General features: G+C 55.7%; 109 protein-coding genes and 1 pseudogene (2 of these 110 only partly in view). 73 read left to right on the top strand and 37 right to left on the bottom strand.

Annotation, left to right across the window (positions count from 1 at the left end; all coding sequences use genetic code 11):
- The 3 genes in view from gcvA to rlmM are tightly spaced (at most 39 nt apart) and all read left to right on the top strand, a layout consistent with a single transcriptional unit that may run on beyond the window.
- On the top strand, positions 1–208 hold the 3' portion of the coding sequence (gene gcvA, locus ACOTX1_RS06395) for a glycine cleavage system transcriptional regulator GcvA (protein WP_003862758.1). Its footprint begins 710 nt before the window's first position; 208 of the gene's 918 nt are visible here — the last part of the coding sequence; its start codon lies beyond the left edge, outside the window; its stop codon occupies positions 206–208.
- A gap of 39 nt (positions 209–247) precedes the next feature.
- On the top strand, positions 248–643 hold the full coding sequence (locus ACOTX1_RS06390; RefSeq protein ID WP_003862756.1) for a DUF423 domain-containing protein: 396 nt from the start codon (positions 248–250) through the stop codon (positions 641–643).
- Positions 636–1736, top strand: a complete 1101-nt coding sequence (gene rlmM / locus ACOTX1_RS06385; RefSeq protein ID WP_003862754.1) for a 23S rRNA (cytidine(2498)-2'-O)-methyltransferase RlmM — start codon at positions 636–638, stop codon at positions 1734–1736. Before ACOTX1_RS06390 ends, rlmM begins: the two co-directional genes overlap by 8 nt.
- 57 nt (positions 1737–1793) lie before the next feature.
- On the opposite strand, the gene xni is transcribed toward rlmM, so the two are convergent.
- The 5 genes from xni to queF form a co-directional block, all read right to left on the bottom strand.
- Positions 1794–2549, bottom strand: coding sequence for a flap endonuclease Xni (xni, locus tag ACOTX1_RS06380; protein WP_023314761.1), 756 nt, complete (start codon positions 2547–2549; stop codon positions 1794–1796).
- A gap of 112 nt (positions 2550–2661) precedes the next feature.
- Positions 2662–4029, bottom strand: coding sequence for an L-serine ammonia-lyase (locus tag ACOTX1_RS06375; protein ID WP_023314760.1), 1368 nt, complete (start codon positions 4027–4029; stop codon positions 2662–2664).
- Positions 4030–4091: 62 nt separating this feature from the next.
- A complete protein-coding gene (locus ACOTX1_RS06370; RefSeq protein WP_252055854.1) occupies positions 4092–5381 on the bottom strand; it encodes an HAAAP family serine/threonine permease in 1290 nt (429 codons plus the stop codon).
- A 504-nt stretch (positions 5382–5885) separates the two neighbouring features.
- Positions 5886–7250 (bottom strand): nucleotide 5'-monophosphate nucleosidase PpnN, encoded by a 1365-nt coding sequence (gene ppnN, locus ACOTX1_RS06365; protein ID WP_003862748.1) that lies wholly within the window; start codon positions 7248–7250, stop codon positions 5886–5888.
- Positions 7251–7366: 116 nt separating this feature from the next.
- Positions 7367–8209 (bottom strand): NADPH-dependent 7-cyano-7-deazaguanine reductase QueF, encoded by an 843-nt coding sequence (gene queF / locus ACOTX1_RS06360; RefSeq protein ID WP_023314759.1) that lies wholly within the window; start codon positions 8207–8209, stop codon positions 7367–7369.
- 69 nt (positions 8210–8278) lie between these two features.
- On the opposite strand from queF, the gene syd reads away from it, so the two are divergent.
- From syd to ACOTX1_RS06320, 8 genes are all read left to right on the top strand, one after another.
- On the top strand, positions 8279–8824 hold the full coding sequence (syd, locus tag ACOTX1_RS06355) for a SecY-interacting protein (RefSeq protein WP_023314758.1): 546 nt from the start codon (positions 8279–8281) through the stop codon (positions 8822–8824).
- 631 nt (positions 8825–9455) lie between these two features.
- The gene (locus ACOTX1_RS06350) at positions 9456–9785 is read left to right on the top strand and encodes a YqcC family protein (protein ID WP_003862740.1); all 330 of its coding nucleotides are present in this window, start codon (positions 9456–9458) and stop codon (positions 9783–9785) included.
- The gene (gene truC, locus ACOTX1_RS06345) at positions 9782–10567 is read left to right on the top strand and encodes a tRNA pseudouridine(65) synthase TruC (RefSeq protein ID WP_023314757.1); all 786 of its coding nucleotides are present in this window, start codon (positions 9782–9784) and stop codon (positions 10565–10567) included. The genes ACOTX1_RS06350 and truC overlap by 4 nt, the downstream gene beginning before the upstream one ends.
- Before the next feature lie 15 nt (positions 10568–10582).
- Positions 10583–11032: a flavodoxin gene (locus ACOTX1_RS06340; protein WP_023295346.1), complete on the top strand. Its 450-nt coding sequence runs from the start codon at positions 10583–10585 to the stop codon at positions 11030–11032.
- Between the two features lie 308 nt (positions 11033–11340).
- A complete protein-coding gene (gene gudP, locus ACOTX1_RS06335; protein WP_003862734.1) occupies positions 11341–12696 on the top strand; it encodes a galactarate/glucarate/glycerate transporter GudP in 1356 nt (451 codons plus the stop codon).
- The gene (locus ACOTX1_RS06330) at positions 12696–14036 is read left to right on the top strand and encodes an enolase C-terminal domain-like protein (protein WP_032634603.1); all 1341 of its coding nucleotides are present in this window, start codon (positions 12696–12698) and stop codon (positions 14034–14036) included. Before gudP ends, ACOTX1_RS06330 begins: the two co-directional genes overlap by 1 nt.
- A 15-nt stretch (positions 14037–14051) precedes the next feature.
- The gene (gudD, locus tag ACOTX1_RS06325) at positions 14052–15389 is read left to right on the top strand and encodes a glucarate dehydratase (RefSeq protein WP_003862731.1); all 1338 of its coding nucleotides are present in this window, start codon (positions 14052–14054) and stop codon (positions 15387–15389) included.
- A 77-nt stretch (positions 15390–15466) separates the two neighbouring features.
- Positions 15467–16612: a glycerate kinase gene (locus ACOTX1_RS06320; protein ID WP_023314755.1), complete on the top strand. Its 1146-nt coding sequence runs from the start codon at positions 15467–15469 to the stop codon at positions 16610–16612.
- A 50-nt stretch (positions 16613–16662) separates the two neighbouring features.
- Here the strand turns inward: ACOTX1_RS06320 and barA are convergent, their stop codons facing one another.
- Complete coding sequence (barA, locus tag ACOTX1_RS06315) at positions 16663–19422, bottom strand: two-component sensor histidine kinase BarA (RefSeq protein WP_023314754.1); 2760 nt, start codon at positions 19420–19422, stop codon at positions 16663–16665.
- Positions 19423–19479: 57 nt separating this feature from the next.
- On the opposite strand from barA, the gene rlmD reads away from it, so the two are divergent.
- The 5 genes from rlmD (at position 19480) to eno (ending at position 27162) form a co-directional block, all read left to right on the top strand.
- Entirely contained in the window at positions 19480–20778 is a 1299-nt protein-coding gene (gene rlmD / locus ACOTX1_RS06310; RefSeq protein WP_023314753.1) for a 23S rRNA (uracil(1939)-C(5))-methyltransferase RlmD, read from the top strand.
- 51 nt (positions 20779–20829) lie between these two features.
- The gene (gene relA / locus ACOTX1_RS06305) at positions 20830–23061 is read left to right on the top strand and encodes a GTP diphosphokinase (protein ID WP_023314752.1); all 2232 of its coding nucleotides are present in this window, start codon (positions 20830–20832) and stop codon (positions 23059–23061) included.
- A gap of 67 nt (positions 23062–23128) precedes the next feature.
- Complete coding sequence (mazG, locus tag ACOTX1_RS06300) at positions 23129–23920, top strand: nucleoside triphosphate pyrophosphohydrolase (RefSeq protein WP_032634250.1); 792 nt, start codon at positions 23129–23131, stop codon at positions 23918–23920.
- A gap of 223 nt (positions 23921–24143) precedes the next feature.
- Complete coding sequence (gene pyrG / locus ACOTX1_RS06295; protein ID WP_023314750.1) at positions 24144–25781, top strand: glutamine hydrolyzing CTP synthase; 1638 nt, start codon at positions 24144–24146, stop codon at positions 25779–25781.
- Between the two features lie 82 nt (positions 25782–25863).
- On the top strand, positions 25864–27162 hold the full coding sequence (gene eno, locus ACOTX1_RS06290; RefSeq protein WP_006811784.1) for a phosphopyruvate hydratase: 1299 nt from the start codon (positions 25864–25866) through the stop codon (positions 27160–27162).
- Between the two features lie 52 nt (positions 27163–27214).
- Here the strand turns inward: eno and ACOTX1_RS06285 are convergent, their stop codons facing one another.
- Positions 27215–28039: a MurR/RpiR family transcriptional regulator gene (locus ACOTX1_RS06285; RefSeq protein ID WP_023314749.1), complete on the bottom strand. Its 825-nt coding sequence runs from the start codon at positions 28037–28039 to the stop codon at positions 27215–27217.
- Positions 28040–28204: 165 nt separating this feature from the next.
- Between ACOTX1_RS06285 and ACOTX1_RS06280 the strand changes: the two genes are divergently transcribed.
- Genes ACOTX1_RS06280 through queE form a run of 3 tightly spaced genes read left to right on the top strand, consistent with a single transcriptional unit; the run spans position 28205 to position 31197 of the window.
- The gene (locus ACOTX1_RS06280) at positions 28205–29764 is read left to right on the top strand and encodes a maltose/glucose-specific PTS transporter subunit IIC (RefSeq protein WP_017382825.1); all 1560 of its coding nucleotides are present in this window, start codon (positions 28205–28207) and stop codon (positions 29762–29764) included.
- On the top strand, positions 29764–30471 hold the full coding sequence (locus ACOTX1_RS06275; RefSeq protein WP_023314748.1) for an N-acetylmannosamine-6-phosphate 2-epimerase: 708 nt from the start codon (positions 29764–29766) through the stop codon (positions 30469–30471). The genes ACOTX1_RS06280 and ACOTX1_RS06275 overlap by 1 nt, the downstream gene beginning before the upstream one ends.
- 54 nt (positions 30472–30525) lie before the next feature.
- Positions 30526–31197 carry a 7-carboxy-7-deazaguanine synthase QueE gene (queE, locus tag ACOTX1_RS06270; protein WP_006811780.1) on the top strand — a complete coding sequence of 224 codons (672 nt, stop codon included), beginning with the start codon at positions 30526–30528 and terminating at the stop codon, positions 31195–31197.
- 17 nt (positions 31198–31214) lie between these two features.
- Here queE and ACOTX1_RS06265 read toward each other — a convergent pair whose 3' ends face one another.
- Positions 31215–32612 (bottom strand): MFS transporter, encoded by a 1398-nt coding sequence (locus tag ACOTX1_RS06265; RefSeq protein ID WP_023314747.1) that lies wholly within the window; start codon positions 32610–32612, stop codon positions 31215–31217.
- 27 nt (positions 32613–32639) lie between these two features.
- The gene (locus ACOTX1_RS06260; RefSeq protein WP_023314746.1) at positions 32640–33809 is read right to left on the bottom strand and encodes a M20 aminoacylase family protein; all 1170 of its coding nucleotides are present in this window, start codon (positions 33807–33809) and stop codon (positions 32640–32642) included.
- Positions 33810–33980: 171 nt separating this feature from the next.
- Between ACOTX1_RS06260 and ACOTX1_RS06255 the strand changes: the two genes are divergently transcribed.
- Positions 33981–36335 (top strand): helix-turn-helix domain-containing protein, encoded by a 2355-nt coding sequence (locus tag ACOTX1_RS06255; RefSeq protein WP_059288121.1) that lies wholly within the window; start codon positions 33981–33983, stop codon positions 36333–36335.
- On the opposite strand, the gene queD is transcribed toward ACOTX1_RS06255, so the two are convergent.
- On the bottom strand, positions 36320–36685 hold the full coding sequence (gene queD, locus ACOTX1_RS06250; RefSeq protein WP_006811776.1) for a 6-carboxytetrahydropterin synthase QueD: 366 nt from the start codon (positions 36683–36685) through the stop codon (positions 36320–36322). The two genes, ACOTX1_RS06255 and queD, sit on opposite strands and share 16 nt — an antisense overlap.
- A 303-nt stretch (positions 36686–36988) precedes the next feature.
- Here queD and cysJ point away from each other — a divergent pair, with 303 nt between their 5' ends.
- Genes cysJ through cysH form a run of 3 tightly spaced genes read left to right on the top strand, consistent with a single transcriptional unit; the run spans position 36989 to position 41256 of the window.
- Positions 36989–38794 carry an NADPH-dependent assimilatory sulfite reductase flavoprotein subunit gene (gene cysJ / locus ACOTX1_RS06245; protein WP_023314744.1) on the top strand — a complete coding sequence of 602 codons (1806 nt, stop codon included), beginning with the start codon at positions 36989–36991 and terminating at the stop codon, positions 38792–38794.
- The gene (gene cysI, locus ACOTX1_RS06240) at positions 38794–40506 is read left to right on the top strand and encodes an assimilatory sulfite reductase (NADPH) hemoprotein subunit (protein ID WP_003862696.1); all 1713 of its coding nucleotides are present in this window, start codon (positions 38794–38796) and stop codon (positions 40504–40506) included. The genes cysJ and cysI overlap by 1 nt, the downstream gene beginning before the upstream one ends.
- Before the next feature lie 15 nt (positions 40507–40521).
- Positions 40522–41256 (top strand): phosphoadenosine phosphosulfate reductase, encoded by a 735-nt coding sequence (cysH, locus tag ACOTX1_RS06235; RefSeq protein WP_003862694.1) that lies wholly within the window; start codon positions 40522–40524, stop codon positions 41254–41256.
- Between the two features lie 542 nt (positions 41257–41798).
- Here cysH and ACOTX1_RS06230 read toward each other — a convergent pair.
- Positions 41799–42842, bottom strand: a complete 1044-nt coding sequence (locus ACOTX1_RS06230; protein ID WP_059288120.1) for an aminopeptidase — start codon at positions 42840–42842, stop codon at positions 41799–41801.
- Positions 42843–43079: 237 nt separating this feature from the next.
- Between ACOTX1_RS06230 and cysG the strand changes: the two genes are divergently transcribed.
- The 11 genes from cysG to ACOTX1_RS06175 all read left to right on the top strand — a co-directional run bounded on the left by cysG (position 43080) and on the right by ACOTX1_RS06175 (position 51788).
- The gene (cysG, locus tag ACOTX1_RS06225) at positions 43080–44438 is read left to right on the top strand and encodes a siroheme synthase CysG (protein WP_032634247.1); all 1359 of its coding nucleotides are present in this window, start codon (positions 43080–43082) and stop codon (positions 44436–44438) included.
- 9 nt (positions 44439–44447) lie between these two features.
- Entirely contained in the window at positions 44448–45356 is a 909-nt protein-coding gene (gene cysD / locus ACOTX1_RS06220) for a sulfate adenylyltransferase subunit CysD (RefSeq protein ID WP_006811770.1), read from the top strand.
- 9 nt (positions 45357–45365) lie between these two features.
- The gene (gene cysN, locus ACOTX1_RS06215) at positions 45366–46790 is read left to right on the top strand and encodes a sulfate adenylyltransferase subunit CysN (RefSeq protein ID WP_023314741.1); all 1425 of its coding nucleotides are present in this window, start codon (positions 45366–45368) and stop codon (positions 46788–46790) included.
- Complete coding sequence (gene cysC, locus ACOTX1_RS06210) at positions 46790–47395, top strand: adenylyl-sulfate kinase (protein ID WP_023314740.1); 606 nt, start codon at positions 46790–46792, stop codon at positions 47393–47395. The genes cysN and cysC overlap by 1 nt, the downstream gene beginning before the upstream one ends.
- Before the next feature lie 58 nt (positions 47396–47453).
- The gene (locus ACOTX1_RS06205) at positions 47454–47780 is read left to right on the top strand and encodes a DUF3561 family protein (RefSeq protein WP_006811767.1); all 327 of its coding nucleotides are present in this window, start codon (positions 47454–47456) and stop codon (positions 47778–47780) included.
- 79 nt (positions 47781–47859) lie between these two features.
- Complete coding sequence (ftsB, locus tag ACOTX1_RS06200; protein ID WP_003862095.1) at positions 47860–48171, top strand: cell division protein FtsB; 312 nt, start codon at positions 47860–47862, stop codon at positions 48169–48171.
- Between the two features lie 19 nt (positions 48172–48190).
- Positions 48191–48901 (top strand): 2-C-methyl-D-erythritol 4-phosphate cytidylyltransferase, encoded by a 711-nt coding sequence (gene ispD / locus ACOTX1_RS06195; RefSeq protein WP_022651774.1) that lies wholly within the window; start codon positions 48191–48193, stop codon positions 48899–48901.
- Positions 48901–49380 (top strand): 2-C-methyl-D-erythritol 2,4-cyclodiphosphate synthase, encoded by a 480-nt coding sequence (gene ispF, locus ACOTX1_RS06190; protein ID WP_003862097.1) that lies wholly within the window; start codon positions 48901–48903, stop codon positions 49378–49380. The genes ispD and ispF overlap by 1 nt, the downstream gene beginning before the upstream one ends.
- Positions 49377–50426 (top strand): tRNA pseudouridine(13) synthase TruD, encoded by a 1050-nt coding sequence (gene truD, locus ACOTX1_RS06185; RefSeq protein WP_023314739.1) that lies wholly within the window; start codon positions 49377–49379, stop codon positions 50424–50426. Before ispF ends, truD begins: the two co-directional genes overlap by 4 nt.
- A complete protein-coding gene (gene surE / locus ACOTX1_RS06180) occupies positions 50407–51168 on the top strand; it encodes a 5'/3'-nucleotidase SurE (RefSeq protein WP_017382816.1) in 762 nt (253 codons plus the stop codon). The genes truD and surE overlap by 20 nt, the downstream gene beginning before the upstream one ends.
- Positions 51162–51788, top strand: a complete 627-nt coding sequence (locus tag ACOTX1_RS06175) for a protein-L-isoaspartate(D-aspartate) O-methyltransferase (RefSeq protein ID WP_015571709.1) — start codon at positions 51162–51164, stop codon at positions 51786–51788. The genes surE and ACOTX1_RS06175 overlap by 7 nt, the downstream gene beginning before the upstream one ends.
- A gap of 94 nt (positions 51789–51882) precedes the next feature.
- Here the strand turns inward: ACOTX1_RS06175 and ACOTX1_RS06170 are convergent, their stop codons facing one another.
- Entirely contained in the window at positions 51883–52014 is a 132-nt protein-coding gene (locus ACOTX1_RS06170; protein ID WP_306173474.1) for a peptidase, read from the bottom strand.
- Here ACOTX1_RS06170 and nlpD point away from each other — a divergent pair.
- Together nlpD and rpoS are read left to right on the top strand one after the other, a co-directional pair.
- Complete coding sequence (gene nlpD, locus ACOTX1_RS06165) at positions 51956–53029, top strand: murein hydrolase activator NlpD (protein WP_306173475.1); 1074 nt, start codon at positions 51956–51958, stop codon at positions 53027–53029. The genes ACOTX1_RS06170 and nlpD overlap by 59 nt on opposite strands.
- 59 nt (positions 53030–53088) lie before the next feature.
- The gene (gene rpoS / locus ACOTX1_RS06160; RefSeq protein WP_013098493.1) at positions 53089–54081 is read left to right on the top strand and encodes an RNA polymerase sigma factor RpoS; all 993 of its coding nucleotides are present in this window, start codon (positions 53089–53091) and stop codon (positions 54079–54081) included.
- A 50-nt stretch (positions 54082–54131) separates the two neighbouring features.
- Here rpoS and ACOTX1_RS06155 read toward each other — a convergent pair whose 3' ends face one another.
- Together ACOTX1_RS06155 and ACOTX1_RS06150 are read right to left on the bottom strand one after the other, a co-directional pair.
- Positions 54132–54509, bottom strand: coding sequence for a DUF4440 domain-containing protein (locus ACOTX1_RS06155; protein WP_023314738.1), 378 nt, complete (start codon positions 54507–54509; stop codon positions 54132–54134).
- Positions 54506–55708, bottom strand: a complete 1203-nt coding sequence (locus ACOTX1_RS06150; protein WP_023314737.1) for an MFS transporter — start codon at positions 55706–55708, stop codon at positions 54506–54508. Before ACOTX1_RS06150 ends, ACOTX1_RS06155 begins: the two co-directional genes overlap by 4 nt.
- A 109-nt stretch (positions 55709–55817) precedes the next feature.
- On the opposite strand from ACOTX1_RS06150, the gene ACOTX1_RS06145 reads away from it, so the two are divergent.
- Positions 55818–56705 carry a LysR family transcriptional regulator gene (locus tag ACOTX1_RS06145; protein ID WP_003862107.1) on the top strand — a complete coding sequence of 296 codons (888 nt, stop codon included), beginning with the start codon at positions 55818–55820 and terminating at the stop codon, positions 56703–56705.
- Here the strand turns inward: ACOTX1_RS06145 and ACOTX1_RS06140 are convergent.
- A complete protein-coding gene (locus tag ACOTX1_RS06140) occupies positions 56702–57109 on the bottom strand; it encodes a MarR family winged helix-turn-helix transcriptional regulator (protein WP_022651767.1) in 408 nt (135 codons plus the stop codon). The two genes, ACOTX1_RS06145 and ACOTX1_RS06140, sit on opposite strands and share 4 nt — an antisense overlap.
- Before the next feature lie 173 nt (positions 57110–57282).
- Between ACOTX1_RS06140 and ACOTX1_RS06135 the strand changes: the two genes are divergently transcribed.
- The 3 genes from ACOTX1_RS06135 to ACOTX1_RS06125 are packed head-to-tail and all read left to right on the top strand — an operon-like array spanning position 57283 to position 59534.
- The gene (locus ACOTX1_RS06135; RefSeq protein WP_003862111.1) at positions 57283–57885 is read left to right on the top strand and encodes a non-oxidative hydroxyarylic acid decarboxylases subunit B; all 603 of its coding nucleotides are present in this window, start codon (positions 57283–57285) and stop codon (positions 57883–57885) included.
- Positions 57875–59302, top strand: a complete 1428-nt coding sequence (locus ACOTX1_RS06130; RefSeq protein ID WP_023314736.1) for a non-oxidative hydroxyarylic acid decarboxylases subunit C — start codon at positions 57875–57877, stop codon at positions 59300–59302. Before ACOTX1_RS06135 ends, ACOTX1_RS06130 begins: the two co-directional genes overlap by 11 nt.
- A gap of 10 nt (positions 59303–59312) precedes the next feature.
- Positions 59313–59534 carry a non-oxidative hydroxyarylic acid decarboxylases subunit D gene (locus ACOTX1_RS06125; protein WP_003862116.1) on the top strand — a complete coding sequence of 74 codons (222 nt, stop codon included), beginning with the start codon at positions 59313–59315 and terminating at the stop codon, positions 59532–59534.
- 90 nt (positions 59535–59624) lie between these two features.
- Here ACOTX1_RS06125 and mutS read toward each other — a convergent pair whose 3' ends face one another.
- Entirely contained in the window at positions 59625–62186 is a 2562-nt protein-coding gene (gene mutS, locus ACOTX1_RS06120; RefSeq protein WP_252055855.1) for a DNA mismatch repair protein MutS, read from the bottom strand.
- Positions 62187–62403: 217 nt separating this feature from the next.
- On the opposite strand from mutS, the gene ACOTX1_RS06115 reads away from it, so the two are divergent.
- Positions 62404–63687, top strand: coding sequence for a tyrosine-type recombinase/integrase (locus tag ACOTX1_RS06115; RefSeq protein WP_032333284.1), 1284 nt, complete (start codon positions 62404–62406; stop codon positions 63685–63687).
- A 1263-nt stretch (positions 63688–64950) separates the two neighbouring features.
- Here ACOTX1_RS06115 and ACOTX1_RS06110 read toward each other — a convergent pair.
- Genes ACOTX1_RS06110 through ACOTX1_RS06095 form a run of 4 tightly spaced genes read right to left on the bottom strand, consistent with a single transcriptional unit; the run spans position 64951 to position 66658 of the window.
- Positions 64951–65265 (bottom strand): hypothetical protein, encoded by a 315-nt coding sequence (locus ACOTX1_RS06110; RefSeq protein ID WP_032333283.1) that lies wholly within the window; start codon positions 65263–65265, stop codon positions 64951–64953.
- A gap of 11 nt (positions 65266–65276) precedes the next feature.
- Positions 65277–65795: a hypothetical protein gene (locus ACOTX1_RS06105; protein WP_032333282.1), complete on the bottom strand. Its 519-nt coding sequence runs from the start codon at positions 65793–65795 to the stop codon at positions 65277–65279.
- 53 nt (positions 65796–65848) lie between these two features.
- Positions 65849–66376, bottom strand: coding sequence for a hypothetical protein (locus tag ACOTX1_RS06100; RefSeq protein WP_000108266.1), 528 nt, complete (start codon positions 66374–66376; stop codon positions 65849–65851).
- 12 nt (positions 66377–66388) lie between these two features.
- Positions 66389–66658, bottom strand: a complete 270-nt coding sequence (locus ACOTX1_RS06095; RefSeq protein ID WP_001442951.1) for a helix-turn-helix domain-containing protein — start codon at positions 66656–66658, stop codon at positions 66389–66391.
- A 120-nt stretch (positions 66659–66778) separates the two neighbouring features.
- On the opposite strand from ACOTX1_RS06095, the gene ACOTX1_RS06090 reads away from it, so the two are divergent.
- The 8 genes and pseudogenes from ACOTX1_RS06090 to ACOTX1_RS06055 all read left to right on the top strand — a co-directional run bounded on the left by ACOTX1_RS06090 (position 66779) and on the right by ACOTX1_RS06055 (position 71087).
- A complete protein-coding gene (locus tag ACOTX1_RS06090; RefSeq protein WP_061300993.1) occupies positions 66779–67159 on the top strand; it encodes a hypothetical protein in 381 nt (126 codons plus the stop codon).
- Between the two features lie 157 nt (positions 67160–67316).
- On the top strand, positions 67317–67859 hold the full coding sequence (locus tag ACOTX1_RS06085) for a hypothetical protein (protein WP_252055856.1): 543 nt from the start codon (positions 67317–67319) through the stop codon (positions 67857–67859).
- Positions 67860–67881: 22 nt separating this feature from the next.
- Positions 67882–68370 (top strand): JAB domain-containing protein, encoded by a 489-nt coding sequence (locus ACOTX1_RS06080; RefSeq protein WP_045146589.1) that lies wholly within the window; start codon positions 67882–67884, stop codon positions 68368–68370.
- Positions 68371–68458: 88 nt separating this feature from the next.
- Entirely contained in the window at positions 68459–68890 is a 432-nt protein-coding gene (locus ACOTX1_RS06075; RefSeq protein WP_063255736.1) for a DUF2787 family protein, read from the top strand.
- Positions 68891–68952: 62 nt separating this feature from the next.
- Positions 68953–69318: a type IV toxin-antitoxin system YeeU family antitoxin gene (locus ACOTX1_RS06070; protein WP_032333278.1), complete on the top strand. Its 366-nt coding sequence runs from the start codon at positions 68953–68955 to the stop codon at positions 69316–69318.
- Between the two features lie 109 nt (positions 69319–69427).
- Positions 69428–69784, top strand: a pseudogene (locus ACOTX1_RS06065) (TA system toxin CbtA family protein); the annotation flags it as partial.
- 45 nt (positions 69785–69829) lie between these two features.
- The gene (locus ACOTX1_RS06060) at positions 69830–70045 is read left to right on the top strand and encodes a DUF905 family protein (protein ID WP_063857560.1); all 216 of its coding nucleotides are present in this window, start codon (positions 69830–69832) and stop codon (positions 70043–70045) included.
- A gap of 94 nt (positions 70046–70139) precedes the next feature.
- Positions 70140–71087 carry a tyrosine-type recombinase/integrase gene (locus ACOTX1_RS06055; RefSeq protein ID WP_032333276.1) on the top strand — a complete coding sequence of 316 codons (948 nt, stop codon included), beginning with the start codon at positions 70140–70142 and terminating at the stop codon, positions 71085–71087.
- A 234-nt stretch (positions 71088–71321) separates the two neighbouring features.
- Here the strand turns inward: ACOTX1_RS06055 and ACOTX1_RS06050 are convergent, their stop codons facing one another.
- Complete coding sequence (locus tag ACOTX1_RS06050) at positions 71322–71816, bottom strand: hypothetical protein (RefSeq protein ID WP_063857557.1); 495 nt, start codon at positions 71814–71816, stop codon at positions 71322–71324.
- 192 nt (positions 71817–72008) lie between these two features.
- On the opposite strand from ACOTX1_RS06050, the gene ACOTX1_RS06045 reads away from it, so the two are divergent.
- The 7 genes from ACOTX1_RS06045 to ACOTX1_RS06015 all read left to right on the top strand — a co-directional run bounded on the left by ACOTX1_RS06045 (position 72009) and on the right by ACOTX1_RS06015 (position 81012).
- Entirely contained in the window at positions 72009–72203 is a 195-nt protein-coding gene (locus ACOTX1_RS06045; RefSeq protein WP_032333275.1) for a helix-turn-helix transcriptional regulator, read from the top strand.
- 1 nt (position 72204) lies between these two features.
- Positions 72205–73080: a hypothetical protein gene (locus tag ACOTX1_RS06040; protein ID WP_063255735.1), complete on the top strand. Its 876-nt coding sequence runs from the start codon at positions 72205–72207 to the stop codon at positions 73078–73080.
- A 386-nt stretch (positions 73081–73466) separates the two neighbouring features.
- Complete coding sequence (locus ACOTX1_RS06035; protein WP_032333273.1) at positions 73467–75389, top strand: type I restriction-modification system subunit M; 1923 nt, start codon at positions 73467–73469, stop codon at positions 75387–75389.
- Positions 75386–76723, top strand: coding sequence for a restriction endonuclease subunit S (locus tag ACOTX1_RS06030; protein WP_032333272.1), 1338 nt, complete (start codon positions 75386–75388; stop codon positions 76721–76723). Before ACOTX1_RS06035 ends, ACOTX1_RS06030 begins: the two co-directional genes overlap by 4 nt.
- Entirely contained in the window at positions 76720–77637 is a 918-nt protein-coding gene (locus tag ACOTX1_RS06025) for a DUF5655 domain-containing protein (RefSeq protein WP_023063267.1), read from the top strand. The genes ACOTX1_RS06030 and ACOTX1_RS06025 overlap by 4 nt, the downstream gene beginning before the upstream one ends.
- 1 nt (position 77638) lies before the next feature.
- Positions 77639–80743 (top strand): type I restriction endonuclease subunit R, encoded by a 3105-nt coding sequence (locus ACOTX1_RS06020; protein WP_063255734.1) that lies wholly within the window; start codon positions 77639–77641, stop codon positions 80741–80743.
- Positions 80744–80841: 98 nt separating this feature from the next.
- Positions 80842–81012, top strand: coding sequence for a hypothetical protein (locus ACOTX1_RS06015; RefSeq protein ID WP_000069461.1), 171 nt, complete (start codon positions 80842–80844; stop codon positions 81010–81012).
- Here the strand turns inward: ACOTX1_RS06015 and ACOTX1_RS06010 are convergent.
- Entirely contained in the window at positions 81009–81626 is a 618-nt protein-coding gene (locus tag ACOTX1_RS06010) for a Fic/DOC family protein (protein WP_034167216.1), read from the bottom strand. The genes ACOTX1_RS06015 and ACOTX1_RS06010 overlap by 4 nt on opposite strands.
- Positions 81627–82342: 716 nt before the next feature.
- Here ACOTX1_RS06010 and ACOTX1_RS06005 point away from each other — a divergent pair.
- Entirely contained in the window at positions 82343–83167 is an 825-nt protein-coding gene (locus ACOTX1_RS06005) for a winged helix-turn-helix domain-containing protein (protein WP_023314734.1), read from the top strand.
- Entirely contained in the window at positions 83167–83649 is a 483-nt protein-coding gene (locus tag ACOTX1_RS06000) for a hypothetical protein (RefSeq protein ID WP_023314733.1), read from the top strand. The genes ACOTX1_RS06005 and ACOTX1_RS06000 overlap by 1 nt, the downstream gene beginning before the upstream one ends.
- Here the strand turns inward: ACOTX1_RS06000 and ACOTX1_RS05995 are convergent.
- Entirely contained in the window at positions 83634–83897 is a 264-nt protein-coding gene (locus tag ACOTX1_RS05995) for a SymE family type I addiction module toxin (protein WP_023314732.1), read from the bottom strand. The two genes, ACOTX1_RS06000 and ACOTX1_RS05995, sit on opposite strands and share 16 nt — an antisense overlap.
- A 174-nt stretch (positions 83898–84071) precedes the next feature.
- On the opposite strand from ACOTX1_RS05995, the gene ACOTX1_RS05990 reads away from it, so the two are divergent.
- Positions 84072–84416, top strand: a complete 345-nt coding sequence (locus tag ACOTX1_RS05990) for a nitrous oxide-stimulated promoter family protein (protein ID WP_023314731.1) — start codon at positions 84072–84074, stop codon at positions 84414–84416.
- 5 nt (positions 84417–84421) lie between these two features.
- Here ACOTX1_RS05990 and ACOTX1_RS05985 read toward each other — a convergent pair whose 3' ends face one another.
- The 10 genes from ACOTX1_RS05985 to hypA all read right to left on the bottom strand — a co-directional run bounded on the left by ACOTX1_RS05985 (position 84422) and on the right by hypA (position 94351).
- Positions 84422–85642, bottom strand: a complete 1221-nt coding sequence (locus ACOTX1_RS05985; protein ID WP_421766820.1) for an MDR family MFS transporter — start codon at positions 85640–85642, stop codon at positions 84422–84424.
- 15 nt (positions 85643–85657) lie between these two features.
- Positions 85658–86419 carry an ABC transporter ATP-binding protein gene (locus tag ACOTX1_RS05980; RefSeq protein ID WP_023314729.1) on the bottom strand — a complete coding sequence of 254 codons (762 nt, stop codon included), beginning with the start codon at positions 86417–86419 and terminating at the stop codon, positions 85658–85660.
- A complete protein-coding gene (locus tag ACOTX1_RS05975; protein WP_022651750.1) occupies positions 86419–87456 on the bottom strand; it encodes a FecCD family ABC transporter permease in 1038 nt (345 codons plus the stop codon). The genes ACOTX1_RS05980 and ACOTX1_RS05975 overlap by 1 nt, the downstream gene beginning before the upstream one ends.
- A complete protein-coding gene (locus tag ACOTX1_RS05970) occupies positions 87456–88454 on the bottom strand; it encodes an ABC transporter substrate-binding protein (RefSeq protein WP_023314728.1) in 999 nt (332 codons plus the stop codon). The genes ACOTX1_RS05975 and ACOTX1_RS05970 overlap by 1 nt, the downstream gene beginning before the upstream one ends.
- 149 nt (positions 88455–88603) lie before the next feature.
- Complete coding sequence (flhA, locus tag ACOTX1_RS05965; RefSeq protein ID WP_421766819.1) at positions 88604–90676, bottom strand: formate hydrogenlyase transcriptional activator FlhA; 2073 nt, start codon at positions 90674–90676, stop codon at positions 88604–88606.
- Between the two features lie 62 nt (positions 90677–90738).
- The gene (gene hypE / locus ACOTX1_RS05960; RefSeq protein WP_126497803.1) at positions 90739–91749 is read right to left on the bottom strand and encodes a hydrogenase expression/formation protein HypE; all 1011 of its coding nucleotides are present in this window, start codon (positions 91747–91749) and stop codon (positions 90739–90741) included.
- Positions 91746–92867 carry a hydrogenase formation protein HypD gene (hypD, locus tag ACOTX1_RS05955; protein WP_023314726.1) on the bottom strand — a complete coding sequence of 374 codons (1122 nt, stop codon included), beginning with the start codon at positions 92865–92867 and terminating at the stop codon, positions 91746–91748. Before hypD ends, hypE begins: the two co-directional genes overlap by 4 nt.
- A gap of 3 nt (positions 92868–92870) precedes the next feature.
- The gene (locus ACOTX1_RS05950) at positions 92871–93143 is read right to left on the bottom strand and encodes a HypC/HybG/HupF family hydrogenase formation chaperone (RefSeq protein WP_003862132.1); all 273 of its coding nucleotides are present in this window, start codon (positions 93141–93143) and stop codon (positions 92871–92873) included.
- Entirely contained in the window at positions 93134–93997 is an 864-nt protein-coding gene (gene hypB, locus ACOTX1_RS05945) for a hydrogenase nickel incorporation protein HypB (RefSeq protein ID WP_023314725.1), read from the bottom strand. Before hypB ends, ACOTX1_RS05950 begins: the two co-directional genes overlap by 10 nt.
- A 3-nt stretch (positions 93998–94000) precedes the next feature.
- Entirely contained in the window at positions 94001–94351 is a 351-nt protein-coding gene (hypA, locus tag ACOTX1_RS05940) for a hydrogenase maturation nickel metallochaperone HypA (protein WP_023314724.1), read from the bottom strand.
- Positions 94352–94561: 210 nt separating this feature from the next.
- On the opposite strand from hypA, the gene hycA reads away from it, so the two are divergent.
- The 9 genes from hycA to hycI all read left to right on the top strand — a co-directional run bounded on the left by hycA (position 94562) and on the right by hycI (position 102343).
- Positions 94562–95026, top strand: coding sequence for a formate hydrogenlyase regulator HycA (hycA, locus tag ACOTX1_RS05935; protein ID WP_022651744.1), 465 nt, complete (start codon positions 94562–94564; stop codon positions 95024–95026).
- A gap of 73 nt (positions 95027–95099) precedes the next feature.
- Positions 95100–95708, top strand: a complete 609-nt coding sequence (locus ACOTX1_RS05930) for a 4Fe-4S dicluster domain-containing protein (RefSeq protein ID WP_017692772.1) — start codon at positions 95100–95102, stop codon at positions 95706–95708.
- A complete protein-coding gene (gene hycC, locus ACOTX1_RS05925) occupies positions 95705–97519 on the top strand; it encodes a formate hydrogenlyase subunit 3 (protein WP_022651743.1) in 1815 nt (604 codons plus the stop codon). The genes ACOTX1_RS05930 and hycC overlap by 4 nt, the downstream gene beginning before the upstream one ends.
- 1 nt (position 97520) lies before the next feature.
- Positions 97521–98444: a respiratory chain complex I subunit 1 family protein gene (locus ACOTX1_RS05920; RefSeq protein WP_023314722.1), complete on the top strand. Its 924-nt coding sequence runs from the start codon at positions 97521–97523 to the stop codon at positions 98442–98444.
- A 15-nt stretch (positions 98445–98459) separates the two neighbouring features.
- Positions 98460–100169 (top strand): formate hydrogenlyase subunit HycE, encoded by a 1710-nt coding sequence (gene hycE, locus ACOTX1_RS05915; RefSeq protein WP_023314721.1) that lies wholly within the window; start codon positions 98460–98462, stop codon positions 100167–100169.
- A 9-nt stretch (positions 100170–100178) separates the two neighbouring features.
- Complete coding sequence (locus ACOTX1_RS05910) at positions 100179–100721, top strand: formate hydrogenlyase complex iron-sulfur subunit (protein ID WP_003862138.1); 543 nt, start codon at positions 100179–100181, stop codon at positions 100719–100721.
- Positions 100721–101488, top strand: coding sequence for an NADH-quinone oxidoreductase subunit B family protein (locus ACOTX1_RS05905; RefSeq protein WP_003862141.1), 768 nt, complete (start codon positions 100721–100723; stop codon positions 101486–101488). The genes ACOTX1_RS05910 and ACOTX1_RS05905 overlap by 1 nt, the downstream gene beginning before the upstream one ends.
- The gene (locus ACOTX1_RS05900; protein WP_003862143.1) at positions 101485–101895 is read left to right on the top strand and encodes a formate hydrogenlyase maturation HycH family protein; all 411 of its coding nucleotides are present in this window, start codon (positions 101485–101487) and stop codon (positions 101893–101895) included. The genes ACOTX1_RS05905 and ACOTX1_RS05900 overlap by 4 nt, the downstream gene beginning before the upstream one ends.
- On the top strand, positions 101888–102343 hold the full coding sequence (gene hycI, locus ACOTX1_RS05895; protein ID WP_003862145.1) for a hydrogenase maturation peptidase HycI: 456 nt from the start codon (positions 101888–101890) through the stop codon (positions 102341–102343). Before ACOTX1_RS05900 ends, hycI begins: the two co-directional genes overlap by 8 nt.
- Before the next feature lie 88 nt (positions 102344–102431).
- Here the strand turns inward: hycI and ACOTX1_RS05890 are convergent, their stop codons facing one another.
- Together ACOTX1_RS05890 and ascF are read right to left on the bottom strand one after the other, a co-directional pair.
- Positions 102432–103856, bottom strand: a complete 1425-nt coding sequence (locus ACOTX1_RS05890) for a 6-phospho-beta-glucosidase (RefSeq protein WP_023314720.1) — start codon at positions 103854–103856, stop codon at positions 102432–102434.
- An 18-nt stretch (positions 103857–103874) separates the two neighbouring features.
- Complete coding sequence (gene ascF / locus ACOTX1_RS05885; RefSeq protein ID WP_023314719.1) at positions 103875–105326, bottom strand: PTS cellobiose/arbutin/salicin transporter subunit IIBC; 1452 nt, start codon at positions 105324–105326, stop codon at positions 103875–103877.
- Positions 105327–105540: 214 nt separating this feature from the next.
- Here ascF and ACOTX1_RS05880 point away from each other — a divergent pair, with 214 nt between their 5' ends.
- The 4 genes from ACOTX1_RS05880 to ACOTX1_RS05865 all read left to right on the top strand — a co-directional run bounded on the left by ACOTX1_RS05880 (position 105541) and on the right by ACOTX1_RS05865 (position 110478).
- Positions 105541–106554: a LacI family DNA-binding transcriptional regulator gene (locus ACOTX1_RS05880; protein WP_022651738.1), complete on the top strand. Its 1014-nt coding sequence runs from the start codon at positions 105541–105543 to the stop codon at positions 106552–106554.
- A gap of 132 nt (positions 106555–106686) precedes the next feature.
- Positions 106687–107232 carry an electron transport protein HydN gene (gene hydN, locus ACOTX1_RS05875; protein ID WP_017382793.1) on the top strand — a complete coding sequence of 182 codons (546 nt, stop codon included), beginning with the start codon at positions 106687–106689 and terminating at the stop codon, positions 107230–107232.
- A 5-nt stretch (positions 107233–107237) separates the two neighbouring features.
- Entirely contained in the window at positions 107238–109454 is a 2217-nt protein-coding gene (gene hypF / locus ACOTX1_RS05870) for a carbamoyltransferase HypF (RefSeq protein ID WP_023314718.1), read from the top strand.
- A gap of 1 nt (position 109455) precedes the next feature.
- Positions 109456–110478 carry a HoxN/HupN/NixA family nickel/cobalt transporter gene (locus tag ACOTX1_RS05865; RefSeq protein ID WP_023314717.1) on the top strand — a complete coding sequence of 341 codons (1023 nt, stop codon included), beginning with the start codon at positions 109456–109458 and terminating at the stop codon, positions 110476–110478.
- A 126-nt stretch (positions 110479–110604) separates the two neighbouring features.
- Here ACOTX1_RS05865 and norW read toward each other — a convergent pair whose 3' ends face one another.
- Together norW and norV are read right to left on the bottom strand one after the other, a co-directional pair.
- The gene (gene norW / locus ACOTX1_RS05860) at positions 110605–111738 is read right to left on the bottom strand and encodes an NADH:flavorubredoxin reductase NorW (RefSeq protein ID WP_023314716.1); all 1134 of its coding nucleotides are present in this window, start codon (positions 111736–111738) and stop codon (positions 110605–110607) included.
- On the bottom strand, positions 111735–113183 hold the full coding sequence (gene norV / locus ACOTX1_RS05855; protein WP_022651734.1) for an anaerobic nitric oxide reductase flavorubredoxin: 1449 nt from the start codon (positions 113181–113183) through the stop codon (positions 111735–111737). The genes norW and norV overlap by 4 nt, the downstream gene beginning before the upstream one ends.
- Positions 113184–113370: 187 nt before the next feature.
- Here norV and norR point away from each other — a divergent pair, with 187 nt between their 5' ends.
- Positions 113371–114461, top strand: the 5' portion of a protein-coding gene (norR, locus tag ACOTX1_RS05850; RefSeq protein WP_023314715.1) for a nitric oxide reductase transcriptional regulator NorR. It continues 424 nt past the right edge of the window; 1091 of the gene's 1515 nt are visible here — the first part of the coding sequence; it begins with the start codon at positions 113371–113373; its stop codon lies off the right edge, out of view.

Below are 114461 nucleotides of genomic sequence, written 5' to 3'. Positions count from 1 at the left end.
GTTGGCAAACAACGTTATGGCGCAGTCCGAAATTGAGGCAGGCCGTCTGGTTTGCCCATTTAACGATGTACTGGTCAGCAAGAATGCATTTTATCTGGTTTGTCATGACAGTCAGGCAGAACTGGGTAAAATAGCCGCTTTCCGGCAGTGGATACTGGCGAAAGCGGCAAGCGAGCAAGAAAAATTCCGCTTCAGGTATGAACAATAACGTTTGTGTGCCGGGCACGCATCAATTCAGGACTTAAACATGACCAGCCGATTCATGCTGATTTTCGCCGCGGTGAGTGGCTTTATTTTTGTAGCTCTGGGCGCGTTTGGCGCGCATGTCTTAAGCAAATCTCTGGGCGTTGTGGAGATGGGGTGGATCCAGACCGGCCTTGAATATCAGGCGTTCCACACGCTGGCAATTTTTGGGCTGGCGGTGGCGATGCAGCGCCGCATCAGCATCTGGTTTTACTGGAGCAGCGTCTTTCTGGCGCTGGGTACCGTACTGTTCAGCGGCAGTCTTTACTGTCTGGCGCTGTCGCATTTACGCCTGTGGGCGTTTGTTACACCTGTCGGCGGCGTCAGCTTCCTGGCGGGTTGGGTGTTAATGTTTATCGGAGCTATCCGTCTGAAACGCAAGGGCGTTGTTCATGAATAAGGTTGTTTTATATTGTCGCCCGGGGTTTGAGAAAGAGTGCGCCGCGGAAATCACCGATAAAGCGGCGAAGCGTGAAGTCTTTGGATTCGCTCGCGTCAAAGAGAACGCGGGCTATGTGGTATTTGAATGCTATCAGCCTGATGATGCCGACAAGCTGGCGCGCGAACTGCCGTTCAGCTCATTGATTTTCGCCCGTCAGATGTTTGTCGCGGGCGAACTGCTGAAAGATCTTCCGCCGGAAGATCGCATCACGCCGATTGTTGGCCTGTTGCAAGGCGTGGTGGAGAAGGGCGGCGATTTGCGCGTGGAAGTGGCCGACACCAACGAAAGCAAAGAGCTGATGAAGTTCTGCCGTAAGTTCACCGTGCCGCTGCGCGCGGCGCTGCGTGATGCGGGTGTGCTGACAAACTACGAAACGCCAAAGCGCCCAGTCGTGCATATCTTCTTTATTGCGCCAGGATGTTGTTACGCAGGCTACTCGTATACCACCAATAACTCGCCGTTCTTTATGGGGATCCCGCGTCTGCGCTTCCCGGCAGATGCGCCGAGCCGTTCAACCCTCAAGCTGGAGGAGGCGTTTCACGTCTTTATCCCGGCGGACGAGTGGGACGAACGGCTGGCAAACGGCATGTATGCCGTCGACCTTGGCGCGTGCCCGGGCGGCTGGACCTATCAGCTGGTGAAACGCAACATGTGGGTATCGTCCGTTGATAACGGCCCAATGGCGCAAAGCCTGATGGACACCGGACAGGTCACCTGGCTGCGTGAAGACGGTTTCCGCTATCGCCCGAACCGCAACAACATCTCCTGGATGGTGTGCGACATGGTTGAGAAACCGGCGAAAGTGGCCGCGCTGATGGCCTCCTGGCTGGTGAACGGCTGGTGTCGCGAGACCATTTTCAACCTCAAGCTGCCGATGAAAAAGCGCTATGAGGAGGTGTCGCAGAACCTGGCCTACATTCAGCAGCAGCTGGATGAACACGGGATTAACGCGGAAATCCAGGCGCGTCAGCTTTATCACGACCGCGAAGAAGTGACGGTGCATATCCGTCGCTGGTGGGCGGCCGTGGGGGGGCGTCGCGACGAGCGATAACGTTTGTAACGCCCGGTGGCGCTGCGCTTACCGGGCCTACAAAATCGTGTAGTTGTTTTAACGTTCTAACCTTAACTGCTGTAAATTCCCGTCCAGCTGTAAATCAGTCTGTAGCGTCGCCACCTCCCGGCAGATAAACGCCATTTCTTTATGTGCCTCCAGCTTTTTGCGCCATTTTTCCGGCACCTCGTTCAGCCGGGCGTACATCCCTTCCAGACTCTGAAACTCCGTCAGCAGCTGTGCGGCGCTTTTGGGTCCAATACCGGCGACACCCGGCACTTTAGAGCTGCTGATCCCCGCCAGCCCCCAGTAATCCGGCAGTTGCTCAGGCGATACGCCAAACTCGCTGGCAATGAACGGCGCGTCCAGCCAGCGTTTTTGAAAATAGTCGCGAATACGGATAGTGGGGGAGAGCAGCTGGCAGTAGCCTTTGTCCGTTGAAACGATCGTGGCCTGATGCCCGGCACTCGCCACCTTTACGGCTAGGGTGGCCGCGAGATCGTCGGCTTCATTTCCCTGTGCGCCCCAGCAGGGGACGCCCCGCTGTTCAAATGCGGCGCGCAGCATGGGTAATTCGGCGTGAAGATCGTCCGGCATCGGTGCGCGTCCGGCTTTGTAGTCGGGCAGACGCTGGTGCCGCCAGCCCGTGTTGCGGGCTTCGTCATCAAAAACCGCGACCGCATGGGTGGGTTCACTGTGGCGGATAAGCTGCTCCAGCGCGTGTAAACAGGTGTCCTTGCAGGGTGTGCCCTGTACCGCATGAATACGGCGAATCAGGTTAAGAGCATCGACGATAAGCAAATGAACGGCCACAGATAATCTCCCTTCTGTCTAATGGGTGAAGGGTAACACTGAGCGCAGCATGAAACTATGAATGGTGGGGAAAACAGGAAGAAGCCTCGCAAAACGAGGCTTCCTGAGGGGCTTAATCGCAGGTGACGATCTTCATCGCCAGGCCACCGCGGGAGGTTTCGCGGTATTTGGCGTTCATATCTTTGCCGGTTTCGTACATGGTTTCGATAACCTTGTCGAGGCAGACGCGCGGTTCGCTGGTACGACGCAGCGCCATACGGGCCGCGTTCACTGCTTTCACCGAGGCGATGGCGTTACGTTCGATGCATGGCACCTGGACCTGTCCGCCGACCGGATCGCAGGTCAGCCCCAGGTTATGTTCCATGCCGATTTCCGCCGCGATACAAACCTGCGCAGGGCTTGCGCCCAGCAATTCGGCCAGACCCGCCGCCGCCATAGAGCAGGCTACGCCCACTTCACCCTGACAGCCCACTTCCGCGCCGGAAATTGAGGCGTTCATCTTGTACAGTGAGCCAATTGCACTGGCGACCAGCAGGTAGCGCGCGAGTGAGTTTGCGTTCACTTCGCGGATAAACTTGTCGTAATACGCCAGGACTGCCGGAACAATGCCGCACGCCCCGTTGGTTGGTGCGGTGACGACGCGGCCGCCCGCGGCGTTCTCTTCGTTCACCGCCAGCGCGAACATGTTGATCCAGTCGACGACGGCCATCGGATCGGTGGTGGTTTTGTCGGCGCTGACCAGCATGCGGCGCAGCGCAGCCGCACGACGCGGAACACGCAGTTTACCCGGCAGCACGCCTTCGGTGGTGATCCCGCGCTCAATGCCGCTGCGCATCACTTCCCAGACGTTAGCGAAGTGCTGTTCCAGTTCCTCTTTGCTGTGCAGGGCCAGCTCGTTTTTCATCATCAGGCCGGAGAGAGAAAGCCCTGTCTCCTGGCAGTGACGCTGTAAGTCGGCCGCGTTTTTGTAAGGGTACGGCACATCAACAGCAGAATTGGTGCTTTGACCAAAATGGTCCTCGTCGACGATAAACCCGCCGCCGATGGAGTAATACGTCTGGCTGTAAACCGCTTTGTCGCCGGCCAGCGCGGTAATGCGCATGCCATTCTCGTGCAACGACAGGTTATCCGCATGGAAATTCATGCAGTGATCAACCGGGAATTCAACCTCATGCTCGCCGTTCGCCAGCAGCAAACGACCGTGGGTGTTCACGTCCTGGATAAAGCCAGATATTGCATCAATATCAACGGTATCCGGCAGATTACCCGCCAGCCCCATGATAATGGCAATATCGGTATGGTGGCCTTTACCGGTCAGGGAAAGGGAACCATATACATCGACAACCACGCGGGTGATGTCGTGCAAAATGCCGCGTGCAATCAAGTCATCCGTGAATTGTTTACCGGCTTTCATTGGTCCGACGGTGTGAGAGCTGGAAGGACCAATACCGATTTTGAAGATATCGAATACGCTAATCATGATGCGTCCATTGCTTCAGTCAGAGGGGAGAAGTGCGCCGTCCGCAGACGGCGCAGGAGGTATTAGCTGAACAGCGAGTAGAAAATAGCGGAGATGGCAATCAGGCCCATCACAACAACGAACACGTTGCTGATATGGCCGCTGTATTTGCGCATCGCAGGCACTTTCTGAATCGCGTACAGCGGCATCAGGAACAGGATCATCGCGATAATCGGGCCGCCCAGGGTTTCAATCATGCCCAGAATGCTTGGGTTCAGGGTGGCTACCGCCCAGGTGGTCACCAGCATGAACAGTGCAGTGATTTTGTTCAGACGGTTGATTTCAATGGTCTTGCCTTTACCACGCAGAGATTTAATCACCATGCCGTTGAAGCCTTCACGTGCGCCCAGGTAGTGGCCCAGGAAGGATTTGGTGATGGCGATAATCGCGATGATCGGCGCCATCCACGCAATCAGCGGTGCGTTAAAGTGGTTTGCCAGGTAAGACAGAATAGAGATGTTCTGCTCTTTCGCTGCCGCCAGATCCGCCGGGGAGAGGCTCAGCACGCAGCTGAACACGAAGAACATTACGGTCAGTACCATCATGATGTGCGCGCGAGCCAGGATGCTGGAGCACTTCTTCTCTGCGCCATTGCCGTACTCTTCACGCTTCGCTACTGCGAAGGAAGAGATGATTGGCGAGTGGTTGAAGGAGAACACCATCACCGGGATCGCCAGCCACAGGGTCAGCAGCAGACCGTTGCCGGTCGTGGATGCGCTGCTCAGAGACAGGGTTTCCAGCGCAGCGCCGTTCCACTGTGGGATCAGGTACAGAGCCAGCACCATCAGAGCCGCAACAAACGGGAACACCAGCACGCTCATCGCTTTCACAATCATCTGCTCGCCGAAGCGCACGATGGTCATCATACCGACGATCAGGATCAGGGACAGAATCGCACGCGGCGGCGGGGTCATCTGAAGCTGGTGCATCATAAAGCTTTCAACGGTGTTGGTAATAGCAACGCTGTACACCAGCAGAATCGGGTAAATCGCGAAGAAGTAGAGCAGGGTAATCAGCTTACCTGCGCCGACGCCGAAGTGTTCTTCAACGACTTCAGTGATGTCTTCGCCCGGATTTTTACCGGACAGCACGAAGCGGGTCAGGCCGCGGTGTGCAAAGAAGGTCATCGGGAAAGCGATGAGGGCCATGATGATCAGCGGGATCATACCGCCGACACCTGCGTTGATAGGAAGGAACAGTACACCAGCGCCGATTGCTGTGCCGTACAGGCCAAGCATCCACATGGTATCCGTTTTGCGCCAACCGCTTCGGGATTCAATCGAAGCAACGGTGCTGGTTTGAGTGGTTTCCATCTGTATCTCCTGGAGGAAGCAAATTGTCAGGTTTTTAGTCAAATCCGATGAAAAAGTGCCTGACGGTAATATGAAATTCGTTCAGTTACGGTTTTTTAATAATTTTTGCCCGTAACTATTGGCGGGCGGAAAGATACATTCTAGTTATGAATCTATCAGTGATCGCGATCCCAAATGCAATAATCCACTTGTGATGTGGGTATCTTTAGACCATTTATCTGTTAAAAAAACATCAAAGAGAATTTACGGGCGCGAAGGCTACCATTAACGACATGTTTTCGAAAAGGTCGACCCGCGAGATAGGTGTCTTTCGCTGTAAAGAAATGGGATTTTAGGATTTTCTGGCGGGTAATTTCGATTAAGGCTGATTATTTACGGTTTCAAAATCGAGGTAATCGTTTGCGCAGGCGTCAGATTTGTTAATAACATTGAAGATCGCTATGAATTGCATCACTAATAAAAAAGCCGGATGACGATCCGGCTTGAGAGGAGAGAAATGTCGCTTTACTTGATGATTTCGTAACACGGAATATAGGCAGAGCCTGGAAGCTTCATGCGGTGCTGAGCGACAAAGCCCTGCAACATGTCATCCATGCGGCGCATCATCTCCGGGTCACCGTGGATCTTATACGGCCCGAACTCTTCAATTGCGCGGATCCCTACCTCTTTCACGTTCCCCGCCACGATGCCAGAGAAGGCGCGACGCAGGTCGGCAGCCAGCACTTCCACCGGCTGATCCGGATAGAGTTTGAGGTTCGCCATGTTCTCATGCGACGGCTCGAAGGGTATCTGAAGATCCGGTGCGATACGGATGGACCAGTTAAAACTGTAGGCATCCCCGGTATCACGACGATTCTCTTTCACCAGCGGCATCGCTTTTTTCATCTGACGGGCCACTTCTGCGGCATCGTCAATAATAATGCGGTAGTGACGGCGCGCATCTTCGCCCAACGTATGCACGATAAACTCGTCCAGCACGCGGAAGTAGTCGGCGCTCTCTTTCGGGCCGGTCAGGATCAGCGGCAGAACCTGATCTTTGTTAGCCGGGTTCATCAGGATCCCCAGCAGATAAAGCAGCTCTTCCGCCGTGCCTACGCCGCCCGGGAAGATGATGATGCCGTGCGCGATACGGACAAACGCCTCAAGACGTTTTTCGATATCCGGCATAATAATCAGTTCGTTAACCAGCGGGTTAGGCGGCTCAGCGGCGATGATCGATGGCTCGGTCATGCCGATAAAACGGCCTTCTTTATAGCGTTGCTGTGCGTGTCCTACTGCCGCGCCTTTCATCGGCGCTTCCATCGCGCCAGGACCGCAACCGGTACAGATATTCAGTTCGCGCAGGCCGAGCTGCGTCCCTACGCGGCGGGCATACAGGTATTCGGTTTCGTTAATGGAGTGACCGCCCCAGCAGACGACCATGTTCGGCGCTTCGCCCACGTGCAGGGCACGGGCGTTACGCAGAATGGAGAAGACCAGGTTGGTGATATGAACGGAACTTTCCAGGTCAAGATGCTGGAAACGTCCGGCATTGCTGATCTGTCCGTTAACAAACAGAATGTCGCGCAGCACGGCAAACAGGTTGGCCTGAAGTGAGCGAATAATACGCCCGTCGACAAAAGCGTCTTCCGGCGGGTTGATCACTTCGAGCTTCACCCCGCGCTCGCGGCGCAGCACGTTGATATCAAAACTTTCGAAGCGGGACAGCAGCTCTTTACTGTTGTCGGTCAGGCTTCCGGAGTTCAGTACGGCAAGTGAACAGTTACGAAACAGTTGATAAAGGTCGCTACTGGCGGTGCGTTTAAGCATGTCCACTTCCAGTTGCGACAACATATCCATAGAGCCAAGCGGGCTAATATGTGTAATCAAGTGAGCTCCTTATGGGACGATTATCGTCTTTCCCTGTTGATTACAATAGCCCTGGCTTATGACGTTTCACAACACTTCGGGCGGAATACCGCCCGCATATTGTGAAAATATTTATCTTACTGGCGCACAAGTCGTCCGGTGGCAGGCACAAAATCGCTATTGGTGCGCCACGGGTTGATATCCAGGCCGCCGCGACGGGTGTAGCGGGCGTAAACGCTCAACTTTTCGGGCTGGCAGAAACGCTGGATGTCGTTGAAGATGCGCTCCACGCACTGCTCGTGGAATTCGTTGTGATGACGGAATGACACCAGGTAACGCAGCAGCTTTTCACGGTCAATCTGCGGGCCGCGGTACTGGATCTGTACCGAGCCCCAGTCCGGCTGATGGGTGATAAGGCAGTTGGATTTCAGCAGATGGCTGACCAGCGTCTCGTTGACCACTTTTCCGCCCGCCGCGTTTTCCAGGTAGTCGCTGCTAAATTCATAGCTTTCCACCTCAATGTCCTGATCGTCGATGCAGGTGCCGTGGAAATGGGCGATGGGCTGACCTTCCAGCTCATGCAGACGGTATAACGAGACGGTTACGTTCCCCTGCGCGCACGCGCTTAAATCACGTTCAAGCGTCTGTTGCACCTCGTCCCAGCTGTTAAATTTGGTCTGGTTAAAGCTGTTGAGATAGAGCTTAAAGCTCTTGGATTCGACCAGGTTTACGCTGGCGTAATCCAGCTCAACGTGGCCCACGGCCACCTGCGGCAGACCGCGCGCATTCAGCCAGGAGAGTTCGTACAGCGTCCAGATGTCGCCGCCGACAAACGGCAGCGCGTCAGCGTGCAGCCCGAGCGGATCGCGGTTCAGACTGCGCGGCACGCCCTGCAACAGGCTTGCATCGTAGGTGTCGCGGTAATCGGTCGATTTTCCCAGCGTTAAGCCCGTTAACGCCTGATGATTTTCGTAAGACATGTTTCATAGCCACTTTACAGGTACACTTATGGGCTGAGTTTATCCTGTCTTACAAGAAGAGAGAAATCGGTGGATATCGAAACTGCAAATGCCCTGACGTCCTTCACGACCCGCTATTGCGATGCCTGGCATGAAAAGCGGGGGGCGTGGCCGCAAAGTACTGACTTATATGGCGTGCCGTCACCGTGCATTATCGCTTCGCAGGATGATTACGTTATCTGGCAACCGAAACCGTTCATGGGCGAGCAGAATGTAAATGCTGTTGAACGCGCGATGGACCTTGTGATACAACCTGCGCTTCATGCATTTTATACCACGCAGTTTGCCGGGGATATGACTGCATGTTTTGCAGGACAGTCGCTGACGCTGCTGCAAACCTGGAGCGAAGACGATCTGCAACGCGTTCAGGAAAACCTCATTGGTCACCTGGTCACGCAAAAACGGCTTAAGCTCTCTCCGACTCTCTTTATTGCGACGCTCGACAGTGAACTGGACGTCATTTCTGTCTGCAACCTGTCTGGCGAGGTCATTAAAGAGACGCTCGGCACCCGCAATCGCGACGTTCTCGCGCCTTCACTTGCGGATTTCCTTACCCGAATTGAGCCTCTTCTGTAATCCATGATGCTACTGGGCGTGTGAGAGATCTCTTACACGCGCTGTGAGACATCGCCGAAATAATTAGCATTGTCTTAGGAATTTCAGATTAATATTAACTTCTCTTTCAATAAGTTAGTGGTTTTCTGAAAGGAAATCCCCCGTTTCGCCTGGCTTACATTGCTCACAAGGTGGGTTGTAAGACGAAGCAGAATAGCGGATTCTATCTGTGTCGACAGGATGCCGACACGAGAAACGAACATCAGGATGATGGCGTTTCTTACCAGGGACACGTCAGGATGACGCCGCAGGAAGGCTTCAGGATGAAGCAAAGTGGATCACGCAGGATGCGTAAGGGACACCTCCAGGAAGGAGAACGAGAGCCGGTCAGGATGGTCGGTGGGTCAGGATGGCCAGGACGTTTCAGGATGAAACCTACACATCAGGACGATGTGAGCAGGAAGCAAAAGGTAAAGGGATGACCAGGCCTTCGGGCATCAGGAAAAGTTGTCACGGATGAGCAGGGAGCACGTATTGTAGCTGGAATGCTGCGAAACGAACCGGGAGCACTGTTTTTACAGTGCTCCCTTTTTTATTTCTGTCTTCCGCAATGCTATGCTTCGCGCCATTCCGTTTTTCAGTTGAGGTATATATGTCGCATCATGACAGCGTTCGTGCGCAGTTGCACGCCATCGAAGCCCTTATGCGCCAGCATCAGCTGTGGCAGGATAACGCGCCGCAGCCAGACGCGTTCGCCAGCACCCAACCGTTTTGTCTGGATACGCTGGACCCGTTCGAGTGGCTCCAGTGGGTCTTAATTCCGCGTATGCATGCGCTGCTGGAAGGTGGCCACGCGTTGCCCGCGTCTTTTGCCGTCTCTCCCTATTACGAAATGGCGCTGGAAGCGACCCACCCGGCGCGTGCCATGATGCTGGTGGAGCTGGAGAAGCTGGATGCGCTTTTCGCTGGTGACGATGCATGACGCTTGAGATCCTTTATCAGGATGAGTGGTTAGTGGCGGTGAATAAACCGTCCGGCTGGCTGGTGCACCGTAGCTGGCTCGATCGCGATGAGAAAGTGGTGGTCATGCAAACCGTGCGCGATCAAATCGGTCAGCACGTTTTTACTGCCCATCGTCTCGATCGGCCAACCTCTGGTGTTCTGCTGATGGGGCTTTCCAGTGAGGCCGGGCGCCTGCTGGCGCAGCAGTTTGAACAGCACCAGATCCAGAAACGCTACCACGCCATCGTGCGTGGCTGGCTGATGGATTCCGCCACGCTTGATTATCCCCTGGTGGAGGAACTGGATAAAATCGCCGATAAATTTGCCCGCGACGATAAAGGCCCGCAGCCAGCGGTGACCGACTATCGTGGTATGGCGACCACAGAACTGCCGGTGGCGACCAGCAAATTTCCGACCACGCGATACAGTCTGGTGGAGCTTTTGCCCAAAACCGGGCGCAAGCACCAGCTTCGCCGTCACCTTGCACATCTGCGCCACCCCATTATCGGCGACAGCAAGCACGGCGATCTGCGCCAGAACCGCAGCGCGGCCGAGCACTTTGGCTGTAACCGGCTGATGCTGCACGCCAGCGAGCTACGCCTGACGCACCCGTTTACCGGCGAACCGCTGACTATTCGCGCGGGGCTGGACGAGGTCTGGATGCAGGCGCTGTCACAGTTTGGCTGGCTGGGACAACTCCCCGAAAATGAAAGGGTTGAGTTTGCCGCAGGCAACGTTCAGGATGAACAGCAAGCGCAATAATTACGGGAGCAAAGCATGGCTGAAGTAGGCATTTTTGTCGGGACAATGTACGGCAACTCGCTGCTGGTGGCGGAGGAAGCGGAAGCAATCCTCGTAAACCAGGGCCATAAAGCAACGGTCTATGAAGATCCGGAGCTGGCGGACTGGGAAAAGTATAAAGATAAATACATCCTGGTGGTGACCTCCACCACCGGGCAGGGCGATCTACCGGACAGCATCGTCCCGCTTTTCCAGGGCATTAAAGACCAGCTTGGTTATCAGCCAGATGTTCACTATGGCATCATTGCCCTCGGCGATAGCTCTTACGCCAATTTCTGCGGCGGCGGTAAGCAGTTCGACGCGCTGTTGCAGGAACAGAGCGCTCAGCGCGTCGGAGAGATGTTGCTGATTGATGCAGGTGAACACCCTGAGCCAGAAAGCGAGTCAAATCCCTGGGTTGAACACTGGGCCACGCTCCTGAACTAACCCTGTACTAAACGAACGCCAGGCCGGGTAAGGCGAAGCCGCCACCCGGCAACGAAGCCGCACCCTATCCTCAATTCCGTGAAGTATCTTCCACCACTTTGGGCTTATGCCCCAAACCACGTTCCCCACGCCCGTCAATGTTGTGTTCCTGCACGGTGAGAGAACCGGTCACTCCTTCATATACTTTTCCCGTCACTATAAAACGGCTTCTGGCCGTACCAAAACCAAACACAAATCTCTCATTCTGATTACCCTACAGGTGCTGTACAGAATGAACCAGGCGAAAGCTATGTTTCAGGAGTGCAACAATGAGTACATTAAGCCACGCGGCGAGCAGCGCTGAGAAGCGCACCAACGCCCGCTACTGGATAGTGGTGATGCTGTTTATCGTCACCTCTTTCAACTACGGCGACCGTGCCACGTTATCCATTGCCGGCTCTGAGATGGCAAAGGACATCGGACTTGATCCGGTGGGTATGGGTTATGTTTTCTCCGCATTTTCATGGGCCTACGTAATCGGCCAAATCCCTGGCGGCTGGCTGCTGGACCGCTTTGGCTCAAAACGGGTCTATTTCTGGTCCATTTTCATCTGGTCGATGTTTACCCTGTTACAGGGCTTCGTGGATATCTTTAGCGGCTTCGGCATTATCATTGCGCTCTTTACCCTCCGCTTCCTGGTGGGCTTAGCGGAAGCGCCATCGTTCCCTGGCAACAGCCGTATTGTGGCCGCCTGGTTCCCGGCGCAGGAGAGGGGAACGGCGGTAGCGATCTTTAACTCGGCGCAATACTTTGCGACGGTTATTTTCGCGCCAATCATGGGCTGGCTGACGCATGAGGTGGGCTGGTCACACGTCTTCTTCTTCATGGGCGGGCTGGGGATCGTCATCAGCTTCATCTGGTTGAAAGTGATCCACGAACCAAACCAGCATCCGGGCGTGAACAAGAAAGAGCTGGACTACATTGCTGAAGGCGGGGCGCTGATCAACATGGATCAGAAAACCCAGAAAGCTAAGGTCCCGTTCAGCCAGAAATGGGGGCAGATCAAACAACTCGTCGGCTCACGAATGATGATCGGTATCTATCTCGGCCAGTATTGCATTAACGCCTTAACCTACTTCTTCATCACCTGGTTCCCGGTTTACCTGGTGCAGGCGCGCGGCATGTCGATTCTGAAGGCGGGGTTTGTCGCCTCCGTGCCGGCCATCTGCGGCTTCGTGGGTGGGGTGCTTGGCGGGGTCATCTCCGACTGGTTGATGCGTCGTACCGGTTCGCTGAATATTGCGCGTAAAACGCCAATCGTGCTCGGCATGCTGCTCTCCATGACCATGGTGTTCTGTAACTACGTCAGCGCGGAGTGGATGATTATCGGCTTTATGGCGATGGCCTTCTTCGGTAAAGGCATTGGCGCACTGGGCTGGGCGGTGATGGCAGATACCGCGCCGAAAGAGATCAGCGGCCTGAGCGGCGGTCTGTTCAACATGTTTGGCAACATTTCCGGCATTGTCACCCCAATCGCTATCGGTTACATCGTCGGCACCACCGGCTCCTTCAATGGTGCGCTGATTTATGTAGGCGTCCATGCGCTGGTGGCGGTACTCAGTTACCTGGTGCTGGTGGGTGACATCAAACGAATCGAACTGAAACCTGTTGGGGAGCGCGGATGATGACAACGCAATCAAGCCCGATCGTGACGGAGATGAAGGTCATCCCGGTGGCGGGGCAGGACAGCATGCTGCTCAACATTGGTGGCGCGCATAACGCCTGGTTCACCCGCAACATTGTGGTGCTGACAGACAGCGCAGGGAACACCGGCGTCGGGGAAGCGCCTGGCGGAGAGGTGATTTACCAGACGCTGGTCGACGCCATCCCGCAGGTGGTTGGGCAGGAGGTCGCCCGTCTCAACAAGGTGGTTCAGCGGGTGCATAAGGGCAACCAGTCGGCGGATTTTGATACCTTCGGCAAAGGTGCCTGGACGTTTGAACTGCGCGTTAACGCGGTGGCGGCGCTGGAGGCGGCTCTCCTCGATTTACTGGGAAAGGCGCTGAACGTGCCGGTCTGCGAACTGCTGGGGCCAGGCAAACAGCGTGATGCGGTAACGGTGCTGGGCTATCTGTTCTACGTTGGCGACCGGACTAAAACCGATCTGCCGTATCTGGAACGCTCGCCGGGTAGCCACGAGTGGTATCACCTGCGTCATCAGGAGGCGCTCTCTGGCGAGGCGGTGGTACGCCTGGCAGAGGCGGCGCAGGATCGCTACGGCTTTAAAGACTTCAAGCTGAAAGGCGGCGTTCTGCCGGGCGAGCAGGAGATTGACAGCGTGCGCGCGTTGAAAAAACGCTTCCCGGAGGCACGCATCACCGTCGATCCGAACGGCGCCTGGCTGCTGGATGAAGCTATCGCGCTGTGTAAAGGGCTGGGCGACGTGCTGACCTACGCGGAAGATCCGTGCGGTGCCGAGCAGGGCTTTTCTGGCCGCGAGGTGATGGCCGAATTCCGCCGCGCTACCGGGCTGCCGGTTGCGACCAACATGATCGCCACCAACTGGCGCGAAATGGGCCATGCGGTGATGCTGAATGCGGTGGACATACCGCTGGCGGACCCGCACTTCTGGACCCTTTCCGGCGCGGTGCGCGTGGCGCAGCTGTGCGATGACTGGGGCCTCACCTGGGGCTGCCACTCCAATAATCATTTCGACATTTCGCTGGCGATGTTTACCCACGTTGGCGCGGCGGCGCCGGGCAACCCGACCGCCATCGATACGCACTGGATCTGGCAGGAAGGCGAAGCGCGCCTGACCAAAAATCCACTTGAAATCAAAAACGGCACAATTGCCGTACCGGATGCGCCGGGGCTGGGCGTGGAGCTTGACTGGGATCAGATCCACAAGGCGCATGAAGCGTATAAAAAACTGCCGGGCGGCGCGCGCAACGACGCAGGCCCGATGCAGTACCTTATCCCCGGCTGGACATTTGACCGTAAGCGCCCTGTATTTGGACGTAACTGATAAAAGGATCGAACGATGAGCACATTTTCTACCCCTGTAGTTACCTCCATGCAGATCATTCCTGTCGCGGGACATGACAGCATGCTGATGAACCTGAGCGGCGCCCATGCGCCGTTCTTCACCCGTAATATTGTGGTGATCAAGGACAACTCAGGGCATACCGGTGTCGGTGAAATCCCGGGCGGGGAGAAGATCCGTAAAACGCTGGAGGACGCCATTCCGCTGGTGGTGGGTAAAACGCTGGGCGAGTACAAAAATGTGCTGACTCGCGTGCGCACGACCTTTGCCGATCGTGATGCGGGTGGCCGTGGTCTGCAAACGTTTGATCTGCGCACCACTATCCATGTGGTCACGGGCATTGAAGCCGCGATGCTGGATCTGCTGGGCCAGCATCTGGGCGTCAATGTCGCCTCCCTGCTGGGCGACGGCCAACAGCGCAGCGAAGTGGAAATGCTCGGCTACCTGTTCTTTATCGGCAACCGCAAACTCACCCCGCTGCCGTACCAGAGCCAGCCGGACGAAAAATGCGACTGGTATCGTGTGCGTCACGATGAAGCGATGACCCCGGACGCGGTGGTGCGCCTGGCGGAAGCCGCGTATGAAAAATATGGCTTTAATGACTTCAAGCTGAAAGGCGGCGTACTGGCGGGTGAAGAAGAAGCTGAGGCGATCGCCGCGCTGGCGAAGCGCTTCCCGCAGGCGCGCGTCACGCTGGATCCGAACGGTGCCTGGTCGCTTGATGAGGCGATAAAAATCGGTAAGCAGCTTAAAGGCGTGCTGGCCTATGCGGAAGATCCGTGCGGTGCAGAGCAGGGGTTCTCCGGACGTGAAGTGATGGCGGAGTTCCGTCGCGCCACCGGGCTGCCAACCGCCACCAACATGATCGCGACCGACTGGCGTCAGATGGGGCACACGCTCTCGCTGCAATCGGTGGACATTCCGCTGGCAGACCCGCACTTCTGGACGATGCAGGGCTCGGTTCGCGTGGCGCAGATGTGCCATGAGTTCGGCCTGACCTGGGGCTCCCACTCCAACAACCACTTCGACATCTCGCTGGCGATGTTCACCCACGTGGCGGCCGCTGCGCCGGGCAACATTACCGCCATCGACACCCACTGGATCTGGCAGGAGGGCAACCAGCGCCTGACCAAACAGCCGTTTGAAATCAAAGGCGGCATGGTGCAAGTTCCTGCTACGCCGGGGCTGGGCGTTGAGCTGGATATGGACCAGGTCATGAAAGCGCATGAGCTTTACCAGAAACACGGCCTGGGCGCGCGTGATGACGCGCTGGCGATGCAATACCTGATCCCAGAGTGGAGATTCGACAATAAACGTCCGTGCATGGTACGATAAGCTCATTGGGACCGATCCCATGAGTGGTCCCTTACGTGGTGTATGCTTAACGTAACTAACATGCGTAAGGATGGCTTATGAAAATTGTTATCGCTCCGGACTCGTATAAGGAAAGCTTGAGCGCGCTGGAGGTGGCGACAGCGATAGAGGTCGGTTTTCGCGAAATTTTCCCGTCAGCGGACTATGTCAAATTACCGGTTGCCGATGGTGGCGAAGGGACGGTGGAAGCGATGGTGGCAGCCACGCATGGGCGTCTTGTCCATGTTCCTGTTACCGGGCCTTTGGGTGAACGCGTGGAAGGGTTTTTCGGGTTATCCGGAGACGGGAAAAGCGCCTTTATCGAGATGGCGGCAGCGAGCGGTCTGGAGCTTGTTGCTCCTGCAAAGCGTAACCCGTTAATCACCACCTCCTGGGGAACCGGGGAACTGATCCGTCATGCGCTGGATGCGGGCGTTAAGCATATCATTATTGGCATTGGAGGCAGCGCGACCAATGACGGTGGCGCAGGCATGGTGCAGGCGCTGGGCGTAAAACTGCTGGATGCGAAAGCGCAGCCCGTTGGGCCGGGCGGCGGCGAACTGGCAAGCCTTGCGCATATCGATCTTAGCGGGCTGGACAAGCGGCTGGCAGCCTGTCGAATTGAAGTGGCCTGCGATGTGACCAACCCCCTGATCGGCGAGACAGGTGCTTCTGCGGTATTTGGTCCGCAGAAAGGGGCGACGCCGGAGATGGTCAGGACGCTGGACAACGCGCTTGCGCATTACGCAAAAATTATCGCCCGGGATATGGATATTGACGTCTTAAACCTGGCGGGCGGTGGTGCGGCCGGCGGAATGGGGGCGGCGCTGTATGCATTTTGCGGCGCACAGCTCCGTCAGGGGATTGAGATTGTCACCGATGCCCTGCATCTCGATGAACAGGTCGCGGACGCCGATCTGGTGATCACGGGCGAAGGGCGTATCGACAGCCAGACGATCCACGGAAAAGTGCCCGTTGGCGTGGCGAGAGTCGCGAAACGCTATAACAAGCCGGTTATTGGCATTGCCGGCAGCCTGACGGCGGATGTTGGCGTGGTGCATGAGCACGGACTGGATGCCGTATTCAGCGTGATTTACACCATCTGCTCGCTGGAGGATGCGCTGGAAAATGCGCAACAGAATGTACAGATGGCCGCAAGGAATATTGCGGCGGTGATAAAGATGGGGCAGGGGATGTCGCGTTAACGTTCGTGCTCCTGTAGGCCCGGTAAGCGAAGCGCCACCGGGCTTTGGTCTTAGCTCCCCAACACCTTCATTGCTTCCCGCGTCACGTTGTCCATCTCGTCCAGCAGCTCCAGGAACTCCGGTTCGAGATCGGATTCTGGCGTACCCGCGCGAAGCTGCTGTTCAAGCAGCTGGCAGAGATTTTTCAACCGCGGTACGCCGCTGTAGCCGCAGCTGCCGTGCAGTTTATGGATAGCCTCCAGCAGCCCTTCAGGGTTTTCACCCACCAGCTGTTCTTCAACCTTGTTACGGATCTCAGGCAGGAAGTCCACCAGCATTTGCAGCATATCGCGGGCCAGATCGGGTTTGCCTGCCGCCTGGCGCAGCGCCAGTTGCCAGTCAAACGTGGCATTCTGGTTAACGCTGATCTCCGGCGATTCAGCTGTAATGGTGTATGTCCCGCCAATGTGCCCCGGCTTGTAGCGCAGCAGCAGGCTGTGCAGCTTCTCTTCGTCGATCGGTTTCGCCAGATAATCGTTCATGCCCGCACCCAGCAGTTTCTCCTTTTGCCCCGCCATCGCGTGCGCCGTCACGGCAATCACCGGCGTCTGCTGCTGGTGCGGAAGCTGGCGAATCAACTCGCAGGCGCGGATGCCATCCATGCCCGGCATCTGAATATCCATCAGGATCAGGTCGAACTGCATCTGTTTGGCTTGTTCCACGGCTTCGGCGCCGCTGGTACACAGCTCAACATGCTGAACCTGATCCTCAAGCAGCACGCCAATCAGCTTCAGGTTCGCCGGGTTATCGTCCACGGCCATCACCGTCATCGGCAGCTTATGTTCGTCGTTTTCCAGCGGCAGGGACTGATGCGTCAGACGGCAATATTCGGTCAACGCAGGTAACAGCCGTGTGGCGGTGAGGGGTTTCAGCAGACACGCCGCCGCTCCGTCGTTTTTCAGCTCTTCGGCGTTGATTTGGGCGTGGCACGGCAGCGCCAGCAGCAGGTAGTCCGTCATTGAGGCCGCCTTCGCCAGGCGTTCCTGCTGCATGGTCAGTTCTCCGGTAAACGTCACCGGAATCCCCAACAACAGGATATCGTAATGATCGTTCGCCAGCGCGGAGAAGGTCGGGCTGTAGATGACCTCCAGCGGCGTGCTGCTTAATACATCAAGCGTACACTGCGCAGCCGCGGCGTTCGGTTCCACATAGGCCAGACGCATCCCCTTCAGGCACCCGGTGACCGGGCCGTCGGTCTGCACGTTCGGGTTAAGATCAAGGTTGATATGGAACCAGAAGGTTGAGCCCCGGTTAGGCTGGCTGTGGAAGGAGATATCGCCTCCCATCTCTTTCACCAGCTTTTGGGTGATCACCAGCCCCAGGCCCGTTCCGCCGTGACGACGGGAAATGCTCGCATCGGCCTGGCGGAAAGCCTGGAACAGACGCGTCTGATCGCGCTCCGGAATACCGATGCCGGTATCCCGGATCTGCACTTCAATCTGGACTTTGTTATTACTGAGCGCCCTTTTTTCGACCAGAATGTCGATGTTGCCGCTCTCGGTGAACTTAATCGCGTTGCCCACCAGATTGGTAATGACCTGTTGCAGGCGCAGCGGGTCGCCAATGACGTTATCCGGCACATCATTTTTAATATTGAGCGTCAGTTCCAGACCCTTATCATGCGATGAGTGGGCAAGAAGCGTGACCACGTCATCCAGCGTGCTGCGCAGCGGGAAGGGAATACTCTCCAGAATCAGCTTGCCCGCTTCCAGCTTCGAGAAGTCCAGTACGTCGTTAATAATGGCCAGCAGGTTATTGGCTGAGCGTTCAATGGTATGCAGATGGTCACGCTGGGTTGGGTTAAGCTCGCTTTTGAGCGTCAGACGGGTAAAGCCAATCACCCCGTTCAGCGGCGTGCGCAGCTCGTGCGACATGTTCGCCAGGAATTCAGACTTAATACGCGCCGCCTCCTGAGCACGTTTTTTCGCCAGATCCAGCTCCACGTTCTGGATCTCCATCTGCTCCAGCGTTTCGCGCAGGTCAGAGGTGGCCTGGTCAACGTTGTGCTGCATCTCTTCGTGATAAGCCGCCAGCGACATCGCCATTGAGTTGATGCCGTTTTTCAGCATATCCAGCTCGCCGAGCATAAAGCCTTCCACGCGGCTGTCGAGCTGACCCCGGCGGATCCGGTCAACGGTATTCACCATGTTGCGGATAGGCCCCGTGACGTCGCGCATCAGTCGCCAGCCGAAGATCAGCGCGATGCCAATACAGAACAGCATCATCACGCCGGAGATGAAAATTTCTTTGTACTGCTGGAGCCGCACCGACTTGAGATCCAGCTCCAGCGCCACATATCCAAGCATATTATTGCTGGACTTCGCATCGGACTGGGCAGATTCGTCGGGTGAATAGCTTTCGGAGATAATCGGCGTGCGCAGGATCATGATATCGCCTCGCCGCAACACCGTAAGATGACGCGGGAAGGGGGTACCATCCGGGATTTTCAGCGACGTGGGATCCAGATGGAAATTCGAGGTGACGAACAGACGGTTATGCTCATCATAAACGGAAATGGCGCGTACGATCTCTGAATGACGGCGGTGCAATACGCTGATTAACTGACCAATGGATTCACGGTTTTGCAGGTTCATGCCGTACTCGCTGGAGACGGCCAGCGGTTCGATAATACTGGCCCCGGCATCTTCAAGCTGTCTCTGCAAATCGTTATAGCGATGCACTACAAAGAAAATGCTCAGCAGCAAACCGATGAGAACGGTAGGAGCGAGGATCAAAATCATCATGCGCGCGCGCAGGCTGTAGTTGGTCATGGAGTTCCGTTATGGGACAATCAGGCTAATTATGTTTATTTGAGAACAATCTTGGCGATGGCGCAATTCTACTCTGCAAAACGACGCGTGACGACGCGTCAGATCATAACTGTTGAAGCCTCTGACCTCGATCCTTTTGGACAGGGGGTGGCGCGTCACAAGGGTAAAACACTGTTTATCACAGGTTTGCTGCCAGGAGAACGTGCAAATATTACGCTGACGGAAGACAAACGTCAGTATGCGCGCGGTCAGGTCAAGCGCCGTCTTAATGATAGCCCGGAGCGCGTGACGCCTCGCTGCCCCCATTTTGGCGTCTGCGGTGGCTGCCAGCAACAGCATGCCAGCACTGAATTACAGCAAAAAAGTAAAAGCAGCGCGCTGGCCCGCCTGGTCGGGCACGACGTGAATGACATCATTGCCGATCGGCCCTGGGGCTACCGTCGCCGCGCTCGCCTGAGCCTCAGCTACCAGCCCAAAACCGAGCGGCTGGAGATGGGGTTTCGCAAAGCCAGCTCCAGCGATATCGTCTCTGTCACGCAGTGCCCTGTTTTGGTGCCCCATCTTGAGGCATTGCTCCCGGACGTGCACCACTGTCTTGCATCGCTGGATGGCGTGCGTTCGCTCGGCCATGTCGAACTGGTGTTGGCCAACAGTGGCCCGCTGATGGTGCTGCGCCACACCGCGCCGCTGTCAAAGGCGGATCGCGAAAAACTGGAACGCTTTTCGCATTCTCATGAGCTTGCGCTTTTCCTCGCGCCGCAAAGCGAGATACTTGAGCAGGTCAGCGGAGAAGCGCCCTGGTATGCGTCAGACGGGCTACGCTTAACGTTCAGCCCGCGGGATTTTATCCAGGTCAACGACGGCGTGAACCAACAGATGGTGGCGAATGCGCTGGAATGGCTCGACGTACAGCCCACTGACCGGGTGCTCGATCTGTTCTGCGGCATGGGGAACTTTACCCTGCCGCTGGCCCGCAGAGCAGCAAGCGTGGTCGGAGTGGAAGGCGTTGAGGCGCTGGTGGCGAAAGGCCAGGAAAACGCCCAACAGAACGGTTTGCAAAATGTGACATTCTTTCATCAAAATCTTGAGGATGATGTCACTCAGCAACCGTGGGCTAAGCAGGGCTTTGATAAGATCCTGCTCGATCCGGCGCGCGCAGGTGCGCCAGGCGTGATGCAGCATATAATTAAACTCGCGCCTGAACGCGTGGTCTATGTTTCCTGTAACCCGGCGACGCTTGCCCGTGACAGCGAAGCATTATTGAGCGGGGGTTACCAGATTCGGCGTCTGGCAATGCTGGACATGTTCCCGCACACTGGTCATCTGGAATCGATGGTGTTGTTCGAGCACATCTAATGAGTTTGGCTTGTCGACTTCGACAGGCCCTTGTCCCTAAAGGAGAGGACGATGGTTGCGGTAAGAAGTGCACATTTAAATAAAGCTGGTGAGTTTGACCCTCAAAAATGGATCGCAAGTCTGGGGATTTCCAGCCAGCAGTCGTGTGAACGCTTAACCGAAACCTGGGCCTATTGTTTACGCACAACGCAGGGGCATCCGGACGCTGAACTGCTGTTGTGGCGCGGCGTGGAGATGGTTGAAATTCTCTCCATGCTGAACATGGACATCGAAACGCTACAGGCCGCACTGCTGTTCCCCCTGGCGGACGCCGACGTGGTGACGGAAGACGTCCTGCGTGAAAGCGTCGGCCAGTCCGTCGTGGCGCTCATCCACGGCGTGCGTGATATGGCAGCCATTCGTCAGCTTAAAGCCGCGCAAACTGACTCTGTCTCTTCCGAGCAGGTGGATAACGTTCGTCGTATGCTGCTGGCGATGGTAGATGATTTCCGCTGCGTGGTGATCAAGCTGGCCGAACGGGTTGCCCATCTGCGTGAAGTGAAGGATGCGCCGGAAGACGAGCGCGTCCTGGCCGCTAAAGAGTGTACGAATATCTATGCGCCGCTGGCGAACCGTCTCGGTATCGGGCAACTGAAGTGGGAGCTGGAAGATTACTGCTTCCGCTACCTGCATCCGGCGGAATACAAACGCATTGCAAAATTGCTGCACGAACGCCGCATTGACCGCGAGCACTATATCGAGGAATTTGTCAGCGGGCTGCGCCAGTCGATGAAAGAGGAGAATGTGCGCGCCGAGGTCTACGGGCGTCCAAAGCACATCTACAGCATCTGGCGCAAAATGCAGAAGAAACATCTCGCCTTTGACGAGCTGTTTGACGTGCGCGCCGTACGTATCGTGGCAGAGCGTCTCCAGGACTGCTATGCCGCGCTGGGGATAGTGCATACTCACTTCCGCCATCTGCCGGATGAGTTCGATGACTACGTCGCGAACCCGAAACCAAACGGCTACCAGTCTATTCATACCGTGGTGCTCGGCCCTGGCGGCAAAACGGTGGAAATTCAGATCCGTACCAAACAGATGCACGAAGACGCCGAGCTGGGCGTGGCGGCGCACTGGAAATACAAAGAGGGTACCTCCGGCGGCGGTCGCTCCGGTCACGAGGACCGTATCGCCTGGCTGCGTAAGCTGATTGCGTGGCAGGAAGAGATGGCCGACTCCGGCGAAATGCTCGACGAAGTGCGCAGTCAGGTCTTCGACGATCGCGTCTACGTCTTTACCCCGAAAGGGGACGTGGTGGATTTGCCGGCAGGCTCCACGCCGCTCGATTTCGCCTACCACATCCACAGCGATGTGGGGCACCGTTGCATCGGGGCGAAGATCGGCGGACGTATCGTACCGTTTACCTACCAGCTCCAGATGGGCGATCAGATTGAAATCATCACCCAGAAGCAGCCAAACCCAAGCCGCGACTGGCTGAACCCGAACCTCGGTTACATTACCACCAGCCGTGGGCGCTCAAAAATTCACGCCTGGTTCCGTAAGCAGGATCGTGACAAGAACATCCTTGCCGGTCGCCAGATCCTGGACGACGAGCTGGAACATATTGGTATTAGCCTGAAAGAAGCGGAGAAGTTCCTGCTGCCGCGCTACAACTTCAACGAGCTCGACGAACTGTTAGCGGCGATTGGCGGCGGAGATATCCGCCTGAACCAGATGGTGAACTTCCTGCAAGCGCAGTTCAACAAGCCAAGCGCGGCAGAGCAGGATGCGGCAGCCCTGAAACAGCTCCAGCAGAAAACTTATGCTCCGCAGCAGCGCAGCAAGGACAATGGCCGCGTGGTGGTTGAAGGGGTGGGTAACCTGATGCACCACATTGCCCGCTGCTGCCAGCCGATCCCGGGAGATGATATTGTCGGCTTTATCACCCAGGGGCGCGGGATCTCGATTCACCGCTCCGACTGCGACCAGCTTGCAGAGCTGCAATCGCATGCGCCGGAACGTATCGTGGAAGCCGTCTGGGGGGAGAGCTACTCGGCGGGTTACTCGCTGGTGGTGCGCGTCACTGCCAACGACCGCAGCGGCCTGCTGCGCGACATCACCACCATTCTCGCCAACGAGAAGGTCAACGTGCTGGGCGTTGCCAGCCGCAGCGATACCCGCGAGCAGCTTGCCACCATCGATATGACTATCGAAATCTATAACCTTCAGGTGCTGGGCCGCGTACTCGGCAAACTGAACCAGGTGCCGGATGTGATTGACGCGCGTCGTCTGCACGGCGGCTAAACATCCTCTTCTGTAGGCCGGGTAAGGCAACGCCGCCACCCGGCTCAGGCATTTAATGGAATCTGTTATGACTCAAATCGACCGCCTGCTCGGCATCATGAAACGCCTGCGCGACCCGGAAAACGGCTGCCCGTGGGATAAAGAGCAGACTTTCACCACCATTGCGCCTTACACGCTGGAAGAGACCTACGAAGTGCTGGACGCCATTTCGCGAGAGGATTTCGACGATCTGCGCGGTGAGCTGGGCGACCTGCTGTTCCAGGTGGTGTTCTACGCGCAGATGGCGCAGGAAGAGGGGCGCTTTAACTTTGACGATATCTGCGCCGCTATCAGCGACAAGCTGGAGCGTCGTCATCCGCATATCTTTGGTGATGCCTCCGCAGGTAACAGTGTGGAAGTGCTGGCGCGCTGGGAGCAGATAAAAAGCGCTGAACGCGCTGAAAAATCCCAGCACTCGGCGCTGGACGACATTCCCCTGAACCTTCCCGCGCTGATGCGCGCGCACAAAATTCAAAAGCGCTGCTCGGCGGTAGGGTTTGACTGGACCTCTCTCGGCCCGGTGCTGGAAAAAGTATACGAAGAGATCGACGAAGTGATGCATGAAGCGCAGCAGGCCGTTGTGGATGAAGCAAAGCTGGAAGAGGAGATGGGCGATCTGCTGTTTGCAACCGTCAACCTTTCACGCCACCTCGGTGTAAAAGCGGAAACCGCCCTGCAAAAAGCGAACATTAAATTCGAACGACGCTTTCGCGAAGTTGAGCGGATTGTGGCCTCGCGCGGTCTGGAAATGAGCGGGATTGACCTCGACGCGATGGAAGAAGTCTGGCAGGAAGTAAAACGCCAGGAACATGATCTCTAACGAGATTTTGCGATCAAGCGCAATTTGTGTGATTTTTTAAATGACAAGCGCTTGATTTGCGTCAAAAACATTTACCCAAAAGGGGCTATTTTCTCACTCCTTATGTTTGTCATGGCCTGGAATGGAGACGGAGAATGAAAGTTTGTGGCGCTCGTCGTGTTCGGGTATACTACTTTCCCGTCCTGGTTATTCCATCGTTTCACCCTAACTTCTCAGGTTCAGCATGACAACGAACTATATTTTTGTGACCGGCGGGGTCGTATCCTCTCTGGGTAAAGGCATTGCCGCAGCCTCCCTCGCAGCCATTCTTGAAGCCCGTGGCCTCAATGTGACCATGATGAAACTGGATCCGTACATCAACGTCGATCCTGGCACCATGAGCCCAACCCAACACGGGGAAGTGTTCGTTACTGAAGACGGCGCTGAAACCGATCTGGATCTTGGCCACTACGAGCGTTTCATCCGTACCAAAATGACCCGTCGTAACAACTTTACGACTGGCCGTATCTACTCTGACGTTCTGCGTAAAGAGCGCCGTGGTGACTACCTGGGCGCGACCGTGCAGGTCATCCCACACATCACTAACGCCATTAAAGAGCGTGTCCTTGCCGGTGGCGAAGGGCATGACGTTGTGCTGGTTGAAATCGGCGGTACCGTGGGGGATATCGAATCCCTGCCATTCCTCGAAGCGATTCGTCAGCTGGCGGTAGATATTGGTCGTGAGCACGCGCTGTTCATGCACCTGACGCTGCTGCCTTACATGGCGGCAGCAGGTGAAGTGAAAACCAAACCGACTCAGCACTCTGTTAAAGAGCTGCTCTCCATCGGTATTCAGCCTGACATCCTGGTTTGCCGTTCCGATCGCGCGATTCCGGCGAACGAACGTGCGAAAATTGCATTGTTCTGTAACGTGCCTGAAAAAGCCGTTATTTCAATGAAAGATGTCGATTCCATTTATAAAATCCCGGGCCTGTTGAAATCACAGGGTCTGGACGATTATATTTGTAAACGATTCAGCTTGAACTGTCCGGAAGCTAACCTGTCTGAATGGGAGCAGGTGATTTACGAAGAAGCCAATCCGGGCGGCGAAGTGACTATCGGTATGGTCGGCAAGTACATCGAACTGCCAGATGCCTATAAGTCAGTTATCGAAGCGCTGAAACACGGTGGTCTGAAGAATCGCGTCTCTGTGAACATCAAGCTGATTGATTCGCAGGATGTGGAGACGCGCGGCGTCGAAATTCTCAAAGATCTGGATGCGATTCTCATCCCTGGTGGCTTCGGCTACCGTGGTGTTGAAGGCAAGATCGCCACTGCACGCTATGCGCGTGAAAACAATATTCCATACCTCGGTATCTGCCTGGGTATGCAGGTTGCGCTGATTGAATTTGCGCGCAACGTAGCGGGAATGGAAAACGCGAACTCTACGGAATTTGTGCCAGACTGTAAGTACCCTGTTGTGGCGCTGATTACGGAATGGCGCGACGAAGACGGTAACGTCGAAGTCCGTACCGAGAAGAGCGATCTGGGTGGCACCATGCGTCTTGGCGCACAGGCCTGCCAGCTGTCCGACGATAGCGTGGTACGCAAGCTGTACGGCGAGCCGGTCATCACCGAGCGCCATCGTCACCGCTATGAAGTCAACAACATGTTGTTGAAACAAATTGAAGCTGCGGGTCTGCGTGTTGCGGGCCGTTCCGGGGATGATCAGTTAGTCGAGATCATCGAAGTGCCTAACCATCCGTGGTTCGTGGCCTGCCAATTCCACCCGGAATTTACTTCAACGCCGCGTGACGGGCATCCGCTGTTTGCAGGCTTCGTGAAAGCCGCCAGCGAGTACCAGAAGCGTCAGGCGAAGTAAAAAAAGTTAGAACGGCAACGCGTACCTTTGGTACGCGTTGTTTGTCTGGAGTTTTAGTTTAACTTGTACTGAGGAAAATCTAATGTCCAAAATCGTTAAAGTCATCGGTCGTGAAATCATCGACTCCCGTGGTAACCCGACCGTTGAAGCTGAAGTTCATCTGGAAGGTGGTTTCGTCGGTATGGCAGCGGCTCCATCAGGTGCTTCTACAGGTTCCCGCGAAGCGCTGGAACTGCGTGATGGCGACAAATCCCGTTTCATGGGCAAAGGCGTACTGAAAGCGGTTGGCGCTGTTAACGGTCCTATTGCTCAGGCTATCGTTGGCAAAGATGCTAAAGATCAGGCTGGCATCGACAAGATCATGATCGATCTGGACGGTACTGAAAACAAATCTAACTTCGGTGCGAACGCAATCCTGGCGGTTTCCCTGGCGAACGCCAAAGCGGCAGCAGCAGCTAAGGGCATGCCACTGTTCGAGCACATCGCTGAACTGAACGGCACCCCAGGCAAATACTCTATGCCTGTACCAATGATGAACATCATCAACGGTGGTGAGCACGCAGACAACAACGTTGATATTCAGGAATTCATGATTCAGCCAGTTGGCGCGAAAACCCTGAAAGAAGCGGTACGTATGGGTTCTGAAGTGTTCCACAACCTGGCTAAAGTTCTGAAAGCTAAAGGTATGAACACGGCTGTTGGTGACGAAGGCGGCTACGCGCCAAACCTGGGCTCTAACGCAGAAGCACTGGCTGTTATCGCTGAAGCGGTTAAAGCAGCAGGCTACGAGCTGGGCAAAGACATCACCCTGGCGATGGACTGCGCAGCATCTGAATTCTACAAAGACGGTAAATACGTTCTGGCTGGCGAAGGCAACAAAGCGTTCACCTCTGAAGAGTTCACCCACTTCCTGGAAGACCTGACCAAACAGTACCCAATCGTGTCTATCGAAGACGGTCTGGACGAGTCTGACTGGGATGGTTTCGCATACCAGACCAAAGTACTGGGCGACAAAATCCAGCTGGTTGGTGACGATCTGTTCGTAACCAACACCAAGATCCTGAAAGAAGGCATCGAGAAAGGTATCGTTAACTCCATCCTGATCAAATTCAACCAGATCGGTTCTCTGACCGAAACGCTGGCTGCGATCAAAATGGCGAAAGACGCTGGCTACACCGCGGTTATCTCTCACCGTTCTGGCGAAACTGAAGACGCTACCATCGCTGACCTGGCTGTGGGTACCGCTGCTGGCCAGATCAAAACCGGTTCTATGAGCCGTTCTGACCGTGTTGCTAAATACAACCAGCTGATTCGTATCGAAGAAGCGCTGGGCGAAAAAGCACCTTACAACGGTCGTAAAGAGATCAAAGGCCAGGCATAAGCCTGAACCTTCGTTCTTATGAAAAAACCCGCTTCGGCGGGTTTTTTGTTTTCTATAGCAGAAGCGGTAACGTGGCGCTTGCCGTTTGCTGGCTGACGTCACCGTAATGGCTGTCTACTGCAATAAGGGAAGTGGTTAACAGTTCAACCAGCAGCATCACGCCAACCTTGGCATTGAGCGCACCCGCGCTCAGCGGTCCCTCGGGTTTGGCTGCAACCAGCTGTAAATCGCTCAGGGAGGTCAGCGGGCTGCGGGGCGTATTGCTGAGCGCCAGTACCTTAACGCCCCGCTTGCGGGCGAGTTTCACCACGTGAAGCAGATCCCGTGTAGAGCCAGAACTTGAGATGGCCACCACCAGCGTCTCTTTCGAGAGCGTCGTCGCATTCATGGCGGCGCGATGCATATCGCTAAACAGCTGTGCAGGTTTGCCGAGTCGCAGCAGCTTGTAATGCAAATACTCTCCCAGGATCACGCTGGCCGCCACCCCGTAAATTTGCACTGACTGCGCCTGATGCAGGGCCAGTGTCGCCTGTTCAAGTTGGGCCCGGTCGAGGAGTTTTGCGGTATCTTGCAGCGCCTGGACAGACTCATCCACCACGTTATCTATTGCATCTCCTGCCTGACGCTCAGGCAAACCCTGCTGAATATCCAGCGCAAGCGCCATTTTAAATTCGTTATACCCCTTACAGCCCAGCGTGCGGCAAAGGCGTGTGACGCTGGCCTCGCTGGTGCCGCTTTCACGCGCCAGCTCGGTGATCGTCAGGTAGAGCACCCTGGCAGGATCGTTGAGAACAAACTCCCCCAGTTTTTGTTGCGTTGGGCTGTACCCGGAAGCCTCCTGGCGTAGCTTCAGCAGCAGGTTTTCATGGTCCGACATGCTAGATCCTTAATGCGTTTCTCTGCCAACTAGTGTGGCGGAAAGCGGGGGAGAGATGCCAGTCATTTCGAAAAAGTATGATCGGCGTCCTGGTTTTTGGTGGTAATTTTCACAATTGAAAATATATGTGGTAAAAATTTTCATCAACAACCAGGGGGATAAAAAATGATGCAAATGTTCAGCGGAGCGTCTTCCGGCGGATGGTTTGAAAAAGCGCAGCGCTTCGGCAAATCCTTTATGTTACCCATCGCCATACTGCCCGCAGCAGGTCTGTTGCTGGGGATCGGCGGGGCGCTATCGAATCCGAATACGCTTACCGCGTATCCATTTTTAGACGTTGGCTGGCTACAGGCCATCTTTACCATCATGAGCAGCGCAGGCTCGATTGTGTTTGCAAACCTGTCGGTACTGTTTGCTGTTGGGGTCGCCGTTGGGCTGGCGAAAAATGATAAAGGCACGGCAGGGCTGGCGGCGTTGCTCGCTTATCTGGTGATGAATGCCACTATCAATGCGCTGCTGATCCTGACCGGAAAACTGGCGCATGAGAACCCGGGCGCCGTAGGGCAGGGCATGACGCTGGGTATTCAGACGCTTGAAACGGGCGTGTTTGGTGGGGTAGTTATTGGGCTGGTGACCTGCGCGCTGCATCATCGATTTAATAAAATCGCGCTTCCGCAATTCCTGGGCTTTTTTGGCGGCTCACGCTTCGTTCCCATTATCAGCTCACTGGCGGCGATACTCGTCGGCGCGCTGATGACCGTGGTCTGGCCGCATTTTCAGAAGCTGATCTTTGGCCTCGGCGGGCTGGTGGATGCCACCGGCTATCTGGGGACTTTGCTGTACGGCTTCATCCTGCGCATGCTTGGCCCGTTTGGTTTGCACCACATCTTCTATCTTCCGTTCTGGACCACCGCGCTTGGCGGCAGTGAAATTGTTAACGGTCACCTGGTTGAGGGCACGCAGCGGATCTTCTTCGCCCAGCTCGCCGACCCGAACACGCAGCATTTCTATGAGGGCACGTCGCGCTTCATGTCCGGGCGCTTTATTACCATGATGTTTGGTCTGCTCGGCGCCTGCCTTGCGATGTACCACACGGCCAGGCCGGAGAACAAAAAGCGGGTTGCCGGGCTGCTGCTCTCTGCGGCGTTAACCTCATTCCTGACGGGAATTACCGAGCCCATAGAGTTCTCATTCCTGTTTATTGCCCCGGTGCTGTACGTCATTCATGCGCTGTTTGACGGGCTGGCGTTCATGCTCGCGCACATGCTGCACATCACCATCGGACAAACATTCTCCGGCGGGTTTATTGATTTCGTGCTGTTCGGCATTTTGCAGGGGGAAGCGAAAACTAACTGGATGTTCGTCCCGCTGGTGGGCGTACCGTGGTTCTTCCTTTACTACTGTACCTTCCGCTATCTGATCAAACGTTTTGATTTTGCCACGCCGGGCCGTGAAAAGGAGGCGTTGGCTGACGAGGCTACCCTGCCGCAAAGCGAGCGCGCCGCGGCGGTGATCGCCGGGCTGGGAGGAAAAGACAATCTGGATGACGTTGACTGCTGCGCCACGCGCCTTCGCGTCACGGTGAAAGACGGTAGCAAAGTCAATGAATCTGCACTGAAAGCGACCGGCGCGCGCGGCGTCATCGTGCGCGGTAACGGGGTTCAGGTCATCTATGGCCCGCACGTCACCATTATCAAAAACGAAGTGGAAGAGATCTTATCGTAATGAAAACTGTACTGGATAACCTGAAAGGAAAACTGGTCGTCTCCTGCCAGGCGCTGGAAAACGAACCGCTGCACAGCCCGTTTATTATGTCGCGAATGGCGCTGGCGGCGGCCCAGGGCGGTGCCGCTGCGATCCGCGCCAATAGCGTGGTGGATATCGAGGCTATCAAAGGGCTGGTCTCACTGCCGGTCATCGGCATCATCAAACGAGACTATCCGGACAGCGAGGTGTTCATCACCGCGACGCTCAAAGAAGTGGATGAGCTGATGGCGGTCGCCCCGGAGATCGTTGCGCTGGATGCGACCGCCCGGAAACGGCCCGGTGGCGTATCGCTGGACATGCTGATCGCGCAGATCCGCACCCGTTACCCTTCGCTGCTGCTGATGGCGGATATTGCCACCGTGCAGGAGGCCGTGACCGCGCAGGCGCTGGGGTTTGATTGTGTCGGAACCACCCTTTACGGTTATACGGCGGAGACCGCGGGCCATTCGCTACCGGAAAATGACTGCGCGTTTTTGAAAGAGGTGCTGTCTGCCGTCACGATCCCCGTGATTGCCGAAGGTAACGTGAATACCCCCGATCGCGCGGCCAGGTGTCTGGCGCTGGGGGCGCACACGGTTGTCGTCGGTGGGGCGATCACCCGACCGCAGCAAATTACGGAACGGTTTATGGCGGCAATTGGCGCGCAAAGCACCGATGGAGCATGATCATCTGACGGGGATCTGCGATACTTATCGTTTATCCCCTTAACAGAGTTGACTATGCAGTACCCGATTAACGAGATGTTCCAGACCCTTCAAGGCGAGGGTTACTTTACCGGCGTTCCCGCTATCTTTATTCGTTTACAGGGATGCCCGGTTGGCTGCGCCTGGTGTGATACCAAACATACGTGGGATAAGCTCGCAGATCGGGAAGTGTCGCTGTTCAGCATTCTGGCGAAAACCAAAGAGAGCGATAAATGGGGCGCGGGCAGCGCGGAAGATCTGCTTGCCATTATTGGTCGTCAGGGCTGGACGGCGCGGCACGTGGTGATCACCGGCGGGGAACCCTGCATTCATGATCTGATGCCGCTCACCGAACTGCTCGAAAAGAACGGCTATAGCTGTCAGATTGAAACCAGCGGTACCCATGAAGTGCGCTGCTCCCATTCAACGTGGGTCACGGTTTCACCGAAAGTGAATATGCGCGGCGGGTATGACGTACTATCGCAGGCGCTTGAGCGTGCTGATGAGATCAAACATCCGGTGGGGCGCGTGCGTGACATCGAAGCGCTGGACGAACTGCTGGCGACGCTGACGGACGAAAAGCAGCGCGTGATCGCGCTACAGCCTATCAGCCAGAAAGACGATGCAACCCGTCTGTGCATTGAAACCTGTATCGCCCGCAACTGGCGCCTGTCGATGCAGACGCACAAATATCTGAACATTGCCTGATACTTTTGTGGCCCCGCTTAACGCGGGGCTTTTGTTGTTGGCAGTAAAGCCCAGGTCACGACTGCCGACCCAAGGCAAATCGCACTGTTGAACAGCAAGGCATACTGCGCGGCACTGGCCGTTCCCATCGGCAGCCATAGGGCGTACAGCGATGCGGTGACCGCGATACCCATTGCGCCGCCCAGGGAACTGCCCATCTTATAGATCCCTGAAGCCACCCCCACTTTGTTTTCAGGGGCATTCATTACCGCCGTGTCCGTTGAGGGCGTGGCGTAACATCCGAGCCCCAGCCCAAATAAAATATTGCTCAGAAAAACGGTAACAATGTAGACCTCTTTGCTTAAGAAGGTGCATGAAATCAGCGAAATACCTGTTGCGGTCAGCAGCGGGCCGGTCATCATCGGCAGCCTGGCGCCATAGCGCTGAAGCAGTTTTTCACCCACCCGGATCATCGCCAGTACGGTAACCAGATACCCCAGCGTCATCATGCCTGTCTGTAGTGGTGACAGATGATGGCCCTGCTGCAACCAGATGCTGGCGATCATCATGGTGCCAATGCAGCCGTTGAGCAGGAAATTTGAGAATACCGAGGCGCTATAGGCCCGGTTTTTAAACAGGGCGAAATCGATCAGCGCCGCATCGCCTTTCCGTCGCCCGGTAACGACAAAACACATCAGTGCAATCACGGCTCCACACAGTACAAGAAGCGATAAACTGCTGCTCCAGCCCCAGCTGTGTCCTTTGCTAATAAACAGATTGAACAGCACCAGCATAAGGACAAAACTCACCAGGCCGCTGATATCCAGTTTGTGTCGACACGCATCAGGGCTGCGGCTTTCCGGGGTGGCGCGGATAAGCAATAGCGCGACCAGAGCCACCACCATCGACAAAATAAAAATCCAGCGCCAGCCCAGCGTGGTGGCGATGGCGCCTCCCACAAACGAGCTCAGGCCACTGCCGCCCCAGGAGCCGATAACCCAAAAGCTGATGGCCCGCTGGCGAGCTTTACCGTCATACCAGGTTTTAATCAGCGCCAGCGTGGCGGGCATGATGCAGGCCGCTGATAGCCCCTGTATCGCTCTTCCCAACAAAAACAGGACGGGCTCCCATGAAATGAACAGCAGACCACTCCCGATCATGCTCAGGATCAGGCCAATCATGGTCAGGCGCATGCGCCCAAACTTATCGGCAAACCCACCGCAGGCAACGACAAAACAGCCGCTGAACAATGCGCTCAGGCTGACGGCCAGCGTAAGGGTTTCGAGGGCAATATCGAGGCTATTCTGCATGGCCGGAACCACGTTGATAACCGACTGGGCAAACAGCCAGAATGTCAGAACGCTCATGACGATACCCGCCAGCAGCCGATCGTTACCGGCGTAGGCGGATGCGCCTGTCAGGGAAACGGTACTCATAGTGCAGCCCTCCCGGGAAGGTGCGAATCAGCGCAGATAGTGTTCGGTCAGTGCGGCCCACAGCGCCGCGCCGGTGAGGAGAATGTTGTCGTTAAAGTCGTAACCCGGGTTATGTACCATGCAGCGGTCCGGCTCATCGCCGGCGCCAAGGGTGAAATAGCATCCATTGGGATTTTTCTCGAGCATGAAAGCAAAGTCTTCGCTGCCCATAAACGCATTCACCTCCGCGACGGAATCCTGACCGAACAGATCGGTGGCGACGTTGCGCACCATCTCATTGGCTTGCGGATTGTTTTTCAGTACCGGGCTGCCGTTAATGTGTCGAATGGTGGCCGTCGCATTGAAACTTTCCGCCTGTGCAACGGCGATATCATGGATACGCTGTAGCACGGTTTGCCGCACGCGTTCATCCAGCGTGCGCACGGTAAGTTTCATCAATACTTTGTCGTTGATAATGTTGGGGGCGTGCCCGGCCTGAATGCTGCCTACGGTAACGACGGCTGGCTGGAAGGGGGTAATGTTGCGCGAAACAATCGACTGCAACGCGATAGTGATATGACAGGCAACCAGGGTGGCGTCAACGGTATGTTCTGGCACCGCGCCGTGACCACCCACGCCGTTAACCTCAATATGAAGGGTGTCGGAAGAGGCCATCATGGCGCCATCGCGCAGACCAATTTTTCCGAGGGGCTGTGACGGCATATTGTGTAGACCAAAGATGTGGTCGCAGGGGAACAGGTCAAACAAACCGTCCTCTACCATAACGCGTCCGCCATACAGAAGTTCTTCCGCGGGCTGAAAAATAAGGTGCAGCGTGCCGTTAAAATTGCGGGTGCGTGCCAGGTACTCCGCTGCATACAGGAGCGTTGTAGTGTGGCCGTCATGACCGCAGCCGTGAAATTTACCCTCAACGGTACTGCTCCACGCCTTGCCGTTGTTTTCCTGCATTGGCAGCGCATCCATATCGGCGCGCAGGCCCAGGCGTTTATGCCCGTTACCCACCTTCAGTGTGCCGACCACACCGGTTTTCGCCAGCCCGCGATGAACCTCATATCCCCATTCCTGAAGCAGCGCAGCAACGCGATCGCTCGTGTTGTGCTCCTCAAAACCAATTTCAGGATGCTGATGAAAATAGCGCCGTAATTCAGTGAACCGAGCTTCGTTGCCACGCAGAGCTTCGATAATTGGATGTGTCATTTTTGTTATCCTTTTTCTGCCAAACGATGATAATTTCGAGTCTATGACGATCGTACTGCCTGAAAATGCAATTTTTTGTTGTAAAGCGACGGCATTGTTTTGATTGTTTTTCATACAATTCAGTTATGACAAAAAAGAGCAGGTCATTATTTGTCTTTGATGAGGGGTAAGATGGCGCAACGGGGAGATGAATTTTGGATAGAGATTCAGGACATTCGCCACTGCGTGGAGGATGAAGGCGATACGCTAACGTTGCTCTGGGTGCTGGAAGGGCGGGCAGAGCTGAACACCGATGCGGGACGTGACATCCTGGAGGCCAATACCCTTGCCATCATAAACCGTCATCGGCGCTGGCAGTTCACGAGCGAAACGGCAAATGTCACCCTGCGCGTAACTCTTTCCGGGCGCTGGGTGGTCCAGCTCTGCAATGATTTTTTTGCCCATGATTATGCTGTACCGGCAGAAGCCGGAGGCGTCTGGCCCCAGTGCGATGCGCTTCGCGATCTGCTGCGCCAGCTTCTTGTGGTCACCCTCATCAACGACCCGCACCGCTACCGGCTGGAGGCGTACCGCTGGCTGAGCGAGATATTGCTGTTGCTGACCAGCCGCTTTCAACAGCCCGCCCGTATGCTGTCCCGGGAACTTTCCTCAGCGCACAGCAAACGCATCGCCCGGGTGATAGAGCGGATCAATGCCAGTTATACCCGCCGTATTACGCTTGCGGAAATCGCCGCGAGTGAATATGTTTCTGAAGCCTGGCTCTCTCGTCTCTTTCGCAAGGAGGTGGGTATCAGTTTCATGCAGTACATCACCCGCCTGCGGCTGGAAAAGGCGGCCGACGCTCTCCGGCTGACGAACCGACCGCTGCACCAGATTGCGCTTGAGCAGGGTTTCGCCAGCACGCGTATGATGAGCGATCGGTTCAGGCGTGTTCACAATATGTCTCCGGGTGAGTTTCGTAAGGCCCGACGCCAGCACCCGGAGGCGGCACGTATTCGGACGGACAGGCGTGAGCAGCGCTATCCGGTCGCCGTGGACAAGCTGTTTAGCCTGCTCAATGAACCGGTGGTGCGCGGTTGGGGAGCCTCGCCGCTCGTCGTTCACCCGCAGCAGGAGCAGAGACTGGATCTTGAGCAGCTCAATCCTCTTTCTGCCTCGCTGCGCCGTATGCGGGTGGTCATTACCCTGCGTGAGCTCGACGATTTGCTCCGTGAGGACGTTCGACAAAATCTGGAGGCGATAAATGAGGCCATTCCCATTGAGGGAATTGATATCGCCGAACCTTTTCTCAGCAGTCGTCTGTTTGCCACCGGGTGGGATGACCCCCAGATGGCGGGCTACGCCTGCTGGTACAATCTGCATCAGCTCTTCACCTGGCTGGCAAAAAAGCAGTGGACGGTGCTACTGCACACCGGCGTAACGACCCGCCGCGATCTTCTCACCCGCTTTTTACAACAGTCGGTTAATCATTTTGCGCCAGAGATCACCGCGGGCTGGCACTTCGTCATGCACTGGTCAACACAGGCGAGTGAGGAGACCCGGGAGCAGGTCTGGCTGGCCCAGCAAAAGGCAATACGAACTTATCTTCCGCAGGCAAAGTTTGGTTTATGGCACCGATTTGCCCCCGTCAGCGCGGGCGTAAGCGACGATACCCTGTTCAGTTCAGCCATCCTGATGCAGGCCGATTTTCTTGCCTGTTCTGCCGATGCCAATGAACTTCTCGATCCCGCGCAGCTGGAGGTAACCCCTCTCTCCTCAACGGAAAATTATCCGATACTGAAGGTCCGCCAGCTCCTCGCTGCCCTTCGCCTGCGAAAATGTTCGCTTCCCGTCTGGCTTCTCTCCTGGAATACCCTCACCGGCAACACGCGGGCGACAAACGGCTGGTTTTTCCGTGGGGCGCTGCTGATGCAGAACCTGCTCGGGCTTTCGGAGCAGGTCTGGCTGGCGGGATTCTGGCTCAATTCGGGTCTTCAGGGAGAAGCCCGTGCGAACAACACCATCGATACCTCAAGCCTTGCGCTACAGTATAACCATGGTCTGCCGCGTCCGGTTTATTGGGTACTCTGGCTCTGGCAACGTCTGCGGGGCGAGGTGCTGGTCAATGATAAGCGTGTCCTGCTTACGCGCCATCGCAATGGTTATCAGCTGTTGCTGCGTAATGTGGTGGTTTTTAATCCACTCCTATCCAGTGAAGAAGCCTTCATCCAGCGTTTTCGCCAGCAGTATCATTTACACCTGAAGGGAATGCGCGGTAAATGGCGAATTAAATGCCATCTGTTTGATCAGCACAACGGCGCGCTCTATCCGTTGCTTGAAGGGGTTGGTAGCGAAAGCGGCCCTGATGAAGAGATGTGGCGCTGGATAGCGCATAAAGCGCGTCCAACGCTTTCCGTACGCGATGAACGCCTTTATGACGGCTGGCAACTGAGTGAATCACTGGAGAGTAATGCGCTGGTGCTCTACGAGTTTACGCCGCTCGTGCCTCATGAGGCCGAAACGGAGGAGATTCACTCCCCGCGGTAGACGCAGCCTGCCGTGCAGGTCTCTTTGATCATCACCGCACTCAGCAGCGGCACCAGCGGTTTCATCTGATCCCAAATCCATTTCGCCAGCACCTCGCTGGTCGGGTTTTCAAGGCCCGGAATATCATTCAGATAGTAGTGATCGAGACGATCGTAGGTCGGCTTAAACGCGGCCTTCAGTTCGGCAAAGTCCATGATCCAGCCCGTATGGGGATCGACTTCACCGGTGATTTCAAGACGCACCATAAACGAGTGTCCATGCAGGCGGCCACATTTGTGCCCGGCAGGAACGTGTGGAAGGTGGTGTGCGGCTTCGAAGGTGAAATCTTTAAACAGTGTGGTGGACATCATAGCTCTCAGGAATGCGGAAAAAACCGCCGCATAGTACCGGAAAGCACAATTTTTATCATTAACTAAAACGGCTCTGAACTGTCGCCGCCTCGTATTCATGGTGTTTATCGACTTTTGTTGTTTTATTTCAGACAGTTGTTTAATCGCTTTTATCGTTAAGAACGATAACTAAAACAGGTTAGTCCATTTGGTTATTTATTATTTCCATCCCTTCTTTAATTGTTATTATCCCCGCCGTTAACCTTATCTTCAGTTTGGATTTATTCGCTTAAAGTCCGCTTTGCTACTGGAACATAACGACGCATGACAACACAGGCCCCACCTTCAAATTTGCTTCCCCTTAACCCGGAGCAACTGGCGCGCCTCCAGGCCGCGACTTCCGATTTTTCACCCACCCAGCTCGCCTGGGTCTCCGGCTATTTCTGGGGAATGCTGAACCAGCAGCCGGGTGCTGTGGCTGGCGTCCCGCCAACGGCCGTTGAAATTCCTGCCATCACGCTTATCTCCGCTTCGCAAACGGGTAATGCCCGTCGTGTGGCCGAAGCGCTGCGTGATGACCTGCTCGCCGCGAAGCTGAACGTTAACCTGGTCAACGCCGGGGATTATAAATTCAAACAGATCGCGTCAGAAAAACTGCTGGTGGTGGTGGCGTCAACGCAGGGCGAAGGCGAGCCTGCGGAAGAAGCCGTCGCGCTGCATAAGTTCCTGTTCTCGAAAAAAGCGCCAAAGCTCGAGGGCACCGCCTTTGCCGTCTTCGGCCTCGGTGATACGTCCTATGAATTTTTCTGCCAGTCCGGTAAAGATTTCGACAGCAAGCTGGCGGAGCTGGGCGCAGAGCGCCTGCTGGATCGCGTAGACGCTGATGTCGAATACCAGGCCGCCGCCGCCGAATGGCGGGCGCGCATCGTTGAGGTGCTGAAGGCCCGCGTCCCGAAAGAGACGCCAGCGCAGGCCGCCGTTACCGCAGCGGGCACCGTCAACGAAATCCACACCAGCCCTTACACGAAAGAGGCGCCGCTGACGGCGAGCCTGTCGGTAAACCAGAAAATCACGGGCCGTGATTCGGAAAAAGACGTGCGCCATATCGAAATCGATCTCGGTGACTCCGGCCTGCGTTATCAGCCTGGCGATGCGCTGGGCGTCTGGTATCAGAACGATCCGGCGCTGGTGAAAGAGCTGGTCGAACTGCTGTGGCTGAAAGGCACGGAGCCGGTCCAGGTGGAGGGTAAAACCTTACCGCTCTCTGAGGCGCTTCAGTGGCATTTCGAGCTGACGGTGAACACCGCCAACATCGTTGAAAACTACGCCACCTTAACCCGCAGCGAATCGCTCCTTCCGCTGGTCGGGGATAAGGCGAAGTTACAGCAATACGCGGCGACAACGCCGATTGTCGATATGGTGCGTTTCTCACCGGCACAGCTGGATGCCGACGCGCTGATCGGCCTGCTGCGTCCACTGACGCCGCGTCTTTACTCCATCGCCTCCTCACAGGCGGAAGTGGAAAACGAAGTCCACATCACCGTTGGCGTGGTGCGTTACGACATCGAAGGCCGCGCGCGGGCGGGCGGGGCCTCGGGCTTCCTGGCCGACCGCGTGGAAGAAGAGGGCGAGGTGCGCGTCTTTATCGAGCACAACGACAACTTCCGTCTGCCGGCGAACCCGGAAACGCCGGTGATCATGATTGGCCCGGGCACCGGCATCGCACCGTTCCGCGCCTTTATGCAGCAGCGTGCAGCGGACGAGGCACCGGGTAAAAACTGGCTGTTCTTCGGCAACCCGCATTTTACCGAGGATTTCCTCTACCAGGTTGAATGGCAGCGCTACGTCAAAGAGGGCGTGCTGACCCGCATCGATCTGGCCTGGTCTCGTGACCAGAAAGAAAAAGTATACGTACAAGACAAACTGCGCGAACAGGGCGCAGAGCTGTGGCGCTGGATCAATGACGGTGCCCACATTTATGTCTGCGGCGACGCCAATCGCATGGCGAAAGACGTTGAGCAGGCACTGCTGGAAGTGATTGCCGAATTCGGCGGTATGGATGCCGAAACGGCGGATGAATTTTTAAGTGAGCTGCGCGTAGAGCGCCGTTATCAGCGAGATGTCTACTAATGAGCGAAAAACATCCTGGCCCACTGGTGGTCGAAGGCAAACTGTCTGATGCCGAGCGCATGAAGGTAGAGAGCAACTACCTGCGCGGTACCATTGCCGAAGATTTAAATGACGGCCTGACCGGCGGTTTCAAAGGCGACAACTTCCTGCTGATCCGTTTCCACGGTATGTACCAGCAGGACGACCGCGATATCCGCGCCGAACGTGCCGAGCAGAAGCTGGAGCCGCGTCACGCGATGCTGCTGCGCTGTCGTCTGCCGGGTGGCATCATCACCACCAAACAGTGGCAGGCGATCGACAAGTTTGCCCATGACAACACGATTTACGGCAGCATTCGTCTGACCAACCGTCAGACCTTCCAGTTCCACGGCATTCTGAAGAAGAACGTCAAGCCGGTTCACCAGATGCTGCACTCCGTGGGTCTGGACGCGCTGGCGACCGCCAACGACATGAACCGTAACGTGCTCTGCACCTCGAATCCGTACGAGTCCGAACTGCACGCCGAAGCGTACGAGTGGGCGAAAAAAATCTCCGAACATCTGCTGCCACGCACGCGTGCCTATGCGGAGATCTGGCTCGATCAGGAGAAAGTCGCCACCACCGATGAAGAGCCGATCCTCGGTCAGACCTACCTGCCGCGTAAGTTCAAAACCACGGTGGTGATCCCGCCGCAGAACGATATCGACCTGCACGCCAACGACATGAACTTCGTGGCGATTGCCGAAAACGGCAAGCTGGTCGGCTTTAACCTGCTGGTGGGCGGCGGTTTGTCCATTGAGCATGGGAACAAGAAAACCTACGCCCGCACCGCGAGCGAGTTCGGCTTCCTGCCGCTGGAGCACACGCTGGCAGTGGCTGAGGCGGTGGTTACTACCCAGCGCGACTGGGGTAACCGTACCGATCGTAAAAACGCGAAAACCAAATACACTCTGGAGCGCGTAGGCGTCGAGACGTTCAAAGAAGAAGTGGAGCGTCGCGCGGGCATCAAGTTTGAGCCGATCCGCCCTTACGAATTTACCGGTCGCGGCGATCGCATCGGCTGGGTTAAAGGTATCGATAATAAATGGCACCTGACGCTGTTTATCGAAAACGGCCGTATTCTTGATTATCCGGGCCGTCCGCTGAAAACCGGCCTGCTGGAAATCGCGAAGATCCACAAAGGCGAGTTCCGTATCACCGCTAACCAGAACCTGATCGTCGCCAGCGTGCCGGAAAGCGAAAAGGCGAGAATTGAAGAGCTGGCCCGCGAGCACGGGTTGATGAATGCGGTGAGCGCGCAGCGTGAAAACTCGATGGCCTGCGTGTCGTTCCCGACCTGTCCGCTGGCGATGGCCGAAGCCGAGCGTTTCCTGCCGTCCTTCACTGATAAAGTGGAAGCGATTCTGGAAAAACATGGTATTCCGGACGAGCATATTGTTATGCGCGTGACGGGCTGCCCGAACGGCTGCGGTCGCGCGATGCTGGCCGAACTCGGTCTGGTAGGGAAAGCGCCGGGTCGCTATAACCTGCACCTGGGCGGTAACCGTATCGGGACGCGTATTCCGCGTATGTTCCGCGAGAACATCACCGAGCCGGAAATTCTCGATTCCCTCGACGTGCTTATCGGACGCTGGGCGAAAGAGCGCGAAGCGGGTGAAGGCTTCGGCGACTTTACGGTACGTGCGGGCATCATTCGCCCGGTGCTCGATCCCGCAAGGGATTTCTGGGAGTAACCACGAGAGGTATTTATGTCCGTACTCGATCTAAACGCGCTTAACGCATTGCCAAAAGTCGAACGCATTCTGGCACTCGCAGAAACTAACGCCCAACTGGAAAAGCTGGACGCCGAAGGGCGCGTGGCGTGGGCGCTGGAAAACCTGCCGGGAGACTATGTGCTTTCGTCGAGCTTTGGCATTCAGGCGGCGGTCAGTCTGCATCTGGTGAATCAGATCCGTCCGGACATTCCGGTGATCCTCACCGATACCGGCTATCTGTTCCCGGAGACCTATCAGTTTATCGACGAGCTGACGGATAAGCTCAGGCTGAACCTGAAAGTCTACCGTGCGACGGAAAGCGCGGCCTGGCAGGAGGCGCGTTACGGCAAGCTGTGGGAGCAGGGCGTTGAGGGCATTGAGAAATACAATGAGATCAACAAGGTCGAGCCGATGAACCGGGCGCTAAAAGAACTGAACGCTCAGACCTGGTTTGCGGGCCTGCGCCGCGAGCAGTCCGGGAGCCGGGCAACGCTGCCGGTGCTGGCGGTGCAGCGCGGCGTGTTCAAAGTGCTGCCGATCATCGACTGGGATAACCGCACGGTGTACCAGTATCTGCAAAAGCACGGGCTGAAGTACCATCCGCTGTGGGATCAAGGCTACCTGTCGGTAGGCGACACCCACACCACGCGTAAATGGGAACCGGGAATGGCGGAAGAAGAGACGCGATTCTTCGGGCTGAAGCGCGAGTGCGGGCTGCACGAAGGGTAATGTTTTTTCGCCCGGTGGCGCTGCGCTTACCGGGCCTACAACGGCTTAATTCTCCCTCTCCCCGTGGGTAGAGGGTTCCCCAGTAATTTGAAAGCAAAAGCGATAACGTTGCCTCAGAATAACTGAGGGCTTTCAGCGATGCCTCGGTCCGGCTGTAAATCGCTGAGGCGTTTCCTGTAGGCCGGGGCGAGGCGCAGAGATGCGCCGAGAGGGCGGGCTTTACAGGGATGTTACCTCCGCCCGTCCCCGATAAGCCGGAAGGAATGAGCCGAAGGCACCGCGAAGCGGCGATTTTCCGCCGGAAGCCCGGGTCGCCAGGGTGGTGGCGACTGAGCCACCCTGGCACGTTCACCGGTCATGTCGTGACAGAGTAGCAAGGAACATAAAGTGAACGGAATGACCACCAGAGCCGTATGTTCCCCCTCACCCCAGCCCTCTCCCTCAAGGGAGAGGGGGCCGTCTGTGCAGGCATTATTTTGTGGGGAACCCTCAGCCCCGTGGGGGTGGGGTGAGGGCGTCAGGCCGCACTATGCTTAACGGCCTCAGGCTTTCCCCGCTTTCGCCAGCTCCTTCACCAGCGGCAGCATCACTTTCACGACATCCCGGCTGCGGTGCTCAATCCGCTGCGGCAGCGCTTTATCAATGTGCTGCTGATTATCCAGCCGCACATCATGCCAGCTGGTCCCGTCCGGGAACGCTTTCGATTTGCTGCGCTGCTGATAGCCATCTTTTTTGCCCAGCGCCCAGTTCGTCGCCTCGACGTACAGCACCGGAATGCCCGCCTTATCAAACACTTCACCGTCATTACAGCAGCCTGTGCCTTTAGGATACTCCGGGTTACCGCCCGGATTTGTCGCGGCATAGACGCCATGCGTGCGGGCAAGCGCCAGCGCGCGGTCGCGGGTGAGTTTACGTACGCTGCTCGGCGTGCTCTGTCCGCTATTAAAATAGAGCTTATCCCCCACAATCAGATTATCGAGGTTAATCACCAGCAACGTATTTTTCTTCTCCTCAGCGCTCATGCGCTTAAGGAGATTCTCAGCGCCGAGTTTTCCTTCTTCTTCGCCGCTGGTCGCAACAAAGCGAATGCTGTATTTCGTCGGAATATTCTTCAGGCGTTCGGCCAGCTCAAGCATCACGCCCAGACCCGCCGCATTATCATCCAGTCCCTGAAGCGTCAGCCCGCCGAGATTATTATCGACATCGGCATCGCTCAACGGCGTGTAGGTATTAAGGTGCGCCATAATAATAATCTGCTCAGCCGCCTTTCCTTCGTGCGCCGCAATAACCGTGCTGCCAGTTACGTTATGCCAGTTTTGCGTTTTATTGCGAGTGGTATAGATGTAGCGGCTGTGGAAAGCGCGAATGTCGCTTTCATAGCCCATATCCGCAAACTGCTGACGAATATAGTCTGCCGAGAGCATCTCGGCTGGGGTTCCGGTCATACGGCCCGGAAAGACCGTCGCAATATGCCGCGCCTGCATACTGGCTATTTCACCGTAAGATGGATTTTTTGCCTGAGCCGGAAGGATAAAGCAAACGCCGAGCGCCAGGGCAACGAATCGGTGGCGCATTGCGGAAAACATAGTGAGTCCTTAAAAACAGAGCAAAATTTTAACCCGCATAGTATGAAACTGTGATCGGGTAGACACAATTTGAATTGCTCTTAAATGCCCGAAATTTCGCGTGTTAAGCACTTTTTGATATTTGCTTTTCCACGGCGTTATTCCATTGAGTAACTACTCATTCCAATTCGTAATTTCATTCGATCTAAGCCGCCCCCTATAGTCCCTTTATTCATGGTTGTTAGTGAGTTGTTGCCTGTGGACTATCTCCCCCTTTTTGCTGCCTTAAAAGACCGACCGGTATTGGTTGTCGGGACGGGTGAAATTGCCGATCGCAAAATCGCCTTCCTGCAACGCGCCGGGGCGCAGGTGCAGATCGTTGCAGAGGCGGATTTTGCAGAGTCTCAGATTGACAGCGTGGTACTGGTGATTGCGGCAACCGAAGATCGGGCGCTCAACAGCCGAATCTCCGACGCAGCCCAGGCCCGTCACCGCCTGGTGAACGTGGTAGACGACCAGCCGTTATGTTCATTTATCTTCCCGTCGATTGTCGACCGCTCGCCGCTGCTGGTGGCGATCTCCTCCGGCGGCACCGCCCCGGTGCTGGCGCGCGTGCTGAGAGAAAAAATCGAAGCGCTGCTGCCGACCAGCCTCGGACGCATGGCGGAGAAGGCCAGCTACTGGCGCAACCATCTGAAAACGCGTCTGACCAGCGTGACGGAACGCCGTCGCTTCTGGGAGCGTGTGTTTCGCGGCCGTTTTGCCAGCCTGATGCAGGCCGGTAACGAGACGGCGGCGCAACAAATCCTCGAAGACGAACTGGATAACCCCGGCAGTACGGGCGGGGAGATCATTCTGGTGGGCGCCGGGCCGGGCGATGCCGGGCTGCTCACGCTGCGTGGCCTCCAGGTTCTTCAGGATGCGGATGTCGTGTTCTACGACCACCTGGTCACCGACGGTATTCGCGAGCTGATCCGCCGTGACGCGGAGCAAATCTGCGTCGGCAAACGTGCCGGCGAGCACTCCGTGCCGCAGCACGACACCAATCAAATGCTGATTGCCGCTGCGAAAGCGGGCAAAACCGTGGTGCGCCTGAAAGGGGGCGATCCGTTTATCTTCGGTCGTGGTGGCGAGGAGTTGCAGGCGGCAGCCGAAGCGGGCGTCCCGTTCCAGGTGGTTCCCGGCATTACGGCGGCGTCTGCCGTCACGGCCTACGCCGGTATTCCGCTGACCCATCGCGATTACGCCCAGAGCGTGACCTTTGTGACCGGGCACTATAAAGCCGACAGCACGCCGTTTGACTGGTCGCATCTCGCCCAGAGCCGACAAACGCTGGCGATTTATATGGGCACGATGAAAGCGGCTGACATCAGCGAACAGCTTATTCAGCACGGTCGCGATGCGACGACGCCGGTAGCGGTGATCTCCCGCGGGACACGCGTCGATCAGCATGTCGCCATCGGCACCTTACAAGACCTTGCAACCCTGGCGAAAGACGCCCCAATGCCCGCCCTGATTGTGGTGGGAGAAGTGGTGCAGCTGCACAGCACGCTCGCCTGGTTCCAACACACAACCGACACAGAAGGCTTTGGCGCTTCTGTTATAAATTTGGCTTAAGGAACGGTTATGGACCAAAAACGACTTACTCACCTGCGGCAGCTCGAAGCGGAAAGTATCCACATTATCCGCGAAGTGGCCGCCGAGTTTTCTAACCCGGTGATGATGTACTCCATCGGTAAAGATTCCAGCGTCATGCTGCACCTGGCGCGTAAAGCGTTTTATCCGGGTACGCTGCCGTTCCCGCTGCTGCACGTGGATACCGGCTGGAAATTCCGCGAGATGTACGAGTTTCGTGACCGTACCGCCAAAGCCTACGGCTGCGAGCTGCTGGTGCACAAAAACCCGGAAGGGGTGGCGATGGGTATCAACCCGTTCGTGCACGGCAGCGCCAAGCATACCGACATCATGAAAACCGAAGGGCTGAAGCAGGCGCTGAATAAATACGGTTTTGATGCGGCCTTCGGCGGCGCGCGCCGTGACGAAGAGAAATCCCGCGCCAAAGAGCGTATCTACTCTTTCCGCGACCGCTTCCACCGCTGGGACCCGAAAAACCAGCGTCCGGAGCTGTGGCACAACTACAACGGCCAGATCAACAAGGGCGAAAGTATTCGCGTCTTCCCGCTCTCCAACTGGACCGAGCTGGATATCTGGCAGTACATCTATCTGGAAAATATTGAGATCGTTCCGCTGTATCTGGCGGCCGAGCGCCCGGTGCTGGAGCGCGACGGCATGCTGATGATGATCGACGACGATCGCATTGATTTACAGCCGGGCGAAGTGATCAAAAAACAGATGGTCCGTTTCCGTACTCTCGGCTGCTGGCCGTTGACCGGCGCGGTGGAATCCAGTGCGCAGACGTTGCCGGAGATCATCGAGGAGATGCTGGTGTCGACCACCAGTGAGCGACAGGGCCGCGTGATTGACCGCGACCAGGCAGGCTCCATGGAGCTGAAGAAACGTCAGGGTTATTTCTAAGGAGCCGCCATGAATACGACTATTGCCCAACAAATTGCCGATGAAGGCGGCGTAGAAGCTTATCTGCACGCCCAACAGTACAAAAGCCTGCTGCGTTTCCTGACCTGCGGCAGCGTGGATGACGGGAAAAGTACCCTGATTGGTCGTCTGCTGCACGACACGCGCCAGATCTACGAAGATCAGCTCTCTTCCCTGCACAATGACAGCAAACGCCACGGCACCCAGGGCGAAAAACTCGACCTGGCGCTGCTGGTGGACGGCTTGCAGGCGGAGCGCGAGCAGGGCATTACCATTGATGTCGCCTATCGCTACTTCTCTACCGAAAAGCGCAAATTTATTATCGCCGACACCCCGGGGCACGAGCAGTACACCCGTAACATGGCGACCGGCGCGTCCACCTGTGACCTGGCGATCCTGCTGATCGACGCCCGTAAAGGTGTGCTGGATCAGACTCGTCGTCACAGCTTTATCTCTACGCTGCTGGGGATCAAACACCTGGTGGTGGCAGTAAACAAAATGGATCTGGTGGACTACAGCGAAGCGCGATTCGACGAGATCCGTCAAAGCTACCTGACCTTTGCTGAACAGCTGCCGGGCAACCTCGATATTCGCTTTGTGCCGCTGTCGGCGCTGGAAGGGGATAACGTCGCCTCTCAGAGCGGGAACATGCCGTGGTACAGCGGCCCGACGCTGCTGGAAGTGCTGGAAACCGTTGAAATTCAGCGCGTGGTTGATACCCAGCCGATGCGCTTCCCGGTGCAGTACGTGAACCGTCCGAACCTCGATTTCCGCGGCTTCTCGGGCACCATTGCGTCCGGCGCGGTGAAGGTGGGCCAGCGCGTGAAGGTGCTGCCGTCCGGTGTGGAATCGGCCATTGCCCGAATCGTCACCTTTGATGGCGATCTGGACGAAGCCGGAGCAGGTGAAGCGGTAACCCTGGTACTGAAAGACGAAATTGATATCAGCCGCGGCGACCTTCTGGTCGACGCGCAGGAAACGCTGGCGGCGGTGCAGGGCGCATCCGTGGACGTGGTGTGGATGGCGGAACAGCCGCTGACCGCAGGCCAGAGCTATGACATTAAAATCGCCGGCAAGAAAACCCGCGCCCGCGTGGACGGCATTCAGTTCCAGGTGGACATCAACAACCTGACCCACCGTGACGTGAGCGAGCTGCCGCTGAACGGCATCGGTCTGGTGGATATGACCTTCGACGAGCCGCTGGTGCTGGATCCGTATCAGCAGAATCCTGTTACGGGCGGGCTCATCTTCATTGACCGCCTGACGAACGTTACCGTCGGTGCCGGCATGGTGCGCGAGCCTGACGCGCAGGCGAGCGTGACGTCTGAGTTCAGCGCCTTCGAGCTGGAACTGAACGCGCTGGTGCGTAAGCACTTCCCGCACTGGGGCGCACGCGATCTGCTGGGAGGCAAGTGATGGCCACCCATGATGAGAACGTCGTCTGGCATCCTCATCCGGTCACCGTCGCCCAGCGCGAACAGCTCCATGGTCACCGTGGGGTTGTGCTGTGGTTTACCGGGCTGTCTGGCTCCGGTAAATCCACGGTGGCAGGCGCACTGGAAGAGGCGCTGCATCAGCAGGGGGTGAGCACCTACCTGCTGGACGGCGACAACGTGCGTCACGGCCTGTGCAGCGATTTAGGGTTCAGCGATGAAGATCGTAAAGAGAACATTCGTCGGGTGGGGGAAGTCGCCAGCCTGATGGCGGATGCCGGGCTGGTGGTGCTGACGGCGTTTATCTCACCGCACCGCGCCGAACGTCAGATGGTGCGTGAGCGCGTGGGGCAGAATCGCTTTATTGAAGTGTTTGTGGATACCCCGCTGGCAATCTGCGAAGCGCGCGATCCTAAAGGGCTTTACAAAAAAGCCCGCGCGGGAGAGCTGCGAAACTTCACCGGCATTGACTCCGTTTACGAAGCGCCTGAATCCCCTGAGATTCATCTGGAAGGTCAACAATTGGTAACAAATTTAGTAAGCCAATTATTAGACCTGCTCAGACGGGACGATATTATCAGATCCTGAGACGGTATCGTTCGGGAGCTGTCTTCCCGAGCGATGAGTCACGGTCACAGGATTAGCTATGCGCAACAGTGAAAACTACATGATTACCACCGGGTCGGAACCGTTAACGACCGACGACGAGACGACCTGGTCCTTCCCTGGGGCGATAGTCGGCTTCGTATCGTGGCTACTGGCGCTGGGTATCCCGTTTTTGATCTACGGTGGTAACACCCTCTTTTTCTTCCTCTATACCTGGCCTTTCTTTTTGGCGCTGATGCCCGTTGCGGTGGTTGTGGGCGTGGCGCTGCACTCCCTTTTCAACGGCAAGCTTCTGTATAGTACGCTCATCACTATCGCCACCGTTGTGGTCATCTTTGGCCTGCTGTTTTTATGGCTGATGGGCTAACTTACGGCATAATTAGAACCCCGCAGTAGAGTCCAGCGGAAAGTTATGGGATGATGATGCCGTTTTTTCAGGGGGCAGGATGGGTAAACTAACGCTGCTGTTGCTGGCTTTGCTGGTCTGGCTGCAATATTCGCTGTGGTTCGGCAAAAACGGACTGCACGACTACAGCCGGGTGAGCGATGACGTCGCGGCACAGCAGGCGACAAACGCCAAACTTAAAGCGCGTAACGATCAACTTTTTGCTGAAATTGATGACCTCAATGGCGGCCAGGAGGCGATTGAGGAGCGCGCGCGCAATGAACTCAGTATGACTAAGCCGGGCGAAACGTTTTATCGCCTGGTTCCGGATGCGTCTAAACGCAATCAGGGCTCCGCACAAAACAATCGATAATCAGGCCCAGGATTACGACATGGCAGCAACTTTTTCGGACGTCTGTGCCGTGGTGCCGGCCGCAGGTTTTGGCCGGCGCATGCAGACAGAATGTCCTAAGCAGTACCTCTCAATTGGCGATAAAACGATCCTCGAGCACGCCGTGGCGGCGCTGCTGGCGCATTCTCGGGTGAAACGCGTTGTTATTGCCATCAGCCCCGGCGATGCACGTTTTGCCCAGCTCCCGCTGGCGAATCACCCTCAGATTACCGTCGTTGACGGCGGCGCAGAGCGGGCTGACTCCGTTCTGGCGGGCATTCAGGCTGCCGGGAACGCGCAGTGGGTGCTGGTGCACGATGCCGCGCGTCCCTGTCTGCATCACGACGATCTGTCGCGTCTGCTGGCCCTGAGTGAAACCAGTAACGTGGGCGGCATTCTGGCCGCCCCGGTGCGTGACACCATGAAGCGTGCCGAACCGGGTAAACCGGCGATTGCCCACACCGTCGAGCGCGTCGATCTATGGCACGCGCTGACGCCACAATTTTTCCCCCGCGAATTACTCCACGACTGCTTAACGCGTGCGCTTAAAGAAGGTGCGACCATTACGGACGAAGCCTCGGCGCTGGAGTATTGCGGTTTCCACCCCACGCTTGTTGAAGGGCGCGCTGATAATATAAAAGTGACGCGCCCGGAAGACTTACAGCTCGCGGAATTTTATCTTACCCGTACGACCCCTCAGGAGAAGGCATAATGCGTATTGGACACGGTTTTGATGTACACGCCTTTGGCGGCGTTGGCCCAATTATCATTGGCGGCGTGCGCATTCCATACGAAAAAGGTCTGCTGGCGCATTCTGATGGCGACGTGGCGCTGCATGCGCTGACCGACGCGCTGCTGGGTGCCGCCGCGCTGGGCGACATTGGCAAACTGTTCCCGGACACCGATCCTGCTTTTAAAGGCGCAGACAGCCGCGAACTGCTGCGCGAAGCCTGGCGTCGTATTCAGGCCAAAGGCTACACCCTTGGCAACGTTGATGTGACGATCATTGCTCAGGCACCGAAGATGCTGCCGCACATCCCTCAGATGCGCGTGTTTATCGCTGAAGATCTGGGTTGCCATATGGACGACGTCAACGTCAAAGCGACCACCACGGAGAAGCTGGGCTTTACTGGTCGTGGCGAAGGCATTGCCTGTGAAGCCGTGGCGCTGCTGGTGAAGGCGGCCAAATGACGGATTTCGACAACCTGACGTATCTGCACGGTGAACCGCAGGGCAAGGGGCTGCTGAAAGCCAACCCTGAAGATTTCGTGGTAGTGGAAGATCTCGGTTTTGAGCCGGACGGCGAAGGCGAGCACATCCTGGTGCGCATTCTGAAAAACGGCTGCAACACCCGCTTCGTGGCGGACGCGCTGGCAAAATTCCTCAATATTCACGCCCGCGAAGTGAGCTTTGCCGGTCAAAAAGATAAACATGCCGTGACCGAACAGTGGCTTTGCGCCCGCGTGCCCGGCAACGGCATGCCCGATTTAAGCAAATTTGAGCTTGAGGGCTGTAAGGTACTGGAGTACGCCCGCCATAAACGCAAATTGCGTCTGGGAGCGTTAAAAGGCAATGCCTTTACTCTGGTGTTGCGTGAAGTGACCGAACGCGAAGACGTTGAAAAACGCCTGAAGGCCATTAACGAACGCGGCGTGCCAAACTATTTCGGCGCACAGCGCTTTGGCATTGGTGGCAGCAACCTGCTGGGCGCGCTGCGCTGGGCGCAAAGCGGTGCACCGGTGCGCGATCGTAATAAACGCAGTTTTTGGTTGTCGGCGGCCCGCAGTGCGTTGTTTAATCAGATTGTGAGCGAACGGCTGAAAAAACCGGACGCGAATCAAGTTGTTGTCGGCGATGCGCTACAATTAGCGGGACGCGGAAGCTGGTTTGTGGCAACGGCCGATGAGATGGCCGATGTCCAGTCGCGCGTGGACGCTAAAACGCTGATGATTACCGCCGCCTTGCCGGGTTTAGGCGACTGGGGAACCCAGGGCGAGGCGCTGGCCGCTGAGCAGTCAGCGGTGGCGGATGCGCCAGAATTACAATCGTTGCTGGTGCGGGAAAAGGTCGAGGCGGCGCGCCGTGCGATGCTCCTCTACCCGCAACAGCTGAGCTGGAACTGGTGGGATGACGTAACCGTCGAGTTACGCTTCTGGCTGCCGGCAGGTAGCTTTGCCACCAGTGTTGTCAGGGAACTTATCAACACGTCGGGTGATTATGCGAATATTGCTGAGTAACGATGACGGGATCCATGCGCCAGGTATTCAGACGCTGGCGAAACACCTCCGCGAATTTGCGGATGTGCAGGTCGTGGCTCCCGATCGTAACCGCAGTGGCGCGTCTAACTCATTGACGCTGGAGTCTTCACTTCGCACCTTTACCTTTGAGAATGGCGATATTGCCGTCCAGATGGGGACGCCGACCGACTGCGTGTTTTTGGGCGTAAATGCGCTGATGCGCCCTCGGCCGGATGTTGTGGTCTCCGGCATCAATGCCGGGCCAAATCTTGGCGATGATGTGATTTACTCCGGCACCGTGGCCGCGGCGATGGAAGGGCGTCACCTGGGTTTCCCGGCGCTGGCGGTCTCGTTAAACGGCCACACCCACTATGACACTGCCGCCGCGGTGACCTGCTCCATTCTCCGTGCGCTTGGCCGCGAGCCACTGCGTACCGGACGTATCCTTAATATTAACGTGCCGGATCTACCACTGGACGAGATTAAAGGGATCCGCGTGACGCGCTGCGGCAGTCGCCACCCGGCCGATCAGGTTATTCCCCAGCAGGATCCCCGCGGCAATACCCTGTACTGGATCGGCCCGCCGGGAGATAAATGCGATGCCGGGCCAGACACCGACTTTGCTGCGGTGGATGAGGGTTACGTTTCCGTTACGCCGTTGCACGTAGATTTAACCGCTTATAGCGCGCATGATGTGGTGTCGGACTGGTTAGATCGGGTCGGAGTGAACGCGCAATGGTAAGTAAACGTGTACAAACTCTTCTGGAACAATTACGCGCACAGGGGATTGCCAACGAGCAGGTGCTGGATGCGCTTGCCCAGGTTCCCCGTGAGAAGTTTGTAGATGAGGCGTTTGAACACAAAGCGTGGGAAAACGTGGCGCTGCCCATCGGGCAAGGCCAGACGATTTCGCAGCCCTACATGGTGGCGCGTATGACGGAGCTTCTGGAGTTAACGCCAGACTCCCGGGTGCTGGAAATTGGCACCGGTTCAGGGTATCAGACCGCGATCCTGGCCCACCTTGTGCACCATGTCTGTTCCGTGGAACGGATTAAAGGGTTGCAGTGGCAGGCGCGCCGTCGCCTGAAACAGCTTGATTTACATAATGTATCGACACGCCACGGCGATGGATGGCAGGGTTGGCAGGCTCGCGCCCCGTTTGACGCCATCATTGTCACGGCAGCGCCACCTGAAATCCCCGCTGCACTTCTCTCGCAGCTGGACGAGGGCGGCATTCTTGTTTTGCCCGTCGGCGATGAGCAGCAGCTTTTAAAGCGCGTTCGTCGACGCGGCGGCGAGTTTATTATCGATACCGTGGAAGCCGTACGCTTTGTGCCCCTGGTTAAGGGCGAGCTGGCCTGAGACTCGGATTTTTCCAGGGTTATTAAGGCAAATTCAGCGTATGGTGTGGCGCGATAGGTTCGTGCCATCACGGTTATTTTTAAGTCACTGGTAGTTAACACATTCCTGGGGGATAAATGAGCGCGGGAAGCCCAAAATTCACCATCAGCCGTGTTGCGGCATTATCACTGGTTTCGCTCTGGCTGGCAGGCTGTACAAGTTCAAATAACGCGCCTGCGCCCGTCAGTTCCGTTAATGGAACCAGCGGCTCGGGTAACACGTCCAGCGGAATGTTGATTACCCCTCCGCCTAAAATGGGTACCTCAACGGCGCAGCAAACGCCGCAGATCCAGCCGGTTCAGCGTCCAGTTACGCAGCCTACGCAGATACAGCCAGTGGAACAGCCTGTTCAGACTGAAAATGGCCGCATAGTGTATAACCGCAAGTATGGGAACATTCCGAAAGGTAGCTATACCGGCGGCAGTACCTATACCGTGAAGCGCGGCGATACGCTGTTCTATATTGCCTGGATCACCGGGAACGATTTCCGCGATCTGGCACAGCGAAACAACGTCCAGGCCCCGTATGCTCTGGAAGTCGGGCAAACGCTTCAGGTTGGCAACGCGACGGGGACACCGCTTACGCCAGGCAACACCGTTTCAGCAGCCGACGTAACTGCGCAAAATAACAGCGTCACCCCTGCACAAAAAACCACCACGGTGGTTGCTTCACAACCTGTAATTACGTATTCTGAGGATTCAGGTGATCAGAGTGCTAACAAAATGTTGCCGAATAATAAAGGTACTGCGACTGTTGTCACAGCACCGACTACGGCACCTGTGGTTAGCTCTACTGTACCGACTGCAAGCAGTCAGAATGCCAGCTCGTCAATTACCACCTGGCGTTGGCCAACTGACGGCAAGATCATCGAGAACTTCGCTACCTCTGAGGGGGGCAACAAAGGGATCGATATCGCAGGCAGTAAAGGACAGGCAATCATCGCGACCGCAGACGGACGCGTTGTCTATGCCGGTAACGCACTGCGCGGTTACGGTAATCTTATTATCATCAAACATAATGATGATTACCTGAGTGCCTACGCCCATAACGACACAATGCTGGTCCGGGAACAACAAGAAGTTAAGGCGGGGCAAAAAATCGCTACCATGGGTAGCACCGGAACCAGTTCTACACGCTTGCATTTTGAAATTCGTTACAAGGGGAAATCCGTAAACCCGCTGCAATATTTACCGCAGCGATAAATTGACGGGGCATGCCAGCCAGGGTGTCTCGTCCAGGGATCACGGGTAGGAGCCACCTTATGAGTCAGAATACGCTGAAAGTTCATGATTTAAATGAAGACGCGGAATTTGATGAGAACGGAGCAGAGGCTTTTGACGAAAAAGCCTTAGTAGAAGAGGAACCCAGTGATAACGATTTGGCTGAAGAAGAGCTGTTATCGCAGGGTGCCACACAGCGTGTGCTGGACGCGACTCAGCTTTACCTTGGGGAGATTGGTTACTCCCCACTGCTAACGGCCGAAGAAGAAGTCTATTTCGCACGTCGTGCTTTGCGTGGTGATGTTGCCTCGCGTCGTCGCATGATCGAAAGTAACCTGCGACTGGTCGTGAAAATTGCCCGCCGTTACGGCAATCGTGGTCTGGCTCTGCTGGATCTGATTGAAGAGGGCAACTTAGGTCTCATCCGCGCAGTTGAGAAGTTTGACCCGGAACGCGGGTTCCGTTTCTCAACCTACGCGACCTGGTGGATTCGTCAGACCATCGAACGGGCTATTATGAACCAGACCCGTACGATTCGACTGCCGATCCACATCGTCAAAGAGTTGAATGTTTATCTGCGTACCGCGCGCGAGTTGTCCCATAAACTGGACCACGAGCCAAGTGCGGAAGAGATTGCAGAGCAACTCGACAAACCGGTTGATGACGTAAGCCGTATGCTGCGTCTCAACGAGCGCATTACCTCGGTTGACACCCCGCTGGGTGGTGACTCCGAAAAAGCGCTGCTGGACATCCTGGCCGATGAAAAAGACAACGGCCCGGAAGACACCACGCAGGACGATGACATGAAACAGAGCATCGTCAAATGGCTGTTCGAACTGAACGCCAAACAGCGTGAAGTGCTGGCACGTCGTTTCGGTTTACTGGGGTATGAAGCTGCGACACTGGAAGATGTCGGCCGTGAGATTGGCCTGACCCGTGAACGTGTTCGTCAGATTCAGGTTGAAGGCCTACGCCGCCTGCGTGAAATCCTGCAAGGGCAAGGTCTGAATATCGAAGCGCTGTTCCGCGAGTAAGCAACCATTCGTCAGAAAAGGCCCGTCGTGAGACGGGCCTTTTTTATGCCTTACGGCTGCGCCGTTTCGTGCAGCAAACGCCAGGTGATGTTATCCCCTTCCTGATTAAGCACCGCGGTTGACCAGCGCACGTTGACGGGCTGGCCTGGCCGGGTTTGCGTCTCCCGGTAATGGAGCACCGCGCCGTTGTCCCATGTCTGAAGCGTTGTTAACGCATCAATACCGATCCTGAGCCCGGGTCGGGTTCCCCGCTGCGCATTTAAAAATTGGGCAAGCGCGTGATGATCTAACGGGTTGCCACTCGGTGGAACCATCAGAAAATCCGGACGGAAACGGGCGAGCAGGGCGTCCCGATCGCCTTCGCCTGCACCTAACCAGTTTTCAAGGGCGACGTGAATGTCGAGGATCTCTTGTTCGAAATGGGTCATGGTTGCTCCTGTTGCAGTTGCGCAAGTAACTGCGTGTTGTTAAGACGGTAGACGTACAGTACGGGCAGTAGAGTGATGACTGCGGCAAAAACAAACATCCCGTGCCAGGCGGCCAGCGGCGCGAGATAATCCTGCATGAAGCTCAGCGCCTGCGCCAGCAGCAGAGCGCCCGCAAAAAAGCTCAACTGACGATTGAGATTCCATAGCGCGCTGGCATCAGGCATATTTTCCGGCCGCATCGTCAAAAACGCGCTGCTCTGAGCCGTACTGCTGCAAAGGCTTCCCCCCGCGCCCATCAGCGCAAACGCAACGGCAGGTAGCAGCATTGCCGGGCCGACGTTAACTAAAAGCAGAATGCCCGTCGCCTGCAAAAGGCAACCGATGACCACCAGCGGCCGGGGGCCGATACGGTTGAAATAGCGTCCTGTCGCGGTGATAGCCAAAAACGAAGCCACAGACCACGGCAGCATAAGCATGCCCGTTGCGGCGGGTGTCATATTGGCCTCGCTCTGGAGGTAATACATGCCCGTTACGTTCACGCCGATAAAAATGCCGGGTACGCACACATAGATAAGCATGGATAAGCGCAACAGCGGATCCGTCAGCAAAGACAGGTTTACTGTCCTGGTGGGGGTTATCGGCGGCGGTTCTGTTTTAAGCCACGCGCAGGCCAAAGCAAAGGTGACAATGACGACGGGCAGGGTGGCAAAAAATATCCAGCGCCAGCTGAATGTCTGAACCAGCATACCGCCCACAGCCGGTGAGCACGCGGGGGCAAGCAGTGCGACCAGCATCACCGCCGAGGAGAGTCTGGCCCGCTCATGAGGCTTAAACTGTTGCCAGGTCAGCGCCTGACCAACCGGGATCAGTAAACCCCCTCCGGCGCCCTGTACAACTCGCCAGGCAATCAGACTTTCCAGCGAAGATGAGAGACCCGCCGCAACGGAGGCCGCGCTAAAGAGAAGCAGTGAGAGCAGGATAACGCGCTTCGGCCCGACGCGGCGCGTCAGGATACTGCTGAAAGGGATGACTAGCGTTAGCCCGGCAATGTATCCGTTACTTACCCAGGCAAGCGCGGAAGGTGTGGTATTGAAAGCGAGAGCCATCGCCGGAAAGGCGACGCTGGCAATAAACATGTTTATCAAATCAAGGAAAAAGCCGAGCAGAAAGACGACGGCGATTTTGCTGCGATACGTCATGGAAGTTCCTCCGGTGAGGTGGCGTATCGTATCGGCCCGCGCGTTACGGATAAACGCGACAAAGCACGATATACTGTCAACATTATTTTGACAGTTAACCAGGCAAGCGATGCTTAATTTACAGCGTACGGCGATGTTTATCGCCGTAGCGGACACCGGCAGTTTCACCGCCGCAGCGGAGGCGATGGGGCTGACAAAAGCGGTGGTCAGCTTTCATATTCGTCAGCTTGAAGAGGAGCTGGGCGTCACCCTGTTGCTGCGAACCACCCGACGCCTGACGCTGACCGAGGCGGGGAAGCTCTTTCATCAACGAAGCGTGATGCTGTTACGGGATGCAGAGCGATTGCAGGATGACGTTCGCGCCAACCACGCCGGGCTGACGGGAGAACTGCGGATCACCACCACGCCCGAATATGGCTCGCAGGTGGTGGTGCCTTTGCTGGCTGAATTTAGCCAGTTGCACCCGGACCTTCGCGTGCGGCATGTCTCGTCCTCTTTGCATGCCGATCTTATCGCCGAGCGCTTCGATGTCGCTATCCGGCTCGGCACGCTTGCAGATTCGCGCTACCACGCCGCGTTGATGACCTCCTTCACCATCCTGCCCGTGGCAACGCCAGGCTGGCTGGCAAACCATCCGGTTGACTCGCTGGAACAACTGGCGGAAGCGGACTGGATCATTCACGAGCGTTTAACGTCGCCGCTGCGCTGGCAGGTGAGAGGTGTTGATGGACATCCGGTTTCCTTTGAGATCAAGAAAGCGCCGCGCCTGTATGCAGACAGCGCCCAGGCGCTGATGGCTTTTGCCCTCGCGGGATGTGGAGTGGCGCTGCTGCCGGAGTGGCTGGTGCGTAACGCACTGGATGCGGGGGAACTGGTCTCGCTGTTACCGGCATACACGTTTGCTCAGCAGGGCATCTATGCCGTTTATCCCGATGCCCGGCATGTGCCCGCGAAAGTGCGAACATTTATTGATTTTATGCGCGTCAGGGTGACTTAACCCTGCATCATTTTTTTAATGAGCGCTGAAAATTGCTCTCGTTCCGCGCCGTTAAGGCGCCCCAGAAATGCCTCATCCACCTCATTTCCAATCGGTTTACTGCTCTCAAGCAGGGCCTCTCCTTCGGCAGTCAGAAAGACAAACCGACGGCGTTTGTCTGCCGGATCGTGCTCGCGCCTGACCAGGCCGCGTGCTTCCATGCGGCTCAGCATTTCTGCCAGCGTCGCTTTGGTGCTCACCGCGACTTCAGTCAGGGCAACCTGCTCAATACCAGGATTTTCAGCAATTGACCGCATCACCGCATATTGTGGCTTGGTCAGTTCAGGCAATGCGTGCTGCCACTGGGCGGTATGCTGTTGAAAAAGCTGACGTAGCAGGTGGAAAGCTTCTTGTCTTAACTCCATGGACACTCCGACGGAAAAATACTCCCTCTATGATAGCCGCTCTTGGGCTGAATTTTAACGCGAGAGTTTTTTAGCGATTAGTGTGATCGTATGCGAACGATCTTGTCAGCAGCAGGATCAAGGCGTAGTTTAATTAATATGTTCGTATACGAACAAATTAATTGAGGTGCTGAATGAGATTGATTGTGGGAATGACGGGCGCGACGGGTGCGCCATTAGGCGTGGCGTTGTTACAGGCGCTGCGGGAAATGCCGGAGGTGGAAACGCACCTGGTGATGTCGAAGTGGGCAAAAACCACGATTGAGCTGGAAACGCCCTTCACTGCGCATGACGTTGCTGCACTGGCGGATGTCGTCCATAGCCCGGCCGATCAGGCTGCCACCATCTCCTCCGGCTCGTTTCGCACCGACGGCATGATCGTCATCCCGTGCAGCATGAAAACGCTGGCGGGTATCCGCGCGGGCTACGCCGAAGGGCTGGTAGGGCGTGCGGCAGACGTAGTGTTGAAAGAGGGGCGCAAGCTGGTGCTGGTTCCCCGTGAGACGCCGCTCAGCACCATCCATCTCGAGAACATGCTTGCTCTTTCCCGTATGGGCGTGGCGATGGTGCCGCCTATGCCTGCGTACTACAACCACCCGCAAACCGCCGATGACATTACCCAGCATATCGTGACCCGTGTTCTCGACCAGTTTGGTCTGGAGCATAAAAAAGCCCGACGCTGGGAAGGTTTGCAGGCAGCGAAACATTTTTCACAGGAGAATAAAGATGGCATTTGATGATTTGAGAAGCTTCCTGCAGGCGCTCGATGAGCAAGGGCAACTGCTGAAAATTGAGGAAGAGGTTAACGCCGAGCCGGATCTGGCGGCGGCCGCCAACGCGACCGGACGCATTGGCGATGGTGCGCCTGCGCTGTGGTTCGATAATATTCGCGGCTTCACCGATGCCCGTGTGGTGATGAACACTATCGGCTCGTGGCAAAACCACGCTATTTCGATGGGGCTGCCAGCGAATACCCCGGTGAAAAAACAGATCGACGAGTTTATTCGTCGCTGGGACAAATTCCCCGTCTCGCCAGAGCGTCGTGCAAATCCGGCCTGGGCGCAGAACACGGTGGACGGGGAAGACATCAACCTGTTCGACATTCTGCCGCTGTTCCGCCTGAACGACGGTGACGGAGGCTTTTATCTCGATAAAGCGTGCGTTGTCTCCCGCGATCCGCTCGACCCCGATCACTTCGGCAAACAGAACGTCGGGATCTACCGTATGGAAGTGAAGGGCAAGCGTAAGCTCGGCCTGCAACCGGTGCCGATGCATGATATCGCGCTGCATCTGCATAAGGCAGAAGAGCGCGGCGAAGACCTGCCTATTGCCATTACGCTGGGTAACGATCCGATCATCACCCTGATGGGCGCCACGCCGCTGAAATACGATCAATCCGAGTATGAGATGGCCGGTGCGCTACGCGAAAGCCCGTATCCGATTGCGACGGCTCCACTGACCGGTTTCGATGTGCCGTGGGGGTCGGAAGTGATCCTCGAAGGGGTGATTGAAGGCCGGAAACGTGAAATTGAAGGGCCATTCGGTGAGTTTACCGGACACTACTCCGGCGGACGCAATATGACGGTTGTACGCATTGATAAAGTCTCTTACCGCACCAAACCCATTTTCGAATCCCTTTACCTCGGCATGCCGTGGACCGAGATTGATTATCTGATGGGGCCCGCCACCTGCGTACCGCTCTATCAGCAGCTAAAGTCGGAATTCCCGGAAGTGCAGGCGGTAAACGCCATGTACACCCACGGTTTGCTGGCGATTATCTCCACTAAAAAGCGTTACGGCGGTTTTGCCCGTGCGGTCGGCCTCCGAGCCATGACCACGCCACACGGTCTGGGTTACGTGAAAATGGTGATTATGGTGGATGAAGACGTCGATCCGTTTAACCTGCCGCAGGTGATGTGGGCGCTGTCATCAAAGGTCAATCCGGCAGGCGATCTGGTGCAGCTACCGAATATGTCTGTGCTCGAGCTTGACCCCGGCTCCAGCCCGGCGGGGATCACTGACAAGCTGATCATTGATGCCACCACCCCGGTTGCCCCGGACAACCGTGGTCACTACAGCCAGCCGGTACAGGATCTCCCTGAAACCAAAGCCTGGGCCGAAAAACTGACCGCGATGCTGGCGGCACGTCAATAAGGAGGAAAAAATGATTTGTCCACGTTGTGCCGATGAACATATTGAAGTGATGGCAACATCACCGGTGAAAGGTGTCTGGACGGTATATCAGTGTCAGCACTGTCTGTATACCTGGCGCGATACCGAACCGTTGCGCCGTACCAGCCGCGAGCATTACCCGGAAGCGTTCCGCATGACCCAGAAGGATATTGATGAAGCACCGCAGGTGCCGACGATCCCGCCGCTGCTGTAAAAAAAGCCCGGTGGCGCTACGCATACCGGGCCTACGGGTTTTGTAGGCCGGGTAAGGCGAAGCCGCCACCGGGCAAAAGACCGCAGAAAACTAAACCAGACTCTTCAACCGATAAATCCACTCCAGCGCCTGACGCGGCGTCAGTGAATCCGGGTCGAGGTTCTCCAGCGCTTCTACCGCCGGAGAGGTCTCTTCCGGCACCGCCAGCAGTGACATCTGCGTACCATCTATCTGCGTAGCTGCCGCATTCGGTGACAAACTTTCCAGCTCACGCAATTTCTGACGCGCGCGCTTAATCACCTCTTTTGGCACGCCCGCCAGCGCGGCGACGGCCAGGCCATAGCTCTTGCTTGCCGCGCCGTCCTGCACCGTGTGCATAAAGGCGATGGTGTCGCCGTGCTCAAGCGCATCAAGGTGGACGTTAGCCACGCCTTCCATTTTCTCTGGCAGCTGTGTCAGTTCGAAATAGTGCGTTGCGAACAGCGTCAGCGCCTTGATTTTATTTGCCAGACTTTCCGCGCACGCCCAGGCCAGAGACAGGCCGTCATAGGTGGAGGTACCGCGTCCTACTTCGTCCATCAACACCAGACTGTTCTCTGTCGCGTTATGCAGAATGTTGGCGGTTTCGGTCATCTCGACCATAAAGGTAGAGCGACCGCTCGCCAGATCGTCCGCCGCACCCACACGGGTGAAGATACGGTCGATAGGGCCAATCTCAACCTTCTGCGCTGGAACGTAGCTGCCGATGTAGGCGAGCAGCGCGATAAGGGCTGTCTGGCGCATATAGGTACTTTTACCGCCCATGTTGGGGCCGGTAATGATCAGCATTCTTCGCTGCGGTGACAGGTTCAACGGGTTGGCAATAAACGGCTCGTTCAGCACCTGCTCAACCACCGGGTGGCGGCCTTCGGTAATGCGAATGCCGGGTTTGTCAGTAAAGGTCGGACAGGTGTAATTCAGCGTGTCGGCGCGCTCAGCCAGGTTTACCAGGACATCCAGCTCGGCCAGCGCAGCGGCGCTCAGTTGCAGGTCAGCCAGGTGCGGCATCAGGATGTCGAACAGCTCGTCATACAGCTGTTTCTCCAGCGCCAGCGCTTTACCTTTCGACGTGAGCACTTTGTCTTCGTACTCTTTCAGCTCGGGTATAATGTAGCGCTCGGCATTTTTCAGCGTCTGGCGGCGAACGTAGTGAATCGGGGCCAGGTGGCTCTGCCCACGGCTGATCTGGATATAGTAACCGTGTACCGCGTTGTAGCCGACTTTCAGGGTGTCGAGCCCCAGACGTTCACGCTCGCGGATTTCCAGCTTATCCAGATAATCCGTCGCGCCATCGGCCAGCGCACGCCATTCGTCCAGCTCTTCGTTGTAACCCGGAGCAATAACCCCGCCATCCCGCACCAGAACAGGCGGCGCATCAATGATGGCGCGTTCCAGCAGTTCGCGAAGCTCGGTAAATTCGCCCATGGTTTCGCGCAGCTTTTGCACTGGCGCGCTGTCGATCTCTCCCAGCTGAGCGCGCAGTTCCGGCAACTGCTGGAACGCATGCCGCATACGGGCGAGATCGCGTGGACGCGCGGTGCGCAAGGCCAGGCGCGCCAGGATACGCTCAAGATCACCCACCTGACGCAGCACCGGCTGCAATTCGGTATAACGATCCTGCAATGCGGCAATGGTTTGCTGGCGGCCAATCAGCGTTTCGGTATTGCGGATCGGCATATGCAGCCAGCGTTTGAGCATACGGCTGCCCATGGGGGTAACCGTGCTGTCAAGAACCGACGCCAGCGTATTTTCCATGCCGCCAGCGAGGTTCTGCGTGATCTCCAGGTTGCGGCGCGTGGCGGCATCCATGATGATGCTGTCCTGCTGACGCTCCATGGTGATGGAACGAATATGGGGCAGGGCGGTACGTTGCGTATCCTTAACGTACTGCAACAGGCAGCCTGCGGCACACAGCCCGCGCGGGGCGTTTTCCACGCCAAAGCCAATCAAATCGCGCGTGCCAAATTGCAGGTTCAACTGCTGGCGCGCGGTATCAATTTCGAACTCCCACAGTGGACGACGACGCAGGCCGCGGCGACCTTCAATCAGCGCCATCTCGGCGAAATCCTCTGCATAAAGCAGTTCTGCCGGATTAGTGCGCTGTAGTTCAGCCGCCATGGTTTCACGGTCAGCCGGTTCACTCAGGCGAAAACGACCGGAGCTGATATCCAGCGTGGCGTAGCCAAACCCTTTACCATCCTGCCAGATCGCCGCCAGCAGGTTATCCTGGCGCTCCTGAAGCAGGGCCTCATCGCTGATGGTTCCCGGCGTGACGATGCGTACGACCTTGCGCTCAACAGGGCCTTTCGATGTGGCCGGGTCACCAATTTGTTCGCAGATAGCGACAGACTCGCCCTGGTTCACCAGCTTCGCCAGATAGTTTTCAACCGCGTGATGCGGGATACCCGCCATCGGGATGGGCTCGCCTGCCGACGCGCCACGTTTCGTCAGGGAAATGTCGAGCAGCTGAGACGCACGTTTCGCATCATCATAAAAAAGCTCATAAAAATCGCCCATACGGTAAAAGAGCAGGATTTCCGGATGCTGCGCTTTCAGCTTCAGGTACTGCTGCATCATTGGGGTGTGAGAGTCTAGATTTTCTATTGTACTCATCGGTTTGTGATGTCCGTTTTCTTAATTTTTAATGAGTTAGTGGTTTTTGTGGTTATCGTTAGGTTTCACTATGTCTCATCGAATATCATGAAATCCTACATTTAAATGTAGGTTAAAGTGTAGCTTGCCAACCTGTGACTTGGTAAAATATGGGCACACACAGTGCAACCTACATTTATGTTCATGACTGCATAAGGTGCATGATAACGGAGTCTTTATGGTAGGAAAACAAGAGGGAAAGCCACTTTCGTTTAAAGCGGTAGAAATGATGAAGCCTGGCGACAAAGATAAGGCTGATGTAGGCGAAAATCGTGGCTTACGTGTCTCCTGCGGTGCAACTGGGGTTAAGTCTTTTTTCTACCGTTACACAAGTCCTCTGACTGGCAAGCTTGCTCAGGTTAAAATTGGTAACTTTCCGCAGACTTCTCTAGCTGCTGCACGTCTCAAACTCCACGAATTAAAGCTCCTCCGACAGGAAGGTCGGTGCCCTGCGACTGAACTCAAACAAGATAAGCTCCAGCGTGCGATTGAAGCTGAACAGGCTAAGATCCCTGAATTGACCGTACAGGGATTGGTTGAACTGTATCTTACCGAACGTATTGAGGATCGTAAAACGAAGGACGGGAAGGTCATTCCCGGTGCCAGAAAGCCGAAAGGGCAGGCTGAGGTTCGTCGTACTCTCTATGGTGACGCTGTTAAAAGCTTAGGAACCCGGAATGCTGCTGAGATTACGCGCCAGGATGTCATTAATTTAATCAATAACATTGTAGCTCGAGGTGCAACCGTACAGGCTGGGAATGTACTGAGGGAGCTTTCACTCGCATATGAATTTGCAATCGGCCTTGGGCGATTTGATGATAATTTCGCGAATCCGGCGCTGTTAGCAAAATCCAGCTTACGACAGACCAGAATCAAGCTCACAAACGGACGTGGAACACGAGTACTGAGCGAGGACGAGCTTGCAAAATTCCTTAAATGGCTTCCGGGTTCGGCTTACACGCCAACGATCAAAAACGTGTTACGTCTGACTCTCTGGACCGGGTGTCGTACCGGTGAAGTCTGCAATATGGCATGGAAGGATGTTGACCTTGAAAAGGGGACAATACACCTACGTGAAACAAAAACAGGCATTGAACGCTATGTGCAGCTACCTAATCAGGCCATTGATTTTTTAAAGGTTTTACGACTCAATTCCGATGCTTATTTGTTCCCTTCATCCCGTACGAAGTTGCCAATACAGCAGAAATATCTCACTGAGAACGCTTGGCGTATGCGGGAATCAGGAAAAATGCTAGATATACCCGGTTGGAGGCCACATGATTTAAGGCGGACGGTACGAACAGGGTTATCACGGTTACAATGCCCTAATGAAGTCGCTGAGGCTGTTCTTGGGCATACCAAAGGCGGGGTAGAAGGTATTTATAATCTATATAAATATGATGCTGAGTGTAAAAAATGGTTGCAGATATGGGCTGATTATTTAGATACCCTTCTGGATTAATTACATCAGGGGGCTGTGGCGTATTTGCCACGTTGTAACTGGTGTTGCCATCCGCTTGGTATAATCACTCACAGATTGCGATTGTGATGATAACTATTTGCACAAAGGAAATGATATAACCGAAGGCCCACTTCTCGCTCAAAGCGGATCTCCAACCCAGTTAACAAGTCCGCTTCGTGCCAAAAGCAGAACTTGCTTACATTGTGCTATGTTAATTTGTTGGGAGCAGGTCACAAAATCCAGCCAGGACGAAAATAAATAATTGCCATACATTTAGTGTTGATTATTTCGGGATTGTTCATCTATTCTGATTGTATCAGCGAGCAGGCCGGAGTCACTCTTCGTGGATCATCCCATACTTCAGAAAACAATCGTTCTCTTTATTCTTGCCCTATGGGTAATTGATCCATTCAGGACAAAGAGAAGAAAGCATACTGAATCCACCATTGAAGAAGCCGATGCCAGAGAACGTCATAAATGGCGATATCTCAGATGGGGAGTGCGAACAATACAAATTGCAGCGACAGTATATATGTTTGCTATGCTGATTCAGTTTTTACTGAAGTAGACGGCTCAGGCAGGTACGACCGGACGGAATTGGCAGCCAATTCAGCGGAGGCCGGACGGGGTTAAACGTCCCCTCTGTGCCAGTGACCTGCTCCTCGTTGATTCACACGGAAGGCTGTTAGAAATGTGCAATTTTTGCTCACAGCAGACTGTAAGAGTTGATTGTGTGTTGCACTGTGAGATCAAATCAAAACCAATATATTCAGGCATCTTCCCACAGCGCACCCCATTCAACAGGCAATTGCTCCTTATCAAATCCCTCAAACCAGTAAACACTACTTTTTGCCCAACAATAGGCACTTCTCCCCAACCCTAATGAAACAATGCGCGACTCCAGTCCGGCTTGAGACGACCATGCCGTTTAAGGCGCACACCATTACAAGCAGTTGCTCATATTGAGGGAAAGTTAATAAAGAAACTTAACGGCATTTCCTCTTTTGCGCACGTTTCAATTGCCTTGATATCCAGTCTTGGTTACGTTTGCGAATTTTTTGTTTCATTGGCTACTGTTCTGATTCGACTCACTTATTAATCAATGATCTTACTGTATTCCAACGCCATGCTTTGTACAGGAATGTCCGCTTTTCGCTCATAGCAGACGGTTTATAATAATTGTGCCCTGCTGGAGGGCACATCGCTATGTGAAATTTCAATTGATGCAGATTGGTTTTGCCAACTTAAGTTAAGCTTGGTTTCTCAATCCTTTTTCCCATCCAGCATGTCAATCATCATGGGATAAATTCTGTCGCAACTTATCTCTGGATTTTGTACAGCAAAATTCCATCCTTCATCCATCGCAGCAGCAACTTCAGTTGTTGAAGCTATGGGCCAGTCGCTTACGGTGCCATAGACTTTACGGATGGCCTGGTTCTTGTCCATACCCGAACGCTGCTGCTGGCACATACTGACCATCACTTCTGCGGCCTGAGCAGGCTGGCTTACCGGGTACGCTGCCAGCGCCGGAGCGGATACTGTTGTGATGAGCAGTGCGGTAATAATATGCTTCTTCATTGTGTTACCCCTCACTGAACCGGAATACCCTGGACCGGGCTGTTGTCCCATGTCATCGGTCGGTCTTCCGGAATTGCCGGGGCACTGTCAGTGGCCGGTTTGTCAAAAACAGGTTTTGCGCTGGCGGGAAGGTCATCCGGTGAAATAACTCGAGTTTTCACACCCAGCTTCCCACCAACAGCGGCGTTCATCTGGTCGCAGAGGGTTTTTATCTGGAGCCGGATACCGCTCTGGTTTATTCCTTCGCTTTTGAATTGCTGCTCAAGAATAAAGCGGTCCTGAAGGGAATGGTAATAGTTAATATTGTCCTTCGTTAATGTCATGATGTTGCCGGTATTATCCTGATAGCGATTGCTGCGGATAAGTTTGTCCAGTGCGGTTAAGGCCTCATCGCCAGTGTAACCATACTGGTGGCAGGTATTCAGGGTGGCATAAGCCTCATACAGCCCCTGCAAATTTTCTGCGGGGAGTGTTTTTGCCCCGGCACAACCTGAAAATGCCAGAAGCAACATGGCAGCGGTTTTCCTCATCTTCGGTGATCTCCTTTCATTGACGTTTTCATTATCCGTTATGCGCGCTACCGTTAACGGATGCGGATATTTCTGGTGATTTTCCTGGGTGTCAGCGGGCTGCGTTTTTCCACAAAGAAATACGCAACATTGAACGCTGATTTACGATGGTTGCCTCGGCCCAGGGAGGGCCAGTTTCTGAAGGACTCAATCTGTTCTTCGGTATAGGGCGTGTCAGAAAAATCGAACAGTACCAGCAGGGCTTTGCCGTCATACTTCATCAGTTTCTTTACCTCCGTGCTGTTGACTGAGGCTGACAGTGCAGAACGGGCGGCTCCTGGCTTACGGACGGCGAACTCCACCGCCACATCGTCAATGACGAAATCAATATAGCCATGCCCGGAGATACTGCCGGGCAGTTTCCCCCGGACTTCCGGTGAGACGCTGTCGGCAAACCAACCCAGCAGGTAGCAGCGTACCAGCGGTAGCAACTCCCGTTCACTGCATTCGTTAAGGCGCAGGGTTTTGACAAATGCTTTCCGGTAAAGGGAACTAAAAAGGTACTCAAAGCATTCCGTTACTTCAGTAATGGTGGTCGACATACCCTGCTTCCTTCAGCTTTCGTTTTTGACAGACCTACCTGCATAGCGCTCAGGCCAGATGGTTTCGGGCGTAGTGTTCAGTGCCTCCGCAATAATCTTTTCCGCCCGCGGATAGTGGCGCTCAAAAGCGTTATTCAGCGTCCTGGAAGCCAGCCCGTGTTGCCGGGAGAGAGCTGACAGGGAAAGTCCCCGCTTATGCAGGGCGGCGACAATATCTGCCCGGTGCCAGTTAACAGCACTTCCCTTACTTCGCTTTTTTTGCGAATCTGTTGAGTTACTCAATGTATTCACTCCGGGTTGTTAGTACCGGAGACATTAAAAGCGAACAAAAGGAAGTTATCAAGTTCCTTTTATGGTTATTTGCGCTCATTTAACTAACGCTTTGATAAGAGGTGAAATTTTATGAGCAGTGAACAGATGACTGAGCCCTGTGATGCCGGAATGACGGACAGGGGGGAGTGGCTTACAGCAGAGCAGTTTGCCGGAATGGAAGGAATGCCGGGCACAGCGAAAGGGGCGCGGCTACGTCTGGAAAAGCTCACAGCCCTACATCCGGAAATCCGCCGCAAACGCACCAGTGGGAAGGGGTTTCTGTACCATATCAGCGCGGCAGGGATGGCGTTGAAAAGTGAGCGGGATGCGGCAGATACCTCAGCAGACGAGCAGCTTAACCTGTGGATACAGTTGTTCCGTACCATGAAACCGGCCTCTAGGGATAAACTTTTGCAGCAGGCTCTGGCTCAGGTTGCAAGGGACCTGTCTGAAGGAGGCGTTAACCAGTAACAAGTGAAGGAGTCGCTGGATAAGTGATAACAAGAATCACTTGCATTAATATATTGATTTTGTTATAATTTATACAGTGGCAGCCATCATGCGCTCAGCCACTGTATCACCACCATTCCGGCTGGTTCACAGCCATCACTTATCCCGGAAATTTACAATGACACTTCCTCGAGACGTTCATGCGTCCCGCCAGGGACAGCATGACTATTTGTGTGGCATCTACAGCCTGATTAATACCCTGAGTTACCTCTATGACGGCAGAGTAAGGCGGGAAAAATTAATGTACCGCCTGCTAAGCAGCTATAAGCGACGATGGGACTTATTTGATCTCCTGACGCTTGGCCTGGATGAAGAGCAGATGGACCACCTGATAGCAGATGTTCTGCTGAGAGGGCATTACGCCCAACATTATCCCCTCTATTTTCATACTCCCTTCCGTTATCGAACCTTGAGAACTCACCGAATATTTCATGATATCAGCGACTGGCTGGCTTCACCGGAGAATCAAGCGCAGCGCGTGGTGATTATGGGGACCACATGGCACTGGTCAGTGGTGGTTCGTACCGATGCTACCCGGTTGTTTTTGTTTGATAGCCTGGGGATACGCAGCCAGCGAAAGGACACGTTTTCAGTACAACCTGAGCTGAAGCGCCATACGTTGCTGCCGGATGCCATTTACTTTGTTGAACGTAAATTCTGAACTAAAAGGTAAGGAGTACATCATGACGTTTATCGCAAGTGATCGTAGCGGTCATTATCAGACGCTGGAGCCGGTTACCCGCGAACAGATTATCCGGTTTGCCCATTCTTTGCTGACCCGCCAGTTTCGCAATCGCCGAAAAATCACCTCATCTGAAGATGTACGTCAGTGGCTGGTGATGAAGCTGGCGCTTGAAAACCGTGAATCTTTTGGTGTGATAATGCTTTCACAGCAACATCATATTCTCGGCTACCAGACATTGTTTACCGGTACGCTGAGCCAGACGATGGTTTATCCCCGCGAAATAGTCAGCCTGGCACTGACGCACAACGCTGCTGCTGTGATACTGGTGCATAACCATCCCAGTGGTGAGCCTGAACCGAGCCAGGCCGATAAACTCATTACCCAAAAAATTACAGACGCACTGGCGTTGCTGGATATCCGCGTGACCGACCATCTCATTGTGGGAGGCGACAAAGCCTGGTCTTTCGCTGAACACGGGTTACTGTGAGTTACCTGGTTTAATACACATTAACCACGGTAATCTACGTTCGCCTTATCCCTTCATTTTTTAAACTGTAAATACTGAGGTTTTACCCATGAACATCAATGCCGTTATTCAACCGGCAGGCTTTGTGCTGCCTGTCAGTCTGCAGCTGTTCGACATGTTGATGGCAGAGGCGGGCGAAATACCTGCCAGTAAACATCGCGTCACCGCCGTTACGCTCAACTTCTGGGACCCGGACTACAGCGTGGAGCGGGGCGGTTATCACCCGGTGGAAATCCGGCTAGTTCACCAGGGGGACGAGTGGTGTCTGGACTACGCCACCGATTTTGGCTATGTCGGCAACGTTTATCCCGAGCTTGAGAAAATCATCGATATCAGCTGGTCGCAGGGCTATGTCTGGCACTGCCGTACAGGGGATTTGTCCCCGTCTGAGGCCCGGGCGCTATACACCCTGTGGGAGCGCAACTTCCTGAGCTATCACGCCAGCGGGGTCTACACCACCCGCGTGATGTGGGAAAGCTGAACTGAAGATAATAAAGCCCTGCCGGAGGCGTATCTCACTGGCTGGAATATGGAGACACAAATATGACCCATTCAACACATACACCGTCGCCAGCAACCCCCTGGTGGGGGCTCTGGCGTGATGTGACGCCGCTGTTTGGTGCACGACTGGTACAGGAAGGCCACAACCTACATTTTCTGGCCGACCGGGCCGGGTTTAGCGGTGTGTTCAGCGAAAGCGATGCACGCCATCTGGACCAGGCCTTTCCGCTGTTCATGAAGCAGATGGAAGGCATGCTGTTGTCTGGTGAGCTGGAGCCGCGCAGGGCGAAGGGCATCACACTGCAGGCGAAGGAACTGACTTGTGAGGCTGATACGCTTGGCTCCTGCGGCTATGTATATATCGCCATTTATCCCACTCCTGTCCCGGTTCCAGCAACACAGGACTGAACATATCCGTTCTCTCTTCTGCCGGGCGGATTTCCATAAGCGCGGGCCGGGTTGCCGTTCATGTTCGCGCCTTTTTCAATACTACCCACATTATCACGAGAATACTGTCATGAAAAAACAACCTGTCTCACCGACACGGGTGGCATCGTGCTGCCTGTCGCCTGCTGAAGTCTGGCGCACCCTGCTGACTCACCTGTTGGCACAGCACTACGGGCTTACCCTCAGCGATACGCCGTTTGGCGAGGAAGACACCATTCAGGCGCATATTGAAGCCGGTGTTCCCATGGCGGAGGCCCTGAATGCTGTCGTTGAGATGTATGATCTGGTACGCACAGACCGGGACAATGCGGGCTTTATCCTTGGCTCCCCATTGATTACTACTATTGATGTTCTCCGGGCGCGAAAAGCCACCGGGCTTCTGAATCGGGGAACGTATAAGGCCGTCAGCCATATCACGCAGGGGCGCAGGTCTGCCCCGGACCGCGCCACAATCGCTGAACCCGGAGCGCCGTTGCCGTTGCTGCCATCGGACACGTTCACCCGACAGGATGCGGAGCGTGTTGTGTCAGCGTATGACCGTGTCGCTATTGAGGATGACCAGCATACCCACTTTCGGCTGGCAATACGCGATGCTGAAGGTCAGCTTATCTGGCGGGTCTGGAACTTTGAGCCCGGAGCCGGGCAGGGTCTTAACCACTATCTGCAACGCTATGGCGTGAAAAAATGACCACGCAGGGCTGAATGACATTACCAGATGAATTGACTGCTTCCCCGGCCTGCATGGCCGGGATACTCCATTTTTCAGTATTAAGGATGATGTTATGACCTCGAACCACAAGGGCAGGCGCGCGGAAACTGTACGCCTGCAAAACGTCTCCACCACCAATCCGGCACAGCTTTGGCTGGCAGGTCTGGCGCCTGCCGGGCGCAAGGGGATGCAAAGCCAGCTTCGGCGCTGTGCCGGTATCCTGCTTCCGGGCTCGGATATCGACAGTTACCCCTGGCAGATGCTGAACTACACGGGGGTGATGCTGGTGCGCTCGGCGCTGCTGAATGAGGGCTATGCTGTTGCTACCGTGAACATGGCGCTGTCGGCGCTGAAATCAGTTGCCGGAGTGGCCTTCAGTATGGGGATACTGGATGCTGATATGCTGGAGCGGATACGCAACGTCAGGCGGGTCAGTGGTGACGGTTGTCGGCAGGGGCGTGCGCTGGCCCGCCATGAAATCCGGTCAATGCTGACGGCGGCAGCGACGTATTCCTCCGTGCGCTGTCAGCGCGAGCGGGCCATTTTATTGCTTCTGTGTGGTGCCGGGCTGCGTGCGGGTGAGCTGGTTGCCCTTAATGTTGAGGATATTGACGTCTCCACGGGGATCGTTTGGGTCAGGGAGGGGAAAGGGCGCAAAAGTCGTGATATTCACCTTGCCGTAAAGGTTTGGACACAGCTGCGGCGCTGGCTAAAGTGCCGGGGAGGGCATGAGGGGCCGTTATTCAGTCGTATCAGCTTGGCAGACCGGCTTGGGCCACGTAGGCTTACCACTACCGGATTGACGGGGCTGTTGGCACAGCTACGCCAGGCCGCTGGCGTGGACTATTTTACCCCGCACGACCTCAGACGAACGTTCATTACACAACTATTGGAACAGGGAACCGACCTCAACGTGGTACGCCAACTGGCAGGTCATGCCGATATCGCCACAACCACCCGCTATGACTACAGGGGCCGAGGTATGCTGGACAGGGCCTCCCGAGCGTTCTGTTGCTGGTAAATCGTAATGGGGGGGATGGCCTTCGTCACCTGCTGGCTAAACAATCAAACGGGGCCAGGGACTATTTTTGATGACTCACAGGCACGTCCAGGGCGGGCTTAGTGCTATGGGGAAGCCGGGAAAGTACGACCAACTCACCACTCCTGATGAATGACACTATCGTACTTCGCGGCCTGGGTATTCCAGAGATACTTGCAGTGTACAGTCTTACCGCCTGGCGCCTCTGCTGAGGCATCATTTTTCCAGTTGTATGTCATTATTTACATACTGACTAATATCATTTTCACTCCATTCCCCTTTCTTCCTATTCGGCGCTCTGTAGCTGCTTTCATTCATGATTTCAGCAACCTCTGCAAGTCTGCGTCTATGTGTATTACGCTGACCTTTCTCGTAAAGCTTGTTAATCATCGTCCGGAGAAAGAACTTATGAGGATTGTCTGTCGCTTCGCTGGCTCTGCACTCAGTGCCCAGATTTTTAGCCACAATGTCTGATACCACTTTTTCCCCTAAGCATGCTTCTGCCTGACTGTGGATACCGGCAGTGACAGCTATACTGCGGAACATATTGATTTCATCGCCCTTCATTTTACCTTCTGACAAGTTTTCCTGAAGTAACGCCAGTAATTCCAGTGTGGTTTCGTCAAGATAAACTTTCACCTGGGTCAGTCCCGCATCTGTCCGCATCTTTGTCGACCGCTGCTGGCGGCTCATCTGTTTTTTCCCTGCCATGTGTGGCTCCCTTCTTTAGCCATTTTAACCACTCTAGCATCTCCCATGTCTGGCCGACATTGATCATACACAAGTGTCGGCCCGACAATGAAACGTCTAACGTGCTTGCAGACGTCCCAAAACGTAGCCGCAGCTTCCGAATTTCGATCTTGTGAATAAGGCACTCCTTGAACTGCTCAAGAGTGCAGAAATATGAACGAGATGAAACTGGTGAAAATTCGGGTCGTACTGGAGCGCTGTGCGGTGAGCCGCGCCACGTTGTACCGGATGATTGAGAAAGGCACTTTTCCACGCCCTAAATCCCTGACTGGAGGGCGAGCGGTAGCCTGGCTGGAAAGTGACGTCAGTGAATGGATTGCTTCCCGCGTCACTACAGGAGGCTGCTGATATGTTTGGTGCAAAAGACCGCATTGCGCGATCAGTATACGTATCGCTGACAGAAGAAGAGCGCCAACTGGAAAAGCTGGCTCTCACCATTCCAGGGTTTGAAACCCGGGATCGGATGGAGAAAGAGCGCCAGTACCGTATAAGAGCAATACAAAAAGCTGTCCAGCAGGACAGGAATGATAACGAGAATGAAAGCAAAGAAGTCAGAAAAGCACACAAAAAGTGGCGAGGAAAGGCTCTTCGGCTAAAGAGGAAACTTAAAGCCTGTATGTTAGATAAGCCATGTGGCAGTGCTGCGTGCCCACAGTGCTTCCGCCTGCACAGGTTACGTAAACTGGCTGAACTGGCCCCGCTGCGGGGGTGTATGAGCGCGTACAGAGTGGTTACGCTGGTTTATTACGATGCCATGCTGGAAGAAGAGCAGATCAGTTGCTGGGACCATAAGAAATTCCGGGAACGGGTCTACAAGATGGTAAAAAGAGCCGGATTTACGGACAAAATAGTGGGGGGCTATGAGCTGGATTTTCACACCGATATTCAGCGCTGGATGCCTCATTTGCATCTGCTGATGCCAAGAGAGCCTGGCGCGCTCAAAACGCTAAGGAAGGCGATGAAAAGAGACAAAAATATACGGGCCAGAGCAGGGATAATTAGTCGACCAATGAAAAGCCAAAAACTAAGGGATTTTGATGCGCAGGTAACTTACTGTTTCAAGGGGATGTGGCAGGAAGTAAGACCCTACTCTGATGAGGTTGGCAAAAGGAGGACCCGCAAGCACAGGCTGCCACCTGTTCTACTGGCACGGGCGCTATGTAAGCAGGATGAGATGGGGTTTACTGGACTGACATTTACTTCTGGGGTGAGAACCCGTAAGTAGTTTGTCCATAAGACAGGATGTCCATAAGCGTTTAGACGCATGTAAGCCATCAGTTGATACACTCAATGGGTATGTATATCTATATGGGTGTATCAACACTATTCAGTGAATATCGTCGGTCATGGTGTCAGATTACATCTGGCTTAAATGTTTCACAGCCCAGATGTGTCCTCCAATAATAAGTAATGTTTCCATCAGTATCTGGTCCCATCCATACCTTTTGATTGAGAAAAAGCATTAGCACTTCTGTTCATGTGGGCGATTCCAGTAATCCACGACACGTCACCCGTATGTAGCCTTACAAGAGAAAAGACTTCGCAGTTTTCACTTCTTCTTGTCCTCTCCGCTTTTACGTGGACAATAGGGCAAAACCAAGAGGTAATAAAATGACTAATTTTTCTTCAATGGCGGCTTTCTTATGGTCCGTCGCTGACTTACTACGTGGTGATTTCAAGCAATCTCAGTATGGCAGAGTGATTCTGCCATTTACCGTTCTTCGTCGTCTTGAGTGCGTGCTTGCGCCTACCAAACAGGCTGTACTTGATAAGTTACCTGTGGTTGAAAAGCTTGATGAGAACGCTGCCGATGCAATTCTTCGCCACGCTTCCGGGCAACACTTTTACAATACTTCGCCGTTGGACCTCAGTAAGTTGGGGGAAACACAGCCACGACTTAATCTTGAACGTTACATTCGCTCATTCAGCTATGACGCGCGTGAGATCTTCGAACACTTTAAATTCTATGAGTTTATACAGCAGCTTGATGATGCCAATTTACTCTACAAAGTAGCCAAAAAATTTGCCGAGGCTGATTTGAGCCCTTCTTCTGTCAGTAACCACGATATGGGGCTGATATTTGAGGACTTGATCCGCCGGTTTGCAGAAGGTTCTAACGAAACGGCGGGTGAGCACTTTACGCCACGGGATATCGTGCGACTGACAACCTCTCTGGTGTTTGCGGACGACGATGCAGCGTTGACTAAACCGGGACTGATCCGCCGCATCTACGATCCTACTGCCGGGACAGGCGGCTTCCTTTCCAGTGGTATGGAATACCTGCATGGAATAAATCCCAGTGCCAGCCTTCGGGCCTATGGTCAGGAGCTAAACCCAGAGTCTTACGCTATCTGTAAAGCGGACATGCTGATCAAGGGACAAGATATCAGCAATATCAAGCTGGGTAATACCCTCTCTGACGATCAGCTCTGGAATGAGCGTTTTGATTACTGCCTGTCCAACCCACCGTTTGGCGTTGACTGGAAAAAGATTGATACCGTTATCCGCAAAGAACATAAAAAGGGCTACGATGGGCGTTTTGGACCCGGTTTGCCGAGAGTATCCGATGGTTCTTTGCTGTTCTTGCTGCACCTGATTAGTAAGATGAACGATAACAGCCGTATCGGGATCATTCTTAATGGTTCGCCACTCTTTACCGGAGGTGCGGGCAGTGGTGAAAGCGAGATCCGCCGCTTTGTGCTGGAACAGGATCTGCTGGATGCTATTGTCGCATTGCCGACCGATATGTTCTACAACACCGGGATTGCGACTTACATCTGGGTACTCAGCAATCATAAACCGAAAGAACGTAAGGGCAAGGTGCTGCTGATTAATGCCACGGAGCAATTTGCGCCGATGCGGAAATCTCTTGGTAGTAAGCGTAAAGAGTTAACGGAAGCGCAGATTGACGAGATTGTGAATCAGTATACGCGCTATCAACCTTCGGCTAATGTTAAGCTGTTTAAAACCTCTGATTTTGGCTATCGCCGTATTACGGTGGAAAGACCGCTTAAGCTGGCATTTTATCCACGCGATCTTGATCGTCGCGTAGCGTTGCTGGCGGATAAAGACTGGTCCAAATATGGTGATTTAGAGTTATTAGCCGCTCTGGATGCAATGGATGATAAATATTTAAGCCGGGAAAAATTCAAAAAAGCATTGCCGAAAGTTTCTGCTGCTCAGTTTAAGTTGTTGATAAAACACTTAAGTGAAACAGATGAGAATGCTGAAGTTTGTAAAACTAAGGGTAAGCCAGAACCTGACGCCAGTTTGCGTGATTATGAAAATGTGCCGTTGAGTGAATCTGTTGAAACGTATTTCACACGCGAGGTATTACCCTATATACCTGATGCGTGGATCGATATCGAAAAAACCGATCCTTATGATGGACAGGTCGGTTTAGTGGGTTATGAAATTCCTTTTAACCGCTATTTTTATCAGTATCAGTCGCCACGTTCCTTGGAAGAGATTGATCGCGACTTGGATGAAGTGAGCAGAGAAATTATGGTCTTGCTGGCGGAGGTCCATTCGTGAAGTACAGAGCATATTCAGAATATAAAGACTCTTGTGTGGAATGGCTTGGAGAGATCCCTGCTAGATGGACACTTGAGAAATTCAAATACTTGTTCCAAGTAAGTAATGAAAAAAATGGTGTGGAGCCTGTTGGGCAGATGTTATCTGTATCCGGTTATAGGGGAGTAGAAGTAAAAGAGTACAATGATGAGGCAAAGAAAAGAACGCTTGAAGAAGTAGCAGAATACCGTGTTGTGAGAAAAGGGCAGTTAGTTGTTAATACAATGTGGCTTAACTATTCTGGCCTAGGTGTTTCCGATTATGAAGGATATGTTAGTCCTGCATATAGAGCATATAGGTTTACAAAAAATGTTAATAAGAAATATATACATTATTTGTTGCGTTCAAATCCATACGTCATGGCTTATACTTCGCAAATGCAAGGTATAAGACCAAATTCATTACAAATTAAAACAGATGATTTTCAATCATTGCCTGTACTTTTGCCTTCAGTAGTTGAGCAGGAGTGTATTGCGAAATTTTTAGATTACGAATTGGATAAGATTGACCTATTAATCGACAAACAAGTTCGACTCATTGAACTTCTGAAAGAAAAACGGCAAGCGGTGATTTCTGATGTCGTAAGAAGAGGGTTAAATCATCGTGTTAAGCTCAAAGTTTCAGGAAATGAGTGGTTAGGTGAAGTGCCTGAGCACTGGGGGGTATCCCAGATAGGTTGGCTTTGTAAAGTTGGTAATGGCAGTACTCCTAATAGAGATAATCAATCCTACTGGCTTTCAGGTGATTACCCATGGCTTAATAGCTCTAAAGTAAACGATGATATTGTTACTAATGCAGAGCAATTTGTCACTTCAAAAGCATTGTTGGAGTGCAGTTTACCTTTAGTAAAAAAAGGTAGCGTCATCATTGCAATTACAGGGGAAGGGAAAACGAGAGGTACCTCCGCGTTATTGATGATGGATGCCACTATTAATCAGCATATTGCTTATATGACTCCTTTGTCAAAAAATAAAATATTACCAGAATATCTTCATTTATGGCTTCAAAGTAAATATGATCAGATTCGTTTTGAATCATCTGGTGGGGGCAGTACAAAGGCCGCAATAACTTGTTCTGACGTGAAAAAATATATTATCCCGCTACCGCCATTAAATGAGCAGAAAGTTATTGTTGCTGATGTTGAAGAAAAAAAACGATGTTTCAATACCCTTGTGATGCATTGTGAACAGCAAATATCTTTGCTAAAGGAGCGTCGTTCCGCCCTAATTTCCGCTGCCGTAACAGGTAAAATCGATGTACGCAACTGGCAACCCGCTGCTAAGGACGCTGCATGAGTGATATCCAGCTCTTTCGTTATGGTAAAAACGGTGTCTCTGAACTTCCGGGAAAATCAGCAGCCATTGAAAAAGATCTTCAGAAACTGATCGAGTCTCATATGGAGGCTTTCCTTGGGGTACGTTTTTTGGCGACAGAATACAGCACAGGCAAGACCCATAAGGGGCGCATTGACTCATTGGGGCTGGATGAAAACAACACGCCAGTGATTATCGAATATAAACGTCAGAGTAACGAGAACGTCATTAATCAGGGGTTGTTCTATCTGGACTGGCTATTAGATCATCAGGCCGAGTTCCGTTGGCTGGTGATGGATAAGTTTGGCAAACAGGTTGCTGACGATATCGATTGGTCCAATGCCCGTGTGATTTGCATTGCGGCAGATTTTACCAAATATGACGAGCATGCCGTTGCGCAGATTAACCGCAATATCAATCTTATCCGCTATAAGCTGTTTAACCCTGATCTCCTGATGTTTGAGCTGGTGAATGCTGCTACCGAGACTCACAAGCCTCAGCCTGTTGCAATAGAGAATCAGGTGCCGAAGCAGAAGAAAAATGCTCAACGCTATCGTCTGGATAAGTCTTCCCCTGAACTGGTTGCGCTTTATCAGAATATCTGTGATTTTGCTGATAGCTTGGGTGATGAGGTTCAGCGCAAAGAGTTACTGCTTTATACTGCGTTTCAGAAGATAAAGAATTTTCTAAGCGTCGTGATATGGCCCACAGCCAAAGAACCACACGTCAAGCTTTACCTGAAACTAAAACCGGAGCAGGTGATCATCTCTGATATCGTCAGAGATGTTACTAATTTGGGACACTGGGGAACCGGTGATATTGAGGTGGTTGTCCATAATCAGGCAGATTTAGCAAAAGCTAAGTTACTGATTGAGCAAGCGTATCAAGAGAACTGATATGGTATCTAAATCCGCAGAACTATTATTCCAGAATCACATTATTGAGCAACTATCATCCAGTGGTTGGTTATTTGGAAGCTCATCCGGCTATGATCGTGAAAGGGCGATTTATCCAGAAGATGCGCTTGCTTATGTACAGGAAACCCAGCCGGAAGTCTGGGACAAGTTTTGCGGAATTTATCCAAAAGATACAGATGTACATTTTCTCAACGCGGTTGAGAGACATCTTTCGGCTAAAGGAACCTTGTGGACGCTGAGACATACCTTAGCGGATCGCGGTGCTCGTTTTCAGCTTTGCACCTTTAAACCCGATCATGACCTTAATCCAGACTTGCTGGTCCGCTATTGCGCTAACCGTTTACGAGTAGTACCTGAACTGATTTATTCGCCCAATGGTTATGATGGCCGCATTGATTTGACATTGTTCCTGAATGGGTTGCCTGTCGCCACACTTGAACTGAAATCGGCGTTTAAACAATCGCTTGATGCGGCAAAACTACAGTATATCAATGACCGCCAGCCAAAAACCGGAAATAAACCAGAACCACTGTTGACCTTCAAACGCGGTGCGCTGGTCCATTTTGCGGTCAATCAGTATGAGGTGGCGATGACCACCAAACTGGATGGAAAGAAAACCTTTTTCCTGCCTTTTAACCGGGGAACCGCAGAAGGCGGGGCGGGTAACGATCAACCATTAGAGGGGTATGCGACAGCCTATCTATGGCAGGAAATCCTGCAACCGGATAACTGGCTGCGTATTTTGGGGCGCTACTTACATCTGGAGCAAAAGCGCGTTGATGATGCGCTTGGTCATCAGGAAATCAAGGAAACCCTGATTTTCCCGCGTTACCACCAATGGGTCGCTGTTCAGTCATTGCTGAATGCCGTTCGCGTGGAGGGAACAGGGCAAAAGTACCTTATTCAGCATAGCGCTGGTTCCGGTAAATCCAACTCAATAGCTTGGTTATCCCATCAGTTAGCGTCATTGTACCGCCCGGATGGTAACAAGTTTTTTAATTCGGTAATCGTTATTACAGACCGCACTGTGTTGGATGGTCAATTGCAGGACACGATTTACCAGTTTGAACATCAGGATGGTGTGGTTTGTAAAATCAGCCGTGAGTCGGGTAGTAAGTCTTCGCAACTAACCGAGGCTTTATCGTCTGGTACGGCAATTATCATCGTGACGATCCAGACTTTCCCGCATGTGCTCAAAGCTATTCAGGAAAGTACTGGTCTGAAAGGACGAAGCTTTGCTGTTATCGCTGATGAAGCACACTCAAGTCAGACGGGAACGACTGCTCGACAGCTTCGCGAAGTGCTGATGGCGGAAAAAATAGATGAAGAAGAAATGGATGGTCAGGATGTTATCAATGCGACGCTTGAGGCTCGCAGAGGTTCCTCTGATATAAGCTATTTTGCCTTTACTGCCACGCCTAAAGCCAAGACGTTAGAGCTGTTTGGTAGACCACCTCATCCCGAAATGCCTTTGGCGAATGACAATAAACCGAAGCCATTTCATCTGTATTCAATGCGACAGGCGATCGAAGAAGAGTTTATTCTGGATGTTCTGAAAAATTACACCAGCTATGGGCAGGCTTATCGTCTGGCACATGATGCCGAAGATAAAGAAGTCGACCGCAAAAAAGCCAAAACGCAGTTGAGCAAGTGGGTTCGCTTACACCCTCACAATATTGCCCAGAAATCACAGGTCATCATTGAACATTTCCGTGAGCATGTTGCTCATTTACTAAATCACGAAGCGAAAGCGATGGTAGTAACCAGCAGTCGCCTCGAAGCAGTAAAATATAAGCAGGCGTTTGATAGCTATGTGCGAGAAAAAGGCTATAAACGTTTAACAGCAATGGTGGCGTTCTCAGGTGAAGTTGTCGATGAGGGCGAAAGCTACACGGAAAACTCGATGAACCCAGGCCTGCAAGGTCGGGATATGCGTAAAGCATTCGATACTGATGATTATCAGGTGATGCTGGTCGCTAATAAATTCCAGACAGGCTTTGACCAGCCCAAACTGGTCGCCATGTACGTTGATAAAAAACTCAAGGGCGTGGATTGTATTCAGACACTATCCCGTCTTAATCGTACGTATCCGGGGAAAAGCAGCACATTTGTTCTTGATTTTGTTAATGATCCTCAGGATATTCTGACTGATTTTAAAGAGTATTATCAGAATGCCGAACTGGTGCAGGTATCCGATCCCAACCTTGTTTATGCCATTTTCCATAAGCTGAATGAACAGCATATATGGCAATGGCATGAAGTGATTAATTTTTCTGATGCTTATTTTGACCCGAAACGTGGTCCTGAAGCGCTAACGGGGTATTGTAAACCAGCGGTAGATCGTTTTACTCATCGTTACCGCTCCGCGATGGATGTATTACGAGGGGCGTTATCGACACTCGAAGATGCAAAGAAAAGCGGCGATGAAACTTGGCGAGTAAACTGCGAACGTAGTGTTAAGCAAGCTCGTGAAGCGAAGGACGTGCTGGATACGTTCAAAAAAGATATGAATAGCTTTATCCGTTTTTACGAGTTTGCTTCGCAAATTGTCGATCTGGCAGATGAAGAACTGGAACGCTTAAATGTCTTTGCTCGCCACTTGCTGCCGTTGTTAAGAGAGGAGCGGCTTGATGACGATCTTGATATCAGTCAGGTACAGCTAACACACTATAAACTGTGGGAAAAGCGCACCCAGGATCTGAAATTACAAGAAGGGGGAGAAGGACTTAAAGGGATCACCAGCGTCGGTGGCTCAATTGCTGAAAGGCCGAAAGATCTATTATCGCACATTCTGGAACAGCTAAATGAGTTGTTTGGCGAAGAAACGACTGATGCTGACAAGCTGGTATGGCTTGATGGCGTGGCGGCTAAAGTTTCCGAAAATGATTCTGTGATGGATCAACTTCGCCATAACGATATCGAGCAAATCATGCTTGGGGATTATCCTCAGGCCGTACAGAATGCTGTCATCGAAAGCATGGGGGCGTTTGAGAAACATTCAGTTGCTTACCTGTCTGATAAGGATGTTGCCCGTTTAGCCAATCGTTTCATACTTGATGTATTACTTAAAGGGCTTGGCCGATGAGTGAGTCTTTGACGGGGCTTAATGTGAATTCGCGCAGAAAGTTTGGTATAATGCTTAGATGATGTTTTCAGCCCAGATTTTGCTTTTCAGGAGTAATTATGAGCAACAACAAAAAAACTCAGGCAAGCTATGCTAAGCCGTCTCGTGCTGACATCGTTCGCTCAGTAGCAACATCTACGGCTGTTGAAACAGGGCAGTCCTCCGCGAAGATCGAAGCTTCCCTTGAAGCTACACGCAAAAAATTTGCTCATTTACGTCTTGCGGTTTAGCCCCTTCTTAATGCTTCTCTGACCCAGTGTCTCATCGGCTCGTAGTCCATTGATACGCCCGCATGGATAGCCGAGATATACTGGGTTTTGTTTTGCTCCCAGCTTTTATAATCCAGCGGTTTGTATCCTCCCTGAACGGCCATAACGTCGGCTAATAGTCGCGACAAACGCCCGTTTCCTTCTCTGAATGGATGGATGAGTATCAGCTCGACATGGGTTATGGCGATAGCGGTGATGAGTTGTTCTTCGTCCATGCCGCTACACGGCGTGTATTGAGTCAGATACTTCGTGTCGAACTCGTTCAGCAGTTTTGGCAACTGTGCTGAGGGGGCAAACATAAAGCCGCCTTTGCTGATATTAACCGCTCTTTCTTGTCCAGCCCACTCGTAGATGTTACCTAACCAGCGGCGATGCCAGCTTTTTAGCAGGGCTACGCTGAGTTGTCCTTCCGGGAACTGTTCTTCAAAAACAGACTGGTAGAGTTGTTCTAACAGGACAAGTTCAACCTCATCCATCTCATCAGAAGTAGCGATCCCCAGCTTATTAGCCAAAACCTGCTCGCCAGAGTCTTTCTCATACTGGCCTTCACTGCTGGATACATGGTATCGGCTCATGGGGATGCCCTGTGTTATTAGATGGATGGGAAAACAGAGGGAGTATAACGCTGGATGAGTACAGCAAACAATATTCTTAAAATCAGATAGTTACATAAATGTAGGTTGAAATATGGTTTTTATTTTCTGGTGGAAAATTATCTTTAATAATCAGCATTAACACACCAATGCATCATTGGCGTGTGGGCGTCAAAATTCTCAAGTGTGCTCATAAAATCCTGGTGTCCATGTTCTTAAATTTCAATGAGTTGTATTTTTTTGTTGTCTGGTTACATATCCGCTCATTGGAACTCATGAATCCTGCGTTTCATTCATCGATGTATGGCGACCATGATAACGAAGTCTGTATGGCAGGAAAACAGCAGGAAAGGGCTCTTTCTGTAAAATGCGTACCTCATTCCATCCTTGTAGCTAATCCGGCACTCAAGGTGCTGTCGCGCTGTACAGCGTTAATCCACGCATACATCGCATTTAGCGTCCGTTACTCGTTATTACGTTCATCCCGCGGGTGAATATACTTTAAAAAGAGGCCCGACTATTAAATATTGCGATTGACTGTAAATCTGGTCCTTATCCGCGGCATTAATGTTCTGTCGGAACAGGTAAATGCGGAAGGAAAAAGTGATAACCGCCTGCTTTGACAAGGGTTGACCGCAGAGTATAATTACACTTCACCCCGGCAGTTAACTATTCTGTTTATCGTAAGCGAGCGGCATATGTTCTGGATAATTAACGATAAAATTAAATTTTGTCCAGAGAGGAATTTGCTGATTTCGTTGACCCGTCCTGACTTAAATGTAATTCTGACAACCCCTGCCAGCCGTTGTCTGAACCTTCTTTTAGAATCATTTCCAGAAGTCGTTACGCAGAAATACTTCTTTGATAAAGCCTGGGGCGAGGACGGCATGCTGGTTCCGGCAAATACGCTTTATCAGAATATCTCTATAATTCGACGCGGGCTCCGGACCACAGGAGAGACGGACGATACGCTGGTGGCGACGGTGCCGAGAAAAGGATTCCAGATAGAGAAAAATGTCAGGGTAACCCGCGTTGACACGGACTGTGTTGATGACGGAAAAAAAGCGACAGCGACGGGAGTGGAAACCTCTCCGGTTGATACAAAGGATAAACCTGTCGAAAATATTCCCGTAATGCCGGGTGGGAGGAAAAAACAGCGTCAATTACGCCAGTATATTTTCCCGACAGCTTTAATGATAATCGCGTTTTGTGCCGGTTTCTTTGCGTTTCAATACCTTTTACATGATAACCCGGAAAAAGATTTTTTCAGGGATTATCCAATTACTCTTACACAGAACGGCTGTCATTTTTCCTCGCAAAACGATGATATTCGTGGCGTCGGCAACTTCAGGCGATTTATAAAAATCATTTTAGACACGGGGCTTGATTGTAAAAAATATCCGTGGGTCTATTTTCCCTCATCCAGCCATGCTCCGGCGCTTTCCGTTCTTGCTTGCAGAGAACCCTTTGAAATAAAAGCAAATGCCGGATGTATTTCGCTCTATTTTAGAGGACATCTCTGATGACCAAAAAGGCAACCGTTCTGTTGTTTCTGGTATTCTTCCTCGCTGGCGCACTGGCCGCATGGCTATACCGTCTACACCAGCAAAACAGTGAAAATACGGAGGCCTGTTCAGCGTCAATCGTCGTCTATCATGAGGATATTCGCGCTAACCTGACGATGGACTTCATGTACACGATGAAGAAGCAGACTGGCGTCATTGCGCTAAGCGGAGCCTATTATAAAAATGATAAACTTGCTGGCGTTATCCGCAGAGATGTCTCCTATGTATGGACAGAAAATAAAGACTCATTCCATTTTACATCGGTAAATATACATGACATTAATGGTCAGCAAACCGCACCAAATGAGATTATGAATGAAATTCTCCCTGACTTCTTTCTGTATCCGAAGAAAAACCTGAATTATTCCATTACGCAGCAGGGGCCCCGTGGGTTTATGTTTTCTGTCGGAAAACGCCCTATTTTTTACTGCTCTCGCTGAACGACATGGCCGGGATGTCCATCATCCGGCTCTTTAATGAGTTCGATAATTATTTTACCCGGCCCGACCTCCACCCGAACCTGCGAATGGGTTAAAAAGCCTGCTTTTTCGAGCCAGTCCCCTTTCAGATTCAGGGCTGCGTGTACGCTGTAACGCGTTGGGATCTTGGTTTTACGATCTTCATGACGCTTTCTGAAATAACCCACTTTTAAGTGACGATACGGTTTGGTGATAGCCATTCCTTGCATAGATCCTCCGGTAACTGTTGGCAACGTGTGTTCAGACTGCCTGTATAAAATAACAGTAAAAACGCGTCAGGAAAGAGCGAAGACTGGAAGGCGCCTTCAGAAAACAGAATGCAACGACTGAAATCCCTTTTTTAAAATGGTATTCTGAATGCGTGTTATTGAGGGGGGATGAAAATGGCGGGGAAACGCATTGCGCGCGAAAAAGAGACGATCGCGAAAATGATCGCCCTGTATGAAAAAAACTGTCCGCAGGCGGTAAAGGATGAGGGCCATTATCAGGCGCTGAATGCCTACGCGGATAAGCGCCTGGATAAATGCGTCTTTGGTGAGGAAAAACCCGCCTGCAAACAGTGCCCGGTGCACTGCTATCAGCCCGCCAGACGTGAGGAGATGAAGCAGGTGATGCGCTGGGCGGGGCCACGAATGCTATGGCGTCATCCGATTCTGACTCTTCGCCACCTTATTGACGATCGCCGTCCGGTTCCGGAACTGCCTGAAAAGTATCGACCTAAAAAATAGGCGCTTCAGCGCCGCAGCGGGCGGCAAATCACGCTCAGCGCGACCGCGCTGCACAGTGGAAACACCGCCAGCAGCAGCCACGGGTAAATGGCCTCCGTCGAGGGCACCAGCGCCTTGTCCAGCAGGCTGCCTAAACCTAAATTCCCCACCAGCACCGCGATGCCGCCGGCGGTTGAGAGTGCGCCATAGTGCGCTCCAAGCGTTGACTCCTCGGCAAAGCGCGGGATCAAATCTTTAGCCGACGGCACCAGCAGCATTTGTCCGAGCGTCAGCAGCGTGACAAGGCTTGCAGAGGGCAGCAGGCGCAGCCAGCCCTCCGGCGGCTCCGTCGCGGCAAAGAGCGCCACGCTTGCAAACGAGGCGGAAAGCAGCAAAAAGCCCACCGGTAAGATCCGGACCGCGCCGACGTTTCGGGCGAAACGGGCAAGGGGCAGCTGCAGAACAATAATCAGCACCGAGGCCAGCATAAACAGCGGCCCCAGATCTTTTTCGTTCCCGCCGGCGCGTTGGATCTCCACCGGCAGCGCCAGATAGAGCTGGTTATAGCTTAACAGCCATGAACTGTAGGCAATGATAAAGGCGACGAAACGCGGCTGACGGAACGTCGTCCACAAGGGCAGAATTTTCAGCGGCTTCGTGCTGTGATGTGCCGCAGGCAGGCAGAAAAATAGCACCACCAGCGCAACGATAAATATCCCTGCGCCTGCGAGCGCAACCTGACGAAAGCCCAGCCCCGTCAGCAGGGCCCCCATCACCGGGCCAAGAACGGCGCCAAGTTCACCGCACACCGCAAACAGCGCAAACCACTCCGCGCGGCTGCGTTTACCCTTTGCCTCACTTTGCGTTCCCGCTTTTGCCAGCAGGGCCTCTATCGACGGTGAGAACAGCGCGCCGCCAACGCCCGTCAGACAGGCCCCCAGAATGACGGGCCACAGGGATTGCCCAAAGGCCAGCAGTAAATAACCCACCACGCGGACGATGCAGCCGCTGAGGATCACGCTCTTCGCGCCAAACCGGTCTGAAAGCGCGCCGCCAACAATAAACATCCCCTGCTGGGAAAAGGTGCGCAGCCCAAGCACCAGCCCAATCAGCCCGCCGGAGAGCAGCATATCGTCACGTAAGAAGATCGCCAGGAAGGGGACGACCGCGTAAAAGCCGATATTAAACACAAACTGGCTGCCCAGCAGAACGGGCGGCCAGAGGGTGTTGGCAGTGCGAAGAGGCATCGTTTTAACTCACCCCTACACGATAAAATGGATGTGTTTTTTGCCGTGGTACGGCGAGATCTCGATTCTGGTTTTCACCCTGAAGACGTCCCAGAGCAGCTCCTCGGATAAGATTTCCTGCGGCGTTCCGGTCGCCACAATCTGCCCTTGCTGCATCACAATCAGCGAATCGCAGAACATGGATGCGTGGTTAAGATCGTGAATGGCGACGATGCTGGTTACCGGCAGCTCACTGATAAGCTGCATGAGCTGCATCTGATGATGAATGTCCAGGTGGTTGGTCGGTTCATCCAGCAGAATTTCGGTTGGCGCTTGCGCCAGCGCGCGGGCGATATGTACCCGCTGACGCTCGCCGCCGGATAAGCTCAGCCAGCCCTGTTCGCTGCGATCCAGCATATCCACGCGTTGCAGGGCGGCGGTGACGGTTTCGTCATCCTGCGCGCTCCAGTTTGAGAAGGGAGAATGGTGCGGAATTCGCCCCAGTTTGACGACGTCACGCACGCGCATATTGGCGTCGGTCATTCCGTGCTGTTCAACAAACGCCACGCGCCGCGCCAGCTGCTTTTTGGCAATGCGGGCAATGTCCTGTCCGTCCAGCGTCACGCACCCGGCATCCGGGCGGCGCAGACCTGCCAGTATGCGCAACAGCGAGGATTTACCGCAGCCGTTAGGGCCAAGCAGGCCCACCGTTTCGCCCCGGGAAACCGTCAGCGAAACATGATTCACAATGATCTTTTTACCTACCTTCCAGGTGATTTTCTCGGCGCAGATGCTCATTACTTATTCCTTGAGCGGTAGATAATCACGGCGAAGAACGGTACGCCCACCAGTGCGGTAACGACGCCAACCGGCAGGCTTTGCGGAGCAATCAGCATCCGCGAGGCGATGTCGGCCAGCACCATCAGGATCGCCCCCGCCAGCGCGCTGGCTATCAGCAGCGTGCGGTGCAGCGGCCCGAACAGGAAACGCATAACGTGCGGCACGACCAGCCCGACAAAACCAATAGAGCCCGCCATGCTGACGATGGTCGCGGTGATCAGGGCGGTGGTGGTAAACAAGGCCAGGCGCACCCAGGGCACGGCAATGCCCAACGAGGCGGCGGCATCATCACCGAACGTAAAGGCGTCCAGCGCACGGGAATAATAAAGACAGACGGCCAGCCCCGCCAGTACCACTACCAGCGCCAGCTGGAATTCCGGCCAGCGTACGCCGCTAAAGCTGCCCAGCAGCCAGAACATCACGTCGCGCGCCTGTTGCGCGCTGGCAGAGGTGCTGATGGTATAGGCGGTAATGGCGTTAAACAGCTGAGAGGCCGCTACGCCCGCCAGGATCGTGCGTTCATTGCCGCCGCGCGCGCCGTTGGTCAGGAAGGCGACGAAGGCAAAGGCGGCGAAGGCTCCGGCAAACGCGCCCGCAGAAAGCGACACTGCGCCGGTGCCGAGACCCAATACGACGACTGACACCGCCCCGGTTGACGCTCCCGCCGACACGCCGAGCACGTAAGGTTCCGCCAGCGCATTCTTCAAAAGGCTCTGCAATACGGCCCCGCAGATGGCCAACCCGGCTCCGCAGCAGGCCGCCACCAGCGCGCGGCTGAGGCGAAAGTCCCAGATGACGCTCTCGTAGATGCGGTTGAGCGGAACGTCAGTCAGCCCCAGCTTATTGCTGATGGCGTAGAACACGTTATTGAGCGGGATAGACAACTCACCGATGCTGACGCCAAGGGCGATCACCAGAAACAACAGCACGAAGGCGAGCAGGCATGACGTGGTCAGGAGCACCCCCTGCCGCATCTGAAGTACGGCGGTGGTCATCAGTCCAGTCCCAGTTTTCTGAGCTGTTCGCCGACCTGCTCAGCACCGTAAAGCGTGCGAATCGTCGGGTTCATGGCCTGGCCGTCCATCACCACAATATGACCCTTCTTCACCGCCTCCATCTGGCTGACGGCTGGATCGCTTTTCAGGAATTTGATTTTTTCTTCGGCGTTGTCCAGCGCCCAGCGGTTACGATCCAGGCTGGAGACCACAATCACGTCCGGATTAGCGGCAATAATACTTTCCCAGCCTACGGTCGGCCATTCGGTCTCAGAGGTAATGGCGTTATGGCCGCCCAGCACGTTAGCAATAAAGCCAGAGGCGCTGTTTTTGCCGCCGACATAGGCATCAGCCGAAGGTGAGGAGCTTGAGAACCAGAAAACAAAGGAGAGGTCTTTGTTGTTTTTGCCAAACTCCTGGCGCAGGTCGGCTTCACGTTTTTTGAAGTCGGCGATAACGGCCTGACCGCGCGCTTCCACGTTGAAAATTTTGGCGAAATCCTCAATCTCTTGATAAAGGTAGGTCATGTCCCACAGCGTCTGGCGGCTGCCGTACATGTCCCCTGCGGCTTTTTTGGTGGCGCACATGCCCGGAGATAAATAGCTGTTTACCCCAACGGTGGCCAGGTCTTCGCGTTTTGCGACCTTACTTTCCGGTCCGAGCAGCAGCGGCAGCTGTGCAGGAACAAAATTAGGGTTTTGCGCAAGAATGGATTCAAGTGTCGGAATTTCGACCGTCAGGGTTTTGATTTTTGCATTCTGCTCAGCCAGCTGCGGCAATACTTTGGTCGGCCAGAACGCGCTGGCTTTCACCTTATCTTCCAGACCCAGCAGAAGCAGGATCTCGACGGTATTCTGCCCCAGGGCCACAACGCGTTCCGGCGCTTTGGTGAAGGTTTCTTTATACCCGCAGTTTTCTATCGTGAGCGGGTACGTGGTAGCCAGAGCTGTACTCATTGATGCAACCGCCATGCCTAACGCGCAGAGAACCTTTTTCATTAAACGCTACCTTCATTAAAATTATTTTGATGCAAATGAAACGCATTATTAAGGCGGAATTTTATACAGAGGAAAATATATTGTGTCAATGTGGGACAATTACGCAGAGTGATGAAAGGCGGCGCCATATACGGCGCCGGAATGACGGGTTAATTCAGGCTCTCTTTATCGATTCCCAGACGCTTCATGCGCGAGAGCAGGGTGGTACGCTTCAGCCCCAGCCGTTGCGCCGCACCTTTCGGTCCGGCTACCACGCCGTTGGTCTCCTTCAGCACTCGCATAATGAGCTGATATTCATCTTCTCCCTCTTTCGCAAGCTCGGTTGCGGTCACGGTCGTTTCAGAAGGAGTAACCTCTGGCAGGGAGAGCTGGAGCACGTTCCCGCGCGTCAACAGGACCGCGCGTTCAATGACGTTTTCCAGCTCGCGCACGTTCCCCGGCCACTCCATCGCCGAGAGTGTGCGTAGCGTTTCGGCAGGAATACTGTCGATATTTCGCCCCATCCGGCGGGCAATCTTCGCGGTAAAGGCTTTCACCAGCAGCGGAATATCTTCCGGGCGCTCGCGCAGCGGCGGCAGGCAGATCGGGAACACGTTCAGGCGATAGTAGAGATCGCTTCTGAACTCACGGTCTGCGACCATTTTTTTCAGATCGCGGTTGGTGGCGGCAATCAGACGCACGTCGGTCTGGATCAGCTTGTTGCTGCCGAGGCGCTCAAACTCCTGCTCCTGCAGCACGCGCAGCAGCTTGGGCTGGAGCTCCAGCGGCATATCGCCCACTTCGTCGAGGAACAAAGAGCTTTTATCCGCCAGCTCAAAACGGCCCAGCCGCTGGCTGCTGGCGCCGGTAAAGGCACCGCGCTCGTGGCCGAACAGGTCGCTTTCCAGTAAGCCAGCAGGCATCGCCGCGCAGTTCATCTTCACCATCCGGCGGCTGTTGCGGTTGCTCAGGTTGTGGATCGCCCGGGCAATCAGCTCTTTCCCGGTACCGGTTTCACCGAGGATCAGCACCGTGCTGTCGCTTTGCGCCACCATCTCCACCTGCTTGAGCACGCTGTACATGGCATCGCTGCGCCCGATGATTTCGCCAAACTCGCTGTCCACGTTGTTGAGCTGCTCGGTCAGCGCCAGGTTTTCGTCCACCAGCCGCTCCTTCAGGCGGTGGATCTCCTGATAGGCGAGGGCGTTATCCAGCGCGATGGAGATGCGCTCGGCGATCTGGCGCAGCAGCTTCAGGTTGGCGGTGGTAAATACGGCTTCATCGCACTGCGCCAGTTTGAGCACGCCGAGCATGGTGTTGCCGGACATCAGCGGCAGCAGGCACAGGGTCTGGATCTTGTTGCCCCAGGTGTTGAAGAGCATCCGCTCGTAGGGGGCTACCGGATCCTGTTCATTGAGATTGAGCAGCAGGATCTCTTTGCTTTTAAATATCCGCTCGGACAGCGTTCCCGCTTCGTCCACTTCGCTCTGCTCGTGCGCCGGGTTAGCTTCATCAAGGTAGTGGGTGGAGTAGATGTTCAGCTTGCCTTTCCGGTTGCCGCGTAGCGCAATGCTGATGGCATCGATTTTAAAATAGTGATGGATCTCTTTTGATACTTCGCTGACCAGCTCATCCATGTCCAGGCGGGAGAGCACGGCGTTGGTGATGGCAACCAGAATGCGGAAGTTATCGCGCTCGCGGCTCAGCAGGTCGTAGTCCACGTTATTGGTGACGCGGCTTTGGATCTGCTCCGCGACAACGGCCACAATCTGGGTAAAGGTGTGCAGGCGTTCGTACTCCGCCTCGCTCCAGGGCTGGTCGGTATCGCGGATAAACTCGCAGCCGCCAAAAATTTGCCCTTCCACCGCCAGCGGCAGCATGCTGTAGTGGCCGAAAGGGTGGTAAAGGTTGCTCTCTGCCAGCTTCGGCCAGGCCTGGCGAAACTGGTCAAAATTGCAGTGCAGCGCTTCCGGGCGGGAGAGAATACGCCGCACCGGGCCGTGGGCAAGAAACGTTTCATCTTCATATTCGAAGATTTTGCCGTTATCACGCGTTGAGAAATAGCTCGCGCGGTGGGTTGCGCTATGCCAGAGCACAATGGCGGCGCTGTCCGCCAGCGCAGATTGCCTGACCAGCCGCGTCAGGGCATCGCTCAGTGCGCCGAGGTCGGGCTGTTGTAAAAGTGTGCGCGTGATGTCAAACAGGCCCTGCTGTCCAAGATCGCTCATCGGTGTATACGGCATTGTTGCTTTCCAATAGAAACTGGCAAAAAGAGAAATTCAGCGCTGACCGCTTTTGGCGCGGTCTAGCAAATTCGGGGTAACGGTTCAGCGTGCGGCAGATCCAGCGTACGCTTCACGCCGTAAAGCCCGGTCAGGCGCACCCCTTTGCGCTCAACCACGTCGCCGATGATGGCCGCGTCTTTCCCTAATGGATGCGCGCGCAGCTGTGCAAGTACGGCTTCGGCAGCCTGGCGCTCCACGCCGATCAGCAGCTTGCCCTCGTTGGCAAAGTTAAGCGGGTCTAGCCCTAATAGCTCGCATAGCCCGCGCACGGCGCCTTTGACAGGCAGGCCGCGCTCGGTCAGCTCAATTCCGCAGCCGCTGCTTGCGGCAAATTCGTGCACCACGGCATTCACGCCGCCTCGCGTGGCGTCGCGCAGGGCTTTTACGCCCGGCATGTCGCGCAGCGTCTGGATCAGCGGCGTGAGTACCGCGCAGTCACTGCGCAGTTCCCCGTCCAGCCCCAGGCCTTCGCGCAGGTTCAGGATGGTTGCCCCGTGGCAGCCCAGCGTGCCGCTGACAATCAGCACGTCGCCTGCGCAAAGCTGTTGAGCGCCCCAGTGAATATCGGCGGGGATCGCCCCCATCCCGGCGGTGTTGATAAAAAGCTTATCCGCCGCGCCGCGCTGCACCACCTTGGTATCCCCGGTGACGATGGCGATCCCCGCCTCGCGGGCGGTGTGCGCCATGCTCTTGACCACCGCCGTGAGCGCTTCCATCGGTAACCCTTCTTCGAGGATAAACCCGCAGGAGAGGTAGCGGGGGATCGCCCCGCTGACGGCGACGTCGTTTGCCGTGCCGCAGACGGCGAGCTTGCCGATATCGCCGCCCGGGAAGAACAGCGGGTCAATCACGTAGCTGTCGGTAGAGAACGCCAGCCTGTCACCGTGTGCGGTGAGGGTTGAGAGCGCAATGCGCGCCTGATCTTCCTGCTCGGCGAGCCAGGGATTGTTAAAGGCGTCCATAAACAGCCGGTTAATCAGCTGCTGCATCGCCTGTCCACCGCTTCCGTGCGCCATTTCCACCGTGTTCATGCTTCACACTCCTGGTTGCGATAGTGATACCACGCGGCGCATGCCCCTTCTGAAGAGACCATCAGCGCGCCAAACGCGGTTTGCGGGTTACAGGCGTTGCCAAATAACGGGCAGTGATGAGGTTTGCATTTTCCGGTGAGTACGTCGCCACAGCGGGCGCGGGGATCGTCGCACACCTGCTGCGGCTGCGGTCGGAAATGCGCTTCGGCGTCGAAGGCGCGATACGCGGGCGTCAGGTTTACGCCGGATTCGGCAATCAGCCCCAGTCCGCGCCACTCGCTGTCGCCTTCGACGCTAAACACGTCGGCTATGGCCTGCTGTGCCCGTCTGTTACCTGCATCGGGCACCACGCGGCGATACTGATTTTCCACCGCACTCAGGGCCGCTATTTTCTGCTCAACCAGCAGGGTCACGCCTTGCAGTAGATCAAGTGGCTCGAAACCAGCCACCACTAACGGACGATTGTACTGTTCAGCGATAAAACCGTAGGCTTCTGTGCCGATCACCATGCTGACGTGGCCCGGCGCCAGAAACGCGTCGATACCGTTATCCGGCGCTTCCAGCAGGCTGCGCAGCGTGGGAATAAGCGTGATGTGCTGGCAGAAAAAGTAAAAGTTTGTGACGTTGCGGGCTTTCGCCTGCTGGAGGGTAATGGCGGTGGCGGGCATGGTGGTTTCAAAACCCAGCCCGAAAAAGACGACCTTACGCTCAGGATTAGCCATCGCCAGCGTCAGGGCATCCATCGGTGAGTAGACGATCCGCACGTCCGCGCCGCGCGCCTTCGCCTGGAGCAGCGAGCCATTTTTTCCCGGTACACGCATGGCGTCGCCAAAGGTACAAAAAATCACACCGGGGCGGCTGGCGATGTCGAGACAGCTGTCGATGCGCCCCATCGGCAGCACGCACACCGGGCAGCCGGGGCCGTGGATAAATTCGATGTTCTCCGGCAGCAGCTGGTCGAGGCCAAATTTAAAGATGGCGTGGGTGTGTCCGCCGCACACCTCCATGATCCGCAGCGGTTTTTCTTTCGTGTAGTCCAGCAGCGACGCGCGGGAATTCAGGCGATCGATAAGCTGCAACACCTGCTCAGGCGCGCGATATTCATCAACGTAACGCATGTGTTATCGTTCCTCCCCATACAGCAGGGCGCCCACGTCCGGCTCGACGTCAAACATATTCTGTAGCGCGTCCAGCGTGTCGCGGGCTTCTTCCTCATTAATCACGCTCATGGCAAAACCTACGTGGACCAGCACCCACTGGCCGAGACGCGATGCGCCGGTCTCATCGTGGCTGCCTACCAGCGTCAGGTCGACATCGCGCAGGATGCCGCAGACCTCCACTTTGGCCTGATTGCCGTCGATGGAATGAATTTGTCCGGGGACGCCTATGCACATCGTTCGTTCTCCAGCCAGTTCAGCCAGGCGTCCATCCCGTCGCCGCGCGTGGCGGAAACCAGCAGGATCTCAATGTCCGGATTCACTTCGCGGGCGTAAGCCAGGCACTTATTCACGTCGAAATTCAGGTACGGCAGCAGGTCGACTTTGTTCAGCAGCATGAGGGAGGCGGCGGCAAACATATGCGGATACTTCAGCGGCTTGTCTTCCCCTTCGGTCACGGAGAGTACCGCCACTTTATGCCGCTCGCCGAGGTCGAAGCTTGCCGGGCAGACCAGGTTGCCGACGTTTTCAATGAACAGGATGCCGTTGTTCGCCAGCGGCAGGCGCGGGGCGGCGTCGGCAATCATCTGCGCGTCCAGATGGCACCCTTTCCCGGTGTTGACCTGAATCGCAGGCGTACCGGTTTCGCGGATGCGCGCGGCGTCGTTTACCGTTTGCTGGTCACCTTCGATAACGGCGCAGGAGACACGTTTATTCAGCCGTTTGAGGGTTTCGGTCAGCAGCGTGGTTTTACCGGAGCCGGGGCTGGAGACCAGGTTCAGCACCAGCTGTTCGCGCGCGGCAAAGCGGGCGCGATTGCGGACGGCGAGCTGGTTGTTTTTATCCAGCACGTTAATCTCCACCTCCAGCATCTGGCGCTGGCTGATGCCCGGCGCGTGGGTGCCCGCTTCGCCGCGGCCGTAATGCAGGTCACCCGCGTCGGAACGCTGCGGCGCGAAGGTGATGCCGGTCAGTGCCGCCGCGGGACGCGGGGCAGGGGAAAAGGGCGCGGAGCGAAACGCGGAGTGGGGGCGGTGTTCATCCCCTTCGATATACAGGTTGCCTTCAGCGCAACCGCAGGTACTACACATACTTTACTCCTTCTCGATTTCGAGGCGTTGGATCTGCATACCGTCATCCGCCACGATGCGCAGCCCGCTGCTCTGGCACTGCGGACAGCGCTTTACCTTCGATGACAACAGCGTGACGTACTCCTGACACTGTTCGCACCAGCACTCTGCCTGCTGCTCCTCGATATGCAGTGCGCAACCTTCCGCCAGCGTGCCGCGGCACACCAGCTCAAAACAGAAGGTGAGGGCGCTGGTCTCGACGCAGGAAAACGCCCCGACCTTCAGCCAGACGCCGGTCACGCGCTTCGCATGGTTCTGCACAGCCTGCTGTTCGATAAGTTCCAGTGCCCGCTGGCAGAGGGTGATTTCGTGCATGACGCCTCCTTAATGAATTGCCCCTTCAATGCAATAACAGTGCCAGCTTGATTTGCGTTACGGCGTGACGATGTCAACGCTGTCGAAATGACACGTCGACACCGCGGCGGTGACAGTACGTATCTTGTTAAAAGATATTTAAATCAACAGATTAAAAACTGGCACGAAAACTGCTTAACAGCCGCTAACTCCATTAACCGGATACCTTTTATGACTATTTGGGAAATTAGCGAAAAAGCGGATTACATCGCGCAACGTCATCAGCAGCTTCAGGATCAGTGGCACCTCTACTGCAACTCTCTGATTCAGGGGATCACCCTGTCAAAAGCCCGTCTGCACCATGCCATGAGCTGCGCGGCGCAGGGGGACATGCGCTTTGTGTTGTTTGGTCACTTCACGATTTTTGTCACCCTGGCGGAGAGCTTCAACAGCCACACCATTGAGTATTACGTTGAGACAAAAGAGGGTGAAAAACAGTGTATTGCGAAAGCTCAACTGATGGCCGACGGCATGGTGGACGGTCACGTCAGCAACCGCGATCGCCAGCAGGTGCTGGAGCACTATCTGGAGAAAATAGCGCCGGTTTATAACGGCCTCTACGCCGCCGTTGAGCACGATCAGCCGATCAACCTGAAACAGCTGATCGACGGAAAATCCTCCGCGAACGTGGCCTGAAAAGCGAGTGTCGAGAAGTGTCGATAAGACAGTTTTTTTTCGTCAAAAATGACCATCACCAGAGGATGACCCGGTGAACCGTTTTGTAATTGCTGACTCGACGGTCTGTATTGGCTGTCGGACCTGTGAGGCGGCGTGCTCGGAAACGCACCGCCTGCACGGGCTACAGTCCATGCCGCGCCTGCGCGTCATGCGTAATGAGAAAGAGTCTGCCCCGCAGCTCTGTCACCACTGTGAAGACGCCCCGTGCGCGGGCGTTTGTCCTGTCAATGCCATCACCCGCGTTGACGGCGCGGTACAGCTGAACGAAAGCCTGTGCGTGAGCTGCAAGCTGTGCGGCATCGCCTGTCCGTTCGGCGCCATTGAGTTTTCCGGCAGCCGTCCGCTGCATATTCCGGCGAATGCCAATACCCCGAAAGCGCCGCCTGCGCCGCCGGCTCCGGCACGCGTGAGCACGCTGCTGGACTGGGTGCCGGGCATTCGCGCCGTTGCGGTGAAGTGCGACCTGTGCAGCTTCGATGAGCAGGGTCCGGCCTGCGTGCGGACCTGCCCGACCCGGGCGCTGGTCCTGGTCAACATCCGCGACATCGCTCGCACCAGCAAACGCAAGCGCGAGCTGACCATCAATACCGACGTCGGCGATCTTTCGCTGCTGCGGGCGCTTAACGAGGGGGCGAAATGAACGCGATAGTTATGATGACCAGCGGCGTGGCCTGGTTTGCCGCCGCCGCTGTCCTGGCGCTGCTCCTCGCCTTCCATAAAACGCTGAGCGGCGTGATTGCCGGTATCGGCGGGGCGGTCGGCAGCCTGATGACGCTGGCGGCGGGCGGGGTTGTCCTGATCGACGGGCAATCCGTCGACACCCTCATCCCGCTGATTCACCACGCCGTTGAGCTTACGCCGCTGAACGCCATCTGGCTGATAACCTTTGGCCTGTGCGGGCTGTTTATCAGCCTGTTTAATATCGACTGGCACCGCCATCAGCACACCAAAGCCAACGGCCTGCTGGTTAACCTGTTGATGGCCGCCGCGGTCTGTACCGTTGTCGCCAGCAACTTCGGCGCACTGGTGGTGATGGCTGAAATCATGGCCCTGTGCGGCGTGTTCCTGACCGGATGCAGCGCCTCCGGCAAGCTGTGGTTTGCGCTCGGACGTCTCGGCACGCTGCTGCTGGCGCTGGCCTGCTGGCTGGTGTGGCAGCGTTTTGGCACGCTGGATTTCGCCGCGCTTAACGGCCAGCCGCTGGGCAACGACGTCTGGCTGTTGGGCGTAGTCGGTTTTGGCCTGCTGGCCGGGATAATCCCGCTGCACGGCTGGGTGCCGCAGGCGCATGCCAATGCCTCAGCCCCGGCCGCTGCGCTGTTCTCCACCGTGGTGATGAAGGTCGGTCTGTTCGGCATCCTGACGATAACCCTGACGGGCAATCAGCCGCCGCTGTGGTGGGGCGTGGCGTTGCTGATTGCGGGGATGATCACCGCGTTCGTCGGTGGCCTCTACGCGCTGATGGAGCACAACATCCAGCGTCTGCTGGCGTACCACACCCTGGAGAACATCGGGATTATCCTGCTCGGCATGGGCGCAGGCGTCACCGGGCTGGCGCTCAACCAGCCGGCGCTGATTGCCGCCGGGTTTATTGGCGGTCTGTATCACCTTATCAACCACAGCCTGTTTAAAAGCACCCTGTTCCTCGGCGCGGGCAGCGTCTGGTTCCGCACCGGGCACCGCGATATTGAGAAGCTCGGCGGGATTGGCAAAAAAATGCCCGTCATTTCGCTGGCGATGCTGGTCGGGCTGATGGCGATGGCTGCGCTGCCGCCGCTGAACGGCTTTGCCGGCGAGTGGGTGATTTATCAATCCTTCTTCGCCCTCGGCCAGAGCGAGGCGTTTATCGGGCGTTTACTCGGCCCGCTGCTGGCGGTGGGCCTGGCGATCACCGGGGCGCTGGCGGTGATGTGTATGGCTAAAGTTTACGGTGTCACCTTCCTGGGCGCGCCGCGCACCCGAGAAGCGGAAAACGCCTGCTGCGCCCCGGTACTGATGACCACCAGCGTGGTCGCGCTGGCGCTGTGCTGCATCGCGGGCGGGGTTGCCGCGCCGTGGCTGCTGCCGCTGCTGGGCCACGCTATTCCGCTGCCGCTGGTCACGGCGCATACCGTCGTTTCCCAGCCGATGATGGCGCTGCTGCTGATTGCCGCGCCGCTCCTGCCGTTCGTGCTGATGCTGTTCTTCAGACGCGACCGTCTCGCCTCCCGCTCGCGCGGCGCGGCGTGGGCCTGCGGCTACGAACACGAGCAGTCGATGGTCATCACCGCCCACGGTTTCGCCATGCCGGTGAAAGAGAACTTTGCCGCCGTGCTGAAGCTGCGCCACTGGCTGAACCCGGTGGGTTGGGTGCCGGGCTGGCAGGGGGCCGCCGTGCCCGTACTGTTCCGCCGCCTGGCGCTGATCGAGCTGGCGGTGCTGGTGGTGATTGTCATTTCACGAGGAGCCTGACATGAGTCTGTTACTGGCAATTCTTCAGGCGCTGGTGCTGTTCGCCGCCGCGCCGCTGCTGTCGGGCATCACGCGCGTGGCGCGCGCCCGGCTGCACAACCGTCGCGGACCTGGCGTGCTCCAGGAGTACCGCGATCTCTTCAAACTGCTCTCCCGTCAGAGCGTCGCGCCGGATGCCGCGGGCTGGGTGTTCCGCCTGACGCCGTTTGTGATGGTGGGCGTGATGCTGACCATCGCCACCGCGCTGCCGGTGGTGACGGTGGCGTCGCCGCTGCCGGTGCTGGGCGATCTGATTACGCTGATCTACCTCTTCGCCATCGCGCGTTTCTTCTTTGCGATTGCGGGCCTGGACACCGGCAGCCCGTTTACGGGTATCGGCGCCAGCCGCGAGGCGATGCTCGGCGTGCTGGTTGAGCCAATTCTGCTGCTGGGGCTGTGGGTCGCCGCGCAGGTTGCAGGCTCGACCCACATCAGTTTTATCACCGACACCGTTTACCACTGGCCGGTTTCACGTTCGCTCCCGCTGGTGCTGGCGCTCTGCGCCTGCGCGTTCGCCACGTTTATCGAGATGGGCAAGCTGCCGTTCGATCTCGCGGAAGCGGAGCAGGAATTACAGGAGGGGCCGCTCACCGAGTACAGCGGCTACGGCTTTGCGGTGCTGAAGTGGGGCATCAGTCTCAAGCAGCTGGGGGTGTTGCAGATGTTCGTCGGCGTTTTCTTCCCGTGGGGGCAGATGACGCACTTCTCTGCGGGCGGCCTGCTGCTGGCCGTGGTGGTGGCTGTGCTCAAGCTGCTTATCGGCGTGCTGGTCATTGCCCTGTTTGAAAACAGCATGGCGCGCCTGCGTTTTGTCGAAACGTCACGCATTACCTGGGCTGGTTTTGGTTTTGCATTTTTAGCGTTCGTCTCCTTGCTGGTGGCGTGATTAAAGAGAGTGTTTATGTCTGAAGAAAAGAAAGGTCAGCAGTATCTCGCCGCGTTGCATCAGGCTTTCCCGGGCGTGGTACTGGAGGAGTCCTGGCAAACCAAAGACCAGATCACCGTCACCATTAAGGTGAACTATCTGCCGGAAGTGGTGGAGTTTCTCTACTACCAGCAGGGCGGCTGGCTGTCGGTGTTGTTCGGTAACGACGAGCGCCAGCTGTGCGGCAGTTACGCGGTGTACTACGTGATGTCGATGGAGCAGGGCGAGAAGTGCTGGATCACCGTGCGCGTCGAGGTCGACCCGAATAAACCGGAATACCCGTCCGTCACGCCGCGCGTGCCTGCCGCCGTCTGGGGCGAGCGCGAAGTGCGCGACATGTACGGCCTGATGCCGGTTGGCCTGCCTGACGAGCGTCGCCTGGTGCTGCCGGACGACTGGCCGGATGAACTCTATCCGCTGCGCAAGGACAGCATGGACTACCGCCAGCGCCCGGCCCCAACCACCGACAGCGAAACCTACGAGTTCATCAACGAGCTGGGCAGCAAGAAGAATAACGTGGTGCCGATTGGCCCGCTGCACGTTACCTCTGACGAACCGGGCCACTTCCGCCTGTTCGTCGACGGCGAGAACATTATCGACGCCGACTACCGCCTGTTCTACGTCCACCGCGGCATGGAGAAGCTGGCGGAGACCCGCATGGGCTACAACGAAGTCACGTTTCTTTCTGACCGCGTGTGCGGCATCTGCGGCTTTGCCCACAGCACCGCCTACACCACCTCGGTGGAAAACGGCATGGGGATCGTGGTGCCGGAACGCGCGCAGATGATCCGCGCCATTCTGCTGGAGGTGGAGCGCCTGCACTCGCACCTGCTGAACCTCGGCCTGGCCTGCCATTTCGTCGGCTTTGACTCCGGGTTTATGCAGTTCTTCCGCGTGCGCGAGGCGTCGATGAAGATGGCGGAGATCCTTACCGGGGCGCGTAAAACCTACGGCCTGAATCTGATCGGCGGGATCCGCCGCGACCTGCTGAAAGACGACATGATCCAGACCCGCCAGCTGGCGCAGCAGATGCGCCGGGACGTGCAGGAGCTGGTGGATATGCTGCTCAGCACGCCCAACATTGAGCAGCGCACCGTCGGGATTGGTCGTCTTGACCCGGAAATCGCCCGCGACTTCAGTAACGTTGGTCCGATGGTGCGCGCCAGCGGCCACGCCCGCGATACCCGCGCCGATCACCCGTTCGTCGGCTACGGCCTGCTGCCGATGACCGTGCACAGCGAGCAGGGCTGCGACGTCATCTCCCGTCTGAAGGTGCGCATCAACGAGGTATTCACCGCGCTGAACATGATCGACTACGGCCTCGATAACCTGCCGGGCGGCCCGCTGATGGTGGAAGGCTTCACCTACATTCCAAACCGCTTTGCCCTCGGCTTTGCCGAAGCGCCGCGCGGGGACGACATCCACTGGAGCATGACCGGCGACAACCAGAAGCTCTACCGCTGGCGCTGCCGTGCGGCGACCTACGCCAACTGGCCAACCCTGCGCTACATGCTTCGCGGCAACACGGTCTCCGACGCGCCGCTGATCATCGGCAGCCTCGACCCGTGTTACTCCTGCACCGACCGCATGACCGTCGTGGACGTGCGCAAGAAGAAAAGCCAGGTGGTGCCGTACAAAGAGCTTGAGCGCTACAGCATCGAGCGTAAGAACTCGCCGCTGAAATAAGGATTCGCCATGTTTACCTTTATCAAAAAAGTGATCAAAACCGGCGCGCAGACCAGCAGTTATCCGCTGGAGCCGATCCCGGTTGATAAAAACTTTCGCGGCAAGCCGGAGCACAACCCGCAGCAGTGCATCGGCTGCGCGGCCTGCGTCAACGCCTGCCCGTCGAATGCCTTAACGGTGGAAACGGACCTGAAAACCGGCGAGCTGGCCTGGCAGTTTAACCTCGGGCGCTGCATCTTCTGCGGCCGCTGCGAGGAGGTCTGCCCGACGGTCGCCATTCGCCTGTCTCAGGAGTACGAGCTGGCGGTGTGGAAAAAAGAGGACTTCCTCCAGCAATCGCGCTTTGCGCTGTGCAACTGCCGCGTCTGCAAGCGTCCGTTCGCCGTGCAAAAAGAGATCGACTACGCCATCGCGCTGCTGAAGCACAACGGCGACGTCCGCGCGGAGCATCACCGTGAAAGCTTCGAAACCTGCCCGGAGTGCAAGCGTCAGAAATGCCTGCTGCCGTCTGACCGCATCGATTTAACCCGCCATATGAGAGAGGCCAGCTGATGGAAAACTTACTCGGCCCGCGCGACGCTAACGGCATTCCGGTGCCGCTGACGGTGGAGGAGTCCATCGCCAGCATGAAGGCGTCGCTGCTGAAAAAAATCAAACGCTCGGCCTACGTCTATCGCGTGGACTGCGGTGGCTGCAACGGCTGCGAGATTGAGATCTTCGCTACGCTGTCGCCGCTGTTTGACGCCGAGCGCTTCGGCATCAAGGTGGTGCCGTCCCCGCGCCACGCGGATATCCTGCTGTTCACCGGCGCGGTCACCCGCGCGATGCGCTCGCCTGCGTTACGCGCCTGGCAGTCTGCACCGGATCCGAAAATCTGCATCTCCTACGGTGCCTGCGGCAACAGCGGCGGCATCTTCCACGATCTTTACTGCGTCTGGGGCGGTACCGACAAAATCGTGCCGGTGGACGTCTACATTCCGGGCTGCCCGCCGACGCCCGCCGCCACGCTGTACGGTTTTGCCATGGCGCTCGGCCTGCTGGAGCAGAAGATCCACGCCCGCGAGCCAGGCGAGCTGGACAACCAGCCAGCCACTATCCTGCACCCGGACATGGTGCAGCCGCTGCGGGTGAAGATCGACCGCACGGCACGCAGGCTGGCGGGCTACCGCTACGGACGCCAGATTGCCGACGATTATCTGCGTCTGCTCAGCCAGGGCGACCATCAGGTGGCGCGCTGGCTGGAGGCGGAAAACGATCCGCGTCTCAATGAGATCGTGGCGAACCTGAACAACATCGTGGATGAGGCGCGTATCCGATGAGTGAAACGGTGGTGTTCAGCCAGCTGAGCCGTAAGTTTATTGATGAGAACGACGCCACGCCAGATGCGGCGCAGCAGGTGGTTTACTACAGCCTGGCGATTGGGCACCACCTCGGGGTGATCGACTGCCTGGAGGCGGCGTTAACCTGCCCGTGGCCGGAATACCTGGCGTGGATCGCCACGCTGGAGGAGGGCAGTACGGCGCGGCGCAAGATGGAGGGCGTGCCGAAGTATGGCGAGATCGTCATCGACGCCAACCACATTGCGATGCTCGCTAACGCCTTTGACGCGGCGCTGAGCGTACAAACCCCGGCGCAGCAGGCGTGGAGCAAAACGCTGCTCGGCATGCTGCACGATATTCATCAGGAGAGCGCCATCTACCTGATGGTGAGGAGATTACGTGACTGACGTTTTACTGTGTGTCGGCAACAGCATGATGGGCGACGACGGCGCGGGTCCGCTGCTGGCGGAACTGTGCGCCGCAAACCCGCCGGGCAACTGGGTGGTGATTGACGGCGGCAGCGCGCCGGAAAACGACGTGGTCGCCATCCGTGAACTGCATCCGGACAGGCTGTTAATCGTCGATGCCACCGATATGGGGCTTAACCCCGGCGAGATCCGCCTGATTGACCCGGACGACATCGCCGAGATGTTTATGATGACCACCCACAATATGCCGCTGAACTACCTGGTGGATCAGATCAAAGACGACGTGGGCGAGGTGCTGTTTTTGGGCATTCAGCCGGATATTGTCGGGTTTTATTACCCGATGACGCCGCCGGTGAAAGAGGCGGTGGAGGGGGTGTATTCACGGCTTGCCGGGTGGGTTGGGGATGGAGGTTTTTCTCCGCTCTGAGCAGTGCCGGGTGGCGGCTTCGCCTTACCCGGCCTACCAAACCCATCTCCCTCTCCCTGTGGGAGAGGGCTGGGGTGAGGGCAACAGGCTACTCGAGATCCCCCCCGTTACTCGCAATCACCTTCTTATACCATCCAAACGATTTCTTGCGTTTCCGTTCCAGCGTGCCGTTCCCGGCGTCGTCGCGGTCGACGTAGACAAATCCATAGCGCTTGCTCATCTCCCCGGTTGAGGCCGAGACCAGGTCAATGCAGCCCCAGGTGGTGTAGCCCAGCAGCGGAACGCCGTCCTCAATCGCGTCGCCCATCGCGCGGATGTGCTCGCGCAGGTAGCTGATGCGGTAGTCGTCGTTAATCTCACCGTTTTCATCAACGACATCTTTCGCCCCCAGACCGTTTTCCACCAGGAACAGCGGCTTCTGGTAGCGGTCGTACATCATGTTCATAGTGATGCGCAGGCCGAGCGGGTCGATACCCCAGCCCCACTCGCTCACCTGAATGTGCGGGTTGCGCAGGGACTTCACGATGTTCGCCGCGCTGGTGTTGCCCGCGTTCATGTCCGCCGACGCGCAGCGCGAGGCGTAGTAGCTGAACGAGACAAAGTCGACGGTATTTTTCAGCAGTTCGTCATCGCCCGGGTCTTTCACAATCACGACGCCTTTTTCGCGGAATACGCGGGCAGAGTAGGCCGGATAGCTGCCGCGCGCCTGCACGTCGATAAAGAACAGGTTCTCGCGGTCTTTCTCCAGCGCCATCCACACGTCTTCCGGCTTGCAGGAGTAGGGATAGAAGTTACCGCCCGCCAGCATGCAGCCGACCTGATTTTCCGGGTTCACCTCGTGAGCGATTTTAGTCGCCAGCGCGCTCGCCACCAGCTCGTGGTGCGCGGCCTGGTATTTCACCTGGTCTTCGTTTTCACCTTCCTCAAACACCAGCCCCGCGCCGGAAAACGGGCTGTGCAGCATGATGTTGATTTCGTTGAAGGTCAGCCAGTATTTCACCAGCCCGTTAAACTCTTCGAAGCAGGTGCGGGCGTAGCGGGCGAAGAAATCGACCATCTTACGGTTGCGCCACGAGCCATACTCCGTCACCAGGTGCATTGGCACGTCGAAGTGGCAGAGGGTCACCAGCGGCTCGATGTTGTACTTTTTGCACTCCTCGAACACCGCGCGGTAGAAGGCAATGCCTTCCTGATTCGGCAGCGGTTCGTCGCCGTTCGGGTAGAGGCGGCTCCAGGCAATCGAGGTGCGGAACACCGTAAAGCCCATCTCCGCCATCAGGGCGATGTCTTCTTTGTAGCGATGGTAAAAATCAATCGCCTCGTGGCTCGGGTAGAATTCGTCGTCCCGCAACGAAAACCGTTTTTCCTTGCCGACTTTTACCGCCAGGCGGTTTGCGCCGTGGGGGATCATATCGACCGTCGTCAGTCCTTTGCCGCCTTCACGGTAAGCCCCTTCACTCTGGTTGGCGGCAAGCGCGCCGCCCCATAAAAATCCTTGTGGAAAAACAGACATTCTTACCTCGCTTTCAGTTTATGCTTCTGCTGCTTTGTTCTGTACCGGTGCGGTTTGCAGGGCGCGTGCTTTTTCGGCTTCGTCTTCTACCGGGATATCCTCAAACCCTAACAGCAGGGTCAACACAAACGACAGCACCACTGCCAGACCCATCACGCCAAACACCCAGACGATGGTCATCGGGTTGGCCGGGTCGAAGAACTGCACGCTGGTAAACAGCCCCGGCGCCGCCATCGAATGGCTGGCAAGACCGGCCATTCCTGCCACCGCGCCGCAGATAAAGCCGCTGATCAGACTCGCAATCAGCGGACGCTTCAGGCGTACCGCCACGCCGTACAGGGCCGGTTCAGAGATCCCCGCCATGATGGCGGAGGCCGCCGCGGCCAGCGCCGTCTGGCGCAGCTCCGGGTTTTTGGTTTTCCACGCTACCGCCAGCGATGAACCGCCGAGCGACAGGTTGGCGCCGATTTCCGACGGCATCACCATCCCTTCTTTGCCCGTTTCGGCAATGGTCTGGATGATGGTCGGCGTAAACACGCGGTGCATCCCGGTCATCACCAGCAGCGGCCACAGCGCGCCCATAATGGCAACGGAGAGCCAGCCCAGATAGCCGTGAATGGTGTAGACCAGCGCGGAGATGGCGCTGCCGATCCAGATCCCCAGCGGGCCAATCAGTACGATGGCGAGCGGGGCGGCAATCAGCACGATCAGCATCGGCTTGAGGAAGTTTTTCGTCACCGCCGGGGTGATGCGATCCACCCAGCGTTCGATGTACGACAGGCACCAGGTCATCACCAGGGCCGGGATAACGGTATAGGTGTATTTCACCGCCGTCACCGGAATGAACGCGAACTCAACGTGCTCGCCCTGCGCGGCCTTGGCCATCAGCTCGATAAAGCTCGGGTGAACCAGTACGCCCGCAATGGCTATCGCCAGGGACATGTTGGTTTTGAACTTCACCGCTGCGGAAGCCGCCACCATCAGCGGCAGGAAGAAGAACGCGCCGTCGCCGATAACGGTCAGGATCGTCAGCGTCGGGTCACCTTTGCCCAGCACGCCGGTCATCTCAAGGATCATCGCCAGCAGCTTGACCATCGACCCGCCGATGATCGCCGGGATCAACGGAGACATGGTGCCGATCAGCGCGTCGAGGATCCCGGCGCCAATCCGGCGCAGCGTGAGCTTCTGTGGACCTTCCGCTACGGCAGGTTGCAGGTTGGCGGGCAGCAGGCTCACCACTTCACGGTATGCCTGGGACACGGTGTTGCCGATGATCACCTGGCACTGGTTGTCGTTGCGCACCACGCCGAGCACGCCGCTGATGCTTTTCAGGCGCGCGGTGTCGGTAAGGCTTTCGTCTTTCAGAACGAAGCGCAGGCGCGTCATGCAGTGGGTGACGGCGACGATGTTCTCTTTACCGCCCAGCGCGCTAACAACGTCGTTTGCCAGCGCAGCGTAATTTTTTGCCATCGGATGTGATCCTGTTATCGTTGTGTGAAGTGTAGGAAACCGGTTTCACATAATCATCATGAGTTTCTTTTAATGAAACAAGATCGCTTTTTATTCATTTTTTAGTTTCGTGATGACGATCACTCGTGGCCGTAAAAAGCGTGATAACGCCGCTGCGACAATTTTTCTGCGGTGAAGTACACTGCGGCTCATCAGTTTTGAATGGAATAACACTATGACCACCATGCTGGAAGTGGCGAAGCGGGCAGGCGTGTCGAAAGCGACGGTCTCCCGGGTGCTGTCGGGGAACGGTTACGTCAGCCAGGAGACGAAAGACCGCGTGTTTCAGGCCATCGAAGAGAGTGGGTATCGCCCCAATCTGCTGGCGCGAAACCTGGCGACCAAACGCACCCAGACCCTGGGGCTGGTGGTGACAAACACCCTGTACCATGGGGTCTACTTTAGCGAGCTGCTGTTTAACGCCGCGCGGATGACGGAAGAGAAGGGGCGTCAGCTGATCCTGGCGGACGGCAAGCACAGCGCCGAAGAGGAGCGCGAGGCGATCCAGTACCTGCTCGACATGCGCTGCGACGCGGTGATCATCTACCCGCGTTTTCTGAGCGTGGAAGCGCTGGACGAAATTATTGAGAAATGCGAGCAGCCGATTATGGTGCTCAACCGCCGTTTGCGGAAAAACAGCAGCCACAGCGTCTGGTCCGATCATAAAGCGTCGTGTCAGGACGCGGTATCGCAGCTGATCGCGAAAGGCCACCGGGAGATTGCGTTTATCACCGGTTCGCTGGATTCCCCCACCGGCGTGGAGCGTCTTTCCGGTTACAGGGACGCGCTGGCGCAGCACGGGATTGCAGTTCGTGACGCGCTGATCGCCGAAGGGAAGTGGAGCCCGGCCAGCGGCGCGGCGGCGGTCTCTCAGCTGCTCACCCGCGGCGAAGCGTTTACCGCGCTGGTGGCGAGTAACGACGATATGGCGATTGGCGCCATCAGGCAGTTGCACGAGAGCGGCGTCGCCACGCCGGGCGCGGTGTCCGTCATCGGCTTTGACGACGTGGCAATCGCGCCCTATATCGTGCCGTCCCTCTCCAGCGTGCGTATTCCGGTAACGGAGATGATCCAGGAGACCATCAGCCGCCTGATTTTCATGCTCGACGGCGGTGAGTTTAAGCTTCAGCAAACCTTCTCCGGTGAGCTTATCCTGCGCGACTCCGTTATTGACGGCCCGCATCGCTGACGTCGACATCTGTCATCGTCACTAATGACGATGACAGAACTACTTCTTTTTATTTCTCTTTAAAATCAACGCATTAAATATTGGCACGGTTTATGAATAGCTTCGCGCATAACAGTTATGCCGGAGAAGCAGATGAACCGTTTTATTATGGCCGATGCCAGCAAATGCATTGGTTGCCGTACCTGTGAAGTGGCGTGCGTGGTGTCCCATCAGGCAGAGCAGGATTGCGCCTCTCTCACCCCTGATACCTTTCTGCCGCGCATCCACGTCATTAAAGGCGTGAATATTTCTACCGCCGCTATCTGTCGCCAGTGTGAAGACGCGCCGTGCGCCAACGTCTGTCCGAACGGGGCGATTAAGCGCGAGAAAGGCTTCGTGCATGTGATGCAGGAGCGCTGCATCGGGTGCAAAACCTGTGTGGTGGCGTGTCCGTATGGCGCGATGGAGGTGGTGGTTCGCCCGGTGGTTCGCAACAGCGGTATCGGGCTGAGCGTGCGCGCGGAGAAAGCCGAAGCCAATAAATGTGACCTCTGCTACCACCGCGACGCCGGTCCGGCGTGTATGGAAGCCTGTCCGACGCATGCGCTGGTCTGCGTCGATCGAGACAAGCTCGAACAGATGAGTGCCGAAAAACGTCGCCGCGCGGCGTTCGACACCTCGTCATCACTGCTGTTCTGAACCGTATGAGCAGCAACGGCGTTCAGCTGCGGGTGCGCGGCAAGGTGCAGGGCGTGGGGTTTCGGCCCTTCGTCTGGCAGCTGGCGCACCGGCTGAAGCTTGTGGGCGATGTCTGCAACGACGGAGAGGGTGTCCTGGTGCGTCTCGCGGGTAATGGGGGGGACTTTACCGCGAGGCTGCATCAGGACTGCCCACCGCTGGCGCGCATCGATCGCGTTGAAACGCAGCCGTACAGCTGGAATACGCTGCCGGACGAGTTTGTCATCCGCCACAGCGAGAGTGGGGCGATGGACACGCAAATCGTCCCGGATGCCGCCACCTGTCCCGCGTGCCTGGCGGAGATGCGCGATCCCCGCGAACGTCGCTACCGCTACCCGTTTATCAACTGCACCCACTGCGGGCCGCGGTTTACCATTATCCGCGCCATGCCCTATGATCGCCCGGCCACGTCAATGGCGCCATTCCCGCTCTGTGTGCCCTGTGAAACGGAGTACCGCAACCCGGCTGATCGGCGTTTTCACGCCCAGCCGGTTGCCTGCCCGGACTGCGGGCCGCAGCTGGAGTGGCGAGCCGGGGAGGCTGCTGCTGCCCGCGAATCGGCGTTAAGCGCGGCGGTGGCGATGCTGGAAGGCGGCGGGATTGTGGCGGTCAAAGGGCTGGGCGGTTTTCACCTGGTCTGCGACGCGCTTAACCCGCAGGCGGTTCGGCAATTACGGGCACGCAAGCAGCGCCCGACCAGGCCGCTGGCGGTGATGATCCCGCATGCGAACGATCTGCCGAAGGCCATCCAGACGCTGTTACGTTCACCCGCTGCGCCGATTATGCTGACGCCAAAAGCCTGCCTTCCAGCGTTTCCTGAGGAGATTGCGCCGGGGCTGAATACGGTCGGCGTGATGTTGCCTGCGAACCCGCTCCAGCATTTGCTGATGTTGGACTGTCAGCGTCCGCTGGTGATGACCTCCGGCAACCTAAGTGGCCATCCACCCGTCATAAACAACCAGCAGGCGCTGGAAGAACTCAGTGACATCGCTGACGGCTTCCTGCTGCACAACCGCGACATCCTGCAACGGATGGATGATTCAGTGATGGACCAGGAGGGCACGATGTTGCGTCGCGCACGCGGTTTTGTGCCGGATGCAATCACATTGCCCGCCGGATTCCGCGACATCCCGCCCATGTTATGCACCGGCGCGGAGATGAAAAATACCTTCTGCCTGGTACGTGGCAACCAGGCGGTGCTGAGCCAGCATTTTGGCGATCTGAGCGACGAGGGCGTAGAGGCGCAGTGGCGCAGCGCGCTCTCGACGATGCAGGAGATCTACGCTTTCCAGCCAGAGCGTGTGGTGTGCGATGCCCATCCGGGATACCACGCCCGACAGTGGGCCCGGACGCAGGCGCTGCCCGTTGAGACCGTGCTGCATCATCATGCGCATGCGGCAGCGTGTCTGGCGGAGAACGGCTGGCCGCTCGACGGCGGGGATGTTATTGCCCTGACGCTGGACGGGATCGGCATGGGCGAGAACGGCGCGCTGTGGGGCGGCGAGTGCCTGCGGGTGAACTATCGCGACTGCGAACGGCTGGGCGGTCTGCCAGCCGTTGCGCTACCGGGGGGCGATCTGGCGGCAAAACAGCCGTGGCGCAATTTGCTCGCCCACTGTCTGGCGTTCGTACCTGACTGGCAGCAGTACCCGGAAACGGAGGCGGTACAGCGTCAAAACTGGCCGCTGCTGGCAACGGCGGTGTCGCGCGGTATCAATGCGCCGCGCGCCTCCTCCTGTGGTCGTCTGTTCGACGCCGTGGCCTGTGCGCTGGGCATTGAAACGCAACGCTATGAGGGCGAAGCCGCGTGCCGGCTGGAGGCGCTGGCCGAACGCTGTGCAGGGGTTGATCATCCGGTGACGCTCAAGACGGATAACCTTGCGCTGTTCTGGCAGCAGTGGCTGGCCTGGCGGGCGGAGCCCGGCGAGCGCGCCTGGGCCTTTCACGATGCGCTGGCAAAAGGGCTGAGCGAACTGGCGGCAACACATGCCCGCCGACGGTCGCTCTCTACGGTGTGCTTCAGCGGTGGCGTCCTTCACAACCGCCTGCTGCGCGCGCGCCTTCGTCATTACCTTTCTGATTTCACGCTTCTTTTTCCTTCGCGCCTGCCCGCAGGCGACGGAGCGATCTCCTTCGGGCAGGTGGTGGTTGCTGCCGCCCGATCATGTTCACAAAGGACTTAAAATGTTACGACTTTTACGCAATGAACCTCGTGCAGCGTGCCTGCTGCTGGCTCTCGGGATGGCTAACCTGCTGGCCTGGGGGCTGGCGTGGCACACCTTTAGCGACAGTACGGCGCTGATGGCGGCCAGCCTGCTGGCCTGGTGTTACGGACTGCGTCATGCGGTGGATGCCGACCATATCGCCGCGATTGATACCGTGACGCGTAAGATGATGCAGCAGGGCAAGCGCCCGTCCGGCGTGGGCGCATGGTTTTCTCTCGGACACTCCACCATCGTGGTGCTGGCCTCCATTGCTATCGCCGCTACCGCCACGGCGTTTCAGAAAAACATGGCATGGTTCCACGAAACCGGCAGCCTGATTGGCACCGCCGTCTCCGCCACCTTCCTGCTGGCGATGGCGCTGGTGAATATGGTGATCCTGCGCGGCGTCTGGCGCAGTTTTCAGGCACTGAAACACGGCAGGCCGGCGCAGGGCGACATCACGCTGCCTGCACAGGGTGGCGTCATGAACTGGCTGTTCGGCAAAACCTTCCGCCTCGTCAATAAAAGCTGGCAGATGTACCTGGTCGGTTTCCTGTTTGGCCTCGGCTTTGACACGGCCACCGAAATCGGCGTGCTGGGGATCTCCGCCGCCAGCGCCTCCAGCGGGATGTCGGTGTGGTCGATCATGATCTTCCCGGCGCTCTTCGCCAGCGGCATGGCGCTGGTGGATACGCTCGATAACCTGCTGATGGTGGGGGCCTACGGCTGGGCGTTTAACAAGCCGCAGCGCAAGCTGTACTACAACATGACCATCACCGGCACTTCGGTGGTAGTGGCGCTGTTTATCGGCGGCCTGGAAGCGCTGGGTCTGCTGATGGACAAGTTCTCCCTCAGCGGCGGCGTGTGGGATCTGATTGGCGCGGTGAACGATAACCTGGGCGATGCCGGATTTGTGGTGGTCGGGCTGTTTGTCGCCTGCTGGCTGATCTCGATGGCGAACTACCGCTGGCGCGGTTATGACGCGCTGGTGGTGCGCTCCTGACGCTGAAAGGGTAGCCATAAAAAAAGCCCCGGGACATCGGGGCGGTGGACAATAAAATCCAAAGGTTAAGTAAGCGTGGCAGTACTGTAGGCCGGGTAAGCGGAGCGCCGCCCGGCATGACGAGGGTTAAGCAGGTAACGATTTCAGCAGCGCGAAGGCCTCCTTCATTCTGTCTTCGCTGACCACAAAGGCGCGCATCTGACCGGCAGTATCGGTGCCGCGCGCCACCATGCCCTGAGGCGAAAGGGCAATCTGCCAGTCCAGATCCTGACGCTGCGTTTCACCTGCGAGATGCAGCGGTAGTTCCGGCGTTTTTACCTTCACCAGCATGGCGGGTAATTTCACCGGGGCGTTGCCGCCGAGCAGGTTTTTCGCCAGGAACATGGCGCTTAACTGAATCGGTTGCAGGAACGGCAGCACCTGGCCGTTAATTTCCGCGCAGTCGCCCAGGGCATAAATATCCGGCTGGGTGGTTTGCAGGTAGCTGTCCACCTTCACGCCGCGATTGATCTCTGCGCCCGCGCGGTGCGCCAGCGCGGTTTCCGGGCGCAACCCCGTCGCCGCAATTACCACATCCACTTCCACGCTGCGGTTGCGGTCGAGTGTCACACAAATGCCGGTTTCGGTTTTGCTCAGGCTCTGCAACTGCGATTTCAGCAGCAGATGCACGCCCATGTCGGTCAGACGATGCTGTAAGCGACTGCTTACTTCTGCTGGCATCAGCGCTGACAGAATGCTGGCCGCGTGGTCAACCAGGGTGACGGATTTTCCCGCCCGGCAGAAGTCCATCGCCAGCTCGGTGCCAATCAGCCCGCCGCCGACAATCATCACCCGCGTGGCGTCGCGTAACAGGGTCTCGCTGGCCTGATACTCCTGCTGGCTGTTGAGCGTGACCATTAGTTCGCGGCCCTCAACCGGCGGCACAAACGCCGATGCCCCCGTCGCCAGCACCAGCTTGTCGTAGTGCCAGGTTTTATCTTTCGCGTTCACCACGTGGGCGTCGGCGTCGATATCGGTCACCCAGGTGTACGGAAACAGACGCAGGTTAAACTGTTCTGCAAACTCCCCCGCCGTCTGGCGGGTGAGATCGTCGGCGCGCTGATTCTGGCTAATGACGTGGCTTAAATCAGGCTTGTTGTACTCATCCATGCTGTCGGCGGCGATTACCGTCAACGGCACGTTAGCATCCTGTTTGCGGATATTTTTCACCAGCTGGCGGGCGGCAAAGCCCGAGCCGATAATGACGATGCCGTGGCTCATTTTGCCTCCGTTGCCAGTTCATCAAAGACGTCTTTCCCGAGGGAACATTCCGGGCAGAGGAAGTTGTCCGGCACCTCGCTCCATGGCGTACCCGGCGCGACATCCTGCAACGGCTCGCCCAGCTCAGGATCGTAAATCCACTGGCAGACGCTGCACTGCATGCAAGGGCCGAGGTCGGCAGCGGCAGGAGCGGCTTCTGCTACGGCTTCCGGCGCAACAGCCGCGGCGGGTGCGGTTTCCGGCAGTGGCGCAAGCGCCCACTGGCGGGCAATGTCGCGACCGTGCTGGCGACAGATTTCCAGCGCGTCGAGATCCGGACGCCATTTCGCCTTCAGGCTCAGGGACATCTCAAAACCGGCATCCTGTAAACGGGTGGAGAGACGGTCTACCGCGCCGCCGCTCCAGCCGTGTGAACCAAAGGCGCTGGCGCGTTTGTTACGGAAGCGCAGGCCGGTCATCTCTTCCACCAGTCCGGCAATTTTCGGCATCATCACGTTATTCATGGTGGAGGTACCCACCAGCACGCCTTTGGAGCGGAAGACGTTGGTCAATACCTCATTCTTATCGCTGCGCGCCACGTTGAAGATTTTCACCGCCACGTTCGGGTCAACTTCGTTGATGCCCTGGGCAATGGCGTCCGCCATCATGCGGGTGTTGTTGGACATGGTGTCGTAGAAGATCGTAATGCGGTCTTCCTGATAGTCCGCCGCCCACTTCAGGTACAGTTCGACAATCTGGGTTGGATTTTCACGCCATACCACGCCGTGGGAGGTGGCAATCATATCCACCGGCAGGTTGAAGCCGAGGATCTCGGTGATTTTTGGCGTGACCAGACGGCTGAACGGGGTCAGGATGTTGGCGTAGTAGCGTTGGCACTGTTCGAACAGCTCGGTCTGATCCACTTCGTCGTTGAACAGACGTTCGTCGCAGTAGTGCTGGCCGAAGGCGTCGTTACTGAACAGCACCGCGTCACCGGTCATGTAGGTCATCATGCTGTCCGGCCAGTGCAGCATTGGGGTTTCCACGAAGATCAGCTGTTTGCCGTTGCCGATATCCAGCGTGTCGCCGGTTTTCACAGTGTGGAAGTTCCACTCCGGATGGTGGTGGTGGCCGTTGATGGAGTCAATGGCGTTAGTGGTGCAGTAGATCGGGGTATCCGGAATGTGGGACATCAGCTCGGTCAGCGCCCCGGCATGATCCTCTTCCGCGTGGTTGATGATAATGTAGTCGATCTCATTCAGATCGATTTCGCTGCGCAGGTTCTGCACGAACTCGCGGCTGAATTTGTGATCGACGGTATCGATCAGGACGTTTTTACCTTCACGAATGAGATAGCTGTTGTAGCTGCTGCCGCGCAGCGTTTTGTATTCCGTCCCGTGAAAATCACGTACTTCCCAGTCACGTTGACCCACCCAATGAATGTTATTTTTAACCAGAATAGACATAGCAACCTCAACTTAATACGGCGTTTTCAAATAAGATGACTGTCATATATCAAGTTGCGTGCCAACTTTTTAAATTATTGAAAATAATGAATTTATATTTTGATGCTCCCAAATAGGTAGTCATTTTGACTATCTTAAAAATTGTCAATATGACACTATGTATTGTCAAAATGACAGTGAGGCAGAGATGAGCTTTTCCGTAGATGTGCTGGCGAAGATCGCCATAGAACTGCAAACCGGTATTGGTCATCAGGACCGCTTTCAGCGGCTGATCTCCACGTTGCGTCACGTGCTGGATTGCGATGCCTCGGCGCTGCTGCGTTACGAAGGGCGGCAGTTTATTCCGCTGGCTATCGACGGTCTGGCGAAGGACGTACTCGGGCGGCGCTTTACCCTGGAGGGCCACCCGCGTCTGGAAACCATCGCCCGTGCGGGTGACGTGGTGCGTTTCCCGGCGGACAGCGATATGCCCGACCCTTACGACGGCCTGATCCCCGGGCAGGAGAGCCTGAAGGTGCACGCCTGTATCGGCCTGCCGCTGTTTGCCGGGCAGAACCTGATTGGTGCGTTAACCCTCGACGGCATGTCGCCGGATCAGTTCGATACCTTCAGCGACGAAGAGCTACGGCTGATTGCTGCGCTGGCGGCCGGGGCGCTGAACAACGCCCTGCTGATAGAACAGCTGGAGAGCCAGAATATTCTTCCGGGTAGCCCGACGGCGTTTGAGCAGGTGGCGCACACCGAAATGATCGGCCTTTCGCCAGGCATGGCGCAGCTCAAAAAAGAGATTGAGATTGTCGCCGCGTCTGATTTGAACGTGCTGATCTTCGGGGAGACCGGCACCGGTAAAGAGCTGGTGGCGAAAGCGATCCACGAAGCCTCGCCCCGTGCGGTGAATCCGCTGGTCTATCTCAACTGCGCGGCGCTGCCGGAAAGCGTGGCGGAAAGTGAGCTGTTCGGACACGTCAAAGGGGCCTTTACCGGGGCGATCAGCAACCGCAGCGGCAAGTTCGAAATGGCCGATAACGGCACGCTGTTCCTCGATGAAATTGGCGAACTCTCCCTTTCGCTCCAGGCCAAACTGCTGCGGGTGTTGCAGTATGGCGATATTCAACGCGTGGGAGACGATCGCAGCTTACGCGTGGATGTGCGCGTGCTGGCGGCGACGAACCGCGATCTGCGCGAAGAGGTGCTGGCGGGGAATTTCCGCGCCGATCTGTTCCACCGTCTGAGCGTGTTCCCGCTCACGGTGCCGCCGCTGCGCGAGCGGGGCGACGA

Source organism: Enterobacter cloacae complex sp. IR5401 (assembly GCF_049238425.1).
Taxonomy (GTDB): Bacteria; Pseudomonadota; Gammaproteobacteria; order Enterobacterales; family Enterobacteriaceae; genus Enterobacter; species Enterobacter hormaechei_C.
This window is presented reverse-complemented; position numbering and strand designations above follow the sequence as displayed.

Bases quoted from the DNA above. Each gene is read 5' to 3' on its own strand.
- ACOTX1_RS06025 (WP_023063267.1), top strand. From the start codon at position 76,720: ATGAGTGATATCCAGCTCTTTCGTTATGGTAAAAACGGTGTCTCTGAA.
- mazG (WP_032634250.1), top strand. From the start codon at position 23,129: ATGACTCAAATCGACCGCCTGCTCGGCATCATGAAACGCCTGCGCGAC.
- ACOTX1_RS06100 (WP_000108266.1), bottom strand. From the start codon at position 66,376: ATGTCGACCACCATTACTGAAGTAACGGAATGCTTTGAGTACCTTTTT.
- ACOTX1_RS06115 (WP_032333284.1), top strand. From the start codon at position 62,404: ATGGTAGGAAAACAAGAGGGAAAGCCACTTTCGTTTAAAGCGGTAGAA.
- hycA (WP_022651744.1), top strand. From the start codon at position 94,562: ATGACTATTTGGGAAATTAGCGAAAAAGCGGATTACATCGCGCAACGT.
- ACOTX1_RS06000 (WP_023314733.1), top strand. From the start codon at position 83,167: ATGACCAAAAAGGCAACCGTTCTGTTGTTTCTGGTATTCTTCCTCGCT.
- cysJ (WP_023314744.1), top strand. From the start codon at position 36,989: ATGACAACACAGGCCCCACCTTCAAATTTGCTTCCCCTTAACCCGGAG.
- ACOTX1_RS05995 (WP_023314732.1), bottom strand. From the start codon at position 83,897: ATGCAAGGAATGGCTATCACCAAACCGTATCGTCACTTAAAAGTGGGT.
- queF (WP_023314759.1), bottom strand. From the start codon at position 8,209: ATGTCTTACGAAAATCATCAGGCGTTAACGGGCTTAACGCTGGGAAAA.
- gudD (WP_003862731.1), top strand. From the start codon at position 14,052: ATGAGCACATTTTCTACCCCTGTAGTTACCTCCATGCAGATCATTCCT.
- ispF (WP_003862097.1), top strand. From the start codon at position 48,901: ATGCGTATTGGACACGGTTTTGATGTACACGCCTTTGGCGGCGTTGGC.
- ACOTX1_RS06090 (WP_061300993.1), top strand. From the start codon at position 66,779: ATGAGCAGTGAACAGATGACTGAGCCCTGTGATGCCGGAATGACGGAC.
- truC (WP_023314757.1), top strand. From the start codon at position 9,782: ATGACGCTTGAGATCCTTTATCAGGATGAGTGGTTAGTGGCGGTGAAT.
- ACOTX1_RS06350 (WP_003862740.1), top strand. From the start codon at position 9,456: ATGTCGCATCATGACAGCGTTCGTGCGCAGTTGCACGCCATCGAAGCC.
- ACOTX1_RS05890 (WP_023314720.1), bottom strand. From the start codon at position 103,856: ATGTCTGTTTTTCCACAAGGATTTTTATGGGGCGGCGCGCTTGCCGCC.
- barA (WP_023314754.1), bottom strand. From the start codon at position 19,422: ATGACCAACTACAGCCTGCGCGCGCGCATGATGATTTTGATCCTCGCT.
- ACOTX1_RS05985 (WP_421766820.1), bottom strand. From the start codon at position 85,642: ATGCCTCTTCGCACTGCCAACACCCTCTGGCCGCCCGTTCTGCTGGGC.
- hypD (WP_023314726.1), bottom strand. From the start codon at position 92,867: ATGCGTTACGTTGATGAATATCGCGCGCCTGAGCAGGTGTTGCAGCTT.
- ACOTX1_RS05950 (WP_003862132.1), bottom strand. From the start codon at position 93,143: ATGTGCATAGGCGTCCCCGGACAAATTCATTCCATCGACGGCAATCAG.
- ACOTX1_RS06285 (WP_023314749.1), bottom strand. From the start codon at position 28,039: ATGTCGGACCATGAAAACCTGCTGCTGAAGCTACGCCAGGAGGCTTCC.
- cysH (WP_003862694.1), top strand. From the start codon at position 40,522: ATGTCCGTACTCGATCTAAACGCGCTTAACGCATTGCCAAAAGTCGAA.
- cysC (WP_023314740.1), top strand. From the start codon at position 46,790: ATGGCCACCCATGATGAGAACGTCGTCTGGCATCCTCATCCGGTCACC.
- ACOTX1_RS06140 (WP_022651767.1), bottom strand. From the start codon at position 57,109: ATGGAGTTAAGACAAGAAGCTTTCCACCTGCTACGTCAGCTTTTTCAA.
- ACOTX1_RS06080 (WP_045146589.1), top strand. From the start codon at position 67,882: ATGACGTTTATCGCAAGTGATCGTAGCGGTCATTATCAGACGCTGGAG.
- ACOTX1_RS05990 (WP_023314731.1), top strand. From the start codon at position 84,072: ATGGCGGGGAAACGCATTGCGCGCGAAAAAGAGACGATCGCGAAAATG.
- ACOTX1_RS05980 (WP_023314729.1), bottom strand. From the start codon at position 86,419: ATGAGCATCTGCGCCGAGAAAATCACCTGGAAGGTAGGTAAAAAGATC.
- ACOTX1_RS06320 (WP_023314755.1), top strand. From the start codon at position 15,467: ATGAAAATTGTTATCGCTCCGGACTCGTATAAGGAAAGCTTGAGCGCG.
- rlmD (WP_023314753.1), top strand. From the start codon at position 19,480: ATGGCGCAATTCTACTCTGCAAAACGACGCGTGACGACGCGTCAGATC.
- ACOTX1_RS05910 (WP_003862138.1), top strand. From the start codon at position 100,179: ATGTTTACCTTTATCAAAAAAGTGATCAAAACCGGCGCGCAGACCAGC.
- ACOTX1_RS06015 (WP_000069461.1), top strand. From the start codon at position 80,842: ATGAGCAACAACAAAAAAACTCAGGCAAGCTATGCTAAGCCGTCTCGT.
- ACOTX1_RS06375 (WP_023314760.1), bottom strand. From the start codon at position 4,029: ATGATTAGCGTATTCGATATCTTCAAAATCGGTATTGGTCCTTCCAGC.
- hypE (WP_126497803.1), bottom strand. From the start codon at position 91,749: ATGAACACGGTGGAAATGGCGCACGGAAGCGGTGGACAGGCGATGCAG.
- hypB (WP_023314725.1), bottom strand. From the start codon at position 93,997: ATGTGTAGTACCTGCGGTTGCGCTGAAGGCAACCTGTATATCGAAGGG.
- ascF (WP_023314719.1), bottom strand. From the start codon at position 105,326: ATGGCAAAAAATTACGCTGCGCTGGCAAACGACGTTGTTAGCGCGCTG.
- mutS (WP_252055855.1), bottom strand. From the start codon at position 62,186: ATGAGTACAATAGAAAATCTAGACTCTCACACCCCAATGATGCAGCAG.
- truD (WP_023314739.1), top strand. From the start codon at position 49,377: ATGACGGATTTCGACAACCTGACGTATCTGCACGGTGAACCGCAGGGC.
- ACOTX1_RS05905 (WP_003862141.1), top strand. From the start codon at position 100,721: ATGGAAAACTTACTCGGCCCGCGCGACGCTAACGGCATTCCGGTGCCG.
- ACOTX1_RS06040 (WP_063255735.1), top strand. From the start codon at position 72,205: ATGTTTGGTGCAAAAGACCGCATTGCGCGATCAGTATACGTATCGCTG.
- ACOTX1_RS06175 (WP_015571709.1), top strand. From the start codon at position 51,162: ATGGTAAGTAAACGTGTACAAACTCTTCTGGAACAATTACGCGCACAG.
- hypA (WP_023314724.1), bottom strand. From the start codon at position 94,351: ATGCACGAAATCACCCTCTGCCAGCGGGCACTGGAACTTATCGAACAG.
- ACOTX1_RS06125 (WP_003862116.1), top strand. From the start codon at position 59,313: ATGATTTGTCCACGTTGTGCCGATGAACATATTGAAGTGATGGCAACA.
- ACOTX1_RS06330 (WP_032634603.1), top strand. From the start codon at position 12,696: ATGACAACGCAATCAAGCCCGATCGTGACGGAGATGAAGGTCATCCCG.
- ACOTX1_RS06260 (WP_023314746.1), bottom strand. From the start codon at position 33,809: ATGACACATCCAATTATCGAAGCTCTGCGTGGCAACGAAGCTCGGTTC.
- ACOTX1_RS06035 (WP_032333273.1), top strand. From the start codon at position 73,467: ATGACTAATTTTTCTTCAATGGCGGCTTTCTTATGGTCCGTCGCTGAC.
- rlmM (WP_003862754.1), top strand. From the start codon at position 636: ATGAATAAGGTTGTTTTATATTGTCGCCCGGGGTTTGAGAAAGAGTGC.
- ACOTX1_RS06105 (WP_032333282.1), bottom strand. From the start codon at position 65,795: ATGAGGAAAACCGCTGCCATGTTGCTTCTGGCATTTTCAGGTTGTGCC.
- ACOTX1_RS06010 (WP_034167216.1), bottom strand. From the start codon at position 81,626: ATGAGCCGATACCATGTATCCAGCAGTGAAGGCCAGTATGAGAAAGAC.
- eno (WP_006811784.1), top strand. From the start codon at position 25,864: ATGTCCAAAATCGTTAAAGTCATCGGTCGTGAAATCATCGACTCCCGT.
- ACOTX1_RS06145 (WP_003862107.1), top strand. From the start codon at position 55,818: ATGCTTAATTTACAGCGTACGGCGATGTTTATCGCCGTAGCGGACACC.
- ACOTX1_RS05880 (WP_022651738.1), top strand. From the start codon at position 105,541: ATGACCACCATGCTGGAAGTGGCGAAGCGGGCAGGCGTGTCGAAAGCG.
- gudP (WP_003862734.1), top strand. From the start codon at position 11,341: ATGAGTACATTAAGCCACGCGGCGAGCAGCGCTGAGAAGCGCACCAAC.
- ACOTX1_RS06110 (WP_032333283.1), bottom strand. From the start codon at position 65,265: ATGAAGAAGCATATTATTACCGCACTGCTCATCACAACAGTATCCGCT.
- hydN (WP_017382793.1), top strand. From the start codon at position 106,687: ATGAACCGTTTTATTATGGCCGATGCCAGCAAATGCATTGGTTGCCGT.
- ACOTX1_RS05970 (WP_023314728.1), bottom strand. From the start codon at position 88,454: ATGAAAAAGGTTCTCTGCGCGTTAGGCATGGCGGTTGCATCAATGAGT.
- ACOTX1_RS05920 (WP_023314722.1), top strand. From the start codon at position 97,521: ATGAGTCTGTTACTGGCAATTCTTCAGGCGCTGGTGCTGTTCGCCGCC.
- ACOTX1_RS06155 (WP_023314738.1), bottom strand. From the start codon at position 54,509: ATGACCCATTTCGAACAAGAGATCCTCGACATTCACGTCGCCCTTGAA.
- pyrG (WP_023314750.1), top strand. From the start codon at position 24,144: ATGACAACGAACTATATTTTTGTGACCGGCGGGGTCGTATCCTCTCTG.
- cysD (WP_006811770.1), top strand. From the start codon at position 44,448: ATGGACCAAAAACGACTTACTCACCTGCGGCAGCTCGAAGCGGAAAGT.
- ACOTX1_RS05900 (WP_003862143.1), top strand. From the start codon at position 101,485: ATGAGTGAAACGGTGGTGTTCAGCCAGCTGAGCCGTAAGTTTATTGAT.
- rpoS (WP_013098493.1), top strand. From the start codon at position 53,089: ATGAGTCAGAATACGCTGAAAGTTCATGATTTAAATGAAGACGCGGAA.
- ACOTX1_RS06135 (WP_003862111.1), top strand. From the start codon at position 57,283: ATGAGATTGATTGTGGGAATGACGGGCGCGACGGGTGCGCCATTAGGC.
- ACOTX1_RS06055 (WP_032333276.1), top strand. From the start codon at position 70,140: ATGACCTCGAACCACAAGGGCAGGCGCGCGGAAACTGTACGCCTGCAA.
- hycE (WP_023314721.1), top strand. From the start codon at position 98,460: ATGTCTGAAGAAAAGAAAGGTCAGCAGTATCTCGCCGCGTTGCATCAG.
- ACOTX1_RS06390 (WP_003862756.1), top strand. From the start codon at position 248: ATGACCAGCCGATTCATGCTGATTTTCGCCGCGGTGAGTGGCTTTATT.
- ACOTX1_RS06370 (WP_252055854.1), bottom strand. From the start codon at position 5,381: ATGGAAACCACTCAAACCAGCACCGTTGCTTCGATTGAATCCCGAAGC.
- ACOTX1_RS06265 (WP_023314747.1), bottom strand. From the start codon at position 32,612: ATGAGTACCGTTTCCCTGACAGGCGCATCCGCCTACGCCGGTAACGAT.
- ACOTX1_RS06005 (WP_023314734.1), top strand. From the start codon at position 82,343: ATGTTCTGGATAATTAACGATAAAATTAAATTTTGTCCAGAGAGGAAT.
- ispD (WP_022651774.1), top strand. From the start codon at position 48,191: ATGGCAGCAACTTTTTCGGACGTCTGTGCCGTGGTGCCGGCCGCAGGT.
- ACOTX1_RS06050 (WP_063857557.1), bottom strand. From the start codon at position 71,816: ATGGCAGGGAAAAAACAGATGAGCCGCCAGCAGCGGTCGACAAAGATG.
- norW (WP_023314716.1), bottom strand. From the start codon at position 111,738: ATGAGCCACGGCATCGTCATTATCGGCTCGGGCTTTGCCGCCCGCCAG.
- surE (WP_017382816.1), top strand. From the start codon at position 50,407: ATGCGAATATTGCTGAGTAACGATGACGGGATCCATGCGCCAGGTATT.
- ACOTX1_RS05865 (WP_023314717.1), top strand. From the start codon at position 109,456: ATGTTACGACTTTTACGCAATGAACCTCGTGCAGCGTGCCTGCTGCTG.
- ACOTX1_RS06205 (WP_006811767.1), top strand. From the start codon at position 47,454: ATGCGCAACAGTGAAAACTACATGATTACCACCGGGTCGGAACCGTTA.
- ACOTX1_RS06150 (WP_023314737.1), bottom strand. From the start codon at position 55,708: ATGACGTATCGCAGCAAAATCGCCGTCGTCTTTCTGCTCGGCTTTTTC.
- ACOTX1_RS06340 (WP_023295346.1), top strand. From the start codon at position 10,583: ATGGCTGAAGTAGGCATTTTTGTCGGGACAATGTACGGCAACTCGCTG.
- cysI (WP_003862696.1), top strand. From the start codon at position 38,794: ATGAGCGAAAAACATCCTGGCCCACTGGTGGTCGAAGGCAAACTGTCT.
- ACOTX1_RS05975 (WP_022651750.1), bottom strand. From the start codon at position 87,456: ATGACCACCGCCGTACTTCAGATGCGGCAGGGGGTGCTCCTGACCACG.
- ACOTX1_RS06280 (WP_017382825.1), top strand. From the start codon at position 28,205: ATGATGCAAATGTTCAGCGGAGCGTCTTCCGGCGGATGGTTTGAAAAA.
- ACOTX1_RS06130 (WP_023314736.1), top strand. From the start codon at position 57,875: ATGGCATTTGATGATTTGAGAAGCTTCCTGCAGGCGCTCGATGAGCAA.
- ACOTX1_RS06045 (WP_032333275.1), top strand. From the start codon at position 72,009: ATGAACGAGATGAAACTGGTGAAAATTCGGGTCGTACTGGAGCGCTGT.
- relA (WP_023314752.1), top strand. From the start codon at position 20,830: ATGGTTGCGGTAAGAAGTGCACATTTAAATAAAGCTGGTGAGTTTGAC.
- cysN (WP_023314741.1), top strand. From the start codon at position 45,366: ATGAATACGACTATTGCCCAACAAATTGCCGATGAAGGCGGCGTAGAA.
- hypF (WP_023314718.1), top strand. From the start codon at position 107,238: ATGAGCAGCAACGGCGTTCAGCTGCGGGTGCGCGGCAAGGTGCAGGGC.
- ACOTX1_RS06230 (WP_059288120.1), bottom strand. From the start codon at position 42,842: ATGTTTTCCGCAATGCGCCACCGATTCGTTGCCCTGGCGCTCGGCGTT.
- ACOTX1_RS06020 (WP_063255734.1), top strand. From the start codon at position 77,639: ATGGTATCTAAATCCGCAGAACTATTATTCCAGAATCACATTATTGAG.
- hycC (WP_022651743.1), top strand. From the start codon at position 95,705: ATGAACGCGATAGTTATGATGACCAGCGGCGTGGCCTGGTTTGCCGCC.
- ACOTX1_RS06070 (WP_032333278.1), top strand. From the start codon at position 68,953: ATGACCCATTCAACACATACACCGTCGCCAGCAACCCCCTGGTGGGGG.
- ACOTX1_RS06085 (WP_252055856.1), top strand. From the start codon at position 67,317: ATGACACTTCCTCGAGACGTTCATGCGTCCCGCCAGGGACAGCATGAC.
- ftsB (WP_003862095.1), top strand. From the start codon at position 47,860: ATGGGTAAACTAACGCTGCTGTTGCTGGCTTTGCTGGTCTGGCTGCAA.
- queE (WP_006811780.1), top strand. From the start codon at position 30,526: ATGCAGTACCCGATTAACGAGATGTTCCAGACCCTTCAAGGCGAGGGT.
- queD (WP_006811776.1), bottom strand. From the start codon at position 36,685: ATGATGTCCACCACACTGTTTAAAGATTTCACCTTCGAAGCCGCACAC.
- norV (WP_022651734.1), bottom strand. From the start codon at position 113,183: ATGTCTATTCTGGTTAAAAATAACATTCATTGGGTGGGTCAACGTGAC.
- ACOTX1_RS06275 (WP_023314748.1), top strand. From the start codon at position 29,764: ATGAAAACTGTACTGGATAACCTGAAAGGAAAACTGGTCGTCTCCTGC.
- ACOTX1_RS06255 (WP_059288121.1), top strand. From the start codon at position 33,981: ATGGCGCAACGGGGAGATGAATTTTGGATAGAGATTCAGGACATTCGC.
- flhA (WP_421766819.1), bottom strand. From the start codon at position 90,676: ATGCCGTATACACCGATGAGCGATCTTGGACAGCAGGGCCTGTTTGAC.
- ACOTX1_RS06075 (WP_063255736.1), top strand. From the start codon at position 68,459: ATGAACATCAATGCCGTTATTCAACCGGCAGGCTTTGTGCTGCCTGTC.